Here is a 115,343-nt window from a genome sequence, read left to right as displayed (position 1 = left end):
TTGCAGATTGCCGGGAATCACTTCGACTTCAGCAAAGCGCCGTCAGACAGCGCGATCCGTGAACTGCGCCAAAACGTGGGCATGGTATTTCAGCAATACAATCTGTGGCCGCACCTCAGCGTGGTGCAGAATCTGATTGAAGCGCCGTGTCGCGTGCTCGGTCTCAGTAAAGAAGCCGCGCGTGCGCGTGCCGACAAACTGCTGGAACGTCTGCGCCTGACGCCCTTTGCCGATCGTTTTCCTTTGCATCTTTCTGGTGGCCAGCAACAACGTGTGGCGATTGCCCGCGCGTTGATGATGGAGCCGCAGGTGCTGTTGTTCGACGAACCTACCGCCGCGCTCGACCCTGAAATCACCGCGCAAATCGTCAGCATCATTCGTGAGCTGGCGCAGACGCAGATCACCCAGGTGATTGTGACCCACGAAGTCGAGGTTGCGCGCAAAACCGCCAGCCGCGTGGTGTACATGGAGAACGGCCATATCGTTGAGCAAGGCGATGCCAGCCACTTTACACAGCCGCAAACCGAAGCGTTTGCACATTATCTTTCGCACTAAGTCAGGATGCATCTAATGAAAAAAGTCGTACTTGCTGCACTGCTTGCCGGTCTGAGCCTTAGCGCTTCAGCTGCGCAGACCCTGCGTTTCGCCACCGAAGCTTCTTATCCTCCGTTTGAATTTGTGGATTCCGACAACAAAATTCAGGGCTTCGATGTCGATCTGGCCAATGCGCTGTGTAAAGAGATTGATGCGACCTGTACCTTCACCAACCAGGCGTTTGACAGCCTGATCCCCAGCCTGAAATTCCGTCGTTTTGACGCGGTGATGGCGGGCATGGATATCACCCCAGAGCGTGAAAAGCAGGTGCTGTTCTCTAAGCCTTACTACGACAACTCCGCCATCTTTATTGCTCAGAAAGGCAAGCTGGCGAATGTTGATGCACTGAAAGGGAAACGTGTTGGCGTACAGAACGGCACCACGCATCAGAAATACCTGTCTGATAAACACAACGACATCACCGTTGTGCCTTACGACAGCTATCAGAACGCGGTTCTGGACCTGAAAAATGGCCGTATTGATGCAGTATTCGGTGACACCGCCGTGGTGAACGAATGGCTGAAACAGAATGCCAACCTCGCGCCACTGGGTGAGAAAGTCACGGATAAAGATTACTTCGGTACCGGTCTGGGCATCGCGGTCCGTCAGGGTAATACTGAGCTGCAGGGCAAATTCAACACCGCTCTGGAGAAGATCAAAGCTGACGGTACTTACAAAACCATCTACAACAAATGGTTTCAGCAGTAATCACTAATGAATGAAATGATCCCTCTCGCAAGCGCCGCCGGCATGACCGTCGGCCTTGCTGTTTGTGCACTGATCGCCGGCCTTGCGCTGGCGATGATTTTTGCTGGCTGGGAAACGGTGCGCTGGAAACCGCTGGCGTGGCTTGGCACTGCACTGGTCACGCTGATTCGTGGCCTGCCGGAAATTCTGGTGGTGCTGTTTGTCTACTTTGGTGCCTCACAGCTTTTACTCACCTTGTCCGACGGCTTCCAGATCAATCTTGGTTTATTCAGCATTCCCGTGCAGGTGCAGATTGAAAACTTCGACGTCAGCCCGTTCCTGTGCGGAGTGATTGCTCTGGCGATGCTTTACTCAGCCTACGCCTCCCAAACATTGCGTGGCGCGCTGAAAGCTGTGCCGGTGGGCCAGTGGGAATCCGGCCAGGCGTTGGGCATGAAGAAGTCGGCAATTTTCTTTCGTCTGATCATGCCGCAAATGTGGCGTCACGCGCTGCCAGGCTTAGGCAATCAGTGGTTGGTGCTGCTGAAAGATACCGCGCTGGTATCGCTGATTAGCGTGAATGACATCATGCTGCAAACCAAAAGCATTGCCACGCGCACGCAGGAACCCTTTACCTGGTATCTGGTGGCTGCGGCCGTCTACCTGATTATCACGCTGTTCAGTCAGGCGATACTGCGCCGTATTGAATCGCGCACCACGCGTTTCGAGCGGGGGGCCTGACGCATGCTGGATTACTTACCCGAACTTCTGAAGGGCCTGCACACCAGCCTGACCTTAACCATCGCGTCACTGATTGCCGCGCTGGTGCTGTCGCTGCTGTGTACCATCGTGCTCTCCTTGAAAGTCCCGGTGCTGAACTGGCTGGTGAAAGGCTACATCACGGTGTTCACCGGCACGCCGCTGCTGGTGCAAATCTTCCTGATTTATTACGGTCCCGGCCAGTTTCCCAGCATTCAGAACGTGCCGTGGTTATGGCATTTGCTATCACAGCCATGGCTGTGCGCGCTGATTGCGCTGTCGCTCAACAGTGCGGCTTACACCACTCAGCTATTTTATGGTGCAGTACGCGCCATCCCTTCGGGTCAATGGCAGTCCTGCGCTGCACTGGGGATGAACCGTAAAGACACGCTGCGTATCCTGCTGCCGTATGCGTTCAAACGCGCCCTCTCCTCTTACTCTAACGAAGTCGTTTTAGTGTTTAAGAGCACTTCACTGGCGTACACCATTACGTTGATGGAAGTGATGGGGCATGGGCAATTGCTGTATGGCCGCACTTATGACATCACGGTGTATGCCGCTGCCGGACTGATTTATCTGGTGGTCAACGGTTTGCTCACGCTGATGATGCGTTTAATCGAAAAGCGCGCATTGGCATTCGAACACCGCAATTGATACCGTCGCGGCGTGATCCATCTCGCTAATCTGAAGCGAAGATGCTGCAAACAAACGCGCAAAGGATTGCGCCGCCACGCTTCTCAACACCCTCTGAAGATTTAATTTTTTAATCATATTTATTGCATATAAATTCATTAACTGGCATCGTGTAACCCGTTCTATCTCTGGCATGGTTTACAGGAGTCACATAATGAAAAAATGGATTGTTGCTGCAGCGCTGGCAACACTGGCAATGAATGCTTATGCGGCGGAAAAAATCCGCTTCGCCTCTTCTGCGACCTATCCTCCGTTTGAATCCCTCGACCACGACAACCAAATCGTTGGCTTCGATATCGATCTGGCTAAAGCGTTATGTCAGCAAATGAAAGCAGATTGCACCTTCACTAATAACGCCTTTGACAGCCTGATCCCTTCACTGAAGTTCCGTCGTTATGATGCGGTGATTTCAGGCATGGATATCACGGCGGAGCGCAGCAAACAGGTCGATTTCACTCAGCCGTATTATGCAAACTCCGCGATTGTGATTGCGCATAAAGGTCAGTTCACCGACTTCAGCCAGCTGAAAGGCAAACGCGTCGGTGTAGAAAATGGCACCACACATCAGAAATACCTGCTGGAGAAGCATCCTGAAGTGATCGCCGTGGCCTATGACAGCTACCAAAATGCGATTCTCGACCTGAAAAATGGTCGCCTGAACGGCGTGTTTGGCGATAGCGCAGTGGTGAATCAGTGGCTGAAGGCTAACGACGATCTCAGTGCGGTGGGTGAACACATCACCGATACCGAGTACTTCGGCACCGGCTTAGGCATTGCGGTTCGCAAAGGGAATGCAACGCTATTGAAAGAGATGAATGACGCGCTGGTAGCGTTGAAAGCTGATGGCACCTGGCAGCAAATCAATCAGAAGTGGTTCCCGGAATAAGCATTATGGAGCAGCGTGGCGTGCCACCTGGCAGGTTCTGCATGTCCTCAGTTCAGGCGGCAGCTACGCGGCTCCACCCTTCTTAATCAGCAACGTCAGCACTTCAAAGTGTGCCGTATGCGGAAACATATCAAACAGCTGGACGCGGCTCACCGCGTAATCTGCCAGACGCGCAATATCCTGCGCCATCGTGCCGGGATTGCAGCTCGAATAGAGAATGTAGTCTGGCGCCATCTCACTGAGATAAGCACACAGCTCAGCACCAATGCCGCGACGCGGTGGATTGACCAGCACCAACTGTGGCACTTGATCACGCGATGTGGCGAACTGGGTCGAATCCAGCGCGGCGAAACTCACCTTATCAAGCCCCAACTGTTCAGCCGACTGCTGTGCACAGGCTATGGCTTCCGCGCTAATCTCAATACCGGTTAGCTGCATCTCTGACGTGGCGCAGTGCAAGCCGAAACCGCCTACGCCGCAGAATAGATCCCACATACTGGTCACCGGCAGCTCTGCTACCCAATCACGCGCCGTGGCATACAAATCAGCAGCGACCTGCGGGTTAGTCTGGAAGAAACTCTGCGGGCGAATATACAGCGGCACCTGATTGAAACGCTCTGACAGCGCCTGGTCTGGCGTCAAAGCAATCTCTTCATCCCCTTCCAGAATCGCCATATGCACCGGCTGTATATTGGCGGAGATCACTTTCAGCTGCGGCAACTGCTGCTGCAGCCAGGGTAAGGCCGCGCGCAACTGCTCCAGCTTGCTGGTGGAACGCAGCACAAACCGCAGCATCATGCCACCCTGCGAACTCTCAGTGAGCAGCAGGAATTTCAGTTCACCGCGTTTACGCGCCACGTTGTAGGGCGTTAATCCGGCGCGGGCAATAAAGGGTTTCAGCGCCTCGAATATCGGCGCAAAGCTGGCGGGATAGAGCGGGCAATCGCACAGATCAACCGGTTCGCCATCACGCGCCACCATGCCGAAAATTGGCCGCTCGACACTGCCGCTCACCACCATTTTGGCTTTATTACGAAAACCCTGCAGCGCCGAGGTCACCGGTGGTAAATATGTGGCCACCGCGGTCTGTGACAGTAGCTGCTCGAGCAGCGATTGCTTCTCATTAAGCTGCTGCGGATAGGGTTTCTCCAGCCACTGGCACGAGCGACAGCGACCGGCATCATAAAGCGCGCAATGCATGGAAAGGCCTGTATTCACAATTGGGAGAAAAAACGGGGGCAGATTGTATCACCGGGCGCGGAAAAAAGCGCGACTGCTGGCCGGCACAAACAGTAACAGCAACACCAGTACATCCGGCACTTTCTGCATCAACGTATGATGGATGATCTGCGCATTGGTTTCACCGGGAATACTGAAAATTTCCGGGTAGATCCAGCCGACAGATGCCATCAGCATATAACCGAGCACGATAATTTGCGCCACCACATATCCCCAGCGCCCGTGATTGCTGCCGCGCAGCAGGGTAAACGCACAGCGCAGTTCAAACAGAAAGATCAGCTGACTGGCGATAAAAATCAGCGTGGAATCCCACGCCTGCGCGCTGCGGTGGACAAAGTTAGCGATTTCGTCGTAACCCAGTTCATTGGCCAGCATCAGCACGCTGAGGCAGCGCGTGGCAATGATGGCGATCCCCGCCACCATCACCGGTGCAGGCGTAGAATTTGCCATCGCGTTTTTAAGGGTTTCCGACATCACTGAACTCCGCAACCATAAAAAAAACGGGCAGGTCTTTCCCCAAAATAATTCACGTTTTAGGAAGGCGGCAAGTGTGAGAATCCTCAGGAGCTTACCTAAGTAAGTGACTGGGGTGTGAACACACGTAGCCAACGCACCTACTAACGTGAAGTATGAAGGGTAAACCGGCCCGTTCTTATATTGGCAAATGTTACGGCTTTCAGCCACGTCTGGCTTTCTGAATATCGCGTAAACGTTGTTTTTCTTCATGCGCCATAAAGCGCCAGGCGATAAATCCGACCAGGCCAACCACAAACAGAATCAATGAGGCTAACGCATTGATCTCTGGGTTGACGCCGCGGCGCACGGTGGCAAAGATTGCCATCGGCAGCGTGGTAGCGCCAGGCCCTGTGACGAAGCTGGAAATCACCAGGTCATCGAGTGACAGCGTAAAGGCCAGCAGCCAGCCTGTAACAATCGCCGGAGCAATCATTGGCACGGTAATCACGAAGAACACTTTCAGCGGCGTTGCCCCGAGATCCATTGCCGCCTCTTCAATCGAGCGATCCAACTCGCGCAGGCGGGAGTTGATCACCACCGCCACGTAAGCGGTACAGAAGGTGACGTGCGCCAGCCAGATGGTGAGCATGCCGCGATCGCTCGGCCAGCCAAAGGTGTTGCCCATCGCCACAAACAGCAGCAGCAGAGACAACCCGGTGATCACATCTGGCATCACCAGCGGAGCGGTGAGCATAAACGCAAAACCGCTATGTCCACGGAAACGGCCAAAGCGCACGATGATCACCGCCGCCATGGTGCCCAACACCACCGCCATGGTGGCGGAGAGCGCGGCGATGGTCAGGCTGAGGCCAACGGCATCCAGCATCGCATCGTCCTGAAACAGCACTTTATACCAGTGGAACGAGAAGCTCTCCCACACGGTGACCAGCTGCGAGCTGTTAAAGGAGTAAACCACCAGCAGCAACATCGGCGCGTACAGGAACATAAAGCATGCGACCAAAATCGCTGTGCGCCATGGAGAGCGAATGGTGGGTAACTGATTCATTCCTTCTCTCCTAACTCACGGTTTTGATGCTTGTGGAACCAGATGATTGGCAGAATCAGAATCAACAAAATGATCACTGCCAGCGCCGAAGCCACCGGCCAGTCGCGGTTGTTAAAGAACTCCTGCCACAGGATACGGCCGATCATGATGCTATCCGGCCCTCCCAGCAGTTCAGGGATCACGTACTCCCCCACCGCCGGGATAAACACCAGCATCGAACCGGCAATAATCCCACCTTTAGTGAGTGGCACGATCACACTAAAGAAGGTTTTCAGCGGGCGCGCGCCCAGATCCAGCGAGGCTTCCACCAGCGAGTAGTCGATGCGGGTTAACGCGGTATAGATTGGCAACACCATAAACGGCAGATAGCAGTAAACAATGCCGATATACACCGCGGTGTTGGTGTAAAGGATCACCAAAGGATGGTCGATGACACCCAGCCACATCAGGAAACGGTTGAGAATGCCGTTGTTGTTCAGCAAGCCCATCCACGCGTACACGCGTACCAGGAACGAGGTCCAGGAAGGCAAAATCACCAGCAACAGCAGAATGGTGCGCATTGAAGGCTTACTGTGCGCCACCGCCCACGCCAGCGGATAACCTATCAGCAAACAGATTATCGTGGAGATCCCCGCCACTTTTAACGAGGTGAGATAGGCTTCGGCATACAACGGATCATCGGTGAGCGTGATGTAGTTACCGAGATTCAGCACCAGGTTGAACTGATCATCGGCCCAGGTCACCAGATCGGTGTAAGGCGGAATGGCGCGCGCAATGTCGGCAAAACTGATCTTCAGGACGATCAGGAACGGCAGCAGAAACAGCAGGGTCAGCCACAGGTAAGGCAGTGCGATCACCAGCTTACGGCCATGCAGCATTTTAATGCGCGTGCCCCAGCGTTGCAGCGGTGTACCCACAACTTCCGGCTCGCTGCGTTGAGAAATCTGGCTCATTACGCCTCCTTAAACCGTCAGAACCACACAGCTGTCGGCATCCCAGCACAGGCGAACTTCATCACCCCATGTTGGCGCACCTTTGCGGTAGCGATGTGCATTCTGCAGCTGCGCGCTGATCATCTGACCACTGCGCAGGCGAACGTGATAAATCGACAGGTCACCGAGATAAGCGATATGTACCACTTCGCCGACGGCAAAGTTGCAACCATCTGCCGGTACGTCTTCGCACAGCATCACTTTCTCAGGACGCAGCGCGACGTGCACCGGCACGTTATCAATGATGGACACATCGGTCTGTACTTTCAGCGGATGCACCAGGCCCGGCGCATCAATCACCACACCATCTTCAGCACGCTCGCGCAGCAGGCCGTCAAACACGTTGACCGAACCAATAAACTCGGCGCTATAGCGGCTGGTAGGATGCTCGTAGATCTCTTCCGGCTCACCAATCTGCACGAACTTACCGCGGTTCATGATGGCAATACGACCCGCCATGGTCATGGCCTCTTCCTGATCGTGCGTCACCATCACGCAGGTCGCGCCAACGCGCTCAAGGATATCCACCACTTCATGCTGCATACGGTCGCGCAGTTTTTTATCCAGCGCACCCATCGGTTCATCCAGCAGCAGCAGCTTTGGCCGTTTCGCCAGGCTACGCGCCAATGCCACACGCTGACGCTGGCCGCCGGAAAGCTGATGCGGTTTACGCTTAGCAAATTCCTGCATATGCACCAGCGTCAGCATTTCGGCCACGCGGCTACTGATTTCGCCTTTCGGCAATTTATCCTGCTTCAGTCCGAAGGCGATGTTCTGTTCCACCGTCATGTGCGGGAACAGCGCGTAGGACTGGAACATCATGTTGATCGGGCGCTGATACGGCGGAACGTGTGACAGGTCTTGCCCGTCCAGCACAATCTGCCCGCTGGTCGGTGGCTCAAAGCCTGCCAGCATGCGCAGCAAGGTCGATTTACCGCAGCCGGAAGCACCCAGCAGGGCAAAAATCTCACCTTTATAAATAGTCAGGCTGACATCATCCACGGCGTGCTGGCCGTCAAAAGATTTGGTCAGGTTGCGAATTTCCAGCAGCGGCGTTAACGCCTTAGCCGTTTTATTTGGGGGGCGGGGAATCGCGTCGTTCACTAACATTTCTCCGGCGCTAAGCGGGGTAGCGCGGCACAGCCAGCCGCTGAAATGGCACAACAGAGGCCATCACCGCGCCTCTGTTGTCGTTACAGGTAATCAATACGTTTAAAACGAATCACTTACCACTTTTTACTTTAGTCCATGCACGGGTACGCGCACGATCCAGTTTCGGATCCTGGACTTTGAGCACAAACAGTTTGGCCATCGCATCCGGCGTTGGGTAAATGCCTGGGTTGTTGCGGATATCGGCATTGACCAACTGCAGCGAGGCTTTGTTTCCACTTGCGTAGTTAATTTTGTTGGAAACATCGGCGATGACTTTTGGATCCATCATGTAATTCAGGAACTGATAGGCCGCATCAAGATTTTTCGCGTCTTTAGGAATCGCAAACATATCGAAGAAGGCCAGAGCGCCCTCTTTCGGCACGCTGTAACCCAGGTGCACGCCGTTGTTGGCTTTCTCTGCGCGATCTTTCGCCTGCAGAATATCGCCCGACCAGCCGATGGCCACGCAGATATTGCCATTTGCGAGGTCGTTAATGTACTGAGACGAATGGAAGTAACGGATATTTGGACGCAGCTTCAGCAGCAGATCGGTGGCGGCGCCGGTGTAATCCTTGGCGTCAGAGCTGTTCGGATCTTTGCCGAGGTAGTTCAGCACGGTGGCGAAAATCTCTTCCGGTGCATCGAGGAAGGAAACACCACAGCTTTTCAGTTTTTCCAGGTTTTCTGGCTTCAGCACCAGATCCCAGCTGTTGACTGGCGCATCAGTGCCTAACGCGGCTTTTACCTTATCGACGTTATAGCCGATACCGGTGGTGCCCCACAGATACGGAATCGCGTATTTGTTACCTGGATCGTGCTGCGCGACTTTCGCCATCAAATCAGGATCGAGGTTTTTGTAGTTTGGCAGCTTGCTCTTATCCAGCTCCTGGAAAACGCCTGATTGCAGTTGGCGTGCAAGGAAGCTGGAGGATGGCACCACGACGTCGTAACCGGTTGAACCGGCCATCAGTTTACCTTCCAGCACTTCGTTGGAATCAAACACGTCATAGACCACTTTAATGCCGGTCTGCTTTTCAAAATTAGGCACGGTATCTGGCGCAATATAATCAGACCAGTTATAGACGTGCAGCGTTTTATCCTCTGCCTGAGCACCAACGGCCGCAGCCATCAGCACACCTGCAACCACACCTGGCAACCATTTTTTACGTTGGTTGATCATGTTTTACTTCCTCCTGAGGGGGTCATCACAACGCTGCATACACGCGATCCGGTCGTTGCGTTTTTTCTGTTTAATCACAGACACACAATGAATCAATATTCAGCGGGAGTTTAATAGCAAAAACCTATAGTTGTGCTGAGGTTGCATGTCTCAAGCAGCCCCGCAAGAATAGCCCCCCAGCTTCACGCGTGCCAGATCTCAGCGTAAAAAACGCCTTTTTACGATATTTTATGCATGTTTCTGCCATGGGCTTTGGCACTAGTGGCATAAAGCACGACTAATATCTGGCAATAAAGGGCAAAATGCAGAATAAAAAGTGGTGGGGCTAAAATGAAAACTGCCGCAAAAAGCGGCAGTTAGCGAGGCGGGAAGTTAGTGCAGCATGGCGTGACTGCTGGAACTTGGCTGTCGTTCCTCTTCTTCGTCGCCCACCATCAAGAGATTGTTGGCAAAGGCTTCCATGATCACCATAGAAACGCCCTCTTCACTTTGCTTCATAAAGTGCGAGAACTGGCCAAAGGTTAACCCGGCAGTGGTACTGATCGACTGGCAGACAATCAGCTTGGGTAGATTGTCATCCTGAATATCGATAAAGGCTTTCACCGTGAGCGAACTGGCATTGATCTGCGATAAATCGCCGACCAAAGGAATCAGCGCGGTGGGTTTCACTTCCGCGAGAGCCGAGAAGAGGATGACGTTGTCCACCAGGTCGATTTTTGCATCAAACACCCCGTCAAAATTCTGCATGTGCGGCAGGTGCAGTGCCTGACAGGCATCGCATTCGAACCAGGTGATATTTTGTTGATCCAGCCAGCGACGCAGGATGTCGATGTCAGGAACGACCAGTGAATCCATCGTTATGTCCTGTGGGGTGAAGAAATAAGCGCCTTAGCTTACGGAAAAAGTCTATCTGATGCCACGAAAACCACGTAAAAGCACGCCTAGCCCCCGGTTTTAAGACGATAGCCGGGGCAAGCATGCGCTTCTATCCAGTTAATCATCATGGAAGCAATGTCCAGACCGGTGATGCCCTCAATGCCCTCAAGCCCTGGCGAGGCATTGACCTCCATCACCAGTGGGCCACGATCGGCGCGGAGAATATCCACTCCTGCCACTTCCAGTCCCAGTGTAGATGCGGCTTTCACCGCGATTTCACGCTCCTGCTCAGTAATACTGACCACGCGCGCGGTGCCGCCGCGATGCAGGTTGGAACGGAAATCGCCCTCTTTAGCAATGCGTTCGATGGATGCCACCACTTCATTACCGATCACCAGGCAGCGAATATCGCGTCCCTGCGCTTCTTTAATGAATTCCTGCACCAGGATATGGGCGTTGAGGCCACGAAAGGCATCAATGACGCTCTCCGCCGCCTGGCGCGTTTCCGCCAGCACCACACCAATCCCCTGCGTGCCCTCTACCAATTTCACCACCAGCGGCGCGCCACCGACCATGGCAATCACATCCTGAGTATCGTCAGGCGAAGAGGCAAAACCGGTGATGGGCATATCAATGCCTTCCCGCGCCAGCAACTGCAGCGAACGCAGCTTGTCACGCGCCCGGGTGATGGCGACCGATTCATTCAGCGGATAGCTGCCCAACATCTCAAACTGGCGCAACACCGCCGTGCCGTAAAAAGTGGTCGCCGTCCCAATACGCGGGATAACGGCATCAAAGTGGCCCAGTGCTTCGCCACGATAATGCACCGCTGGCGAATCGGAGTTGATGTTCATGTAGCAGGAGAGCGGATCGATCATCTGCACCTGATGGCCACGCTCTTCCGCGGCGTCACGCAGACGCTTACACGAATATAGCGTTCCATCGCGTGTGAGAATGGCCATTTTCATTGCAGAATTCCTTGTGCTTAGCGCGTTGCCCAGCCCTGTTGATGCAGATAATCCAGCATAAACGGACGCGTTTCTTTGATGATCAGGCGTTGAATCAGTTCGCTCCAGGTTTCCGAACGCTGGTTGCTGTCACGCTGCTGATAATAAGCGATGATTTGGTTATCGTACTGGGCCAGCACGCTTCTATCGACAGATTGATAACGATTTTCATGCACCAGCATTGCCGCTGGCATACGCGGTTTCACGTCGGGTGCAGAGGCGGGATGACCGATGCAGAAGCCAAACAGTGGCAGCACAAATTTCGGCAGTTCCAGCAAATCGGTGACTTGCGCAATGCTATTACGGATGCCACCAATAAACACACCACCCAGCCCCAGCGACTCCGCCGCGACCATGGCGTTTTGTGCCATTAATGCCGTATCCACACAGCCCAACAGCAGCTGTTCGGCGCGTCCGAGATGCGCATCCGGGCAAATCTGCTGATGACGGTTAAAGTCGGCACAAAACACCCAAAACTCAGCGGCGGCGCTCACCCACGGCTGCCCGCCGGTGAGTTGCACCAGCTGTTCACGCTTTTCCTGGTCGCTAATGCGAATAATTGAGGAGCACTGTAAAAAACTGGAGGTCGAGGCCGCTTGTGCTGCAGCGATAATCGCGCTGCGCTGAGCATCATCAATGCCCTGCTCGGTAAAGGCGCGAATGGAACGGTGGCTGCACAGTAAATCTATGGTCGGCGTCATAATCCTCTCCGGTTACTTCTTTTTGTGGTTGTGATTGAACAACTGTGGCGCCATCGCTTGCGCCGTGCGCCACATCATCAGCCAGGCGGCTGGCAGCATCAGCGCGATGCCAAGGAAAAACAGCAGCGTCGCCAGCGACTTCTGCGCTATAAAATCAGGCGCGCTGATCCAGTCATTAACCAGCAGCAGCGCGCCAATCACCGCGAGCACACCAAGCACTTCCAGCAGCAAAACCGGTTTAGGCAACGTGGCCAGATTACGCATGGGCGATTTCCTCTGTTGCTCAATTTGTTAGTCGCATTTTAGACCCGAATATTTCGCTCTGCAGCAAGGCGCAGCTTTCCCCAGCAAGTTAGCTGGAGCCAAACACGTCTGCGCAGTGAAGTATGACGGAAATAGATTGCGGCCATTAGAGTAACAGGCATTTTCTTCTTTGCTTAAGCAGGATGGGCGGGCATGATGTTAGCCATTATTCACGCTGTTCTGTGAAACTGGTCACAAAACAGCAGCGGAAGGAGAGAAGCAATGATTGCAGTGATTTTTGGCCGTTCAAGCTGCCCATACTGCGTACGTGCGAAAGAGTTAGCCACCAAGCTGACCAGCGAGCGCGATGATTTCAACTATCAGTATGTCGATATTCAGGCGACTGGCATCACCAAGGCCGATCTGGAAGCACGTGCCGGCAAACCGGTGACTACCGTGCCGCAAATTTTCCTTGATGACCAGCATATCGGTGGTTACACCGAATTCGCGGCCTGGACGAAAGAAAACTTGGGTGTTGAAGCCTAAGCAAACGGGCCTGCGGGCCCGTTTTTGATCGTGCTACTCGGCACGCATCGCCAGCATAATCCGCATCAGGCGGATCAGTAACGCCCCGCATCCTGCCCAAAACAGCGCACTCAAACTCCATGCGACGATCAGCAGCCAACTGTGCATCTGCGTGACGGTCAGCCACATCCAGGCCATGCCCAGCAGCGTACCGACCAGCGCGATCCACAGCGTGCTAATTAATGGACTATCCGGCTGCAACATCGCCATTAACATGCCCGGCAATAAAAACAGCAATAATTCAGGCTGACCACGAACTGCTTGCTCCGCAGCGACCGCCCAAAAATGATGTGCAAAAATAAACACCAGCGTATAAAGCATCACACCCAGAACCGATGCTGGCCAGCGATTATTGCGCTGCAACATAACCATCCTCAACTTTGTTGTTAACAATATTGAAACGTTTACTGCCCTGATGCGCACAAGTGGAAATAAAAAGAAACAGCCGCCGGCAGAAGGATTAAAAACTGCTGATAGCTGAGGAAGTTATTTATGATTAGAATGACGCCGTTTTAAATAATGGTCTGCACCTTCCTGGCGGCAAGGACATTCACAGCTGCCACAAGATAGCGAAAAAAGGCCTTTTCATCAACTTGTTACAGGTAAAGAAGAAGTTAAACCGTGAACATTAACGTCGCAGAATTGTTAAGCGGAAATGACGTTCTGTTATTATTTGTCGTCTTAGCCCTTGGGCTGTGCTTAGGCAAATTACGTCTCGGCTCGGTACAGCTAGGAAATTCCATTGGTGTCCTCGTTGTTTCATTGATTTTAGGTCAGCAGCACTTTGCGATAAATACTGACGCACTCAGTCTCGGCTTTATGTTGTTTATTTTTTGTGTCGGTGTTGAAGCCGGACCTAACTTTTTCTCGATCTTTTTCCGCGACGGTAAAAACTACTTTCTTCTTGCCATTGTCATGGTAGTCAGCGCCCTGCTCGTTGCGTTGGGACTCGGCAAAGTGTTCGGCTGGGATATTGGTCTCACGGCGGGCATGCTGGCCGGTTCCATGACTTCTACACCAGTGCTGGTTGGCGCGGGTGACACGCTGCGGCAGAGCATCAGTGACAGCCATCAGCTCAATATGATGCAGGATAACCTCAGCCTCGGTTACGCCCTCACCTATTTGATAGGTCTGGTCAGCCTGATCTTTGGCGCGCGCTATCTGCCTCGTCTGCAACATCAGGACTTACCCACCTGCGCGCAGCAGATTGCGCGTGAACGCGGTCTGGATGCTGACAGCCAGCGCAAAGTGTTCTTGCCGGTCATCCGCGCCTATCGCGTCGGCGCGGAATTGGTGGAATGGAGCGGCGGCAAAAACCTGCGCGAGCTGGGCATTCACCGCCAGACCGGCTGCTACATTGAACGCCTGCGCCGTAACGGGATTCTCGCCAGTCCGGATGGGGATGCGATGCTGCAACTCGGCGATGAAATTTCGCTGGTGGGCTATCCTGACGCGCACGCACGCCTCGATGCCAGTTTCCGAAATGGCAAAGAGGTGTTCGACCGTGATTTGCTCGACATGCGCATCGTCACCGAAGAGATTGTGGTGAAGAACCACAATGCGGTGAATAAACGCCTGAGCCATCTGAAACTCACCGATCACGGTTGCTTCCTCAATCGGGTGATTCGCAGCCAGATTGAGATGCCGATTGATGACAGCATTATGCTGAACAAAGGTGATGTGCTGCAGGTCAGTGGTGAAGCGCGCCGTGTGAAAAGTCTGGCGGATCGCATCGGCTTTATTGCGATTCACAGTCAGATGACCGATCTGCTGGCCTTCTGCGCCTTCTTTATCATCGGTTTGATGATCGGCATGATCACCTTCCAGTTCAGCAACTTCAGCTTCGGTATCGGTAATGCTGCCGGTTTGCTGTTCGCGGGAATCATGCTCGGCTTCCTGCGCGCCAACCATCCGACCTTCGGCTACATCCCGCAAGGGGCGCTGACTATGGTGAAGGAGTTCGGTTTGATGGTGTTTATGGCGGGTGTTGGCCTGAGCGCCGGCAGCGGCCTGCAGCATGGCCTCGGCAGTGCGGGCGCCTTGATGTTGCTGAGCGGCCTGTTGGTCAGTTTGATCCCGGTGGTGATTTGCTATTTGTTTGGCGCCTACGTGCTGCGCATGAACCGCGCGCTGCTGTTTGGTGCCATTATGGGCGCACGCACCTGTGCTCCGGCCATGGAGATCATCAGTGATACGGCACGCAGTAGCATTCCGGCACTGGGCTATGCAGGAACTTATGCGATCGCTAACGTTTTGCTGACGCTCGCCGGCACGCTGATTGTGATAATTTGGCCGCTTTTGCCTTTTTAAAAATATTTTTACGCCGTTCAGAACTTTCTATTTGGGGCGCAGTCTGAATAAGTGCCACTGCTTTTCTTTGAAATCCCCAAATTGTGGAGCCCGCCGGTCACTGACTTGCGGGTTTTTTTATGCCTGTAATCCCTGCCGCTTAAGGTTCTCCTAAGCGTAAATTGCGACCCTGCGATTCTGGTTTCGCTATTTTCAAACATTCATGCAACTTTCATCAAAGTTAAACACTCCAACAACCCGCGATAAGATTAAGAGCCCGACTATTTATTGTTTGTCTGGTCGCTTTTACGCTATCAACTTTATTTTACTGGCAATTTCGGCACTGGTGTTTATGTGGTGGTCACGCCACGAAAACCTGGATATCGCCATCAGTCAGCGGTGGTTTGACCCACAAACGCAGACATTTCCATTGCAGCACAATCGCTGGCTGGATCTGATCAATCATCGCTTGTTCAAGGATGTGATTATCGCCGGTGCGGTATTGATGTTGTTACGTGGGGTGCAGATACGCGATGGCCGTCGCGTGCTGGTGGCCCTGCTGTTTGGTATGGGGCCGTTAGTGGTGGGCATCCTGAAGGCGCACAGCGCGCACTCCTGTCCGTGGGATTTGGCGATGTTTGGCGGTAAGGCAGCCAGTTTTGTACTGCTGGATCCCACACCGGTCAATAGCGGTCCGGGGCAATGTTTCCCAGGCGGTCACGCTTCCAGCGGCTTTGCCCTGATGGCGCTGTTCTTCCTGTGGTGGCCCGAGCGTCCACGCCGCGCCGTCATCGCACTGTTGTTCGGAATCGCGGTCGGTTTGCTGATGGGATACGGCCAGGTGATGCGCGGTGCCCACTTCTTCTCTCACAATCTGTGGTCGGGATGGTGGGTGTGGCTGAGCCAGGTGCTGATTTTTGCTGGTGTTTCTTTTTGGGTAGACAAGATGAGGAAAAGCAAACGTGATGGAAGCGCTCAACCATAGCCTATTTCTATGGATCAACGCCACGACGGATTCACCGCCATGGTTGATTAACCTGGCGACCTTTATCGCCAAAGATGTGATTGCCATTGTCCCACTGCTGATTGTGGCATTGTGGTTTTGGGGACCGCGTGAGCAGGTGCAATCTCAACGCGCGCTGGTTCTGAAAACCGGCATGGCGCTGATTTACGCGTTAAGTATTTCCTGGTGTGTCGGCCAGCTGCTGCCACATCCGCGCCCGTTTGCCATTGGCTTTGGACATCAATTCCTGGCACACGCCGCCGATGACTCTTACCCCAGCGATCATGGCACCACCATCTTTACCTTTGCGCTGGCGTTTATCTTCTGGCACCGCCTGTGGTCAGGGGTGATTTTACTGGCGGTCGGCAGCACCATTGCCTGGTCGCGCGTCTATCTGGGCGTACATTGGCCAATGGATATGCTGGGCGGATTTTTGGTGGGATTACTGGCGTGTCTGGCTTCGCATATGGCATGGCAGCTGTATGGCGACCGCATGCTGGCGTTTACGCATCAGGTGTATCGCTCACTGTTCGCCATGCCGATCAAAAAAGGCTGGGTGCGCGGATAGTATAAAGGGCGACCCGCTCGGGTCGCCTCATATCGGATTAGCTAAACCACTTTCCAAACCAACCGTTGAATTTCATCATGATGAAATCCCAGATACGGCCAACAAATCCGCCCTCCGGCACCGCTTCCATCACCACCAGCGGGCGCTGATCTATCGTTTTGCCATCCAGCTGGAAATCAATGGTGCCCACCACCTGATTCTTCTCCAGCGGTGCTTCCAGCTGCGGTGAATTCAGGGTGAAACTCGCCTTGAGGTTTTTCATCTGCCCTTTCGGCACCGTGATCGCTGCGTCTTTCGCCACGCCTAGATTGACCTGACTCTGCTCACCAAACCACACGCGCTGCTGGGCAAAAGGCTTATCCGTTTTTATCGGCGTCACGGTTTCGTAGAAACGGAAGCCCCAGGTCAGCAGCTTCTCACTTTCACGGAAGCGAATCGCATCGGTTTGCGTGCCCAGCACCACCGAAATCAAACGCATATCTCCGTCCACGGCAGACGCGACCAGGTTATTACCCGCGCCCGAGGTATGTCCGGTTTTAATCCCATCCACCTTGAGGTTACTGCTCCACAGCAGGCGGTTACGGTTCATCTGCTTAATATGATTAAAGGTGAACTCTTTCTCGCTGTTTAACGCATACTCTTCAGGCACATCGCTAATCAGACGCTGGCCGATGATCGCCATATCGCGCGCGGTACTGTATTGGCCATCAGCATCCAGACCGTGCACGGTCATAAAGTGGGTATTCTGTAATCCAAACGCCTTAACGTAATTGTTCATCAGACCGATAAACGAGTCCTGGCTACCGGCGACATAATCGGCCAGTGCGATGCAGGCATCATTGCCTGACTGAATCACCACGCCCTTGTTGAGTTCAGAAACCGGAATGCGGTCACCGGGTTTGAGGAACATCAGCGAGGAGCCGCGCAATTTCGGGTTGCCGGTTGCCCATGCGTCCTGACCGATGGTCACCAGATCATCGTTATGGATCTTGCCGGACTTTAACGCCTGGCCGACGACATAGCTGGTCATCATTTTGGTCAGGCTGGCGGGATCCAACCGCTGGTCGGCATTGGACTCTGCCAATATTTTGCCGCTGTTGTAGTCCATCAGAACCCAGGCTTTGGCCTCGATTTGCGGTGCAGCAGGCGCCTGTTCAGCCTGAGTGGTGACGGGAAGGAAAAGCACTAATAATGAAGTGGCAGCCAGCGGCCGCAAGGCAGAAATGACGGAATTTTTTCTCATGAGCGTGACCAGATTGTCCTTGTTAAATCATGGTTTTCTAGCAGGTAAGACATGTCTTATTAAAAGCTACACGCTTACCACCTGCGAACAAAACCATCCAACCGTAAAGTTTTATAGAGTTTATTAGAGTAACCCTGGCACCAACCCCGATGCGCTGCCACTTTTCCTGTTCTGCCGTAGTGGAAAAAGTGAGAGAAATTCCGATTTTTCGCAGAACGGTTAAGCCAGTCACAAAATTCCGCTAACCTGATGCCAATCAGCCCGAGGAGAACCACGATGGACTTAGCCGTTTTCGATCTGGACGAAACCCTGATTTGTGAAGACAGTACCAGCCTGTGGCTGCGCTGGCTGGTCTCACAGGGATTTGCCCCCGAAGCACTCATCTCTCAGGAACAAGCCTTGATGGAGAAATACCATGCCGGCACCCTGTCGATTGAAGAGTATATGAGTACTACGCTTTCCCCGCTCGCCGGTATGGCGACCCTGACGGTTGAGGGTTGGGTGCGGCGTTTTATCCATCGCGATATTCTGCCACGCGTCTTCCCCGCCGCACGAGAACGCATTAACTGGCATCAGCAACGCGGCGACACCGTGATGATCATTACCGCCAGCGGCGATCATCTGGCGGTGCCGATTGCGCAACGTTTGGGGGTTCATGGCGCGTTGGCGATTGGCGTTGAAGTGGTAGACGAGCGCTACAGCGGACAGATTTATGGCACCGCCACCTATCGTGAAGGGAAAGTCACCCGTTTGAGCGACTGGAAAGCTTTACAACAGGATCAACGTTTTGATCGTACATGGGCTTACAGCGACTCCATGAACGATTTACCGCTGCTCAATCACGCGGATCACGCCTGGGTGATCAACCCAAATGCGCTGCTGCTGGAGCAAGCACAGCAGCGCGGTTGGGAAGTCTGTAACTGGGTACGTTAAGTTAACCGCGTGAGGCGCTGGCGGGTTCCGCCAGCCCTACTTTCAGCAGTTTGCCGTTGGCTTCATCGGTGAGCACATAGAGATAACCATCCGGCCCCTGACGCACATCGCGGATACGTTCACCGCGATCCTCCAGCAATCGCTGCTCTTCGACCACTTTCTCACCGTTCACCCGCAAGCGAATCAGGCTTTTTTCCTTCAAAGCGCCGATAAAAAGGGAATTTTTCCACTGTGGAAAACGTGCGCTGTTGTAAAACGCCATCCCGCTGATGGCCGGAGACACCTTCCACCAAAACTGCGGTTGTTCCGTGCCGGCCACGTGCGTGCCCTGCGCTTCCGGCACTTTCTGTCCGCTGTAATCAATACCGTAGGTGGCCAATGGCCAGCCGTAATTTTTGCCTTTCTGCGGGATATTAACTTCATCGCCGCCGCGCGGGCCGTGTTCACTCTCCCACATCTGCTGCGTCCACGGATTGAAAGCTAGCCCCTGCGGATTACGCATGCCATAGGACCAGATTTCTGCACGCGCGTCTTTGCGCTGGACAAAGGGATTATCCGCTGGGATTTCACCGTTCTGCGTCAGACGCACGATTTTACCTGATAGCTTGTCGAGCTGTTGGGCACTGAGGCTGGAAAAGTTGTCGCCAAACGCAATGTAGAGATAGCCCTGGCCATCAAATGCGAGGCGAGTTCCAATATTGGCGCCGCTGGAGAGCTTGGGTGTCTGCTCCAGCACCACCTTAAAATCACTCAATTGACGATTATCTTCACTGAGTCGGCCATAACCCACCACCCCGCCAGCCCGCCCTTCAGCATCTGCCGTGGTGTAACTGAGCCACACGCGGCGGCTCTGGGCAAAGTCGGGGGCCAGCACCACATCCAGTAAACCACCTTGCCGATTAGCCCAGACTTTTGGCACGCCGCTAATCGGCTGCGACAGTCCTTTACCTGGCTGCCAACTGCGCAGTTGCCCGGATCGTTCCGTAATTAACAATGTTTGATTGTCGGGCAAAAAAGCCACCGACCACGGATGGTCGAGTTTGTCCTGAAGTACCTGAACCTGAACATCAGCAGCCAGGGTCGAATGGGCATAACTCAATGCGCCAAGCAACAGCGCGACAGGCAGTAAACGCATGGGATTCTCCTTTATCACGGTCTGCCGTTAAGGGTAGTCAGCCAGTAAGAAAGGATGTGCAGGATTTACAAAACATTAAGCCCGACATAACGCCGGGCGACGGGATTAAGGCGCTGAGAAGGCCACTACATCACGCACCATCTCATCGATGCCTGGACGCACATCGTTGAGCGTAATCGGCGCGCTGTTGTTGGGCAGTGACTTGCCGAAGGCCTTACGTACGGCTTTGATCATCGGTTTTCCGGTCTGCGCATCGACCGCTTCCACCTCCAGGAACAGCGCACTGTTCTGGGTGCGATGGCCGGTGGCCGCCATGGTGCTGGCGACAACCGCCGCAATCGGCACCACTTCATAGAACTGCATCCCTTCGTTTTCCGCCGTTACCGCAGTAATTGCGCTCTTCACCCGCAGCGTACGCGCACCCGGTTTCGCGACGACAGGCTTACGCTCTGCCACAGCCCGTTTTAACTGGCTATCGGTGTATTGACGAATTTCATCCAAAGTCTGCTGGCTGATGCGTTCAGTCGGACGCGCAGCAGGGTAATAAACCACCGGTTCAAACACCACATTCGTGTAATTCGCGCTGTGATAATCCGGTGAGATCCAGCGCAATGTCGGTTTCCCGCTCGGTGACTGTTCAGATTTTAACTGACTGTAATCGCCGAGGAACCCGGAATACTGCTGTTTATCCGCAACATGAGAGGTACAACCCACCGCCAGCATGGCCAGCGTTAAAGCAGGAATATAAAGACGAAATCGCATGAGAAGGCCCTTATAAGAGGTAAATCGCTTCTCAAGTGTAGAGCGCACGCTGCGCTTTAGCGGGGAATTTTCTCAGAATGGGAGAAGAAACCACCTGCATTGCAGGTGGTTAGGGGAATCACTCGAAGCAGGTCTCAGGATTCTCAGACAACGAAATGAAACTTTCGCCACCTTTGGTCAGGGCAATGATTCCACCGCTCTCAATATCATAAACCCATCCATGCAGGCGAACTTTGCCTTTGCGCAGCGCAACGGCTACTGAAGGGTGTGTTTTGATATTGTGCAGCTGGGCAATGACGTTCTCTTTGACCATCTCTTTGAGTCGGGTTTCCACCGCTTCATAGTTACGCTCTTCCACCACGGCTTTCGCGGCATTGGCGTAATGCAACCAGTGATCGACCGCGGGCATGCTTTCTAAATCCGCATTAGAAGCGATGGCGTTCATGGCACCACAGTTGGAGTGACCGCAAATGATGATTTCAGTGACGCCCAGCGCGACCACCGCGTATTCAATCGTCGCGGACACACCACCCGGTTCTGGACCAAACGGCGGCACAATATTACCGGCGTTACGGATCACGAACAGCTGGCCTGGCTCGGATTGGGTGACTAATTCAGGCACCAGACGGCTGTCTGAGCAGGAGATAAACAGGGCTTTGGGATTCTGGTTTGACGCCAGACTTTTGAAAAGATCCTTCCTTTCAGGGAACACATTCTGTTGGAAATTCAGAAAACCTTTAACGATCTCTTGCATTTGTCTGCTCTCACTTTATCCGCATCTGCGCTGGCGGTACGATCTGCACCGTCAGCACGCGTTCAAATTCTTCAGTGCGGTGAATAACTTACAATCACCAACCGAGCATTTAAGCAAAACAGGCTGGATTACACAACTCGGATCACCGTTAACGCTTCGCAGCCGCAAAGCTAATCGGCGACGATTTGAGCTGATAACGGCTCTGATAAGCATAGCGGGAAACACTCATTTTGCGGTTAAGGAGATTCTTACATCACCTATACATTTTCCCTCGCAACCTCTGTACAATCCCCCGCCTATCCACACTAATTATGATGAATTATTATCCTTATGAGCCATGTCAAAAATCCGCCGCGCGTAGGCTTCGTCTCACTCGGCTGCCCAAAAAACCTCGTCGACTCTGAACGCATCCTGACGGAACTGCGTACTGAAGGCTACGATGTGGTGCCACGCTACGATGATGCGGAGATCGTCATCGTTAACACCTGTGGATTTATTGATAGCGCCGTACAGGAATCACTGGAAGCGATCGGTGAAGCGCTGAACGAGAACGGCAAAGTGATCGTTACCGGCTGCCTCGGCGCCAAAGTAGATCAGATCCGTGAAGTGCATCCCAAGGTGCTGGAGATCACTGGTCCGCACAGCTACGAGCAAGTGCTGTCACACGTGCACACCTATGTGCCAAAGCCGGAGCACAACCCGTTCCTGAGCCTGGTGCCAGAGCAAGGCGTTAAGCTGACGCCACGCCACTACGCTTACCTGAAAATCTCCGAAGGCTGTAACCATCGCTGCACCTTCTGCATTATCCCGTCCATGCGTGGCGATCTTGATAGCCGTCCGATTGGTTCGGTGCTGGATGAAGCCAAACGTCTGGTGGAAGCCGGCGTGAAAGAGCTGCTGGTGATCTCACAGGATACTTCGGCTTACGGCGTTGACGTGAAACACCGCACCGGTTTCTGGAATGGATCCCCGGTGAAAACCAGCATGGTGAGCCTGTGCGAGCAGCTGGCGAAACTCGGCGTATGGGTGCGCCTGCACTATGTCTACCCGTACCCGCATGTGGATGACGTGATTCCGCTGATGGCCGAAGGCAAAATCCTGCCGTACCTCGATATTCCATTGCAGCACGCCAGCCCGCGCATTCTGAAGCTGATGAAGCGTCCTGGTGCGGTTGAACGGACGCTGGAGCGCATCAAACGCTGGCGTGAAATTTGCCCGGAACTGACGCTGCGTTCGACCTTTATCGTCGGCTTCCCCGGTGAAACCGAAGAAGATTTCCAGATGCTGCTCGACTTCCTGAAGGAAGCGCGCCTGGATCGCGTCGGCTGCTTCCAGTACAGCCCGGTTGAAGGCGCGACTGCCAACCAACTGCCGGACCAGGTGCCAGAAGAGGTGAAGCAGGAGCGTTTCGATCGCTTTATGCAGCTGCAGCAGAAAATCTCCAGCGAACGTCTGCAGGAGAAAATCGGCCGTGAAGTGCTGGTACTCATCGATGAAGTGGATGAAGAAGGCGCGGTTGGCCGCAGCATGGCCGATGCACCTGAGATCGACGGCGCGGTGTATCTGAATGGCGATCGTCAGGTGAAAGTCGGTGATGTGGTGCGTGTCAAAGTTGAACACGCCGATGAGTACGATTTATGGGGTACGCGCGTTTAACCGTGCTGCTGCTGGTGCGCACGTTTGCGCGCCAGATAATCGGTATCCGATCTCAGCCGATCCCAGCATGATTTGAATATGGCCGCCGCTGCGGCCTTTTCTTTTTCAGTGGTGCGCGGTAACTCGTTACCGTCCGCATCATATTTACGTCCGCCTTTGTGATTGCTATAGCGGCGCGCGCGGGTATATCCCATCTGAATAAATTTTCGCGCCATATCCATGCCGACAAAGTCGTCTTGTGCGCGATAGTCCTCAAACAACTGCATGATCTGAACGGAAGATTCCTGAGCCAATTCCACGGTCCGGAAGCGCCAGAATGGCAGAATTTCGCTCTTATAAGGCTCCACCATCAATACCCCCTGCTCACCGCGTCCTACCTGATAAAGATCTGGCCGCTGTCGGAAATCGATGTTCTTAAAGTCTTGTTCGTAATCAAAGGGTTTCACTGCATTTCTCCTGCACGACATTATCACTTACTGCAATTATTTTTTTGCGGCTCTTAAGCAATGTGCTTTTACACCGATAACTTCTCTACTAGCCTACTTTGCTCAGGGAAAATCATGTTAACGAAAATGAAAATTGTGACTGCCATCATATTGATGCTGTTGGTATTCACCGCTATGCAGGCCATCTCCGGCTCACTGTTTTTATCTTCCCTGATTGCTGGCCAGCATAATTTCACCGCCAGTAACCAACTATCGCATCAACAACGTGAGTTCTCCGATAGCTGGCAAACGCTGGTGAAAACGCGCGTTATCATAAACCGCGTAGCGATTCGCATCCTGAAAAATCAGACCGACGATGCTTCACGCGCTGCCATCAACAAGCTGCTGGTTTCCGCGGGCGCCTCGCTTGATGAAGCCAAACAGCACTTTGACCGCTACAAAAGTGTCCCGCGTATTGCAGGGCAAAGTGCGGCAGCCGCCGAGCGCATTGAAAGCAAATTTACCGCTTATTATCAGCTTTTAAATCAATCCGCTGTGTTCCTGCAAGCCAACAACTACGCCGCCTATGGCGAGCTGGATGCACAGCAAGCACAGGATGATTTGGAAGCGGCCTACAAGCAGTGGCGTGGCGACAACGTTCAGTTAATCAATTCCCGCGCTGCAGATAACGATAGCACTTATCAGCATATGCTGGTGATGGTTGCTGTGATGGCAGTGATTGTGGTGCTGTTGCTGCTGGTGGTGTGGCTGCTGGTTCGCCGCATCCTGTTAGCGCCGATGAAGCAAGTTCAGCAGCAGATGGAGCGCTTTGCCGATGGCGATCTCTCCGCCAGTTTGAAGATTGAAGGACACAGTGAAATGGCCGCCATTGCCGCGAGCCTTAACCATATGCAGCAAGCACTGCTGGGCACGATCAACAATGTGCGCGACAGTGCCGATGCCATTTTCGGCAGTGCCAGCGCTATCGCTAACGGTAATAACGATCTCTCCTCCCGTACCGAACAACAGGCCGCCTCGCTGGAAGAGACTGCCGCCAGCATGGAAGAGCTGACCGCAACCGTAAAACAAAACGCCGATAACGCGCGTCAGGCGACACAGCTGGCGAAAACTGCCTCGGAAACCGCTGACAAAGGCGGCAACGTGGTGGATGGCGTAGTGAAAACCATGCGCGATATCGCCGACAGCTCGAAGAAAATCGCTGATATCACCAGCGTGATCGATGGTATTGCCTTCCAGACCAATATTCTGGCGCTGAATGCTGCCGTGGAGGCCGCACGCGCCGGTGAACAGGGGCGTGGTTTTGCGGTGGTCGCGGGTGAAGTACGTAATCTGGCACAGCGCAGTGCGCAGGCAGCGAAAGAGATTAAGCTGCTGATTGAGGGTTCCGTGCAGCGCGTTAATTTAGGTTCACAGCAGGTGAGCAGCGCGGGCGATACCATGCAGGAGATCGTCAGTGCGGTGACGCGCGTGACCGATATCATGGGCGAAATTGCGTCAGCTTCTGACGAGCAGAGTCGCGGCATCGATCAGATTGGTGTAGCGGTAAACGAGATGGATCGCGTGACGCAGCAGAACGCCACGCTGGTGCAGGAATCCGCTAACGCCTCGGCTTCGCTGGAGCAGCAGGCCAGCAGTTTATCCTCGGCGGTGGCGCGTTTTAAAACCGGGACGCGGGCAGTGATCGCACCGGTGACAAACACGGCGAAAGCCCCTGTCGCACCACCACCACGTGCCCTGGCCGCTGCCGGTGCGCACAGTAACGACAACTGGGAAACTTTCTGAGTCGACAAAAATCCTGGTCGCCATGAATGGCGACCCTACAGGAACAAGTGCAGGTTTGTAGGGCGCGCATTAATGGCGATCCAATGTGCGAAAGTGGGATTTCGTAGGATGCAGATTTATGGCGGACCAATGTACGAAGTGGGATTTCGTAGGGTGCGCATTCATGCGCACCTCTTCAACATTTCAGGTTTTTAACTTCGGATCCAACGCATCCCGCAGCCCATCCCCCAGCAGATTAAACGCCAGCACCGTCAGGAAAATCGCCAGACTGGGGAAGATTGCCACATGCGGCGCAATCACCATATCGGCACGCGCTTCATTGAGCATCGCGCCCCATTCCGGCGTAGGTGGCTGAGCGCCCAAACCCAGGAATGACAAACTTGCTGCCGTGATAATCGACGTCCCGATACGCATGGTGAAATAGACCACAATCGATGACACCGTACCGGGCAGAATGTGACGCATAATAATCGTCCAGTCGGATGCGCCGATACTGCGGGCTGATTCAATAAAGGTTTGATGTTTCAGCACCAGCGTGTTGCCACGTACCAGACGAGCAAATGCCGGAATACTGAAAATCGCCACCGCCACAATCACGTTGCTCATGCCGCTGCCCATGATCGCCACCACCGCAATCGCCAGCAGAATACCGGGGAAAGCAAACAGTACATCACAGATACGCATGGTAATCCGATCCCACCAGCCTTCGTAATAGCCCGCCAGCAATCCCAGCACCGTGCCAATTAGCGCACCGATCGCCACCGAGAAGAAACCAGCAATCAGTGAGATGCGCGTGCCGACCAGCACGCGGCTAAAAATGTCACGTCCCAGCGAATCCACGCCAAACCAGTGCATCATCGACGGCCCGTCATTCAGCCGGTCATAGTCAAAATAGTTTTCCGCATCAAACGGGGCAATAAACGGTGCGATGAACGCCACCACAATCAACAGCAGCACAAATAAGCCCGCCACCATCGCCACATGTTGATGGCGAAAGCGGCGCCAGAATTCGCGCCACGGCGTACGTACCCGGGTTTCCGTCATCATCGGCATGGTTTTCAATGCCGCTGCGCGTCGCCAGTTCTTCAATTGCGACTCCTTATCTGTAACGGATGGCCGGGTTGATCGCCGCGTACAGCATATCGACAATCAAATTAATCAAAATAAACTCCAGCGAGAACAGCAATACTTCGGCCTGAATCACCGGGTAATCACGCATCTCCACCGAGTCCACCAACAAGCGGCCTAAACCGGGCCAGTTAAACACCACTTCCACCACAATCGAGCCACCGAGCAGGAAACCAAACTGCAGGCCCATCATGGTCACCACCGGAATCATCGCATTGCGCAGGCCGTGCTTGACCACCACCAGCGATTCACGAACCCCTTTGGCGCGCGCGGTGCGCATATAATCTTCCTGCATCACCTCGACAAACGAGGCGCGGGTAAAGCGCGCCATTACTGCCGCGACCGCCGCGCCCAGGGTAATGGACGGCAGAATATAGTGTTTCCAGCTGTCGGCGCCGACGGTCGGCAACCAACCCAGCTCCACAGAGAACACCTGCATCAGCAGCATGCCCAAGGCAAAAGCGGGAAAGGAGATACCGGATACGGCCAGCGTCATGCCGATGCGATCGGGCCAGCGGTTGCGCCAGACGGCGGATGTAATGCCGATGGTCATACCGAAAATCACTGCCCACACCATGCTGGTCAGCGTCAGCCACAGCGTCGGGAAGAAGCGTGCGGCAATCTCTTCCGAGACCGGGCGTTTCGACACCATCGACTGGCCGAAATCTCCCTGCAAGGCATTGAGGATAAAGTGCCAGAACTGCTGGATCAGCGGCTGATCAAGGCCCAGCTCCTGACGCACCAGCGCCACCACTGAAGCATCGGCTTCCGGTCCGGCAATCAGGCGCGCCGGATCGCCCGGCAGCAGGTGCACAAACAGGAACACCAGCACCGCGACAATCAGCAGCGTGGGGATCAGCCCCAGTAATCGTTTGAGAAAATAATTGAGCATGCAAAATCCTGCGCAGCAGCGGCCAGCCTCGCAAGGCTGGCCGCGCCTGTTACTTCAGATCCGCCTCATCAAAATTGAATGAGGTGTCGGGCATGACATAAAAACCGGTGAGGTTTTTATTGTTCGCGGAGAGCAACTGCTCAACCACCAGCGGGATCCACGGATGATCGCTCCAGATGCGATCCTGAGCGTCTTTGTACAGTTTGGCTTTCTGTTCACGATCGGTGGTTTTCAGTGCATCGCTCAGATCTTTATCCACCTGCGGATTGCTGTAGAACGCCGTGTTAAAGATGGCTGGCGGCCAGGAGGTGGTAGCAAACAGTGGCGTCAGCGCCCAGTCAGCTTCGCCTGTAGAAGCAGACCAGCCGGTGTAGAACATGCGCACACCGCTCTCTTTCTGCCCTTTACTCTCGACTTCTGCGGCACGCTGACCAGCATCCATCGCGGTGACTTTAACCTTCACACCGACCTGCGCCAGCTGCTGCTGAGTGAACTGCAACACCTTCTGCGCGGTGCTGTGGTTATGAGATGACCACAAAGTCGTTTCGAAACCGTTCGGGAAGCCGGCTTCTTTTAACAGCTCACGTGCTTTGGCCGGGTCATATTTGATCGCCGGGTATTTCTGCGCGAAATCAATCGCCGGTGGCACGATGCCAGTGGCTGGTGTGGCATAACCAGCAAACGCCACTTTGACAAGCGCCTCACGGTTGATTGCGTATTCCAGCGCTTCACGCACTTTCGGGTTATCAAACGGCTTCTGCGTCACGTTGAGACTGATGTAACGCTGCATGATTGATGGCGTGGTGACCACATCAAGCTTGCTGTTGCCCTGCAGCAATTTGGCCTGCTCAAACGGCACCGGGAAAGCAAAGGTCGCTTCGCCGGTCTGCAACATCGCTGCACGGGTGTTGTTGTCCACCACCGGGCGGAAAGTGATGCTATCCAGCTTCGGATAACCTTTTTTCCAGTAGCCATCCCACTTCTTCACCTTGACGAAGTCGGTCTGATTCCAGGTAACAAACTCATACGGACCGGTACCGACCGGATGGAAGCCAATGTCCTTGCCGTATTTCTTCAGCGCGGTAGGCGAAATCATCACTGCCGCCGGGTGCGCCAGATTATTGATGAAGGCCGAGAACGGCTGCTTCAGGGTAATCTTCACCGTGGTCGGATCCACCGCTTCGGTGCTGGCGACATACTTGAACAGGTTATAACGCTTGAGGTGATTATCCGGGTTGCTGGCACGGTCGATGTTGGCCTTCACCGCTTCCGCGTTGAAATCGGTGCCATCCTGGAACTTCACGCCCGAGCGCAGTTTGATGGTGTAAGTTAAGCCATCGCTGCTCGCCTGATAGCTTTCCGCTAACACGTTTTGCAGCTTCATGTCTTTATCGAAGCCGAACAGTCCCTGATAGAACGCCTTGGCCACCGACTGCGACAATGTGTCATTGGCGTCGTACGGATCCATGGTGGTAAAGGTTGACGCCACAGCAATCACCACGTCCTTCGCTGCCCACGCTGGCATCGCCAACGCTGAACTCAACAACCCGGCAGTGATAACCCCTTTTCGCATAATGTGGTGCATTGTTATCGTTCTCCTGTAATCCCTGTCATGCGCGACATCCGTGGATGACGCGGTTGCTTGCTGCTCAGGCGCCGCTAATGGCGTGGCGGGCAACAAAATGCCCGGGTGCCACTTCCAGTAACGGTGCCACTTCTGGCTCATCACCCAATGGGCGGATCGGGCTGGGGATCTCATCCACCATTAACGCCCGCTCGCGATGACGGTGCGCCGGATCGGCGACCGGCACCGCGGCCATCAGTTTTTTCGTGTAAGGATGGCGCGGCTGCTCAAACACCGCCTGACGCGGCCCCATTTCCACAATCTGTCCGAGATACATCACGGCCACGCGATGACTGATGCGTTCTACCACCGCCATATCGTGAGAAATAAATAAGAAGGCGATGCCAAACTCGCGCTGCAGGTCGAGCATCAGATTGATGATTTGCGCCTGAATCGACACATCCAGCGCCGAGACTGACTCATCGGCAATCACCACTTTAGGGTTCAGCGCCAATGCGCGAGCGATGCAGATGCGCTGGCGCTGGCCACCTGAAAATTCGTGTGGATAGCGCTGCGCATGCTCCGGCAGTAAACCGACGCGCTCCAGCAGCCAGGCGACGCGCTTTTCCGCCTGTCGCCGATCCATGGTTTTATGCACCAGCAGCGGTTCCATAATCGAGAAACCCACCGTCAGGCGCGGATCGAGGGAGGCGTAAGGGTCCTGAAAAATGAACTGAATGTCGCGGCGCAGCGAAGCCAGCGCGTTGCCCTGCAATGCGTCAATTCGCTGACCATTAAAAGTAATGGTGCCGCCCTGGCTGGCGACCAGACGCAGCAGCGATCGACCCGTTGTGGATTTTCCGCAGCCAGATTCGCCCACCAGCGCCAATGTCTCGCCAGCGTGCAGATCAAAACTGACCTTCTCCACCGCATGCACGCGGCGCTTCACGCGATTGAGTAAACCACCACGAATATCAAAGCGCGTCACCAGATCGCGCACCTGCAAAATGGGTGGCTCATCGCTGCGCACCGTATCCTGCGGGGTGGCGATCTCTTCTCGGCCATTGGTGTGCAGTAAGGGGAATTTCGCGGGCAGGGGCTGGCCGCTCATCGCACCCAGCTTCGGTACTGCCGCCAGCAAGGCGCGGGTATAAGGCTGCTGAGGCGCATCAAACAGTTGCTGCACCGGCGCACGCTCAACCACATCGCCGCGATACATCACCTGTACGCGATCGGCCATCTCCGCCACCACGCCCATGTCGTGAGTGATAAAAATCACCCCCATCTGCATCTCTTTTTGCAGCACGCGAATCAGTTGCAGAATTTGCGCCTGAATGGTGACGTCCAGCGCGGTGGTGGGCTCATCGGCAATCAGCAACGCCGGTTTGCACGACAGCGCCATGGCAATCATCACGCGCTGGCGCATACCGCCGGAGAGCTGATGCGGAAAACGCGATAACACGTTGTGGGCTTCAGGTATGCGCACCAGATCCAGCATACGCCGTGCTTCGGCCTGCGCTTGTTGGTGACTTTTACCCTGATGTAAACGAATGGATTCGGCGATCTGCTCACCCACCGTGAAAACCGGGTTGAGCGAGGTCATCGGCTCCTGGAAAATCATCGCCATATCGGCGCCGCGCACTTTGCGCATTTGACCGGCGGAGGCACGCATAACATCCAGCACTTCGCCGTTACGTCGACGCAGCTGGATCTCGCCGCTGACATCGCCGCCCGCCTGCTGAATCAAACGCATCAGCGCCAGCGAGGTCACCGATTTTCCTGAGCCTGATTCACCGACCAGCGCCAGGGTTTCGCCTCGGTGCAGGTCAAGCGACAGATTTCGCACCGCTTCGGTGATTCGCCCTTCATGCTCAAAACGTACGTTGAGGTCACGCACCGCCAGAACCTGCTCGGGTGCAAACTGCTGCTGCTGCGTCATGCCTGCTCCTTAGCTATCGCGGTAAATCGCTACCTCGACTTCGCCACCCACATAAGCGAATCCCCGATACATCCCTTCACTGTTAAAGGGCAATACCACGTTGCCGTGCCTGTCGACAGCGATCAGCCCGCCGCTGCCCTCGAGTTCCTGGACTTTGTCATGAATCACGTTAGCCGTGGCCTGTTGCAAGGTGCGACCGCCATACTCCATCTGTGCAGAAACGTCATAAGCGGCCAGCGTGCGGATAAACACTTCACCCGTGCCGGTGCAGGACACCGCGACAGTTTCATTATTAGCGTAGCAGCCCGCGCCGACGAGCGGCGAATCGCCAACGCGCCCGACCTGCTTGTTAGTCATACCGCCGGTTGAAGTGGCGGCCGCCAGATTACCCTGAAGATCGAGCGCCACCGCACCCACGGTGCCGAATTTGCGATCGGGATCGAGCGGGTCATCGCTGTGACTTTGCGCGGCACCATCATGATCGAGCATCATCTGCTGGCTGCTCAGCGCACGCTGTAACTGCTCCCAGCGTTCAGGCGTGGAGAAGAAATCCGGCGCAACCTGTTCCAGCCCCTGTTCAGCGGCAAAGGCTTCTGCGCCCGCGCCGATAAACAGCACGTGCGGACTGTTTTCCATTACTTTACGCGCCGCCAGGATCGGGTTACGAATGTGGCAGACGCCCGCCACCGCACCCACGTCGAGAGTGCGGCCATCCATAATGCTGGCATCCAGTTCGTGAGTGCCCTGATGGGTAAATACCGCGCCTTTGCCTGCGTTAAACAGTGGGCACTCTTCCAGCAGTCGCACCGCCTCGGTAACCGCATCCAGCGCGCTGCCGCCTGCGGCGAGAATCTGCTGGCCTGCGGTAACGATTGCGTTCAGTTGCTGACGATAGTGCTGCTCTTTTTCGGCGCTCATGGCGGCACGCGTGATTGCGCCCGCACCGCCGTGAATTGCGATAACTGCTTTAGCCATAACCGGTACCCTGTCAGGAAATCAGAACCAAAAACACTGATTTAGAATGGTTTTCATCTTTTTTAGGCAATTTTCGACTATAGAAAGGCACTCCCGGCTTGTAAAGCAGAAAGTGTATCTCCGGTCATAACCTTTTATTGTGGATTATGCATTTTTAGTCACATGTGACTCGGCCGACAAATGCCACCATAATAGGCAGCATCAGAAATTCATCACGCAGAGACAGACATGGAACCTTTCACCGCAGGATTAATCTCCCTCGAAGACGCGCAGCAAAAAATGCTGCAACAGCTCACACCCATCAGCGATTGCCTCAGCGTCTCGCTGTTTGAAGCGGCGGGACGCATCACGGCGAAACCCGTGACTTCCCCGCTGGATGTGCCACCGTTTGATAACTCGGCAATGGACGGTTATGCCGTTCGTCTCAGCGATATCACGCCGGACCGCGAATTCCCGGTCGCAGGCAAAGCCTTTGCCGGTGCACCGTTCAACGGCGAATGGCCAGCCGGCAGCGTGATTCGCATTATGACCGGTGCGCCGATTCCTGCCGGTTTTGATGCCGTGGTAATGCAGGAGCAAACCGAGCAGCGTGAGGGCGGTATCGTCATCACCGCCGCCGTGGCCGCCGGGCAAAATATCCGCCGCATCGGTGAAGACATTGAGGCCGGTAAACAGGTGCTGGATGCGGGCGTCCGCCTGGGCGCCGCCGAGTTGCCGCTGCTGGCTTCATTGGGTATTGCCGAAGTCAGCGTGCTGCGCAAACTGCGCGTAGCAATTTTCTCCACCGGCGATGAGTTGCAGGCAGTAGGCCAACCTTTGGCGGACGGTCAAATCTACGACACCAATCGCTTCACCGTATCGCTGATGCTCAACAAACTGGGCTGCGAAGTGATCGATCTCGGTGTGATTGCGGACGATCCCGAGGCGCTGCGTCAGGCGTTCAGCGAGGCCGATCGTCAGGCGGATGTGGTAATCAGCACTGGCGGCGTATCCGTCGGCGAAGCGGATTTCACCAAAGCGATGCTGGAAGAGTTAGGCGTAATTACCTTCTGGAAGCTGGCGATGAAGCCGGGCAAACCTTTCGCCTTTGGCCGTCTGGCCAACAGCTGGTTCTGCGGCCTGCCCGGCAATCCGGTGTCTGCCGCCGTGACCTTTTATCAGCTGGTGCAGCCTTTACTCGCCACCCTTACCGGCCAGACCACGCGCATTATGCCGCTGCGCCAACGCGCCCGCGCTACCCAGCGTTTGAAGAAGTCGCCTGGCCGCCTCGACTTCCAGCGCGGCATTCTCAGTCGTGGTGAAGACGGCGTGCTGGAAGTGCGCAGCACCGGCGCCCAGGGTTCGCACGTGTTTAGTTCTTTCGCCCTGGCCGACTGCTTTATTGTGCTTGAGCGCGACCGTGCGGATGTTGAACCTGGCGAATGGGTTGAGGTTGAAGTTTTCAATAGCCTGCTGGAGGGCTAATGAGCGTCGAACTGAGCCATGAAGAGATGCTGCGTTACAACCGTCAGATCGTGCTGCGGGATTTTGATTTTGACGGTCAGGAGAAGCTCAAAGCCTCACGGGTGCTAATCGTTGGTCTCGGCGGGCTGGGTTGTGCCGCCGCACCCTATCTTGCTTCCGCTGGCGTAGGCCATCTTACTTTGCTGGATTTCGACACCGTCAGCCTCAGCAATTTACAGCGCCAGATTTTGCACAGTGATGCCACCATCGGCCTGGCCAAAGTGGAGTCTGCACGTCAGCAGCTGGCGGCGATTAATCTGCACTGCCAGCTCGAAGCGATTGATGCACAGCTGGATGATGCCCAACTCAGCGCTCTGATCGCGCGCCATGATGCGGTGCTAGACTGCACGGATAATGTTGGTGCGCGTGAGCAGATCAATCGTTTGTGTTTCCAGCACAAGGTGCCGCTGATTTCCGGTGCGGCCATTCGCATGGAAGGTCAGCTCAGCGTGTTTACCTGGCAGCCCGGCGAACCGTGCTATCGCTGCATTAGCCGCTTGTTTGGCGATCAGACATTAAGTTGCGTGGAAGCTGGCGTGCTGGCGCCGTTAGTGGGCGTGATTGGCGCGATGCAATCTTTAGAGGCAATAAAAGTGCTGACCGCGTTGGGGCAACCTGCCCGTGCACGCTTGTTGATCTATGACGCGATGAGTGCAGAATTCCGTAGCATGAATGTGATGCAGGATAGGCATTGCGAGGTGTGCGGCCAGAAATAAGTAAGGTGCGCATGGCTGCGCACCTTGTGTGTATTACTCCTGCGGGAAGATGGTGCCTTTATTCATAATCCCGTTCGGGTCAAACGCGGTTTTCAACGCCTGCAAGATTGGCCATGCGCTGCCGTGTTCTTGCTTCGCCCACTGCACGCGATGCTTACCGATACCGTGGTGATGCACCATCGAGCCGCCCAACTTCAATGTCTCTTCCACGATCATGCCATTCAACGGCACGTGATATTTCGCCATCTCCTCCTCCGGACGGCAATCCACCACGTTGTAGTCGTAAACGAAGTACATATTGGTGCCGTTGATGTAGCTGTGTGATGAATGACCGCCCAGCATGGTGATGTCTTTGGCATGTGGGAATTCAGTGCGAATACGCTTCAGCACATTTTCATAGATGGCATTGATGGTTGACCAGTCACCCGACACCTCGGTAGTAAAGCCCATATTGCCGGTGCGCTGGATGAAATCACGCTCCGCCTGCACTTTCTCCGGGCCCCAGTTCAGGTTCTCAAACCACGTCTGGATCAGCTGGCTGTCGACCTGCTGGCACTCAGAATGTTTCGCCACAATGCCTTCAATACCTTTACCAGTGGCTTCGCTAATGCCCGCCGTGCCTTCTGCCATAAAGATCAGTACGCACTTATCGTTCGAGAAATGACTGAAGTGCTGTTTGGCATCTTCCGGATCGTAAAGACGAGCAATCGAAGGCCGATAGCCGTCCACCATCACTTCACGCAGAATGGCGAACCCGGTCTTCATCGAGTCCAGCAGATAGCCGTAGAAACGATTATTCTCCGGCTGATATTTGAAGATTTTTACCGTGACTTCAGTGATGTAACACAGCGCACCTTCGTTGCCGATAATCACATGGCGAATATCTGGCCCTGCCGCTCGACGCGGCACGTTTTTGATGCGGGTGATGTCACCGTTCGGGAACACTGCTTCCAGCCCCACCACCATGTCTTCAATCGCGCCATACAGCGTCGAGAATTGGCCAATACTGCGCGTGGCGACCAGTCCACCCATCTGCGCCAGCGGTTTCGACTGCGGTGAGTGGCCGGTGGTGTAGCCCTGTGCCCGCAGTTGGTTTTCCAGCACTTCAAGCGTGACGCCGCACTGAGCGGTGACCTGCATGTTTTCAATATCGATCTTGATAACCTGATTCATACTGGATCCATCCAGCACGACCGAGTTTGGCGCAGCGGTTTCCAGCCCCCCTTCCGTTGCTGATGCACCGGTACGCGGTACGCCATTGATGTGATGGCGATTCATAAAGGCTAAGACATCCGAAACCTGTTGGGTATTTTGCAGTTTCACCACCGCAGCCGGGATCGGCAGAGTATAAACGCCGTGAATATCGGCATATTTACGAAAACGATCGTGGCTGCTGCGTTTTAATTCAGCTTCATCGGTCACGACTTGTTGCGGGCCAACGATCTCTTTTAACTGCTCGACAATGGCTTCACGTGAAAGCGTCATAATATTCTTCCTCTCAACAAATATGATTAATTAACGAACCCGATATCCACCATCGACAACCAATAAATGGCCGTTGACGTAATTTGATGCGCGGCTGGCTAAATACACCATTGCACCCATTAAATCTTGTGTATCTCCCCAGCGATTCGCCGGAATATGATCCAGCACCCGTTGATTGGTTTCAGGATTACTGCGGGTTGCAGTGGTGATGGCCGTTGCGTAATAGCCTGGCGCGATACCGTTGACCTGGATATTGTATTGCCCCAACTCATCACAATAGGATTTGGTTAAACCGGCCAGCGCATGTTTGGTGGCGGAATAAGCCGGTGACCATTGGCCACCAAGCCAGGAAAACAGCGAACAGATATTAATAATTTTACCGCTCTGCTGCGGCACCATTATTTTCGCTGCCTGATGACTCATCTCAAAAGCAGCGGTGAGATTCACAGAGATCATCGGATCCCAATCTTCACGACCGAAATCCAGCACTTTGTTGAGCTTACAGATGCCAGCATTGTTGACCAGAATATCCAGCCGGCCGAAGCGCTCCAGACACTCCGCAACAATGCGTGCCGGTTCGCCAGCCTGCGTGATATCCGCTTGCATAAATTCTGCACGAACACCCTGTTTTTCAATCAGTTGCTTTGTCTCTGGATTGGCAGGCGCCAGATCAGGAATAAAGACATTGGCACCTGCTTTCGCCAGCGCGACCGCAAAGGCCTGGCCCAAACCGGTGTTGCCTCCGGTGACAATGGCGCACTGCCCTAGCAGCGAAAAGAAATCGAGTGAAAATGTATCCAGCGATTCCGTCATGATTCCATCTCCTGGTCTGAATAACGGGCAAAAAAAAGGAGAAAAGCAAGCTCCTTCGCAGTAAAGCGAAGAAGTTACTTTTCTCCAGATCTCCAGTAACTGGTGATTACGCTAGCATGGGCATTTCGAAATAAAAAGCGATCTCAATCACAAAAAAAACGGAAGACACCAAGGCACTGAATTAAGCAGCAGAATAAATACGCCAGCGAAAAATATATAAGAATAAGCCGAGTCATTTTAATAACGCCATTCTGTGACTTCCTTCACAACGTCATGGTAAGTTGTCATGCTAAAAATGCTCCTCGTTACTGTCTGAGACCAAGAGAAAAGTAACTTTCTGCGATTGCGGAAAGGACGCTTTTCTCTTTTTTTTGTTTCTAATTTGGGGGAGAAGATGCAAACCAAAAACTCAATCCGCTGGTTAACATTAGCGGTTATTAGCATCAGCGGTGGCATTAGTTTTGATTTGGCGTATTTACGTTATATCTACCAAATTCCGATGGCGAAATTTATGGGATTTTCGAATACCGAAATCGGCATCATTATGAGCACCTTTGGTATTACCGCTATTTTACTTTATGCCCCCGGCGGCTTAATTTCCGACAAATTTTCCCATCGTAAAGTGATGTCTGGTGCGATGATCGCCACCGGCATTTTAGGTGCCATTATGGCCACCTATCCACCGCTGTGGGCAATGTTGCTGATTCAGGTCGCCTTTGCCATCACCACCATTCTGCTGCTGTGGGCGGTGTCGATCAAAGCGGCTTCGCTGCTGGGCACGCGTGAAGAGCAAGGCAAAATTATGGGCTGGATGGAAGGCCTGCGCGGTGTCGGCGTGATGGGGCTGGCGCTGTTTACCGTCTGGGTGTTTGCCCAATTTCACCCTGACGACCCGAATAGCCTGAAAGCGGTGATCCTGATTTACAGCGGCACCTATGTAGCACTCGGCATTGCCTGCTGGTTTTTAGTCAGCGATGGTTTTGCCCAGCAGGATGAGGAGCAATCATCAGCCTTCAGTCTGCAGCATGCGCTTCGCGTGCTGAAAATGCCCACCACCTGGTACTGCAGCATGATCATCTTTGGCGTATATACCATTTACGCCATTCTCAGCTACTCCACCAACTATCTGTCCGAAATCTATGGCATGTCACTCGTGGCCGCCAGTTATATGGGCATCATTATCAACAAAGTGTTCCGTGCCATCTGCGGTCCGCTGGGCGGCATGGTCACCAGTTACAGCCGCTGGCGCTCACCAACGCGCGTGATCCAGTTCCTGTCTGGATTCTGCCTGTGCGTGATCGCCCTGCTGTATGTCGTCACGCAATCCCCGATCAGCCTGGCACTGGCGATCGGCCTGATCTTATTGATGGGATTCACCTGTTATGCCTCACGCGGCCTCTATTTTGCCTGCATCGGCGAAGTGAATACGCCAAAGCAGATCCTCGGCACCACCATTGGTATTTGCTCAGTCATAGGCTTCTTACCCGATGTGTTCGTCTATCCACTGGTGGGTTACTGGCAGGATACGCTGCCGCCCGCCCTTGCCTACCGCAACATGTGGATCATGGGCGGCTGCGCCAGCCTGCTGGTGCTGTTGTTTACCGCCTTACTCATTAGCCAGATTAAGCGGGTCTCACCTGCTGGTCACGCCGCGCCATTAAAAGGAGTCTGATATGTCTGCGCGTTATTTGATGGGAATTGATGTCGGCACACAGAGTGCCAAAGTGGTGATTTTCCGCACCGACGGTGAGGTGATGTGCAGCGCACAGCAGGCGCTGCGTGCACTGGAGATCCCTCAGCCCAATCGTGCCGAACACCCAGATGACGATCTTTGGCATTCGGTCCAGCAGGCCTGCCGTGCGGCAATGACGCGTTTCCACCAGCTCGGTGGTCAGGACCATCAGCTGCTGGCGGCCGGACTGTGCGTGATTCGCTGCTGCCGGGTGCTGATGCGTCAAGATGGCGAGCTGGCGTGGCCGGTGATCAACTGGATGGACGCACGGCTCAACCAGCCTTATCAACCCGCGCCGGAATACGGTGACGTGCGCTGGATCACCACCACCTCCGGCTATATCACCCATCGCCTCACCGGTCAGACACGCGATACCAGTGCTAATTATATCGGCTGCTGGCCAATGGATGATGCCCGCCAGACGTGGGACGACAGCAAAATGGCGAGCTGCCATTTGCACCGGGATCAGCTGTTTGATGTGGTACGTCCCGGTGAAATGTTAGGCGAGGTCACCTCAACCGCCGCGCGGGCGAGCGGATTACCGTTGGGTTTGCCAATTATCGCCACCGCCCATGACAAAGCGGTGGAAGCCTTAGGCGCTGGTGCGCTGGCTCAGGGCGAAGCGCTAATATCACTGGGCACTTACATTGGTGCGATGGTGCATGGCGACACGCAACCGCACGCCAGCGAGCACTTCTGGCCGTTCCAGGCCGCGCTGCCGGGCCATTTTCTCTACGAGTGCATGGGCGTTCGGCGGGGGATGTGGACGGTGAGTTGGTTCCGCGATCAGTTCGGCGCAGCGGCACTGCAGGATGCGCAGGACACCGGTGTGGATATCGAAACCCTGCTCGGCGCTGAAGCCAGTCTGGTAGCGGCCGGCAGCGACGGGCTTATCACGCTACACGACTGGGCCGCACCGGCCGAAGCACCGTGGCGTAAAGGAGCGATCATTGGCTTTGATGGCCGTCATACGCGTGCACATCTGTTCCGCTCTCTGCTGGAAGGCATCGTGTTCACCATGAAAAACCATCTGGATCCGATGATGCTGGCACTGGATCGCCCGCTGACACAATTAGTGATTTCCGGCGGCGGTGCCAACAGCGATCTGTTTATGCAACTGTTCGCCGATATCTTTGGTGTGCCTGCCCGCCGCAATGCGATGCGCAGTTCCGCCGCTATCGGCTGTGCTCTCAATGCGGGCATGGCATTAGGCGTGTGGCAAAGCTATCAGGAAGGCGTGACGGCACTGGTGAAAACCGGCGAGACATTCCTGCCGAATGCTCGCCATCATGCGCTGTATCAGCAACTCAATCAGCAGGTTTACCAGCAACTTCACAGCGCGCTAGACCCTCTGCTCAAGCGCCTTAGCCCACTCGCGGAGGCTTAGCGTCGCTGCGCCAATGGCCAGACGCCAGCGTTAGTGGTCGAGACTGCCAACGCGCCCGCCGCTAACGCCAGCTGTGCATCCTCTTCGTCGCACACCAGCCCGCCAGCAATGATTGGCTGGCTGATGCGTTCGGCGATCCAGCCCAGCACTTTCGGCATACAACCAGGCAGGATCTCCACAATATCGGGCTGAGACTGCGCGACCTGTTTATCAATGTTGTTGAAGGAGATGGAATCCAGTACGAACAGGCGATGGATTGCCCAGAAACCGTGCTGGCGCGCGGCTTTCAGCATCGCCGGTTTGGTACTGATGATGCCATCCGCCTGCGTCACAATTTTCAGGAACTGGATCACCACTTCCTGGCGCGAACTGCCTTCCAGCAAATCAACGTGCACAAAGGCGATCTTCCCGGCCTGTTTTATCTGCCCGACGATGCGCCCGATATTGCATATGTTGCCATACAGCACCGACACCACCTGGCAAGGTGAGTCAATCGCCTGTTGCAGGCTTTGCGCATCTTTAACGGCGGCGACCACCGGCGAGCTCTTTAACAATTCAACTAAATCCACGACACATCCACCTTTTCACTAAAGGATAACGCTGGCTGCGGGCGTGGCAGCGTTGAAACGTTGCATCTCCGCCAGCAGCCAATCCCGAAATACCGCCACGCGCGGCAACATCTGTTTGCCGTAAGGCACCTCCAGCCAATAGCCGTTAGCGCTGGAAAGCAACTGTGGCGAGATCTGAACCAACACGCCGTTGCTGAGTTCGTTACGCACCATGGCACGATCCAGCACGGCAAAACCTGCACCGGTGACACAGGCGTTGATCACCTGATCCTGCGTGCTAAACGCCAATCCGTTATCTTCCGGCGGCGCAGTTTCACCGCAGGCCTGATACCAGCGCGACCAGTTATCCAGCCGACTGTCGCCATTCAACACGTGCAACTGCGGCATCAGGCTGATATCTGGCCACATGCCATCCAGCATCAACAGCGGACTGCCCACCAGCACCAGGGTTTCATGACACAACCATTCCCCTTCCGCGCCCGCTTCTTGCGCATCCTGCTGCGAGCCAAAACGAATGGCGCAGTCGAAGTCGCTGTATTTCTGCCGCGCTTCACTGATCAGCATGATTTGCAGTTGACGATGCTGTTGACGCAATGAAACCAGACGCGGCGCTAACCAGCGCGTGGCAAATGTAGGAGCGACCTGTAAACGCAGGTGCTGGCGGGGATTGTGCTGCTGCACGCTGCGTACGCCCTCTTCCAGCAGATCCAGCGATTGACGTACCACTGGCAGCAGCTGGATGGCTTCCGGCGTCAGCATCAATCCACTATGGCTTCGGACGAACAGATCTTTGCCAAGGAAGGTTTCCAGCTGTCGCATCTGGCGGCTGGCGGCGCTCTGCGTCATGAACAAGGCATCGGCGGATTTACTGAAGCTCAGCGTGCGGCAGGTCTCTTCGAACAGCCGTAACATACTGAGTGAAGGCAACTTTCTCATTCTGACTCCAGCAGCCAGGCGGTAAAACATCGCGCCAATCTAATCACAACCCAGACGGTAACGGAGAACGTAAACCTAAATTTTTGAGTGCAATCACAGGAAATTGCGGAATAGGGGTATGACTTTTTCGCACTGGCCTGCCCCCGGCTCCAATGTCACAGTAATTTCTCATCCAGATAACAATAAAATAACAACCATCTCTCCCCGAAGGAGGAAGGAACATGACGCAAACGACTCTGATGGATGATGTACCCTTAAATCGCTTTCACCTCAAAATCACCGGGCTTACCTTCGGTGCACATCTCACCGATGGCTACATTCTCGGTTCCGTTGGCTTCGCGCTGACACAAATGACGCCGCAAATGTCACTCACGCCATTCTGGCAAGGCATGATTGGCAGCTCTGCATTGATCGGGTTGTTCCTCGGTAGCCTGATTCTCGGCTGGATCGCCGACAGCGTCGGCCGCCAGAAGATTTTCTGCTTCAGCTTTATCCTGATCACTCTGGCATCCGGCATGCAGTTTTTTGCCCAGTCAGCGGAACAACTGTTCCTGCTGCGCGTGCTGATTGGCTTCGGCTTAGGCGGTGACTTCTCGGTCGGCCATACCATTCTGGCGGAGTTCGCCCCGCGTAAACATCGCGGCGTGCTATTAGGTGCCTTCAGCGTGCTCTGGACGGTCGGCTATGTCGCTGCCAGCTTTGCCGGACATCTGGCACTGCAGGCCCACGTCGACGGCTGGCGCTGGTTACTCGCATCCTCTGCCCTGCCTGCATTCGCGATTCTGCTGTTGCGTATTGGTACGCCGGAATCCCCGCGCTGGCTGCTGCGTCGTGGTCGCCGTGAGGAAGCCATGGCCATCGTTCATCGTTTGTTTGGCTCCCACGTCACTTTGCAGGAAGAGAAACAGCAGGAGCAGGATGGCAGCCTGAGCGCGCTATTCCGCCCGCGCTATCGTCGCCGTACCGCCTTTAACTGCCTGTTCTTTGTCTGCCTGGTGATCCCGTACTTCGCCATCTACACCTTCCTGCCCGCTATTCTGCGTGAGATGGGGTTGGATCAGGGCTTTGCCACCGATCTGCTGTTGAGCGGTCTGCTGCTGGTGGGTGCCGTGCTCGGTATCGTGCTGACGGCGATGTGCTCACGCCGAGGCTTCCTGATCGGTTCCTTTATTTTCCTCGCGGCCTGTTTGCTGCTGTTAAGTCTGCTGCACAACAGCGCCGGTATCTGGCTGATTCTGTTGTTTGCAGCCTTCACGCTGATCATGTCGGCCGTGAGCAACCTGGTGGGCGTATTCCCGGCAGAGAGCTTCCCGACCGATGTGCGCTCACGCGGCGTAGGTTTCGCCACCTCAATGAGTCGACTCGGCTCGGCGGTCGGCACATTGCTACTGCCACTCGCCATCGTTAATTACGGCATCGCCGGCACCATGGGTTTGCTGGCGGCGATTCTGGTGCTCGGCGCGCTGGTGTCCATCGCCTGGGCACCCGAAACCAAAGGGCTGACGCTCACTGACGCCTCTCAAGACACCCCGGCGGCGGATAAACCGCTCAGCCCCAACGCTTCAACTTCAACGCAACATCTGTAACTGGAGGTAATGATGGAAATGTATATCGGTGAAGGCTTCGCAGGCGACGGCGTTAACGCATCGCACATCAATATCATGATTGGACCGCGCAATGGCGTGGTAGGACAGGCGTTCTCCACCAGCCTGGCGAGCCCTTCACAAGGCCACTGCCCGTTTATGGTGGTGATCAAGCCTAACGTACCGGCCAAGCCAATGACGCTGTATGTCAATAAAGCCGCCATTAGCAGCGATCTGCACGGCAACGCTACCTGGGGTGCATCGCAGGCGGCGATAGCCAAAGCGGTGACCGAAGCACAACTGCAAGGCACGCTGCCACCAGAAGCGGAAGATGAGTGGTGCATTGTTACCGCCAACTGGGTCAATCCTGGCTGTACCGATCTCGATGAAGTGTTCGCTAACAACTATCGGGCCTGCAAAGTAGCGATAGAAGCGGCGATGGAAAAGCTGCCGGGCCGCCAGCAGTTGATTAATGCCCTGCCCGAGTTGGGCAATCCCTTTTATTCCCCGAAGTAGCAGGAGTTGCAGCATGGAATACATCAAACTGGGCCACAGCGGTTTACAGGTGTCGCGTCTTTGCCTCGGCACCATGAATATGGGCAGCAAAAGCTGGAAACCGTGGATTTTCGACGAAGCACAAAGCGAGCCGATCATTCGCCACGCGCTGGAGAACGGCATTAACTTTATCGATCTGGCCGATTTCTACTCCAGCGGGGCCGGGGAAGAAGTGGTAGGCCGCGTGCTAAAACGTATCGCCCAGCGTGATGAGTTGGTACTGACCACCAAAGTCGGTTATCCCCTTGGCGGCGGTCAGAACAATCAGGGCCACTCGCGTAAACACATTCTCGATAGCATCGATGGCAGCCTGCGTCGCCTCGGCACCGACTATGTTGATGTCTACATGCTGCACTATTTCGACGTGAACACGCCGATCGAAGAGACATGGGAAGCGATGAACAGCATCGTGCGCAGTGGCAAAGCGCGCTACGTTGGCGTCTCAACCATGTACTGTTGGCAATTGGCGAAGATTTTGTGGTGCTGCGAGCGCAACAGCTTTGTGAAACCAATCAATATGCAGCTTCAGCTGAACTGCGCCTACCGCGAGGAGGAACGCGAAATGATGCCGTTCTGTCGCGATCAGGGCCTGGGCGTTTCCGTGTTCAGCCCACTGGCACGCGGACTGCTGAGCGGCGATGCGCAATCCATCCGTAATCAAACCGATTTCTTCACCCGTGAAATGTATGCCGATGAAGCCTCGATCCAGATTGCGGAATCCGTCGGCCGTGTCGCCGCCGCACGTGGATTAACCAGTGCGCAGATTGCTCAGGCCTGGGTGCTGTCCCATCCAGGCGTGGATTCGATGCTGGTAGGCGCAGACAGCGTCGCCCAATTGGATAGCGCCATTGCGGCACTGCATACCCCGCTGGATAGCGAAGAGCGCTTCGAGCTGGAACGCAACTACACGCCGTGCGATGTGATCAACGATTACACCGCGGGAAAACGTATCGCCCGTCATAGCCGCGCTGCGCGCACGGTGTTTACTGATAACACACTTCAATCTGCAAGGAATATCGCATGACATCTTCACTGCTGCGTACCGGCTGGTATTGCAATGGACAATGGCTGGAGAGCGATCGCACTTATGATGTGACCAATCCGGCCGACAACAGCGTAGTGGCGCAGGTCGCTAACGTTGGCGCGGCGGAAACCAACCGCGCGATTGATGCCGCCGCCGCTGCCCTACCCGCCTGGCGTGCCTTAACCGCCAAAGCGCGCGCTGCGATCCTGCAGCGTTGGTATCAATTGATTATCGAGAATCAGGAAGCGCTGGCGCAATTGGTGGTGCAGGAACAAGGAAAAGTGCTGGCAGAAGCACGCGGCGAGGTGCTTTACGCCGCCAGCTTTATTGAGTGGTTCGCCGAGGAAGGCAAGCGCGCCAACGGCAAGACGATTCCTTCAACCAAGGCTGGCAATCTGATCCTGACGCTGAAACAGCCGGTTGGTGTTGTCGCCGCGATTACGCCGTGGAATTTCCCGCTGGCGATGCTAACGCGCAAGCTGGGCCCGGCACTGGCCGCCGGTTGTACCGCAATTGTGAAGCCGGCGAATGAGACACCGCTGTCGGCCTTTGCCCTGTTGGTGCTGGCCGAACAGGCGGGTGTTCCGGCTGGCGTGCTGAATGCGGTGAGCGGCGAAACCGTGGAGATTGGTCACACGCTGACGCACAACGATGCGGTGCGTAAAATTTCCTTCACCGGCTCGACTGCTGTGGGCCAGTTGCTGATGCGTGATGCCGCCAGCTCAGTGAAGAAGCTGTCGCTGGAGCTGGGCGGTAATGCGCCGTTTATCGTGTTCGATGATGCTGATATTGATGCGGCAATCGAAAGCGCGATGGCAGCCAAATTCCGTAATAGCGGCCAGACCTGTATCTGTGTGAACCGCTTTTATGTGCAGGATGGCGTGTACGATCAATTCGTCACCAAATTGGCTGCAGCGGCGAACGCGTTGAAAGTCGCGCCGGGCCTGACACCGGGTGCACAGCAAGGGCCGCTGATTCATCAGCGCGCGATGGAGAAAGTCGAAGCGCATGTGCAGGATGCCTTGCAGCACGGTGCGCGTTTGGTTTGTGGCGGCGAGCGGCATGCGTTGGGTGGCAGCTTTTATCAGCCTACGGTGCTGGCCGAGGCCAATGAGCAGATGCGTCTGGCACACGAAGAGACTTTCGGACCGGTTGCGGCCTGCTTCCGTTTCAGTACCGAACAGGAAGTGATCGAGCGCGCCAACAACACGCCTTATGGGCTGGCTGCTTATCTGTTTACCCGCGATCTGGCGCGGGCACTGCGCGTGACTCCGCAACTTGAGAGCGGCATGGTCGGCGTTAACGAAGGGATTATCTCCACGGAAGTGGCGCCGTTTGGTGGCGTGAAAGCGTCAGGATTAGGGCGCGAAGGCGCGGATGTTGGGCTGGAAGAGTACCTGGAAACCCAGTATGTGAATATTGGGCAGATTGGTTAATTTGGCTGGTTTCGCTGGTTTCGCTGAAGGTCGGGTGCTGGGTCAGATAAGGTCCGCCCGATCGCAAAGGAAACCGGCATCCATGCCGATCGGCTGGGCCATCCGTGGCCCAGACGCTTTGCTCTTCGGGCGAACCTTATCTTCCCTTTAAACTTTGGTGTGGCTGTTTAAATTCAATCGTTGTTCGCGCAGGCTGAATTAACCAACAGAGGGCACAAATATTGATAAAGGCAGGAATGGTGGGTCCGGAGTAAAGCGTTCGCCGCAGGGATGCGGCGGTCGAGGCTACAGGGATGTATTCACGCCGTCTTTACGGAGCGGCCCACCATTTGTGCCTGAAGGTGTAGGACTTCCAGGCGAATTGGCAAACCAGAGTAAAGCGCCCACCGCAGGAATGCGGCGACCGAGGCTACAGGGATGTATTCACGCCGTCTTTACGGAGCGGCCCACCATTTATGCCTGAAAGTCCGGGACTTTCAGGCAACATAAAGATTTTAAACAATACCCTGACTACGCAGATAATCTTCGTAGTTGCCGGTGAAGTCGACAATGCGATCGCCTTTCATCTCCATCACGCGGGTGGCCAGCGAGCTAACAAACTCACGGTCATGCGAGACGAAAATCAGCGTGCCCTCATAGGCCTCGAGAGCCAGGTTAAGCGACTCAATCGATTCCATATCGAGGTGGTTAGTCGGTTCATCCATGATCAAGATGTTCGGCTTCTGCATCATCAGCTTGCCAAACAGCATGCGGCCTTTCTCACCACCGGACAGCACTTTAGCTGGCTTCTTGATTTCATCATGACCAAACAACAGACGGCCCAGAATACTGCGCACCGCTTGCTCGTCATCACCTTCCTGCTTCCACTGGCTCATCCAGTCGAACACACTCAGGTCATCGGCGAAATCTTCGGCATGATCCTGCGCGTAATAACCAATCAACGCATTCTCAGACCATTTAACCGTGCCGCTGTCAGGCGTCAGTTCGCCAATCAGCGTTTTCAGCAGAGTGGTTTTACCGATACCGTTGGCGCCCAGAATCGCGACTTTCTCTCCGACTTCAACCATCAGACTCAATTTGCTAAACAGCGGACCGTTATCAAACCCTTTCGTCATGGTTTCGACTTCAAGCGCATTTCGGAACAGCTTCTTGTCCTGATCAAAACGCATATAAGGGTTCTGACGACTTGAGGCTTTGACTTCATCCAGTTTGATTTTATCAATCTGTTTAGCGCGCGAGGTGGCCTGCCGAGATTTAGAGGCGTTGGCGCTAAAACGGCTAACAAAGGATTGCAGGTCGGAAATTTGCGCTTTCTTCTTCGCGTTATCAGATAATAGACGTTCACGCGCCTGGGTTGCCGCAGTCATATATTCGTCATAATTACCTGGATACACGCGCAGTTCGCCGTAATCCAGATCCGCCATGTGTGTGCACACCATATTCAGGAAGTGACGGTCATGCGAAATGATGATCATGGTACTGTTACGTTCGTTTAGCACCTGCTCCAGCCAACGAATAGTATCAATATCCAGGTTGTTCGTCGGTTCATCGAGCAGCAAAATATCCGGGTTTGAGAATAATGCCTGCGCCAAAAGCACACGCAATTTCCAACCTGGTGCGATTTCGCTCATCGGACCGTAATGCTGTTCCACTGGAATGCCCACGCCCAGCAATAATTCACCGGCACGAGATTCCGCGCTGTAACCATCCATTTCACCGTATTCAACTTCCAGGTCGGCAACTTTATAGCCTTCCTCTTCGCTCATTTCTGGCAAAGCATAAATACGATCGCGCTCTTCCTTCACCGCCCATAATTCGGCGTGACCCATAATCACCGTATCGAGTACGCTAAATTGCTCAAAGGCAAACTGGTCCTGACGTAACTTACCGATACGCTCGTTAGGGTCGAGTGAAACATTACCGTTGGTCGGTACCAGGTCGCCGCCCAGTATTTTCATGAAGGTCGATTTACCGCTGCCGTTCGCACCGATTAAACCGTAACGATTACCGCCGCCAAACTTAACGGAGATATTCTCAAACAGCGGCTTACTGCCGAACTGCATAGTGATATTGCTGGAAACTAACACGGCATTGACCTTTGTTACGCGATGGAGGAAAAAACAGCGGGCATTATGCCAGAAACGGGCATCAGGACGCCACCTTTGCGCCTGTTAGCGTGAAGATGAAATGCTGAACGCGTTGTTGCAAAAAGAGAAATAAAAAAGCCGAAGACGATGTCGTCTCCGGCTCCCGCTTACAAGGATTGTGCAGATTATTTGATCAGGAAGCTGTCCAGGCTTTTACCTGAGTCCAGCGCTTTCTTAATCGCTGCTGGGGTACGGCCCTGGCCGGTCCATGATTTCTCTTCACCGTTTTCATCGGTGTAAGAATATTTAGCCGGACGCGGTGCACGCTTCGCGCGTTTTTTACCGGTTTCCAGCGCACCCAGCAATTCGTTCGGATCAATACCGTCAGCCAACAGCATTTCGCGATATTTAGACAGCTTTTCTTCTTTCTCGCGGTTCTGCGCTTCTTCGGCGTTAACTTCGTCACGACGTTCAGTCACAACAACGGTTAATTTCTCCAGAATCTCTTCCAGATCGGTCAATGGCAGTTCACGAGCTTGCGCACGTAATGTGCGAATGTTGTTCAGAACTTTAAATGCGTCACTCATCACAATGTCCTTGCATATGGGGTTTTAATAAACTGTAGCGGCAAGACTACCCAATTCAAATAAAAAAATAAATTAATTTATGCGGACGGATAATTCCTAACAGATTAGCGTATTCACAATTTGAGCGATTACCCCAGCGATAAGCTTTAATTAACGGCGAATTAACAACAGCAGTTTAGTACCACCCGCTGGAACTGGTACCGATTTCAGCGGTTATTCCCGGCTGATAAACAAGCATTTAGCCACTAATGCCCTGTTCGGCTGAAGTGCGTTGGCAGATTAATCAGGATTAATGTTATGGACGAAAATCTATTTTCACAGGTGATTATTATATTTTCACCGTTGAGGGCACAATCGCATTTTTATCTCCCTTTACGATAAAAAGCCGGCGCATGCACCGGCTTTTATCTTCATAAAACGTAACCTCAGGTTACGGGCTTTTCTTCAGGGCGGGCGTCAACTGCGGTTGCGGTTCTTCATTTGACAACCAGTCGTGCAAATAATGCTCGAACTTTCCAGTGAGCGATTTCGTGTTTACGGTGCTCAACGAAATCAGAACTCGCGTTCCCTATTCCAGTCAGTGCGAAAAAATAAAGAACGCGAGGGATAAAACCACTAATCCTTCCAGGCATCCTGATGCCGAGAACGTGCCTTAATACCGAAATAGCCCCCCTGCCAGGGTTGGCAATTAATCTTACCTTATGGCGTATGACTGCCGTTTTAACAAGCTGGGGAGTACTACATGATGGTATTCGCCAGGATAACCGCTGAATCACAGCGTGACGACTCAGTTTAAAAATAATTGAAACGGTGCTGAGCCTTTCGCCACCTTGTTTTAAGGCACCGTGGTGGCAGGCCCGAACACCGAATATTCAGGTAAATTCACGTTCTGATACGGCTCCCAGCCGCCGCCCAGCGCTTTGTAGAGCGCCACCAAATCCAGCGCGCTTTGCATGCGCGCCTGTGTCGATTGCGCTTCCGCCTGCGCTAACTGGCGCTGTGCATCCAGCACATCCAGGAAGGTGGAAATGCCCTGCTTATAGCTATCGCTGGCGAGATCAAACGCCCTCTGCAATGCGCCTGTGGTTTCATCCAGAGCGGTGACCTGCTGCTGATCGGCGCGGTAGCTAACCAGCGCATTCTCAACATCCTGCAGCGCGGTCAGCACCGTCTGACGATATTCCAGCGCCGCATTGGCCTGCTGCGCGCGTGCCAGTTTCACACTGGAGACCAAACGCCCGCCCTGGAAGATAGGAATCGAAAGTGATGGCCCGATGCTATAAAAATGGCTGCTCCAGTCATCCAGATAGCTGGCATCGGTGTTGCGAACCCCGAGCTGTCCCGTCAGTGACAGGCTGGGGAACAGATCCGCCACCGAGACGCCAATGTTGGCGGTCTGCGCGTGCAGATTGGCTTCCGCCTGCCGAATATCCGGACGTCGCCGCGCCAGCGTGGATGGGATTCCCACCGCCACCATTTTCGGCAGCGCCGGTAACGCTTTGCTGCTCATCAGCTCGTTATCCAGTGCGCCCGGCGTTTTGCCCAGCAATACCGCTAAGCCATTCATGGCCTGACGTTCCTGCGACTGATAACCCGGCAATTGCGCATTTAGAGAGGCAAGTTGTGCACGCGCATTTTCCACATCAGTTAGCGGTGCCATACCGTTACGCTGCTGGCTTTGCGTCAGTTCCCAGGTTTGCTGCGCCACATCGATTTGCTGCTGCAGCGTGTTGAGCACCGCTTGCGAGCCACGCAGTTGCAGATAGGCGCGCGCCACTTCCGCTTCGAGCGACACCAGCGCGTCATTGCGCTGCTCAACAGCAGCCTGCTGCTGTGCGTCTGCGGCTTCCATCTGACGACGGACTTTGCCCCACAGATCCAGCTCCCAGCTGGCGTCAAAGCTGCCTTGATAAAGGGTGACAGAATGATCGAGCCCGTTCAGCTGATTGGCGACGTCACTGTCCACCTGATCGTAAACCCCGTTGGATTTCAGTATGCCTTTTAAACCCAACTGCTGACGTGTGGCTTTTGCCGAGCCATTAAGTGACGGAAAAAGTCCGCCGCGTGCCTGCGCCAATTGCTCTCGCGCGCCGGCAATGCGCAACACCGATTGCTGCAAAGATAAGTTACCGGCGATGGCGCGCTCGATCAGGCTATCCAGCTGTGGATCATTAAAGCTTTTCCACCATAGCGGGTTGATGGCCGCCGATTGCGGTTTTGAGGCTTCCTGCGACGGCAAATCGCGATAACTGCCCGGTGTCTGCGCATGAGGTGGCTGATAATCAGGGCCCACAGCGCAACCTGCCAGAAGCAGAGACAACGCCAGCAAACTCAAGCGCGGAGAGGTGATCATTTTAGTGTGCTCCTGCACTGCCTTCGCTCTTGATCGGCGAAAGCAACCAACAAAAAGGAATCAACAGCAAGGCCACGATACTCAGGCCCATAAATACGTCGATGTACGCAAGGATACGCGCCTGCGCAATCATCTCTTTGTACAGCTGACCCGTCGCCAGCGTCAGGGGATCGCCCACCGCAGTTGTGAAGTCGCGAATCGACTGCGCCCAATGCTGCAAAGTAAGGTTGAACGGCTCGTTGAGCGGCGTCATGTTATGCACCATGCTCGCCGACCGCGTCTGCATACGTTCAGTGATCCCTGCCGTTGCCAGTGAAATGCCGATCGATCCCGCCACATTACGGAACATGGTAAACAGCGCAGCAGCATCCGCATTAAGTCGCTGTGGCACCGTGATAAAGGCGATGGTAGTGAGCGGCACAAACAGGAAACCTAGCCCTATGGACTGTGCACTGCGCATTAAGACCAGGGTGGTGAAATCAACGTTCGGCGTTAAGGTGGTGGAATAGAAAAACGCGCTGGCAAGGCAGGTAAAACCAAAGGCGATGATGTAGCGCGTTTGCACAATGGGCATCAGTTTCAGCACCAGCGGAATCGTCAGCACAATCAATACCGCGCCGGGCGACAGCACCAGCCCTGACCAGGTGGCGGTATAGCCGAGATCCTGCTGCGCCAGCTGTGGAAGTACCACCGAGCTGCCATACAGGATCATCGCCATGCCCGCCATCAGCAAACCGGCAACCCAGAAGTTGCGATCTTTCATTACCGTGATATCCACCACCGGCTTACGGGCGTACAGCAGCCAGTAGACTGCGCCGACAATGCCAATCACCGCCAGCATGCAAAACAGGCGAATAAAGTGCGAGGCAAACCAGTCTTCATCTTCACCACGGTCGAGGAATACCTGCAAACAGCCCAGACCAAGGGTTATCAGGCTGATACCGATATAATCGATCTTCAGCTTGCCCTTCGCCCATTTACGCTCCCATGGCGGATCTTCCAGCAGCTGATAGATCGCCAGCACCGTTAAAATCCCGACCGGGATATTGATGAAGAACACCCAGCGCCAGCTGTAGTTATCGGTGATCCAGCCACCAAGCGTTGGGCCGATCACGGGTGCGACGATAATCGCAATCGAGGAGAGACCAAAGGCTTTGCCACGATCTTCCGCTTTAAAGTAATCGAGGAGCACCGATTGCTGCACCGGCTGCAAACCACCGCCGAAAAAGCCCTGCAACACGCGGAACAGAATGATTTGCCACAGTTCTGTGGCGATGCCGCACAGGAATGAGCAGATGGTGAACATCACAATACAGATCAGGAAGAACTGTTTACGCCCGAACAAGCGGCTAAAGAAGGCGGAGATCGGCAACACAATGCCGTTGGCCACCAAATAGGAAGTCAGTACCCAGGTGGATTCGTCGTAACTGGAAGAGAGTGAACCGGCGATGTGCGGCAGCGCCACGTTGACAATGGTGGTGTCGAGGATCTCCATAAACACCGCCAGCGTCACCGTGATGGCGACCAGCCAGGGATTGCTGGCCGGACGCCAGCTTTCGCTCGCACTCATTCTACGGTGACCTTCGGCTCAACCGACAGGCCCAGTGGCAGCGGATGATTCGGATCCAATCCCTTATCAATGACGATTTTCACCGGCACGCGCTGCACAATCTTCACATAGTTACCGGTGGCATTCTCAGCCGGGAAGGTGGAGAAGCGCGAGCCGGAGCCCATCTGCACGCTGTCGACATGTCCTTCCAGCTTCATATCAGGCCAGGCATCGATGCTGATATCCACTTTGTCACCAGGATTCATCCGCGCCAGCTGCGACTCTTTGAAGTTGGCGTTAATCCAGATATCCGGCGACACCAGTGAAAATAGCGCGGTACCAGCCTGTACCAACGTGCCGACCTGTACGTTGCGCTTGGTGACAAAACCATCGTACGGGGCACGCACTTGCGTGTATGAGAGATTCAGTTCGGCGGTGTTGAGCTGTGCCTGCGCCTGCTCAACCTGCTGCTGGCGCGCTTCTACGTTGGTTTCCTGCTGACGAATCTGCAATTGCACCTGCGAAGCCACTTCGACCTGCGCTTTGGCGCTTTGCAGTTGTGCTTCAGCGGATCGCAGCTGCGCGGCCGCGGTATCAATGTTGCGCTGTGAGGTCGCGCGGGGATCCACGCCGCGCTGACGACGATAGTCCGCCTGCGCATTCAAAAGATTGGCCTGAGCTTTGGCTTGATCGGCTAATGCCTGATCGCGCTGCGCCGGATACTGCACGCGTGACAGCGCTAATTGCGCTTGTGCCTGATGCAGTTGCGCCTGAGCCAGACCAAGCTGGGCTTTGGCCTGATCGCGTTGGGCACTGGTGTCACGCGGGTCGATCTCCACCAGCAAATCGCCCTGCTTCACTCGTTGGTTGTCTTTTACCAGCAGTTTCACCACATAACCGGCCGCTTTCGGTGCGATGGTCACCGCATCGCCTTCGGTAAAGGCATCATCCGTGGTTTCAATATTGCGCGTAGTGAACCAGAACCACAGCCCCACCACCAGCATGATCACCACCACGATGGCGAGAATGATCAGGGGCTTTTTGCCGGGGCGTTTACGTTGTGGTTCGTTGTTGTCTTGGCTGGAGTCTGAAGCGTGCTGCGCATCCTGCTGCTCGCGAGCGGGCGGCTGATTGTGGTTATCACTCATAGGTTATCATCGCTGGCTGTGATCCCGATCCACGGGCAAAAACGGTCAACTTAACCTTAGATCGAAAATTGACAAATGCCAGTACAACTTTACACAAGCCAACAATCAACGCATTTTCTGCCACTGCGTGCGATAACGCGCTGAATAACCAGCGCGTCAGCTCAAGGTGCAGAACAAAATGGCAGGCTTATTTTAACCAGTGCAATAGGAACCAGCCACACAGCATCGACCACGCCAGCATGGGCAGAGAAAACAGGTGAAAGCGCCACCAGACTTTGCTGTCCTGCGCCATACGCAGCGCAATCAGATTAGCCAGTGAGCCCGGCAGCAAGCCGAATCCACCAATGTTGACGGCCCATGCCAATACCTCTGACGGCGGCACTTTTTGCAGCAACAGAATGGTCGCTGGCACATTACTGATGACCTGTGAAAGGCCGATCGCCAGCAAATATAAACCGCCTTCACTCAACTGGCTTATCGCGGCGAAATGCGGCTGCAGCAAGGAAAGATGCATCAGTAAAAACACATCGATGAACATCGCGATAAATACCAGCAGCAAGCTCCAGTCGATACTGATTAATACGCTGCGCGCCATAATCAGGAAGCATGCCGCCACCAACAAGAGTGCCCATCCGGTCATTTTTAGCTCTAAAGCCACAATAAACACCAGATAGAGCAACACACTGATGATAAATAGCGGTTTTTGCCACTGATGCGCTTCGCTTTGCGCATGTTTCTGAATGGTTCGTTTGGGAAAGCTGTACCAGGTCAGCGCCATCAGGCTGATCATCAATACGGCAGCCAACGGTGCCATCTGCAGGATAAAGCCCGGCACGCTGAGTTTACCGTGGCTCCATAACAGAATATTTTGCGGGTTGCCCACCGGCGTTAGCAGCGATCCGGCATTCACCGCCAGCGCTTCAAAAATGATTAAACGAGATATCGGCAGGCGCGAGAATTTGCGCAGCGTGAGCGTCAGCGGCACCAGAATAAACAGCGCCACATCGTTGGTGAGAAAAGTGGAAAGCAGCGCGGCGGCACACACCATAAATAGCGCCAGTGTGCGCTCATGTTGAAAGCGCTGCACCAGACGCGCGCCGAGCACATCAAAATAGCCGCTGTTTTCCAGCCCTTTGGTCAGCATCAATAGCCCGGTGAGCGTCATGATAGTGTGCCAGTCAACGGCGGCGGGCAATTGCGGCCAGCGAAACTCCGCCAGCGGCAATAAAATCACACCCAACAGCAACAGCAAATGCAAAATACGATCACGCATTAAGGAACGCAGCACGATGGGCATGATGGCGGAAGGCCTTGTAGGTTAGCGGCTCTCGTAAAACTTCTGGAAGACAGCGAGGGTTTCATCACTGACGTGATGTTCCAGGCCTTCAGAATCCCGGCGGGCAGTTTCCGGGCTGACACCCAACGCCAGCAGGAAGGTTTCCACAATGTGATGACGGACGCGGCTCGCCTCCGCCAGCTTTTCCCCTTCAGGCGTCAGAAACACACCGCGATAAGGAACCTGCTCCACCAGACCGGTGGTGCCTAAACGCTTCAACATTTTCGCTACGGTGGGCTGCGAAACGCCGAGGCGCGCGGCCATATCCACCTGGCGAGCTTCACCAAATTCACGAATCAAATCAGAGATTAACTCTACGTAGTCATCAATAAGTTCACGTCGATGCGCTTCGCGCACCTGGCGAAATCCTTCGACATGCTCCTCTATCTCTTTAAGCGGCCCCTGGGGCGTGTTGGTGGCGCTCTTTGCACGACGACTCATTCAGCTTCCTCTTTATTATCTGCCGCACTTTACCTGCGGTGCGGGCCTGGCTGCGCTCATTGTAAACCAGGCACAAAGAAGCACAAATTTTTCCTAAATAGTGTTGGCTAAAGAGTATAGCCAGTGCTATCTTTGTTCGTAATGTAAGCGAATAGCTTAATTAGGAGGCAACGATGAACGCACCCTATCTGCTGCTACTCCTTTTCCTGCTGTTTATCGCAGGTTTGTGCTTACTGTTACGTCGTTATTCATTCGGGAGGTGAACATGACCACCATGAAAAACTGCCTCGACTGTGGCAAATGCTTCCAGGTTGAGCAAAGCAAACCGGCTTTTGAGCTGAAATCATTATTGTGCCTGTTTAAACGCTCGCCTTTTGCCCTGCGTCTGATGCTGATTGAAAAGCTGACCGGCAAACAGCTGACTGAGCGCCCTTGCCCAAATCTTATCTGGCGCGGCTGATTCATCCATAAATTCCTTCTCAGGATCCGTTTTCTCAACGGATCCTTTGCACGATCTCACATTTTGTTACCCTTTTTAGTCCCACTCTTTCTATTGTTATTGAACGAATTTCAAACCCTTGCTCTCTCTGTGGCTGAATCGCTTCAGGCACTGACATAACTTTACCTTCAACACTCCTTAAACGATTAGGCTGCTAACTTTTAGCTTGCAACCTATTGTGACGTCTGATTAATCTCCTCATAACAAAAAATTACATACTTATAACAAAATCAACCCAGGGTGGGTTTTTTCGTAAGGAAGATTAGCAATGTCACATAAAAAGCCTGAAGAGCAACCATCGGGCAGGAGACGATTTTTACAAAAATCGCTCTCGCTCATTCCTCTCGCCGCCGCAGCCAGTACCGGTGTGGTGTCACTCTCCTCCCCCGCCGCCGACAAACCACAAGGTGTGTTATCCGACTATGTTCCCGCCTACTTTAACGATAAAGAGTGGAAGTTTCTGCTCGCCGCACTGGATCGCCTGATCCCCGCCGACGCCAACGGCCCCGGCGCAGTCAGCGAAGGTGTGCAGGTGTTTATCGATAAGCAGATGGAATTGCCCTACGGCTATGGTCGCCTGTGGTACATGCAGGGCCCGTTCGCCGATTCGATTCCGGAAATGGGTTACCAATCTCATTTGGTTCCGCGCGATACCTACCGATTGGGCATCGCTTTAGCTGACCAGCATTGTCAGCAGCAGTATCAAAAGGACTTTTACCAACTGGAGACGGCGCAGCAGGAAGAGGTTCTGCATGCGCTGGAAGCCGACAAACTGCGTAACGATGCTATTCACGGCAAGCAGTTTTTCGAGCAGCTACTGGAAAACGCCAAAGAGGGTTATCTCGCCGATCCGATTCACGGCGGTAACCAGACTCTGGCTTCGTGGAAGATGATCGGATTTCCCGGCGCTCGCGCGGACTTTGTGGATACCGTGCAGCAGCCGAATAAACACTATCCCCTCGGTCCAGTCAGTATTTCCAGCAAAAGGAGCGTGTAATGGCGGCAGTAAAAAAAGCGCCCGTCGATGTGGTGATCGTCGGGTTTGGCTGGACCGGTTCGCTGATGGCGATGGAACTGGCCAGTTCGGGTTTGAACATCGTGGCTCTGGAACGTGGCGAAAATCGCGACACCTATCCTGATTTCTCCTATCCACGCATTGCCGATGAGTTGACCTACGGCATCCGTCTGAAATTATTCCAGAACGCCTCGAAAGAGACGGTCACAGTACGTCACACTACACAGGAAACCGCGTTGCCCTATCGACGCTTCGGTTCCTTCCTGCCCGGTGATGGCGTGGGCGGTGCCGGTACGCACTGGAACGGCCAGCTATGGCGTCCGCTGGAAGCCGATTTGAAAATGCGCAGTACGGTCATCGAAAAATACGGTGCTGACTTCATCCCTAAAGACATGACGGTGCAGGATTACCCGTTCTCTTATGCTGAGATGGAACCCTACTTCGATAAGTTTGAAAAAATCTGTGGTGCTGCCGGCCAGGTCGGTAATCTCAATGGTGAAACCGTCGAAGGCGGTAACCCGTTCGAATCTCCGCGTAAAAATGGCTATCCCACCAAGCCGCTGGAGACGTTGTATGCCGGCGAGCTATTCTCCAAAGCAGCGAAGCAACTGGGTTATCATCCGTTCGAATGCCCCGCAGCTAACTGTACCGAAGCCTGGACCAACCCTTACAACGTGCAGCTTGGCGTATGTAACTACTGCGGTTATTGCGAACGCTTTGGTTGCTTCAACTACTCCAAAGGCTCACCGCAAAGCTGCGTCATCCCTGCTCTGAAGCCGTTCAGTAACTTTGAGTTACGCACCCAGGCGCACGTCATTCGTGTCAATACCGACAGCAGCGGCAAAAAAGCCACTGGCGTGACTTATATCGATGCACAAGGTAACGAAGTCGAGCAACCGGCTGACCTGGTGATCCTCAGCGCCTTCCAGCTGCACAATGTGCGCTTACTGCTCCTATCAAAAATCGGCAAACCTTACGATCCGCAAACCGGCGACGGCGTAGTGGGCAGAAACTATGCCTACCAGATGACCGGCGGCATCAAGCTGTTCTATGACAACGACAACTGGTTCAATCCGTTTGCGGCCACCGGTGCCACCTCAACCGTTATCGATGATTTCAACGCGGAAAACTTTGATCACAGCAAAGTCGGCTTCGTTGGCGGCGCCACGATATCTGCGGCGTTCTCCGGCGGCCGTCCGATCCAGCAGATGGGCATTCCTAAAGATGCTCCGCGTTGGGGTTCTGGCTGGAAACAGGCGATCAAAGATAACTACCTGCACAACATGAATGTTGGCTCGTCCGGTTCCGTGATGCCTTACAAACAGTGCTATCTCGACCTGGATCCGACTTACCGTGATATCTATGGTCAGCCCTTGCTGCGTATGACGTTTGACTGGCAGCAGAACGAGCTGAAGATGACCAATTTCATCAAGGATAAGGCCGAAGAGATCGTCAAAGTGATGAATCCAAAGCACTATGAAATTGGCTTCAAAACCCTGAACAGCCACTACGATGTCCGCCCTTATCAATCCACCCACACCACCGGTGGTGCGGTGATGGGTGACGATCCGCGTACCAGCGTGGTGAACAAGTTCCTGCAAAGTTGGGATGTGCCGAATGTGTTTGTCACCGGTGCCTGCTGCTTCCCGCAGAACCTGGCGTACAACCCGACCGGGATTGTCTGTGCCACGGCATTGTTCGCGGCGGATGCGATTCGCAACCGTTATCTTGCTAACCCTGGTCCGCTGGTTCAGGCCTGATAAGGAGCGTCATAGTGAAAATTTCCGCACTCTTTCTCGCTCTCAGCGGCGCGCTGATCAGCCACGCCTCCTGGGCCGCGACCGATGCCTCGGTTAAGCAAGGCGAATATCTGGCCAAAGCGGGCGATTGCGCCGCATGTCATACCGCCGCCGGAGGTCAGCCTTTTGCCGGTGGGCTCAAAATGAGCACGCCGATTGGTGCCATTTACTCCACCAACATCACACCGGACAAAACCCACGGTATTGGCGATTACAGCTACGAGGATTTTTCCAGAGCGGTGCGCGGTGGTGTCGCCAAAGATGGCAGTTCGCTCTATCCGGCTATGCCTTACCCTTCATATGCCAAAATTAGCGACAGCGATATGCACGCGTTGTATGACTATTTCATGCAGGGCGTGAAGCCGGTGAGCCAGGAGAATCATAAAAGTGATATTCCCTGGCCGCTGAGCATGCGCTGGCCGCTGGCGTTCTGGCGCTGGACCTTTGCCGATGACAGCACTTACGCTCCGGCTGCCGATCAATCGGCGCAGTGGCAGCGCGGTGCTTATCTGGTGCAGGGACTCGGCCACTGTGGCTCTTGCCATACGCCACGCGGCATCGGTTTCCAGGAAAAAGCCATGGATCAGAACAGCAAAGGCTATCTGACTGGCGGTACGTTGGAAGGCTGGCATGCGCCGGATCTGACTGCCAGCCCGGTAGCAGGATTGGGCAGTTGGTCTGAACAGGATATCGCCACCTTCCTGAAAACTGGCGCGAATAAGCAAGGGGCCGCATTCGGTTCGATGACAGACGTGATTGCGCACAGCACACAGTATCTCAGCGATGAGGATCTTAATGCTGTTGCGGTGTATCTGAAGTCATTACCGGCTGCGGATAACACCACTGCACCACAGGCCAGCGATGCGACCGCGCAAGCACTGTTCAGAGGGGATGTCAGCCAGCCGGGCGCGCAGGTATACGTGGATAACTGCGCCGCCTGCCACCGTACGGATGGGAAAGGCTATGCCAGTACTTTCCCGGCGCTGGCGCACAATCCGGCCTTGTTGAGTGAAGACCCGTCATCAGTGATCAGTGTGATTCTGAAAGGCGGCCAGCGTGCGATTACCCAACAGGCACCGACCGGTTTCACCATGCCAGACTTTGCCTGGCGTCTGGATGATCAGCAGGTCGCTGATGTCGCAAACTTCATTCGCAATGGATGGGGTAACAAAGCGGCACCGGTCACGGCCGATCAGGTGAAGAAGATCCGCGCCACGCTTCCTCCCGCCCCGCAAAAATAGGCAAAAAAAAACGGCCCGTAAAGGGCCGTTTCTTGTGCAACTCTGGTCTAAGCAAAAACTTAGAAGCTGTAGCCTACGCCAGCAATCCAGGTGCCAACGTCTACGCTACGGATGCGGCTCTGCTCGTAACCCACGTCAACTGCAACGTTTTCGATTGGGTTGAACTGCATGCCTGCGCCGTAAGAGAAGCCGTAATCGCTGGTGTCAGATTTAGTCTGTGCAGCAGCGTCATTCGCCTGGTATTTACCGTAACCGATACCGACCACGCCGTAGATGCTTGCCCAGTCGTTCAGACGGTAAGCTGGACCACCGGTGATGCCGTAATACTGGCCTTTGTTATAAACGCCAGCGTCAGTACGGTCTTTCTCGGTGTAGGTGAAAGAACCGATCCAACCCAGTGGGTTAGTACCATCTTCGTAACGGTATTTCAGGTTGAAGCCGTTTGCTTTGTTAGCAACGCCCTGATAATCGCTCTGAGCGTAACCAGCAGAAACGGTGCTCTGCGCCATGGCTGAACCTGCAGAAACTGCCAGTACACAAGCCAGTGCTGAAAGACATGCAATTTTTTTCATAAACCACCTCAAATGTGAATATACTTCTCTCCTGACAACGCTGAAAATATAACAAAAATTAGCAAGAAACTCTGCCCGCTATTTGTTGTCTAACAGATTGTTTGGTGTAACAGAAAGTTAATGAAGTTTCCTATGTCATTCATTTTACTTATAAAAAGCGTCATCTTTCTGCAACAATATTTCGGACAACAAATAATGCCTTTAAGGATATTCCTAAACTAATCTGACATTTCTTTACTTAAATGGCCCGAAAAAAGGTTATTTCCCAGGCTGTCACCGCATTTATTTTCCCTCTTACACGCCTCCTTATTTCCTGAAGATTCCTTTACACTGACGTTTTGTTGCTGTGTTGTTAATCACTACAGGATTGAATTACAGGATGTCTACGCCTCTAACGAACGCCAAAATGGCCCCGGTTTTGTTCCCAATTTCCGTGCTACTGATTGCTATGCTCTCGCTTCAGGGCGGTGCTTCACTGGCAAAATCGCTGTTTCCCAGCGTGGGGGCACCCGGCATCACCGCATTACGCCTTGGACTGGGCACCCTGATTCTGTGCGTCATCTTTAAGCCGTGGCGTTTACGGTTCACTTCTGCACAGCGCAAACCGCTATTGATGTACGGCCTGGCGCTTGGCTGTATGAACTATCTCTTCTACTTATCTATTCGTACTGTGCCGTTGGGCGTCGCCGTTGGTCTGGAATTTCTGGGCCCTTTGACCCTGGCATTGGCCGGTGCGCGCCGTCCGCTCGATTTCATTTGGGTGCTACTGGCGGTGATCGGTTTATGGTTCCTGCTGCCGATTGGTGATGGCATCAGCCATATCGATCCGCTGGGTGCGCTGTTAGCAGTGGGAGCCGGTGCCTGCTGGGCGGTCTATATTCTGGCAGGGCAACGCGCCGGTGCGGAACATGGTCCAGCGACGGTTGCCATGGGATCGCTGATTGCCTCGGTAATTTTCGTACCGCTTGGGTTAACCTTTGCGGCACCCGGTATCTGGCACTGGGAAATTCTGCCACTGGCACTGATTATTGCCCTGCTCTCCAGTGCGATTCCTTATTCACTGGAGATGATGGCCCTAACCCGCCTGCCTGCACGCATCTTTGGCACGCTGATGAGTCTGGAACCTGCGATGGCCGCACTTTCAGGGATGCTGTTCCTCGGTGAGCTGCTGACGCTGAAGCAGTGGATCGCGCTGCTGGCGATTATCGCCGCGTCGGCGGGTTCAACACTCACCATGAAACAGAAGAGTGCCAAAATAAGCGAAGTGGATATTAATAATCCGCAATAAATAATGCCATATTCAGCCTGTTAAGCTGCAGGCTGAATATATAAGCATTCTCATTCTCTTTTTTCTCATCACCGCCTTCGGTTTTGTTATTATTTTGCAACATCATTGAAAAGTAATTAACACACAACATAACTCATTGTTGTAAATGAAAAATAAATAAAACGTTCAAATCCCGCACAACATTAAGGTTTATCTATTCCTGTCATCGGTTTAAACAATCCGGCACAGCCAAAAACTGCTGCTATACTTATTCCCGTGCTTGATTAGGACAACCATCAATTAGAGGATATTAATGATGAGTACCGCAAAACTGGTTAAAACTAAATCGTCTGATCTCATTTACACCCGTAATGATGTTGCTGATAGCGATAAGAAAGCGACCATCGAGGTGCTCAACCGTCTGGTAGTGGAGTTTATTGATCTGTCACTGATCACTAAGCAGGCGCATTGGAACATGCGCGGCGCCAACTTTATCGGTGTGCATGAAATGCTGGATGGCTTCCGTACTGCCATCACCGATCATCAGGACACCATTGCAGAGCGCGTTGTACAGCTCGGCGGCGTGGCGCTGGGTACCACTCAGATCGTCAACGACAAGACGCCATTAAAAAGCTATCCGCTCAACATCCATACCGTTCAGGATCACCTGAAAGCGCTGGCCGATCGTTACGCGATTGTCGCGAACGATACGCGTAAGGCCATCAGTGAAGTAAGCGATGAAGACACTGCAGATATTTTCACGGCGGCATCGCGTGATTTGGATAAATTCCTGTGGTTCATCGAATCCAACATCGAATAATGTCAGTTACAGCGAAGGCGGGTTATCCCGCCTTTTTTTATGTCTGTAACATTTTGGTGCTTTTTTTGACGTCGTTAACAAAATCTTAATCCTGCCTTTCCCTTGCTAAGCCCTTGGTGCACACTGTGCCTGCACCACAACAGCACGATGCACTATTTTGGTGAGTCATATTAGTGCAGACTTTTCGACTACAGCAAAATCGCTTCAGCCAGGCCCTGCATCCTGCTGATTTCGAGCAAAATGAAAAGTTGGCATAATTTTTTCATATGAATAGCCGTACATCAGGCCATCAGGTCTGAAGGGTAATAAGGAAAATAATGATGAAGTCTTTGATTAAAGTCTCCGTGGCCGCGCTGGCGCTGGCCTTCTCGCTTTCTTCCACTGCAGCAGATAAGAAACTGGTTGTTGCGACCGACACCGCATTCGTTCCTTTTGAATTCAAACAGGGCAACGACTACGTTGGTTTCGATATCGACCTGTGGGCCGCTATCGCCAAAGAACTGAAGCTGGACTACACCCTGAAGCCAATGGATTTCAGCGGCATCATCCCAGCACTGCAAACCAAAAACGTTGACGTGGCTCTGGCCGGTATCACCATTACCGACGAGCGCAAAAAAGCCATCGACTTCTCTGACGGCTACTACAAAAGTGGTCTGTTGGTGATGGTGCGTGAGAACGAAAACAACATCAAAGGCATCGACGACCTGAACGGTAAAACCGTGGCAGTGAAGAGCGGTACGGGCTCAGTTGATTACGCGAAAGCGCACATCAAATTCAAAGACCTGCGTCAGTTCCCGAACATCGATAACGCTTACATGGAGTTAGGCACCAACCGTGCTGACGCCGTGCTGCACGACACACCAAACATCCTGTACTTCATTCACACTGCCGGTAAAGGTCGCTTCAAAGCGGTTGGCGAGTCTATCGAAGCTCAGCAGTATGGTATCGCCCTGCCAAAAGGCAGCGATGACCTGCGTAACCAGATTAACGGCGCGCTGAAAACCCTGCGCGACAACGGCACTTACAACACAATTTATAAAAAATGGTTCGGCAGCGAACCAAAATAATTCCGGCCTAAGCCGATTTTTCCAGCAGGGAACATAGTCTCCCTGCTTTTTACATTTCCATTGCAACAGATTTTGGAGTTACACCATGGAGTTTGACTGGAGCGTCATTTGGCCAGCCCTGCCGATTTTGATCGAAGGCGCCAAAATGACCCTGATAATTTCCGTACTCGGCCTGGTTGGCGGGTTATTTATTGGCTTAGTCGCCGGTTTCGCCCGTGCCTACGGCGGATGGATTACAAATAACCTCGCGCTGGTATTCATTGAACTGATCCGCGGTACGCCAATCGTGGTGCAGGTGATGTTTATCTACTTCGCCTTGCCGATGGCCTTCCCAGACCTGCGCATCGATCCGTTCACTGCCGCCGTGGTCACCATCATGATTAACTCCGGTGCCTATATCGCGGAAATCACGCGTGGTGCCGTGCTGTCGATCAACAAAGGCTTCCGCGAAGCGGGCCTGGCGCTGGGCCTGTCAAGTCGTGAAACTCTGCGTTACGTCATCATGCCACTGGCACTGCGTCGTATGCTGCCACCGCTTGGTAACCAGTGGATCGTCAGTATCAAAGATACCTCGCTGTTTATCGTGATCGGCGTGGCGGAACTGACCCGTCAGGGCCAGGAAATCATCGCCGGAAACTTCCGCGCGCTGGAGATCTGGAGTGCCGTTGCGATTATCTATCTGGTTATTACCTTGGTGTTGAGCTTTGTACTGCGCCGTATTGAGAAGAAGGTGAAAATCCTGTGATTGAATTTAAAAACGTCTCTAAAAACTTCGGCCAGACCAAAGTCCTGCACGACATTAACCTGAAGATTAATCAGGGTGAAGTGGTGGTGATTATCGGGCCATCGGGCTCAGGTAAATCTACCCTGCTGCGCTGTATCAACAAACTGGAAGAGATCACCACCGGTGACCTGATTGTTGATGGCATGAAGGTGAACGATCCTAAAGTCGATGAGCGTCTGATTCGTCAGGAAGCTGGCATGGTGTTCCAGCAGTTCCATCTGTTCCCGCAGATGAGTGCGCTGGATAACGTGGCTTTCGGCCCGATTCGTGTACGCGGTGCGAAGAAGGACGACGCACAGAAACTGGCACGTGAACTGTTGGGTAAAGTCGGCCTCGCCGAGCGTGCGCACCACTTCCCTGCCGAACTGTCAGGTGGACAACAGCAACGCGTGGCGATTGCCCGTGCGCTGGCGGTGAAGCCGAAAATGATGCTGTTTGATGAGCCAACCTCTGCACTCGATCCAGAACTGCGCCATGAAGTGCTCAAGGTGATGCAGGATCTGGCCGAAGAAGGCATGACGATGGTGATCGTGACGCACGAAGTGGGCTTCGCTCAGAAAGTGGCTTCGCGTCTGATCTTCATTGATAAAGGCACCATCGCCGAAGATGGCAACCCGGATGAGTTGATCACCAACCCACCGAGCGATCGTCTGCGCGAGTTTCTGCAGCACGTGTCATAAATGACGAGGCGGCTGTAAAGCCGCCTCTTCTTCCGTAAAGAATTTTCCTTTCAGAATCTTCACCTTCCATCACTGACTATACTTTTTCTCCTGTGCCATTGTGCGTTGCTCAAGGAGAAGGTCATGTCGTTTGCCCGCCCATCATGGTGCCTCACCATATGGATGCTGCTCTGTCTGTTCCTCGTTCCCACCGCAGACGCGGTCAATCTGCCGCAGGCCGCCGTCGCCGCCCAACAAACTTCAACGCCTGCTGCCAGCACCACCGCTGAAGGTGAGCCGACGCTGGAAGATAAAAAAGCCGCTTATGCCGCGCTGGCCAATATCCTGGAAAATAACGATTCGCGTCAGGAATTGATCGATCAGCTGCGTCAGGCCGCCACCAGCAAAACTAATAATGAACAACCGGTACTGGCTCCGCCACAGGCCGAGCAGGAAGATCCTACGGTATTGGAGAGCGTCACCAACGTCACGCGCGAATACGGGGGAGCCGTCGCCTCGCAGTTTGTAAGACTGCACGACAACATCGTCAGCGCACCACACAAGTCCTTTAATCAGCAAACCTTCTTCAATGCACTGAAGTATTTCGCGGGACTCGCCGCTGCCGTTTTTGCTTTCTACTGGTTCACGCGACTGTTGATGTATCCCGTGTGGCAGCGCATGGGCCGCTGGGGGCGCAATCATAATCTGGAACGCACCAAATGGCTGCATCTGCCCGCCACCATTGTCATAGCCTTTCTGCTCGACTTAGTGCTTCTGGCACTGACGCTGTTTGTTGGCCAGATCATCAGCGACAACTACCACAACAACAATCGCACCATTGCCTATCAGCAAGGGCTGTTCCTCAATGCCTTTGCGTTGATTGAATTCTTCAAGGCGGTGCTGCGATTGATATTCTGCCCACGCTTCCCAACGCTGCGCTTCTTCCATCTTTCCGATGCGCGTGCCGCTTACTGGAACACGCGTCTTAGCTGGCTCAGCGGCACCATTGGTTATGGCTTACTGGTGGTGGTGCCGATCGTCGGCAATCAGGTGAATGTGCAGATCGCCGCGTTGGTGAATGTGCTGATCATGTGCATTATGACCGGCTGGGCGCTGTGGCTGATTTTCCGTAATCGACGCAATATCCACGACGAATTATCACGTTTGGCGGATCGCAGTATGAGTTTCTTTGCCCTGTTTATCCGCGCCTTCGCAATGGTGTGGCATTGGCTGGCGAGCGCCTATTTTATCGCATTGTTCCTGTTCTCGATCTTCAACCCGGGTGACAGCCTGAAGTTCATGATGTCCGCCACCGTGCGCAGCCTGGCCATTATCGTTATCGCCGCGCTGGTTTCCGGCATGCTGACGCGCTGGATTGGCAAGACGTTGACGCTGTCGCCGGATCTGCGTCGTAACTATCCTGAGCTGCAAAAACGCGTCAATGACTGGGTCAAAGCGCTGCTGAAACTGGCGCGGGTGATTACCGTGTTCGCCACCCTGCTGCTGCTGCTCAATGCCTGGAATCTGTTTGATCTCTGGCACTGGCTCACGCTGGGAGCCGGTCAGAAGATGGTGGATGTGCTGATTCGTATCGTGATGATTTTGCTGCTTTCCGCCATTGGCTGGACGCTGCTGGCAAGCCTGATCGAAAGTCGTCTGGCCTCAGACTCGCATGGAAGACCGATGCCCAGCGCACGCACGCGCACCTTGCTGACGCTGTTCCGTAACGCGCTGGCGGTGGTGATCAGCACCATCACCATTATGATTTTGCTGTCGGAAGTGGGGGTAAACATCGCGCCGCTGCTGGCGGGTGCCGGTGCACTCGGTCTGGCGGTGTCGTTCGGTTCGCAAACGCTGGTGAAGGATATTATTACCGGTATCTTTATTCAGTTTGAGAACGGCATGAACACCGGCGATCTGGTGACCATTGGCCCGATTACCGGCACGGTTGAGCGTATGTCGATTCGTTCCGTTGGCGTGCGTCAGGATACCGGCGCGTATCACATCATTCCCTGGTCTTCGATCACCACCTTCGCCAACTTCGTGCGCGGCATTGGCTCGTTTGTCGCCAACTATGATGTTGACCGCAGTGAAGAGACCGAACGTGTGAATGCGACTTTGCAGGCGGCAGTGAAAGAGTTGCTGGAGAACCCGGATATTCGCGGCATGGTGATTGGCGAACCGAGTTTTTCCGGACTGGTAGGCTTGACCAACCAATCCTTTACTGTACGCGTGTCGTTCACCACCCAACCGCTGAAGCAGTGGACAGTGCGCTTTGCGCTGGATGATAAGGTGAAGAAGCATTTTGATGCTGCTGGAATCAAAGCGCCGCATCAAACGGTGGAAGTGATGCAGACCGGCAACGATGTGGGTTCCGCGGCCACGCTGGCAGCCTTACCGCCGCCCAACCCATCGTAGAGTCACCCAGGGAGCGGAACTGACCTGCCAGATTCGCTCCCGCATTTTGGGCTACGCTCGCACTAGTATCCTGACGGATCAGGGCAAACCCTGGGTTCAGCGCGCGAAGCGTTTAGTGCGCGCGGCTGGCGGCAGGAATGTCCAGGCGATAAAACGACTCTGTTTCTGCCCTTGTGCCATCTCGATGATTCGCACTTCCTCAACATCGAGATCGCGCAACTGGTCGCGCAATGCAGGCAGGTTCTCTTTGCGTGAGACCAGCGAGGTAAACCAGACAATGCGATCGGCATAAGCCACGCTTTCGTCGATCATCTTGCCGACGAACTGACGCTCGCCACCTTCGCACCACAGTTCTTTATGCTGACCACCAAAGTTAAGCGGTGCATTCTTGCCTAATCCCAGATTGCGCGTTTTACGCTGACCGACCATGGCCGCTTCCTGCGCTGAAGCGTGGAACGGTGGATTGCACAGCACCGCGTGGTAGCGCTCATTTTTATGCACCACACCGGCGAAAATGGCAGAATCGTCTTTCTGACGACGCAGGCGGACACCGCGCTGTAAGCCGGGATTGCTGGCTACGATTTGGTTAGCAGCGGTAATCGCCTCAGCCGTGATGTCCGTGCCAGTGAAACGCCAGCCGTATTCGGCGTGACCGATCAACGGATAGATCAAATTGGCGCCGCAACCGATATCCATGACATCGACATCACGCGGAACGTTGCCGCCGTTGTCACTGGCCAGCAAATCGGCCAGCGCGTGCACATAATCGGCGCGACCCGGCACTGGCGGCGTGAGGTAACCTTCTGGTTGCTGCCAGTTGAGGTTATAAAACAGTTTGATCAGCGCCTGATTGAGCAGCATCACTGCTTCAGGATCGGCAAAATCCACCGACAGCTCGCCGTAGCCATTAGGACGCACTTTTACCGCCAGCGGCGGATGGGCAGCGGTCAGAGCAGCAAAATCATAACGGCCCTGATGGCGATTACGGGGATGGAATGGCGAGGTGGCGGTTGGCTTGTTCATAGATTCTCCGGATAGTAGCGCGGGCGTAAGATACGCTGGATGGCGGCATCGCACAATCCGCTTACACGATTATCTGTATTGCATTTAAACCTAATATCCCAAAAATGAGTCCAATATCATTCGTGCTACAGCAATGCTGCTGGTGTGCTCATCCACTGGCGCTTCTTAAAGACAGTGACCGGGTAGCAATGACGCCGTTGTGGTGCGAAGTTTAACAGACAAGCCAGGAGCACTAATGCGACAACGTTACACTTATCAGCCAAGGAGCGGGCATGGTTTACCACACGACCCGCTGAACGCCATTGTTGGTCCTCGTCCGATTGGCTGGGTGAGTTCGCTGAGCGCCAGCGGACAGCGCAATCTGGCTCCGTACAGTTTCTTTAACTGCTTTAACTATCATCCGCCGATCATTGGTTTTGCCAGCAGCGGCTGGAAAGACAGCGTGCGCAATATCAGTGAGAGCAAAGAATTCGTCTGGAATCTGGCCACTCTCCCGCTCGCCGAAGCGATGAATGAAAGCTCTGCTTCTGTGCCGCCCGAACAAGATGAGTTCGCACTGGCGGGATTGACACCAATTGCCGCCTCGCACGTCAACGTCAGCATGGTGGCAGAGAGCCCGGTGAATTTTGAGTGCCGTCTGACTCAGCTGATTCGTCTGCAGGATGTGCAAGGCACTGAACTGGAGAGTTGGCTGGTGCTGGGTGAAGTGGTGGCGATTCATATCGATGAAGCCTTGCTGGAAGATGGCATTTACCAGACCGCTAAGGCACAACCTATTCTGCGAGCCGGCGGCCCATCGGCGTATTACGGCATCAGTGAGGATTTGCGGTTTGATTTGGTGCGCCCGGATGCACGCCGGGGTTAATTTTTTGCAGGCTGGCGGTTCCGGTTCCGGTTCCGGTTCCGGTTCCGGTTCCGGTTCAAATTCAGTTTGAAACATAGGTTTGGATTGCAGGCTGAAATGCGGGTTGGCATAAAACCGAGTTAACGCTGGCTGGGGCTTTTACGTTGGGCCAGGAGATCCACGCAGGGATGCGTGGATCAGTTCGGGGCCGACCAGGGATGGTCGATCCCCGAACGTTCCGTAGGCACGACGTGGAAGCCGAGGGCACCGCGTCAGCGGCGCGAGGACTGCCCGGCAGCAGCAGTGGTGCTACGGCCCGCACCCACAAGCCCCAGCACCTGGCAGTTCAGCACTTCAGCACTTCAGCACTTCAGCACTTCAGCACTTCAGCACTTCAGCACTTCAGCATCACTTAAGAGCACTCAGCTAGCACCGTTTTTCATCACCTGAACCGCCCGGGCAATTTCCGGTGCCAGCCAGCGATCTTCCTGCCAGTTCGCCACCACCGCCCGTAAACGGCGCAACGCCTGTTTTGTGCCTTCTGCCAACTGCGCCTCGCCATGGAAATCCAGCGCCTGCGCCGCCAGCAAATACTCAATCGCCAGAATCTGCCACACATTCCCCACCAGCTTCAGCAGTTTCAACGCAGCTCCCGTGCCCAAGCTGAGATGATCCTCCTGCAAACCCGAGGTCACGTAGTTATCCAGCACCGCCGGTTGTGCCAATTGACGGTTCTCCGCGCACAACGACGCCGCCACGTACTGCGCAATCATCATGCCGGAGTTCACGCCCGGCTGCGCCACCAGAAACGCCGGTAGCCCGCTGACCAGTGGATTAACCAACCGATCCAGACGCCGCTCGGCAATGCTGCCAATTTCCGCCATGGCTATCGCCAGCAAATCTGCCGCCATCGCCACCGATTCACCGTGCGGATTGGCCTGCGATACCACACGCCAGTTATCCACGGTGCCAAGCACCAACGGATTATCAGTGCAGGCATTCAACTCAATATCCACCTGACGTGCCGCGTGATCAAACTGATCGCGACTGGCCCCGTGCACCTGCGGCATCGAGCGCAAACTCAGCGCATCCTGCGTACGCACACCCTCGCTTCTCGCCAGCAGTGGGCTGTCGCTCAGTAACTGACGTAAACGCTGCCCGCTCACCTGCATACCGGGGCTGGCTTTCAGCGCGATCACTTCGGCATCAAACGCCACCAGCTGACCACGTAGTGCCTCAAAACTCATCGCGCCAGTCACGTCAGCCCAATCCAGCAGCCGCGCCGCATCATCCAGCGCCAGACAAGACAATCCGGTCATGCATGGCGTGCCGTTCACCAGGCTCAAGCCCTCTTTGGCGCCAGGTCGATAAGGCGTTAATCCGGCCTGCGCCAGCGCTTGCTCGGCAGACACGATCTGTTGCTGATACTCAACATCACCCACGCCAATCAGCGCGAGTCCGATATGCGCCATATGGCTGAGATAGCCCACCGAACCCTGCGATGGCACCTGCGGCGTAATCTGGTGATTCAGCAGCGCCAGCAAATGCTGCACCAGTGCCACCGAAACACCAGATTTCCCGTGGCTATAGTTCGCAATCGCGGCACACAAGATGGCGCGCACCTGCTCGCGCGCAAGTAACGGCCCGACACCGCAGGCGTGACTCAACAGCGTATTGCGCGACAGTTGACTCAGCTGTTCCTCCGGCAAGGTAATATTGCACAGCGCACCCAATCCGGTATTGATGCCGTAAGCGATATGGCCGCTGGCTACAATCTGCTCGACGATCTCACGCCCCTGCGCAATCCGCTGCCAGGCGCTGGTGCTCAACGTCAGTTCGGCATGGTGCCGCGCCACCTGCACCACATCCTGCCAGGTAACAGCTTCATCGCCCCACACTAACGTCATGCTGGCTGCTCCGTATGATGATTTTGATGGCTGGAGATAAACTGCTTAAAGCGCTGCGATCCCTGTGCACCAAACATCTCCTCAGGCGTTCCCTGACAATCGATGGTGCCCTGATGCATAAACACCACACGATTAGAGACATTACGCGCAAAGCCCATTTCGTGCGTCACCACCAGCATGGTGCGCCCCTCTTCCGCCAGGCTGCGCATCACTTTCAATACCTCGCCCACCAGTTCGGGATCCAGCGCCGAGGTTGGCTCATCAAACAGCATCACTTCCGGGTCCATCGCCAGTGCGCGGGCGATCGCCACACGCTGCTGCTGGCCGCCGGAAAGCTGTGCCGGGTAAAAATCTTTGCGATTCAGCAGGCCGACGCGATCCAGCAACTGCTCCGCCTGAGCAATGCAGTTTTTCTTGTCGCGCTTCAACACATAGTGCGGCCCTTCAATCACGTTTTGCAGCACCGTCATGTGCGACCACAGGTTAAAACTCTGGAACACCATGCCCAGACGCGAGCGCAGGCGCTCTATCTGTTTTGGATTGGCCGCCAGCTGATGACCACGCGCATGGCGTTTCATCTCGATGGTTTCACCACCGACGCTCACCACACCAGCATCCGGCGTTTCCAGCAGGTTGATACAGCGCAGCAAGGTACTTTTACCGGAACCGCTGGCGCCGAGAATTGAAATAACATCGCCTTGATGCGCCTGCAGCGAAATGCCTTTCAGTACTTCCATTGCGCCAAAGGATTTATGGATATCGGTGGCGCTTAAGGTTACGGGGGATGTGGATTGCATATCACTCTCCGGCAAGCGGTTTAACGGCGGGTAACGGCTTTTTTTCAACGCGATGCACCGGGGTTAAACGGCGTTCTAACCACGCGTAAAGCTGGACGATAATAAAGTTCAGGATCAGATAAATGGCGGCGGCGCAGATAAACACTTCCATCGTGCGATAGGTGCGCTGGATGATTTGCTGCGCCACGCCAGTGACATCCCACACGGTGACCAGACTGGCCAGCGCCGTGGACTTCACCAGCAGGATCGCTTCGGTGGAATAAGCGGGCAATGCATAACGCAGCATGATCGGCGCGATGATGCGACGCAGCAGCAGCCAGCGCGACATGCCGCAGGCCAACCCGGCTTCGACCTGTCCGGGCGGCACCGCCAGCAAAGCACCACGCAGGATTTCAGCGGTATAAGCCGCGGTACACAGCGCCAGCGCCAGCACGGCGCAGGCAAAGGGCTCGCGCAGGAACGGCCAGACAAAGCTATGACGGATCACACCAAACTGCCCCAATCCGTAATAGATCAGGAAGAGCTGGATCAGCAGCGGTGAGCCGCGAAACACCAGAATGTAGCCGCGCGCGAAGCCGCTCAACACCCGCCAGCGGCTCATGCGCAGTGAGAGAATGCCGATAGCGAGAATGCCACCGCAGAGAAAGGCACTGATAAACAGGCCGAGCGTCACCGGCAACGCCGCGCTCAGCTTGAGGAAAGTGTCGGTCATGAAGGCGAAGTCAATCATACTGCTGCTCCTTAATGCTGTGCCGCAGTGCGACTTTGCCACGCGCGTCCAAGGCGAGACTCTGCCCGACGGAACGCATGATTAGACAGCAGCGTCAGCACCAGATAGCAGCCACCGCCAATCAGATAGAAAGTGAAGTAATCGCGCGTGGATCCCGCTGCCACCTGGCTGGCGCGCATCAGCTCGACGATGCCGGTAACTGACACCAGCGCCGAGTCTTTCAGGCTCATCTGCCAGACATTCGACATGCCTGGCAGCGCATAGCGCACAATTTGCGGCAGCAAAATACGCTGCGCAATACGCCAGCGTGGCATGCCGATCGCTACCGCCGCTTCCACTTCGCCTTTCGCCAGCGCCAGACGTGCCGCGCGATAGACTTCACCTTGATAGGATCCAGAGATGAGCCCGATAGCCAGTGCACCAATCAGGAACGGCGGCGCTTCGATAAAGCCATCCGCGCCGAACATCTGTCCCACCAGGGTGATCAGGCCCGATCCGCCAAAATAGAACAGGTAGATCACCAGCAGTTCCGGGATGCCGCGAAACACTGTGGAATAGGCTTCACCTAACCAGCGCATCCAGCGTTTAGGTGACAGCTTGGCCGCCGCCACGCCGGAACCGACCACTGCGCCAATCATCAACGCCGCCAGCGACAACAGCAGCGTGGTGAAGGCAGCCCCTAAAATCAGGCGGCCCCAGCCATCAGCACCAAAACTCAGCAGGCTCATCATCTTTCACCTCACTTACGGGGTTACGTCAGTTTTAAACCACTTCTCGCTCAGCTTTTTCACGGTGCCATCGGCCAGCGCAGCCTTGATAGCCTCGTCGAGTTTGGCTTTCAGATCGTTGTCAGCCATACGCACGCCCATCGCTTCGCCCTCACCCCAAATCGGGCCACCCAACTGCGGGCCACTGAAGGTCAGGTTATTGTTCTCTTTACGCGCCAGCATCGATTGGGCAAAGGTCACATCGTCGAACACCGCATCAATACGACCGGCCTGCAGATCAAGAATCGCATCTGCTGAGGAAGTGTATTCACGCACGTCGGCGACATCTTTGAAGTACTTATCAATAAATGGCGTGTAAACCGTGCCGGAAGCGATACCGATGGTTTTGCCTTTTAACGCCGCTTTCAATGGCGCAATCGCGGTGTTGATCTCTTTCTCATCGTCATGCAGCTTGATGATGTTGTGATCGGCTGGCATCAGCGGGCTGTCTTTGGTGGTGATGAAGGTGGCTGGCGTGGACGCGTAAGGCACGGTGAAATTGACCACTTTTTTGCGGTCCGGCGTGATGACGATGGCATCCATGATCACGTCATATTTGCCAGCATTCAGTCCGGCGATCATGCCGTCCCAGTTTTGCACCACCAGCTTGCACTGGATGCCCATGCGCTTACACAAGTCTTCCATCAGTTCAGGTTCAAAGCCGCCTAACTTGCCGCCCGGCAGCGTCAGGTTCCAGGGTTCATAGCTGCCTTCGGTAGCGATGGTGATCGATTTCCACTCTTTGGCCTGTACAGCAACACCGCTGATCATCAGGCTGGCAAACAGGGTCGTGAGGCAAAAACGGCGAATCGGGGCACGGTGCGTCATGCGGCTTCTCCTGGTCATTAATCGAATTGGCTGTCTCTGTTAGCTGATACAGCGCAGATGACATTTCATGTATATACAAGTTAGCTTGCGGCAGATCATTGTCGGCATAAGCTTTTTGTGAGCCAGCCAGAATAAAAAGTGATAATTACCACGTGGTCTTTACTTGTACATACAACCTAGCAAGCGGTGTGCCAATTCGGCAGAGGCGCTGGAATCAGGGAATGGTCACGGCACGGAAGTAGTGGTGCACATTCCTGGGGCGCTAATGCACTGTTATGGGGATTGCAGGGTTTGAGATGGAAGCGAGATGAGTCTGGTGCGTTACCCAAGCCCCCGACTTGATACCAATAAAAAAGGCAGCCAACTTTCAAAGGTCGCTGCCTGGTAAAAAATTTGCCTCGATGGGCATGGCGACTCGAATGATTAGCGCGGCTTTCCAGCCTGTAAAAACGCCTGCATCATCGGTTTTAACACTTTCTGCAGCTGTGCGGCACGATCCTGCTGCCAGGCAAACGGCGGCGTTTCATCCATGTAATTTACCTGTGCCAGTTCCAGCTGCACAGCCTGTACGCCCTGCTGCGGCTGGCCGTAAGCACGCGTGATATAACCGCCTTTGAAACGGCCGTTAACCACCCAGCTGTAATCGCTTTGTGCGGCACAAACCTCTTTAATCGCTTCGATCACCGCCTCCGAGCAGCTTTCACCGCTGTTGGTGCCAATGTTGATATCCGGTAACTGGCCATCGAACAAGCGCGGAATTACCGAAGCAATCGAATGAGCGTCAAACAGCAGCGCATAACCGTGTTCAGCTTTCAGTCGCGCCAGCTCTAGCTGGATCTGCTGGTGATACGGCTGCCAGATATCATCGAGATAACCCTGCCGCGCAGCAGCGCTGGGAGTTTTACCCTCAGCGAAGGTTGGCGTGCCGTCAAACAGCGTTTCAGGATAGAGTCCGGTGGTGGCGGTGGTGTACAGCGGCTGGTTATCCGGCGGACGGTTAAGGTCGATGACAAAACGTGAGTAGTGGCCAATCAACACGCTGGCCCCTAAATCGCGCACAAAATCGTACAGCAGCGGAATGTGCCAGTCGGTATCCGGCAAGCCGCGGGCCGCGTCGCTCAATCCAGCATCCACTTCAGGCGTTAATTGGGTACCCGCATGCGGGATGCTGACCAGCAGCGGCAGCTTACCGGCGGTGAAATGAAAAGGTGTCATTGCGCTTCTCCACGATAGATAACCTGGCACGGCAGTTCGCCGCCCAACCAGTAAACCAGTTCTGCCGGACGCGCCAGCGGCCAGTGCACAAAGTTTGCCACCTTGCCGGCCTCGAGCGAACCGTGCGAGTGCTGTAATCCCAACGCTTTAGCGCCCCATAAGGTCACGCCTGCCAGCGCCTCTTCCGGCGTCATGCCAAACAGCGTGCAGCCCATATTCAACATCAGACGCAGCGACAGCGCCGGTGAAGTCCCCGGATTCGCATCGCTGGCCAGCGCCATTGGCACGCCGTGTTTGCGGAACAGATCCACTGGCGGGCGTTGTGTTTCTCGCAGCAGATAGAACGCGCCCGGCAGCAACACTGCGACGGTGCCGTGCTGTGCCATCGCTTGCGCATCGGCTTCGGTGGCGTATTCAAGATGATCGGCTGACAAGGCGCCGTATTCGGCCGCCAGCGTGGCACCGCCCAGTGCAGAAAGCTGCTCGGCGTGCAGCTTGACCGGCATCCCCAACGCTTTGGCTTGATCAAACACCGCCCTAACCTGCTCAGGGGAAAAGGCCAGATGTTCGCAGAAGGCGTCGACGGCATCCGCCAGCCCTTTCGCCTTCACCTGCGGTAACAAGCGATTGCAGATGATATCGATCCAGCCTTGTGGATTTTCTTTAAACTCGGGCGGGAAGCCGTGTGCGGCCAGACAGGTGGAGAGCACATCGGCGGGCACCGTTTCCGCCAATTCGCGTATGGCGCGCAGCATGGTCAGCTCGCTGGTTTCATTGAGGCCATAACCCGATTTAATCTCTACCGTGGTGACACCTTCTGCCAGCAATCGATCCAGACGCCAGCGCGCACTTGCCACCAACTCCTGCTGTGATGCCGCGCGCGTAGCACGCACCGTGGAGAGAATACCGCCGCCCTGCGCCGCGATCTCGGCATAGCTGACGCCGTTCAGACGCTGCTCGAACTCCTGGCTGCGATCTCCGCCAAACACCAGATGCGTATGGCAATCCACCAGACCCGGCGTGATGATGCCGCCGTCAAATTGCTGCTGCGTACGCGGGGCAAAATCCGGTAGTTCACTGCGCGGTCCTACCCAAATCAGCTCGCCGTTATCCACCGCCAGTGCGCCGTCGGCAATCAGGTTATAGTGCCCGTCTCGCATCGTGACGATATCGGCCCCCAGCCACAGGCTGTCGATCTGCTTCGCTTCTGCCATCCCACTCCCCTTCACGTCTGACGATTTACAGTGCGTCTCAAAGTATGTATATGTATATACAACTTTCCGCCCTTAAGGATCAACCATGGCCGTTTTTTTTGCCCCACGCGCGCTGCTGGCCGACGGCTGGCATGAAGACGTATTGATTACCACTGACGCATCCGGACAGATCGCAGAACTCACTCCCAATTGCACGCCAGGCAGCGCCACTCGCCTTGCTGGCCCGGTGATCCCTGCTATCGCTAACCTGCATTCGCACGCCTTCCAGCGCGCCATGGCTGGGCTGGCTGAAGTGGCGGGCGATCCGCAGGACAGCTTCTGGACCTGGCGCGATTTGATGTACCGCATGGTGCAGCGCCTGTCGCCTGAGCAGGTCGGCGATATCGCCACCCATCTCTATATCGATATGCTGAAGGGCGGCTACAGCCAGGTGGCGGAATTCCACTACTTACACCACGATGCGCAGGGCAAACCCTATGCCGATGACGCGATGCTGCTCAACCTGATTGCCTCCGCCGAGACGGCCGGTATCGGTCAGACGCTGCTGCCGGTGCTCTACAGCTACAGCGGATTTGGATCGCAACCGGCCAGCGACGGCCAGCGCCGTTTTATCCAGCAAACGGAGGCTTATCTGCAGCAACAGCAACGTGCAGCGCAATGGAGCGCCAATAAGCCGCTGCTTAATCATGGCATCTGTTTCCACTCGCTGCGCGCGGTGAGTGAAGCCCAGATGCGTGAAGTGCTGGCCGCCGGCGCTGCTGATGTGCCGGTGCATATTCATGTAGCCGAGCAGGAAAAAGAGGTTAATGACAGCCTGGCGTGGAGCGGCGAGCGGCCAGTTTCCTGGCTGTATAATCGATTCGAGGTGGATCAGCGCTGGTGCCTGATTCATGCCACCCATCTGGACGACAGTGAAATTCAGCGCATGGCGGCCAGCGGTGCGATTGCCGGACTCTGTCCGACCACCGAAGCCAATCTTGGCGACGGCATCTTCCCGGCGGTGGAATATATTGCACAAGGTGGACGCTGGGGCATTGGCTCGGACAGCCACGTGTCGCTCAGCGCGCAGGAAGAGTTGCGCTGGCTGGAGTACGGTCAGCGCCTGCGCGATCGTCGTCGCAACCGAATCACCCTGCCCCACCAGCCTTCTGTGGGCGATCTGCTGTGGCAGCAGGCGGCACAAGGCGGTGCGCAGGCGTGCGCGATCAACACCGGTGAACTGGCCGTGGGAAAACGTGCCGACTGGCTGGTGCTGGAAAACGATGCCTTCCTGAGCAGCGTGAGTTCCGCTTCCTTACTTAATCGCTGGTTGTTTGGTGGCACGCAAAGACAGATCCGCGATGTGTTTGTCGCCGGTAATCAGGTAATCAGTGAAGGCCATCATCCTGCCGAAGAAGCCGCAGCCGCACGCTTCGCCCAGGCCATGAGTGCACTGCAATGAGAACGCATTTTGACTACAGCCAGCTGCCGGTCAGCCGCTGGCGCAACGGCGGCGGTGAAACGCGTGAAATCATGAGTTTTCCGTCCGGTGAAGCGCAGTTTGGCTGGCGCGCCAGTATTGCCACCATCGATGCCGACGGACCTTTTTCGCCGTTCCCCGGTATCGATCGTGTGATTACGCTGCTGAATGGCGATAGCGTGGTGCTGCGCAGCGAGAGTGTTGAGCACAGGTTGTTGCCGCATCAGCCATGGGCGTTTCCGGGGGAATGGTCGATTGAGGCACAGATTAGCGGCAGCTGTCAGGATTTCAACATCATGACACGCCGCGACAGTTGGCAGGCTCAGGTGGACGTCGTACAAGACGCCGCTACCAGCGAACACGGTGTCGCGTGGGTATTATCCGGCGAATGGCAGAGTGCAGACGGCGAACGCATTGCGGTTAATCAGGGAATGTGGTGGCTGGATGAAGAGACGCAGCTGGCACCGCGAACCTCGGATGCCAGCCTGCTGTTTGTGGCGCTTAACCGTGTCCTCTGAAACGCCCCAATAACTTATAGCGCGAGCCTGGATAAAGCAGGCGCGCGTAAGTCACTATCTTGTTGTCGCTCCATGTCTGACGACGAATCAACAAGCAGGGTTCGTGCTCATCCAGCGCCAGATGTTTACGCTGGCGCAGATCGGGCAGTACCGCTTCCACAATATGCTCACCGGCGGTCAACGGCGCCACGCGCATCAAATAGGTGTAGGGCGTCAGTTGATGATAATCCTGACTGAGGTAATCGGGCGCCACCAGCGGGTTGACCAGACGATCTTCCAGTTGCACCGGCATATCGTTTTCGTAATGCACAATCAACGAATGATACAGCGTCTGCCCGGTGGATAAGCCCAACACAGCGGCCTGCTCCGGATCGGCCTTCATCTGCCCAATCGATAAAATTTTGCAGCTGTGGCGATGACCACGTTGGGCAATTTCATCGGCGATGTTATGTACTTCGAGCATCGCGGTATAGCCCTTCATCTCCGCGACGAAGGTGCCGACGCCTTGCATACGCACCAGGAACCCTTCACTGGTGAGTTCACGCAGCGCGCGGTTGATGGTCATGCGACTCACGCCCAGCTCATTCACCAGTTCACTTTCGGACGGCACGCGCTGGTTGGCTTTCCAGTGGCCTTCACGGATCTGGCTGACGATGGCCTGTTTCACGCGTTGATAAATCGGCGCGGGTTCATCACCCATTGCCGCAGCCAGCTGGGCTACTGCCGTTTGCTCCGCCATGTCCTGTTCCTTTTTCGAGTAATGCCCAAAGTTTACTGTCTCAGCCCGTAAATGTATATACATCCAATTGTGCAGACCGCGCGTTAACAGTGCAGCGTTCTCCCTGTTTCGGTGCAATGCGGCTGCGGCTGGATGACACTTCCCGCATTGCGGCGCATTTCACAGAATCCAATCAATCTGGCACAGCCCTTGCTACTTGTATAGACAAGATTAGACACTTATGCTTCACTCAGCTCATTCAATGGTGCTACCCCATGCCACATCGCAAACCTAAGGCTTGCAGGTCGCACCCGATCACTTGTATAGACAGGAGTAGACTATGTCAGGTTCGGTTCAGGAAATTCGCCTCGTTCCCGGTGAAGTGGACCTCGCGACCTTGCGGGCGATTTATCAAAGCAAGGTAACGCTCACGTTAGCGGATGACGCTCGTGCGGCCATCGATCGCGCGAATGAAACCGTCGATGCCATCGTGGCTTCAGGCAAAGTGGTGTACGGCATTAACACCGGCTTCGGCAAACTGGCCCAGACACAGATTCCTTCTGAGCGTCTGGCAGAGTTGCAGCGCAATCTGGTGCTGTCGCACAGCGTGGGTTTGGGCAATTTACTGCCGGATAACGTCGCACGTTTAGTGGTCGCCACCAAAATTATCAGCCTGGCACGCGGTCACTCCGGCGTGCGTATCCAGTTAATCGAAGCCCTGCTAGCGCTGTTTAATGCCGGTGTGATGCCGTGCATCCCGGAAAAAGGGTCGGTTGGCGCCTCCGGCGATTTAGCCCCGCTGGCCCATCTGTCACTGATGTTGCTGGGCGAAGGCCAAGTGCGCGTTGACGGAGAATTGATTCCTGCCACTGAAGGCCTGGCACGCGTCGGTCTGCAGCCAATTGTACTGGGACCGAAAGAAGGTTTGGCACTGCTGAATGGCACCCAGGTCTCTAACGCGCTGGCACTGCGCGGCCTGTTTGAAGCCGAAAACCTGTTTGCCGCAGGCTTGATGGCGGGCGCACTGTCACTGGAAGCGATCAAAGGCTCGGTAAAACCTTTCGATGCACGTATCCATCAGGCACGCGGTCAGCACGGGCAAATCGCGGTGGCCGCTGCCGTTTCTTCCTTACTGGAAGGCAGTGAAATCCTCAGCTCACATACCAACTGCGGTCGCGTGCAGGATCCCTACTCGATTCGCTGCGTTCCTCAGGTGATGGGCGCGTGTTTAGACAACCTCAGCCATGCGGCACGCGTACTGCAAATCGAAGCCAACGCGGCCTCTGATAACCCGCTGGTGTTCAGTGAGAGCGGTGATGTGATTTCGGGCGGTAACTTCCACGCCGAGCCTGTGGCGTTTGCCGCCGATATCATCGCATTGGCGATTGCCGAAATCGGCGCCATTTCCGAGCGCCGTATGGCGCTGTTGCTGGATACCGGCCTCTCTGGCCTGCCGCCATTCCTGGTGCGTGATGGCGGAGTCAACTCCGGCTTTATGATTGCCCAGGTCACGGCTGCCGCACTGGCCTCTGAAAACAAATCGCTGGCGCATCCGGGTAGCGTGGATAGCCTGCCGACCTCTGCGAACCAGGAAGATCATGTCTCAATGGCCACCTACGCCGCGCGTCGCCTCGGAGATATGTGCTTCAACACCGCTGCCGTAGTGGGCATTGAAGCTATGGCTGCGGCGCAAGGCATCGACTTCCATCGTCCGCTGCAAAGCTCGACCGCGCTGGAACAAGAGATGAGCCGCATCCGCGAGAAAGTCGCCTTCCTCGATCAAGACCGTTTAATGGCGCCGGATATCGAATCCATGCGTCTGTGGGCCAGCAGTCACGCCTGGCCTGAATCCCTTACTGCGCTGCTGCCAAGCCAGCGTTCACCTTCCCTTTAAGGAATTGATGATGAGCGAAACTTTGTCTCAGGCTGTTGCCCGTGAAATCCGTGCGCCGCGCGGTAATGAACTGCATTGTGCGAACTGGTTGATTGAAGCGGCTTACCGCATGATCCAGAACAACCTCGATCCTGATGTGGCCGAGCGACCGGAAGATCTGGTGGTATATGGCGGCATCGGTAAAGCCGCACGTAACTGGGAGTGCTTTGAGCAGATTCTGCGTTCACTGCGTGCGTTGCAGCCTGAAGAAACCCTGTTAATCCAGTCGGGCAAACCAGTGGGCGTGTTCCGTACCCACGCCGATGCACCGCGTGTGTTGCTGGCGAACTCCAACCTGGTGCCGCACTGGGCCAACTGGGATCATTTCCACGAGTTAGATAAAGCTGGTCTGATGATGTATGGCCAGATGACTGCCGGATCCTGGATTTACATCGGTGCGCAAGGCATCGTGCAGGGCACCTTTGAAACCTTCGCCGAAGCTGGTCGTCAGCATTATGACAGCGATCTGAGCGGCCGCTGGATACTGACAGCGGGCCTGGGTGGCATGGGCGGCGCACAACCGCTGGCTGGCGTACTGGCCGGTGCCAGCGTGTTAGCCATTGAGTGCCAGGAATCCCGCATCGATTTCCGTCTGCGTACCCGATATGTCGACCATAAAGCTTACACCTTAGACGAAGCGCTGGATCTGATTGATAAGGCCACCAAAGCCAAACAGGCGATCTCCGTTGGCTTACTCGGCAACGCCGCCGAGATCGTGCCAGAGCTAGTGAAACGCGCCAAAGCTGGCGGGATGAAGCCGGATATCGTTACCGATCAGACTTCCGCTCACGATCCGATCAATGGTTATCTGCCGGTGGGCTGGGACGTTGAGCGCTGGCAGTCCGAGCGCGTCAGCAATCCGAAAGCTGTCGAGAAAGCGGCTCGCGCGTCGATGGCAGTGCATGTGCAGGCGATGCTCGATTTCCACCACATGGGTGTGCCAACCGTGGATTACGGCAACAACATCCGTCAGGTGGCGCTGGATGAAGGGGTGAAAAACGCCTTTGATTTCCCTGGCTTTGTGCCGGCCTACATTCGTCCGCTGTTCTGCGAAGGCAAAGGTCCGTTCCGCTGGGTGGCGCTGTCAGGCGATCCGGAAGATATCTACAAAACCGATGCCAAGCTGAAAGAACTTTTCCCGGATCATAAGAACCTGCATCGCTGGCTCGATATGGCGCAGGAGCGTATCGCCTTCCAGGGCTTGCCGGCGCGTATCTGCTGGTTGGGCCTCGGCGAGCGTCATAAAGCCGCACTCGCGTTCAATGAAATGGTGCGTAACGGTGAGCTGAAAGCGCCTATCGTCATCGGCCGTGACCACCTGGACTGCGGTTCTGTAGCGTCACCAAACCGCGAAACTGAAGCGATGAAAGACGGTTCGGATGCCGTCTCCGACTGGCCGCTGCTGAACGCCTTGCTGAACACCGCAGGCGGCGCGACCTGGGTAAGCCTGCATCACGGCGGCGGCGTCGGGATGGGCTTCTCGCAGCACTCCGGCGTGGTGATTGTCTGCGACGGCACCGCCGAAGCCGACGCGCGCCTTGGCCGTGTGCTGTGGAACGATCCGGCGACCGGTGTGATGCGTCACGCGGATGCGGGCTATGAACTGGCGCAGAGCTGCGCGAAAGAACATGGCTTGAACCTGCCAATGCAGAAGTAAACTGTCGAGATAACTGAAGTCGCCCTTCACCGGGCGACTTTTTCATTTCGTCTTAGCTCAGCCGCCAAACTGCCGCGCTATTCGCTACGCAATTTTTCGTGCAATACCTCCGACTGACAACCTTAGATTGCCGGATAAAACGCGTGGATACCCTTCAATCCTTCAATCCTTCAATCCTTCAATCCTTCAATCCTTCAATCCTTCAATCCCGCATGCTGCCGGGTATATTCCATTCCGCTATACCCTATAGCCAAATTATTCCTTTCCACGATAGACGCCGCCCTGCGCTTACCACTACAGTGGAGACATCACGTTACGTGTCAGAGAAATCGCAGCCATTGCTGCTGATGGAGAGCCTTACCTTATGAGCCTGCCTGCCGTCCTGCTGGAAAACGCCCTGAACTGGCGTCGTCAGTTACACCAACATCCTGAACTCGGTTACCAAGAGCAGCAAACCAGTGAACTGGTTGCGAACGTACTTTCTGAAGCAGGGTTACAGGTGTTCCGTGGGCTAGCAGGCACAGGCGTGATTGGCACACTGGAAAACGGTCCGGGCCCGGTCATTGGTTTACGTGCCGATATGGATGCGTTACCAATTACCGAAAAAGGCGCGCCGGAGTGGAAATCTACCCGTCCCGGCGTGATGCACGCCTGCGGTCACGATGGACATACCGCGATTCTTCTCGCGGCGGCCTGCCAACTGGCCGCCACGCGCAACTTCAAAGGTACGGTGCACTTCCTGTTCCAGCCGGCTGAAGAGAACCTCGGCGGTGCGCGCAAGATGGTGGAAGAGGGTTTATTCACGCGCTTCCCGATGGATGCGGTGTACGCCATGCACAACTGGCCGGGTTTGCCGGTGGGTTCGCTGGCAGTCAATCCGGGTGCGATGATGGCCTCGCTCGATTCGTTTGAGATCACCCTCAACGGCAAAAGCTGTCATGCCGCGATGCCAGAAAGCGGTGCCGATCCGATGGTGGTGGCAGCAGAGCTGATCATGGCGCTGCAAACCATCCCGTCACGCCGTTTGTCGCCGCTGGCGTCAGCGGTGGTGAGCGTGACGCAGATCCACGGTGGTGAAGCGATCAATGTGATTCCCGAGCAGATTGTGCTGCGTGGTACGGTGCGATGTTTGCAGACTGACGTACGTGACCGCGTGCGCAGTCTGATTGAAGATTTTGTCACTACCCTGCCGCGCCCGTTTGGCGTCAGCGGCGAGATTCACTGGTATCCGGGTTATCCCGTCACGGCTAACCATGCCGGTCCAGCGGAACAAGTGCGTGAGGTTGCCCAGCGCGTGTTAGGCGAATCGCAGGTGCACTGGCAGGTTAACCCTTCTATGGCATCAGAAGATTTCGCCTGTATGCTGGAATCCTGCCCTGGTGCTTACTTCTGGCTCGGTGCCGATGGCACAACACCTTCTGCCCCACTGCACAACGCGCATTATGATTTCAATGATGAGTTGCTGCCGATTGGTATCAGTTTCTGGCAACACCTGGTGGAGAGCGTGCTGGTCAAAGCCTGACTGGCAGAATTCCCGGAACTCAGGAGTCTCATGCGAAATTGCAAGTTGGTTGCAGCCTGACGGCCGGATTTCCCAGAACCAGGAATCTCAAGCGGCACTGTAGCAAGCAGCGGTAAACTCTACGGCGCTACTCATACTGAGGGGAAATCGGGTAGGTGCCCGCCACGCGAACCGCATCAAAGCCCTTAACACTCGCATACCGCTTCAAAGCGCTCTATGCACGACTGCACGATTGATTTTAAATCATCTCTCGGCTGTGTATTTGACCCGCAACCCAAGGCTGCGGGTATTGTTCTATCCGTCAGATCCCAGCCTGCTGCAATCGCGTCTCCGCCTCATCCAGCGTCGCTGATTCCCCGGTTGCCACTAAGCAGCACGCCAACTGCAAACGCAGCGCCTGCGGCACCGCACGTTCGCCCTTCAGCACCTGTTTGATCCAGTCAGCGGTATCCTGCGCATTTTTACTTTCTGGCAATTCCACAATGATTTCCGGCTGGCGCTCAATCCACACTTCAGCCTCTTCGCCCGCGCCCGCAATATAGTTAATCGCCGGGCAGCGTTGCGGATTGGCATACACCTCACCTTCAGTACCGTTCAGCAGGATGGCGGGCGCATCAATATCCTGGAAGAACTTGCCGACGCGCGGCACATATTCCGGATGGGAAACACTCGCCAGGCGCAACGCGGCGCGTTCGGCAAACGGCGTCGCCAGCTTAGCCAGTGTATGCGCGCTGTTACGCACGCCCATGCGCCAGCGCAGCGACAGCTGTTTTGCCATCGGTGCACACAGGTGATCGATGGTGATAAAAGCCAGTTCGCCACTGTCCAGCTTCACTTGTGCCTGCTGCGCTGTGGTGACCGGCGCAATATCCAGCGCTGCCAGTACCGCTTCGGTGGTAATGCGCGTTGGGTCGTCACTCACACCGTGCAGCAATACTGGAAAACCGAGTTTGCTTAACAGTAAGGCCAGCAGCGGGGTGAGATTGCCCTGACGACGTGCGCCGTTGTAGCTGGGAATCACAATCGGCATCGGGCGATTGGCGGGCGGCTGCAACTGCATCATCTGCCGCTGCATCGCGTGGTAAAAGCCACGCATCTCCTCTTCGCCTTCACCTTTAATACGCAAGGCGATCAGCACACCACCCAGCTCCAGTTCAGGCACTTCATCCGCCAGCATGGCGCTGTAAAGTGCAACGGCGGTGTCGAAATCGATATCGCGCGCGTGGTTCTTTCCGCGCCCAATCTCTTTGATTATTTTATTCAGTTCCATCAGGGCATTCCCGCTTCCAGGGCGCGCCGATACCCGGCTGCCAAAAGGTCATTGATGTGCGCCTGGCACATCTACGATTTCTTACTTTTACGCTTCGCTGGTTTAACTGCAGCTTTAACCGCTACTTTTACCGCTGGTTTTATGCTGGCTTCAGGCACCGCCGGTTGTTCAATCGGAAACACCGGCAAGGCGGCCAACAGGCGACTGCCGTAAGCTTTGTTCAGCAAACGCCGGTCATAGATCACGATTTCGCCCGTGCAGTGATGGCTACGAATCAGACGCCCAACCTGCTGAATCAGCGTAAACGAGGCGCTCGGTAAACTCTGCACTTCGAACGGGTAGCGTTTGAGGCTCTTCAGCCACTCCCCTTCGGTCAAAATTACCGGACTGTCCACCGGGGGAAAAGCAATTTTATGGATATGCACCTGCGTTAGCAGATCGCCCTTTAAATCCAGCCCTTCAGCAAAAGACTGCAGCCCGACCAGAATACTGGTTTGCCCCGCTTCGACTCGCTGGCGATGCAACTCCACTAAACGCGAACGGGGCTGATCGCCCTGCACCAGCATTGATAAACGTAATGCGGTGACATGGCTGACAAACTGCTGCATCGCACGTCCGCTGGCAAACAGCACCAACACGCCTTTATGCTTCTCTTCCGCCATTTGCTGCAGGAAGAAGCCTGCCATTTCGGCGATGTGCTCCGCTTCATTGGCCATTAACGGTTCATAGCGCATTTGCGGGATCACCAGCTTGCCCTGATCGACATGATTAAACGGCGAGTCCAGCGCCACAAATCGATCGCCCGCTTTCTCACTCAGGCCAGACATCTCCTGCAAGCGATGAAAACTGTTGAGTGAACGCAAGGTCGCCGAGGTCACTACCACATGCGGAATCTTGCGCCACAGCAGTTTCTCCAGCTGATCGCTGACGCGAATCCCGGCGCAGTGGAACAGCAGATGCGCCTGGCCGTCGCGAATTTCACGGGTAATCCATTTCGATACCGGCGCGTTTGAGGCTTTTTCAATCGCCGCCAACCGCCATAGTTTACTGATTGATTCGAACCAGCCGAACTGGCGATTGAGCTGAATGATCGCCCGATGCAGACGCATGATGTCGGCTTTTCCGGTTTGCTCACCCAACTCATTGAGTAACCCTTCGCTCAACCCGCGCAGTGCATCACTCAGCTTGAACAGCCGCGCGCACATCGTCATCAGTTCTTCCGGCAACTCACCCAGCACAAAACGAAACTCGCCGGGCTGGTTGTGCGCGGGTAATAGCGGGTTGAGCGCATCGCACAGAATTTGCAGCAGCTCACGCATCTCATCGCAGTGGCCTTTCAACCGTTCAGGATTAGTCAGCGGTGGCGGCGATTTGGGGCGGAACTGCGCCATGATGGTTTCCACCAGCCGTACAAACAGATCGAGCTGTAAGCTGCTCCAGCCGGGGGTGATTTCCGCGCTCATCTCCAGCGCGTCACGCGCCACTTCAGGTAGATGATGGCCCTCGTCCAGCACCAGCATCAGATGTTTAGGCGGCGGTAAGACGGATTCATTCTCCATCGCCGCCATCACCAGCGCATGGTTCGCCACCACCACATCTGCCTGTTCAATTTCACGACGCGCGACAAAGAACGGGCACTCACGATACCAGCGGCAGTGGTGCCCCAGGCAGTTGGCTTTGTCGGTGGAAAGGCGCTGCCACAGGCTGTCATCAATCGAGACATCGGAGTGATCGCGCAGGCCATCCCATTGATAGCGGCTGAGCTGTTTCTCTAATTTGGCGCAGAACTTCTGCTCTTCTTTCGAGCCAGTCACCGCTTCTTCATCAAGATACAGCAGCAAATCGCCTTGCTGATCTTCCGTCGCCGCCAGTGCCGCGAGATTGCGCGGGCAGACATAGCGGCCACGACCAAATGCGGCAGTGAAGGTGAGATCGGGGATGATTTTTTTCAGCAGCGGCAGGTCTTTGCTGAAGATTTGATCCTGCAGCGCCACGTTGGCGGTGCTGATCACTAATCGTTTCTCCTCGGCACGGCTTACCGCAATACCAGGAATCAAATAAGACAAGGTTTTGCCCACGCCGGTGGGGGCTTCAATCGCCAGATGGCGACCTTCGTCACCGGCCAGGCTTTTCGCCACTTCAGCGATCATTTGACGCTGTGGCGCGCGCGGGATGAAGTCAGGAACCTGCTGCTGCAGCGCCTTATACCATTGCGCAATCTGGCTTTTTATCGCTGCTGTCAGGGCCATGTTCATTACTGTTTGCTGAATTGGCCTGTATTTTTACACAGTATCGGCGCAGCGTCAGCTTTCACTGCTATTTTTTCGCGCTGGATTCAGAATTTCACGCATCGCGCGGATCAGCGTTTCGCGTGACCGCCCGCGGCGGAAGGCAAACGAAAACGGTGCGCGAAAGTGGAAATGCTGTGGCAGCAAGCGGCATAGCGTGCCCTGCTGTTCCCCGCTATGTGCATAGTGTTCCGGCAAATAGCCGATAAATCGCCCGGAGAGGATCAGCGTCAATTGCGCTTCAATACTCTCCACCGAGGCGTTGCTCTGGCGAAAACCGCGCTTATTCAACTCCTGCTGATTCCAGTAACGTCGCGTCACCATGCCGGTTTGCTGCACAGTGCGCACATCCGGATCGCCCTGCGCCAGCGGATGCTGCGGGCTGCAATACAGCCAGTGCTGCTCTTCATACAGCGGGATGGTCACCAGATTACTGGCACGCAGCGGAAAGTGACCAATCGCCAGATCGAGACGATCTTCCAGTAACTGCTGCTGCAACTCATTGGGATCGCGCACGCTGAGATTGAAAAACACCGCCGGAAAACGCTGGTTAAAGCGCGCAATTGCCGCCGGCAGATCCAGCGTGCTGTCGGTGACTGTGGCATCCACTACGCCCAACGAAAAGGTGCCACCCTGCGCGCTTTTTAGCGTCTCGACCTGCTCCTGCCACCCCGCCAGCGTAGCCAGCATTTCCTGGCTGTAACGATGAAACTGCTCGCCTTTGGTGGTGAGGGTAAAGCCGCCACGTCCGCGCTGGCACAGGATAAATCCCAGCTGCGTTTCCAGCTCGCTCATATAGGCGCTGATGGCGGGCGTGGTCATATTGAGCGACTGTTGTGCACGCGAGTAGCCCTGATTTTCCACCACGCTGGCAAACACCTGCAGCAGTTTGAGATTGGGAAGTGTTTGCACCGCATTTCCTTCAGTGATTGCTGACTAAAGTTAACCAATCTATGAAGTGATTATTTGCTGTCAAGGATTTTTCCCGCGACTCCCACAGGCCATGATGAGCTTCACCCAGCCGAAGGAGTTCGTGATGACCGATTTTCCTCAGCCGCAAGGCGGCAACGAGATGCCCCGTTTCGCCGGCCGTGGCACCATGATGCGTTTGCCCGCTGCCGAATCGCCTGCCGATCTTGATGTCGCTTTCGTTGGCATTCCACTGGATATCGGCACGTCGCAGCGCAGCGGCACGCGTTACGGCCCACGTGCCATTCGCGCCGATTCGGTGATGATTCGCCCGTACAACATGGCGACCGGCGCGGCCCCTTTTGAATCGTTGCGCGTCGGCGATCTCGGCGATGTGCCCATCAATACCTACAGTCTGCTGAAGTCGGTCGACATCATCGAAAACTATTATACCGAGTTGAATAATTGGCCGATTATCCCCTTAACCCTCGGCGGCGATCACACGCTGACACTGCCGATTTTGCGCGCGCTGGCGAAGAAGCACGGGCCGATGGGCTTGATCCACATTGACGCGCATACCGATACCAACGATGAGATGTTTGGCGAGAAGATTGCCCACGGCACCACGTTCCGCCGTGCGGTGGAAGAAGGTCTGCTTGACTGTCAGCGCGTGGTGCAGATTGGCCAGCGTGCTCAAGGCTACGCCGCCGATGATTTTCAGTGGGGTGTCGATCAAGGCTTCCATCTGGTGCCTGCCGAACAGTGCTGGTATCGCTCCATGGCCCCACTGATGGCTGAGGTGCGTGCGCGCATCGGTGACGGCCCGGTGTATCTCAGCTATGACATCGACAGTTTCGATCCTGCATGGGCGCCCGGCACCGGCACGCCAGAAGTGGGCGGGCTGACCTCGATGCAGGGGCTGGAGATTGTGCGCGGCTGCCGCGGACTCAATCTGGTCGGTGGCGATCTGGTCGAAGTGTCACCGCCGTACGATATCAGCGGCATGACCTCCCAGCTGGCGGCCAATATCCTTTATGAGATGCTGTGCGTTTTGCCCGGCGTCCGATACACAGAGAAGAAAGCATGACACAACAAAATTTGGTGTTTCCGGCGCGTGTGCTGCGCGGCGCGGGTGTGATCAATCAACTGGGCGAGATTTGCGCCGGGCTGGGCAAACGCGCCCTGCTGATCGGCGGCCATCAGGCGCTGCAGTCAGTGGAGGCGCAGGTGCGCGCCCAGCTGCTGGCTGCCAACGTGACGCTGCTGGCGCAGGAGTGGTTTGGCGGTGAGACGTCAATCAATCAGATTAACCGTCTGGCGGCGATCGCTACCGAACTGCAAGCAGACATGATTATCGGTGTCGGCGGCGGTAAATCGCTGGATACCGTGAAAGCCGTGGGCGCGCAGTTGGGCTTGCCGTTTATCACCATCCCGACCATTGCCGCTACCTGTTCGGCAGTGACACCATTGACCATTCGCTACGACGATAACGGTAATTTCTTCGATATTTTCCCGCTGCCACAGGCACCCGCGGCAGTGATCATCGACAGTGAGCTGTTGGCGAAAGCCCCTGCACGCTGGCTGGCGGCTGGTCTGGGCGATACCCTGGCGAAATGGTATGAGTTCCGCGCGGTGAGCGTCCGCCATCCGGCGCGCGAAGGCAATGCGTTGTCATCGCTGGCGCATAGCCAGATTTGTTATGACGTGATCGCGGAACATGGCCCGGCGGCCTATGCAGCGGTGTTGCGCGGTGAGAGCAGCGCCTCTTTGGATCAGGTGCTGGATGCGATCTTTACCTGGGCGGGCTTAACTTCGCTGATGAGCAACGGTGCCCACGCAGCAGCTTCACATGCGATTTATGAAGGTTTTACCTTCTGCGATAAGACGCGTGAGTTTGGTCATGGCCTGTTGGTGGGCTTCGGTAATCTGTGCCTGCTGGCGCTGGAAGATCGTAGCGATGAAGAGGTGCTGGATGAGATGCGTCTGGCACGTGACTGCGGTGTGCCATTGACGCTGCGTGAGATTGCCGAGTTGGATGATGCCGAGCTGGCGCTGATTGTTCGTGAATCCGTGCACGCGCCGGATATGGAAAATATGTCTGTTGCCGTGACCGAAGCCCGTCTGCTGGCGGCAATGCAGCGGATTGAAGGGTTGGCTGATCGGGTTTAAATCTGAGCTAAGTGCTTGAGCAGGATGAGACGAGTACTTATGCGGAGTGAGAACGAAAAGTGTAGGTGTGTTTAGTTCGGGGGCTGGGGGCTGAGTCCTGTGCTGGGTGCGGGCCGTAACACCACTGCTGCTGCCGGGCAGTCCTCGCGCCGCTGACGCGGTGCCCTCGGCTTCCACGTCGTGCCTACGGATCAGTTCGGGGATCGACCATCCCTGGTCGGCCCCGAACTGATCCACGCATCCCTGCGTGGATCTCCTGGCCCAACGTAAAAGCCTCAGCGCTGCGGATAGCCCTTGCAGCATCAGAGGTGCTACGGCCTCAAATATTGTGCCCTTTTCAACAGCATTCACTTCAGCTCATCAGCAGACTGTAAAATTTGGGTCATCCCTGTGTGGATCACCCGGCCCAACGTGAAAGCCTCGACGATGCGCATAGCCCTTGCAGCATCAGAGGTGCTACGGCCTCAAATATTGTGCCCTTTTCAACAGCATTCACTTCAGCTGATCAGCCGGCTGTAAGATCTGGATCAACATGCCCGCTATGGACTAAAACCAGGCTGCATTTAACAGCAAGCACAATGGTTAATGAGCAGGCTGGGGGCGATTTGGCGCAGGCAATCCGCAGCGCCGAGCAGAGTGAGTCTGCCAGGATAGCCCGCTGGACGCGGGCGGAAGGCGGGGCGGCACAGGGATGTGCCATCCCCCGCCGTTCCGTAAGGCAGACGAACGAAGTGAGGGTACCGCGTCAGCGGCGCGAGGACGCCAGCGCCAAAGCGCCCCCAGCCTGCGTTATCACCTGCGAATAACAGCAGCCCTTGAAAATAAAGTTGCGGGTACAAAAATTCATCCGCACATACAAGGTATTGCAATTGATTTAGGTGCAAAAAATCACACCTAAACCTCATGCACGAGCTAACAACGCTACTAATTCCTGCACATCCGCGACGTCATCCAGCTCCATGCAGATCGCTTCCAGCTGTTCAACCTGCTCAACGGGCAACACGCGCCCCGCTAAGCTACGGTATTTAGCCAGCAGCGCTTCAAGGCTCAGCGGATTCGCGGGCGCACCTGACGGCACCGGCACATGCTGCTGCCACTGCTCGCCCTGTTGAGTTTCAATCCGCACCCACGGCTCGTCGTCACGGCCCTGCTGCTCATCAATCAACAGCTCAATCCGCGCCATAAAGGCTTCAACCTGAGGATGCAGACGTTTGGCATCATCGTAACTGGCCAGCTCGGCGGAACCGTACAGCGCACGCGCCGCCAGCCCATACGGCAGGCTCATTTGCGCACTTGCCAGGCTCTGCAACTCACGTCCGCCGCACATCGCCAGCAGGAACGGATTCAGCCCTACCACGATACGTTCAATCTGCTCGACACGCACCGGGTGTTCTTTCAGCAGTAAACTCAGTGCATCAATCGCCGAATGCGTCCCACGACAAGCGGCATACGGCTTGATCGAACAGCGCGCCAGTTTCCACACCGTACCGAGATCGGCAGTCAACGCAGCGGGTTGCTGTGTTTCTGGCGCCAGGGTTTGCAGGAATCCACCCCACTTCGCTTCAAACACCGCCGAAGGTCCGTTGATGCCGCGCTGCGCCAACAAGGCTGCCTGCACGCCACCTTCAGCCGCACGCGCCGCATGCAGCTTCTTGGTGTGTGAGCCGTCGTGAATGAAGCTCCATAAACCGCCACTAAAGCTGGCGGCGATGCCCAATGCTGAGGCGCACTGGGCGCGATCCAGATGCAGCAGTGAACACACCGCGGCTGTCGCGCCAAACACGCCACAGCTGGCAGTGGAGTGCCAGCCTGCACCGTTGTGGGCAGAGTAGCCGCCGCAGGCTTCCAGCACCCGGCGTCCGACCTCATAACCGATCACCATTGCCACCAGCAGCGCCTGGCCGTCAACCGGCTGTGTCGCCAAAGGCAGTGCCGCCAGAATGGCGGGAATGACCACCGCGCCAGAGTGATCGCAGCCACCGGTATCATCCAACTCATACATGTGTGCGGCCACGCCATTCAGCCATGCCGCCTGACGCGGATTGACCTGCTGTGTGCTGCCCCACACTTGCGCCTGTTCACGTCCACCTTCTGCCAGCACCAGCGTCAGACACTCGCGCCAGATTGGGCTGTCGCTACCCGCCAGTGAAGCCCCAAGCGTATCCAGCAGATGGCGTTTTGCCTGTTCGACCAGCGCGTCAGGCAGCTTTTCAAAACCTGTGTCGGCGATAAATGCCGCCAGTTGATCAAGCGTCGAGGCCATGCGCCCCTCCCGTAATGCGAGTAAACAGTTCCGCCGGATGGGAAAAATCGTTGTCCGGCTGCGTTTGCCAATACGCCGCCACCTGCTCAGCCGTGGCGATCCACACGTTGTGCTGTTGCAGCGTGTCGATCAGTTCACGCAGCAAGCCGATACGCCCGGCGGTGCCGATGATCTCCGGATGCAGGCGCAGCAGATAACACAGGCCAAAGCGATGGAAGCCGTGGAAATCCTGCGTCATGTTCGCCAGCGTTTCGGCATAAGGCGCAATCCGCGACTGTCCTGGCGGAATGGCCGGACTCAGGTTAAAGGCAAAATAGGGCTCATCTTCCAGGGTGTAATGCATCGGCAGTTCCACCAGCCGCGTGCCGGGATGGAAGTACGGCAGATCGTCGCCGCGCCAGCTGGATGACCAGCGAATACCCTGCTCCACCAGTGCGTCCGCCAGACCCGGTTTCCACTGCCCTGCTGGGGTGCGGAAACCCTGAATCGGTTTGCCGGTAAACTGCGCCAGCTGTTCACAGCCGCGCGTCACGCTGGCGATCTGCTGCTCCAGCGACAGGGCCGAAAAGTCTTCATGACGCTCGCCGCTACAGGCGATTTCATGGCCGTCGGCCACGATGCGTTTAATCAGTTCCCGCTGCTCTTGCGCCACAATCGCCGGTAAGCACCAGCTGGCTTTTAACTGTTTCTCTGCCAGTAACGCCAGTAAGCGATCCACGCCGCGCAGGGTGCCATAGCGCCATACAGACAGGGTTTTATCGCGCCCGGCGACGGCAGGTGCCTGGGTCAAAATGCCGTGGATATCGTTGAAATCGATGGTCAAAACGGCGGCCGACTGGAAGCCCAGCGGCCAGCGAGAAGATTCAGTCATGTTGCTGCTCCTGCAGATACCACTGCGCCACCGCATCACAGCGCGCAAACCACACATCATCACGCGCCGTCATATGTTCAAACAATTGCTCCAGCAACAGGATGCGGCCCGGCTGGCCGGAAATTTTCGGGTGGAACAGCGTGGTCAGGCACAGGCCTTCATCCATCGCGCCGTCGAATTCGCGCTGCCAGTTATCCCGCGTGTGCGCATAGCTGGCGATGCGGTCGCCGCCTTTCGGGAAGTCAGGCTGGCGCGTGTAAGCCAGCGAGGCGTAATCATCCATCTCCCACTTGCCGGGGATCTCCACCAGCGGCGTGTGACCGGCCACCGGAATACTGTAGGGACGATCGTCGCCGCGCATGCTGCTGGAATAAATCACCCCAGCATCACGCAGAATTTGTGGCGTCTCGGCATGCCAGTCACCTGACGGCGTGCGGAAACCGCAGGCGGTGATGCCCAAATACTGTTTAAAGATTTCAGCGGATTTCGCCATTACGGCACGCTGTTCATCCGGCGGAATCGCCCAGAAAGATTCGTGACGATAGCCGTGATAGGCCACTTCGTGGCCCTGTTCGATAATCGCCTGACACTGCTGCGGCCACTGTTCCACCACCCACGCCGGCACAAAAAACGTTGCGGGGATCTGGAAAGCGCGCAGCAGGTCGAGCAATCGCCCGAGCGCACGGTACGGCCCATACGCACCAAAGGTGAAATATTCTGGCGTTGACCACAGGCTGCCATTCAACATGGCATCGCCGGTGGGACCATCAAGGTCAAACGCCAGCGCCATACAGCCGCGTTTACCCTGCGGCCAGCGCACTGCGCCCGGTTGTTGCATCGCTATGCTCCTTTAGCCCTGGTTAACGGTCGCCTGGGTCACGCCATTGTCAGCCAGGCCCCATTTCGCGAGAATCTTCTGGTAGCTGCCATCAGCAATCATCGCGTCAATCGCCGCCTGCACCGCTGTAGTCAGCTCGCCTGCATCTTTACCAATCGCCATGCCGGTGTACTGGAAGGAGAACGCTTTATCGAGCGGCTTATATTTACCTTTCTCAAGATCCATGATGTACGGCAGCGTTTCGCTCCCCTGCACTACGCCATCCAGACGGTTCTGACGCAGCTGAGTGCGTGCATCGGCTGTACCTTCGGCGCCAACGACGATGATGGCTGGCTTACCGGCGGCTTCGCAGTGCGCTTTAGACCAGTTGGCAATCTCTACCGGGAAGGTGGTACGACGGCTGGTGCCGACTTTCTTACCGCACAGATCCATCGCACTGTTGATGTCGCTGCGCGCGGCCTGGGTGTAGAACTGCGGACCGGTTTTGAAGTAATCGATAAAGTTAACCACCTTCTGGCGCTCTTTGGTGTCGGTCATGCCGGACATCACCAGATCGACGCGTTTGGTCACCACCGCGTTAACCATCTGCTCAAAGGCGATTTCCTGCCAATTGATCTTCACGCCCAGCTTGGCCGCAATCGCCTGGCCGAGATCGTAATCCACACCGGTGAGCTGGTTAGTGGCCGGATCTTTAAAATCCATTGGCGGATAGTTCGGCATGATCGCCACGGTCAGGCCTTTTTCTTTAATAGCCGCTGGTACGGCGATATCCGCCCAGGCAGAGGATTGCAGTAACAGCGCGGCACTGATGGCACTCAATAACAGTTTTTTCATGTTTTTCACCCCGGTCACGTTAAAGAAGAATCGCGTTAATAAAGTTTTTCATCCGTGGGTTTTGCGGGTTCAGCAGAATGTCTTCTGGTGCGCCCTGCTCGATAATGCGTCCCTCGTCCATAAACACCACCTGGTTCGCCACCTCACGGGCAAAGCCCATTTCGTGAGTGACCACCAGCATGGTGGTGCCCTCTTTTGCCAACTGGCGCATCACCGCCAGCACTTCACCGACCATCTCCGGATCCAGTGCCGAAGTCGGTTCGTCAAACAGCATCAGTTTCGGTTTCATCGCCAGCGCGCGGGCAATCGCCACACGCTGCTGCTGCCCGCCGGACAGTGACTGCGGATAGTCGTGCGCTTTGTGCGCCAGGCCGACGCGATCCAGCAGCGCCATCGCCTCTTCCGCCGCTTCACGCTTCGGACGCAGCAGGACACGACACGGCCCTTCGATAATGTTCTCCAGCGCAGTTTTATGTGGGAACAAGTTAAAGCGCTGGAACACCATGCCGGTTTGCAGACGCTGGCGAGCAATTTGCTTATCGCTCAGCGCATGCAATTTGTTGCCCGCAATGCGATAGCCCGCTAATTCGTTGTCGACCCAAATGCCACCCTGATCGATCTTCTCCAGCTGGTTAATGCAGCGCAGGAAGGTACTTTTACCGGAGCCGGATGGCCCGAGGATGCACATCACCTCGCCGTAATTCACTTCGAGGCTGACATCCTTCAGCGCATGAAACTGGTCGAAATATTTGTTCACATTGACGGCGCGCACGATGTTTCTCATCTCTCTCTCCCAATTACTGACGCTGGCGGTGGCCGCGTGAGAAGAAGCGCTCAAGGCGACTTTGACCAAACGACAGCACGGTGACGATGATCAGGTACCAGATGCCCGCCACGAACAGCAGTTCCATCACGCGCGCATTGGCGAAGTAGATGGTTTGCGTGTTGTAGAGCAGTTCGGAGTACTGGATCATGCTGGCCAGACTGGTGGTTTTGATCATGCTGATGAATTCGTTACCCACCGGCGGCAAAATCACGCGCATCGCCTGCGGCAAAATGATGCGCTGCAGCGCTTGCAGACGCGGCATGCCAATCGCCTTCGCCGCTTCGTACTGACCGGTATCCACGGACAGCAAACCGGCGCGCACCACTTCGGAGGTGTAAGCCCCCTGATTGATGCTCAGACCCAGCAGTGCCGCGAGGAACGGCGTCATGATGGTGACGGTTTGCACGCTGAACACGCCGGGAATACTGATGGTGGGAAACACCAGCGCGAGGTTGAACCACAGCAGCAGTTGCAGAATCAGCGGCGTGCCACGGAAGATCCAGGCGTAACCTACGGCGATGTAGTGCAGCACCGGATTGGGTGACATATACATAATCGCGGTGATCACGCCGAACAGGATGCCGAGCCCCATCGCCAATACCGACATAATCAACGTGTTCACCACGCCGTTAAGGATTGCCTGGGCAGTAAAGAACTGGCCGACAAACGACCATTCAATGTTGCCGTGGGCGAAGGCGTTGACCAGCAATGCCAGCAGCACCAGGATCACCGCTGAAGCCGTGATGCGGCCGTAATAGCGGCGTGGCACCACCTGATAGCGATCCAGATCGTAATGCATCTGCTCGCGGCTATTTTTCAAGCTGGGTTCAACCGGGGTGGATTGGGACATAGATGTCTCCTCAGGCGCGCGGGCCAGCGTAATCTTCAGTCCAGCGCTGCTGGTCCTGCATCAGGATTTGCAAACGCGCGAGCTGTTCGCGCACGCGTGCCGGGGCGGTGCCGCCATAGCCGCTACGTGCCGCCAGTGCCGCTTCCAGCGTCAGGGCACTGCGCACTTCTGGCGTTAAGCGTGCATCGACAGCCTGCAACTGCGCATCGCTCAGGTCGGACAGGCCGCAATCTTCACGCTCGCACAGCTGCACCAGCTGGCCGGTGATTTCATGGGCTTCACGGAACGGCACGCCGCGCATCGCCAGCCAGTCGGCGACTTCGGTGGCCAGGGTGAAACCGTCCGGTGCCTGTTCGCGCATGACGTCGGTGTTGAATTTCAGCGTCGACATCATGCCGGCCATGGCAGGCAGCACCAGCAGCAGCGTGTCCACAGCATCAATCACGTTACGTTTGTCATCGCTGAGATCGCGGTTGTAGGAGAGCGGCATGGCTTTCATGGTGGTGAGCAACGCCATCAGGTTGCCGACCAGACGACCTGAACGACCGCGCGTCAGTTCGGCGATGTCCGGATTTTTCTTCTGCGGCATGATTGAGCTGCCGGTGGCATAGCTGTCATGCAATTCCACCCAGCGGAACTGGCGCGAAGCCCACATGCACACTTCTTCGCACAGGCGTGACAGGTTGATACCTATCATGCTGGTGACGAACAGGAATTCTGCGGCGTAATCGCGGCTGGCCACCGCATCAATCGAGTTTTCGCACGGTGCGAGGTAAGCCAGATCTTCAGCGGCTTTTTCCGGCTGGCGCGCAATCGCCGATCCGGCCATCGCTGCGGCACCGAGCGGGCAGCGCGCACTGCGGCGATCCCAATCCTGCATGCGCTCGATATCGCGGGCAAAAGATTGCGCATGGGCCAGCAGTTGATGACCAAACACAATCGGCTGTGCCTGCTGTAAATGGGTAAAGCCTGGCGCCACGCTTTCGGTGTGCTGTGCGGCTTGCTCAACCAAAGATTGCTGCAGTGCCAGTAACGCACTAACCACTTTGCGGCCGTTATCACGCAGGTAGAGGCGCAAATCGTTGACGGTCTGATCGTTACGCGAACGGCCTGCACGCAGTTTGCCGCCCAGTGGCCCTAAGCGTTCAGTCAGTGCGCGTTCAATGAAGGTATGAACATCTTCATCAGCAGCAATCGGGTGCAGATTGCCTGCACGATAATCAGCATCCAGCGCATCAATCGCTGCCAGCATAGTATTGAGTTCTTCGCTGCTCAGCAGATCGCCGCGAGCCAGCTCACGGGCATGGGCCCGGCATCCCGCTAAATCGTAAGGTGCCAGGGCAAAGTAATAATCCGGGCTGCGCGACAGCGCGGTTAAACTGGCCGCCGGTGCCGCTTTAAAGCGCGCACCCCATAACAGTTCGGCATTATCAGACATGCTATTTCCCCTTACAGATACTCGTCAGCGATATGAAAAAGATATGAAGAAACCAGAGGTGATAATAAAAACTTATTTCACGCTCGCACTGGTAAATACGTCATATTTCAGGTTCACTGTACTTTCACCGCAATTATTCCGGAGTTGAATAGCAAAGATGGAAAGTAAAGTTTCCCAGTCTGGAAACAATGCAAATAATCGTGGCGATAATGCGGTTCTGGCACTGAATAATATCGACTTAAAATTACTGCGCGTATTTAAATGCGTGGTGGAAGCCGGAGGATTAACCGCTGCCAGCAACGAACTGAATATTGGTTTAGCCGCCATCAGTAAGCAGGTTTCCGATCTGGAGATTCGTCTCGGCATGACGTTATGCAGCCGGGGCCGCGAAGGCTTTGAGCTGACGCAGTACGGGATTAATGTCTATCAGGCCACGCTGGAGCTGTTCGTCTCGCTGAATCTGTTCCGTGAACGTCTGCACAACAGTCGTAATGAACTGCTGGGGGACATCGCGATTTGCGTGGTGGATAACACTATTTCTGATCCGCATTCCCCGGTCACCGCGGCGGTGCAACAGTTGCACCAGAAAGCACCAAAGGTGCAGATTCGCTTACAGACCGCGCAATTAGATGATATTGAACGCGGGATGAGTGAAGGGCGTTTTCATTGTGGCATAGCGCCGGTTTATGAAATGAAAAGTGATTTTGATTACTTCCCACTTTATAAAGAATATTCGAAATTATATTGCTCTATGTCACATCCTTTATATTCGGGATCTTGTGATAAGAATATATCGGTGGAAATATTACGTGAGCAGAAAATCATTAATCATTTATATGTCACGCCGCGCGACGACCGTCGCCTCATTCCATTACAGGACAGCGGTGCGCAGGCGGTGCAAGTTGAATCCGTCGCCATGCTGATTTTGACCGGGCACTTTATTGGTTATTTACCCGAACATTATGCCGCGCCTTTTATTGCACGTGGCCAGCTGTGTGAATTGGGCGATGAATCGGTGCGCCGGGAAAATCCGTTCTGCCTGATGATGAAAAAAGGCCGGAAAATTAATCCAATTATCCGGCTATTTATGCAATCACTGGGCCTGGCAGAGGCAGAAGAGGCGCACTGAGTTGGTGCAATCACCCCACCACTTTATACATCACCGTGGTGGCATCTAACGCCCCTTCCGTCGATTCAGCGTACAATGGAATGGATCCCGCAATTTGCCAGTCCATCGATAAATAGAGATCCGTGGCCACATCGCCGCTGCGCGTGTCCAGCACCAGCAGCGTTTTGCCCTGCTCAATCGCCAACTGCTCAGCCTGCTGCATCAGTCGACGCGCAATTCCCTGGCGGCGCGCATCGGGATGTACCAGCAATTTGCTGATCTCCGCGCGATGACGCCCATTCGGCATGGCGCTAGACCCGACCATTACTGTCGCAACAATCACACCCTGCTGCCGCGCTACCAGCAATTGATTGTCACCGCTCGCCAGGCTAAAGATTTTATCCTGCCAGAAGCGTTCCATCGCTGCGCGATCCCCGGCATCAATAAAGCCCACGCTGGCCCCATCGGCCACGCAACCCTGCAACACCTCGGTCAGCGCAGCCAGCAATGGCTGCGCCTGAGTGGCACTTAACGGTTCGATTTCAGTCATGGTTTACACACCACCAGAATGTAACGCGCGCCGCCTTCCGGGTGCGCCTGAAACGATGATTTGCCGGTGAGATGAAAGCGCAAGCAATCTCCCGCCTGCAGCGTCCAGCGCTGATCGTCCATGGTGAATGTCAGCTCGCCGGATTGCAGCCAGATATGTTGCTCCAGCCCCTGCACCGGTGGTGCGTCGTAATCGATGCGCGCGCCGGGTTGTAACACGCTCTCAACCAGCTCGGCCTTGAAATGGCTGGCGGGCGGCGAGACACTGCGACGCAGATAACCGCTGGCATCGTCGCGCCAAACGCTCTGATCGCTCGCTTTCAGCAGCAGCGCGGCTTCCTCTTCCACTTCACTCAACAGGCGCGACATAGTCAGGCCATAGGCCACGCACAGCCGATTAAGCAAAGCGGCTGTAGGGCTGGTCTCTGCCCGTTCAATGCGCGACAATGAAGCCCGACTGATGCCGGTAGCCATCGCCAGTTCGTCCAGCGACCAGCCGCGTTGCACTCGTAATTCGGCCAGTCGTGCGGCCAGCCGATCTTCGCTATCCGGTACAGACATCGTCACCTCTCATAAATGGGAAATAAATCTCACATATGAGATATCACCTTATATCGGTCAAAACGTCAAGTTGTACAGAAATAAAAGAGTTGTACAACCTAACCGTGGGGGTTAAGGTGTTGTAATGCAGGTCAGAATTTTCGAGGACGCCATGGCCTTATACAGTATCGGTGATGTTGCCGAACGCTGTGGAATCAACCCGGTAACACTTCGCGCCTGGCAGCGCCGTTACGGTCTGTTAAAACCTCAGCGCACGGAAGGCGGTCACCGCCAGTTTGATGATGAAGATGTTCAGCGAATTGAAGAGATCAAACGCTGGATAGAGAGCGGTGTGCCTGTTGGCAAGGTGAAAGCCCTGCTGGAAGGCCAAACTATCAATGTGCACGATGGCTGGACCGCACTGCAGGAAGAGTTGATGAGCGTGCTGCGTCACGTTCGTCCGGCTAAACTGCGCACCAAAATTGCCACCATTGGCCGCGAACATCCGGTGGATGCGCTGATCGATCACGTGTTTGTCCCGGTGCGTCAACGCCTGGGATTGGATCAGCACACCGCGCGCACCATGTGCAGCCTGTTAGATGGTGCGCTGATTGATTATGTGGCGTTTTGTCTGGCTGGCGGCCGCAAAAAAGCCGGCAAGGATGCACTGATGATTGGCTGGGGCGTGGAAGATCGCACCCGCCTGTGGCTGGAAGCCTGGCGCTTGTCGCAGCAAGGTTGGCGCATGGATGTGTTAGCTGAACCGCTGGATATGCCCCGCCCTGAGCTGTTCCCTGGTCAGAACCTGTTTATCTGGACTGGCAAAAAACCTACGCGACGTCAGTTAGAGCAGTTTGAGCACTGGCAGGCGCAAGGGTTCGCTACCCATATTCACGATCCCGCCTGACAAAAAATCGCACACACGGCCTTTGCCTCGCCGGGTGTGCGCGTTATCATGCCGCACTCCATGACTTTTCTCAGGTTTCCCTTATGAACTGGAATAAAATTTTCATTGGCACCCTGTTTGCCGTGATGGCTCTTGGTGGCATGGGCGGCATGATGTTGGTGGGCTATAGTCTTATCCTTCCCAGCCACTGAGTTGACGTTGCACGCGTTCTAATACGCGGTCACAAATCAGTGCCAATAGCGCGACTAATAGCGCGCCCTGAATGACATAGGCGGTGTTAAAGCCGCTCAGCCCGATAATCACCGGTGATCCCAGGCTTTCTGCGCCCACCGTTGACGCAATCGTCGCGGTGCCGATGCTGATCATCACCGACGTGCGCACACCCGCCATGATCACCGGAGCGGCCAGCGCCAGTTCAATCTGCCATAAGCGTCGCCAGGGCCCCATGCCCAGTCCAACGGCAATTTCCCGGTTGCTGTCTGGTACGCTATCCAATCCTGCCAGCGTGCCCTGCAAAATCGGCAACAATCCGTATAGAAACAGCGCCATGATGGCCGGTGTCGCGCCAAAGCCCATCACCGGCACGGCTATCGCCAGCACCGCCACCGGAGGAAAGGTCTGCCCCGCTGCCGCCAGCGTCTCCAGTAAGGGTCTGAACGCCCGTCCGGCACCTCGCGTGGCGAAAACACCACTGCCCACGCCAAAAATAATCGCCAGCGCACTGCCGCTGATCACCAATGACAGATGCGCGAGGGCCAGCCGCCAGAAGCTTTCTTGCTGATACAGCGGACGTTCCAGCTGCGGGAACCAATGGGCAAACAGCGGCCCGCTGTGCGGCAATCCCCACAGCAGCAACAAAAATGCCGCCAGCAGCCAGTACAGTGGATCGCGCCATACCCGCATCAGATCGCCTCCCGCTGGCGCAACAGATCGTTGAAATGCAGGACACCCAGCGGCTGTTGATGCTGATCGATCACCGGTAACTTGTCGGTGCGTCGGGCAATAAACTGTGACAGTGCTTCGCGCAGCGTGAGGCTCGCGGCTATCGGCTCACCGTCCAGCCACTCGCCGCGCCGTGCCGCACTGCCGGCACGCCCCAGCGCCAGTAAGCGTACGCCCAGTTCGCTACGGCCAAAGAATTCGCGGGCGAAATCCGTGGCCGGCTGCGTCAGCAGTTCAATCGGTTTGCCCTGCTGGACGATTTTACCGCCGTCCATCAGCACCAGTTGATCCGCCAGCGTCAGCGCTTCGTCGATGTCGTGCGTCACCAGCACCACCGTGCGCCCAGACAGCTTTTGAATGCGCAGCATCTCCTGTTGCAGCGCCTGGCGGTTCACCGGATCCAGCGCACCAAAGGGCTCATCCATCAGCAACAGTTCGGGATCGGCGGCCAGCGCGCGCGCCACGCCAACCCGCTGCTGCTGACCGCCGGAAAGTTGATGAGGAAAACGCGTCGCGAGATGCGCATCCAGATTCAGCAGCGCCAGCAGCTCCTCAACCCGCTGCTGGATTTTTGCCTGCGGCCAGCCAAGCAGTGACGGCACCGTGGCGATGTTCTTTGCCACGTTCCAGTGCGGGAACAGGCCAATCGACTGGATGGCATAGCCAATGCGCCGCCGCAGGGCGCGTGCATCCATGCGTTCAATCGGTTCACCGGCAAAGCGGATTTCACCACTGTCATGCTCCACCAGTCGATTGATCATTTTCAGCGTGGTGGATTTGCCCGAGCCAGAGGTGCCAATCAGCACGGTGAAGCTGCCTTTCTCAATATGCAGTGTGAGATCCTGCACGGCCGCTTTGCCTGCAAACATTTTGCTTACCTGGTGAAACTCAATCATCGGTTCTCTCCAGCAGTGCCGACAGTAAACGCAGTGCGGCATCAAACACCACCGCCAGCGCCACCACCGGAATCACGCCCAGCAACACCAAATCCAGGGCGCTGCTCAGCAATCCCTGAAAAACAATCGCACCGAATCCGCCTGCGCCGATCAATGCCGCCACCACCGCCAGGCCAATGGTTTGTACCACCACTACGCGCAATCCCGAGAGCCATACTGGCAGCGCCAGCGGGAGTTCGGCATGCCAGAACTGTTGAATCGCGCTCATTCCCATGCCGCGCGCCGTTTCCCGTACCTCCTGCGGTACCTGCTGCAAACCTGCCACCACGCTGCGCACCAAAGGCAGCAGCGCATAGAGCACCAGTGCGATCAGTGCGGGCGCCAGACCAATGCCGCTGATGCCCCAACTTGCCAGCACCGGGAAGTGAGCCACCAGCCCCGCCAGCGGCGCAATCAGCAGGCCAAACAGCGCCACGGATGGCACGGTCTGGATCAGGTTGAGTACGCTGAAAGCGGCACTTTGCCAGCGCGCTCGCCGGGCAATCACTAACCCCAGCGGCAAGCCTATCAACAGCGTGGGCAGCAATGTGCCGCCCAGCAGGAGCAGATGCTGGCTAAAAGCCGCATCAAATACCGCCGTGCGGTTGGCATACTCTTTCATCAGGGAGAGGTGGTCGAGATGGCCGCTGAGCAGTAACAGCAGCGGCACCAGCCAGATTTGCAGGTTCAGCAGAATACGCCACGGCGTGCTGGCCGTGAGTTGACGAATGGCCTCGGCTGCCAGCAATAGCGCCAGCGCCGCCGCACACCATAAACCGCTGCCAAAGGCGGTGCGTGCCAGCGTGCTGCCGTTGTTGGCCAGTTGAGCCGCGGTCTGCCCGCCGATAAAGATCAGCAGCGCAAACAGAATCTCAGCATCCAGCAATGCCATTACCAGATTGAGACGCCGTGGCTTCCACCACAATCCTTGCCATAACCAGAGTAACGGCAGCAGCAACAGCCAGGATTGCGTGACCTGCCACAGCATCAGCGGCTGACCGGAGACTAATCGATTGGCGGCAAAGCTCAGCAACGGTAAAGCAATCAGCGCCAGCGTGATCAGCAGCGTGAGTACCAGCAGCACCGGCTGCTGGCGCGGTCTTGATAACAGTAACGGCACCGCTTAAAGCAACTTATTCTGCTGCAGCCACTGTTTCGCTACCTGGCTGGCATCCTGACCGTCAACCGCAATCTGCGCGTTAAGCTGTTGCAGGGTTTTCTCATCCAGCTTGCTAAACACCGGCTGTAACCAGTTGCCGATGTCCGGATACTGTTTCAGCACGCTTTCACGGATCACCGGCGCAGGGGCATAAATTGGCTGGACGCCTTTGGGATCGGTCAGGGTTTGCAGGCCGAGCGCCGCCACCGGGCCATCCGTGCCATAGGCCATTGCCGCGTTGACGCCGGACGTTTGCTGTGCTGCCGCTTTAATGGTCACCGCTGTATCACCGCCCGCCAGCGACAGCAGCTGCGACTGATCCAGCTTGAAGTTGTAGGCTTTTTCAAACGCCGGCAGTGCATCGCTGCGTTCGATAAATTCTGCTGAGGCCGCCAGCTTGAAGGTGCCCCCCTTTTTCAGGTAGGCGCTGAGATCGTCGAGGGAGTTAAGCTTATTTTTCTGTGCCACATCGCCGCGCACCGCAATGGTCCAGGTGTTATTGGCTGGGGCTGGTGTCAGCCATACCAGATGGTTTTTATCCGCATCGAGCTTTTTCACCTTCTCATAGCCCTGCTGCGCATTTTTCCAGGCCGTGTCCTTCTCATCGTTAAAGAAGAATGCGCCGTTGCCGGTGTATTCCGGGTAGATATCTAACTCGCCCGCAGTGATGGCCCCGCGCACCACCTGGGTAGTGCCGAGCTGAATTTTGTTGACGGTTTTTACCCCGTGTTTGTCCAGCACCTGCAGGATGATATTGCCCAGTAACGAACCTTCGGTATCTATCTTCGAGCCGACCTTGACCGGATCGGCCGCATTCGCTGCACTCACACTCATCGCTAATGCGATCATCCCCAATAAACCCTGCTTAATCATGCCGCTGTCCTCTGCTTATGTTTTCAGTCTGTGACTATCAAGCGTAGCCTGGCGAAACAGGATAGGGGTGGTCAAGCGCCTAACTTCGAGCTTTTTCTGCTATCTAAAGCGCATTGCTTATAACCCATTCGCAGGACTTATAACCAAATGGAATTTTTAATGCGTAAGCACAGGCTTATTCTCATAGACCCACTCTTTACAATAAAATACATAACATCATGTCCGATTTAGCTTCTCCGGCGCACGTCGCGCTGGCAGGGAATACGCCGACTGGCGAGACCAAATGGATACGCAGCGCCGCTGACGTATCAAACCTCGTTAACAACAGTAACGAATCGCGCAGCAATGCGCGCATCGTGGTAGCCATCGCCCTCGGCGGGGTGTTCCTCGATGCCTACGATCTCGGTGCACTGGCTTTCGGTATCAAAGACGTCACGCGTGAATTTAACCTGACACCGACTGGCACTGGATTGGTGGCTTCGGCCATTACCTTCGGTGCGATTGTCGGTGCGCTGATTGGCGGTTATCTCACTGATAAAATTGGCCGCTACCGCGTGTTTATGGCCGATATGTTCTTCTTTGTCGTTGCAGCGCTGGCCTGTGCGTTTGCCCCGAACGAATACGTGTTGGGCGGTGCGCGCTTTGTGATGGGGCTGGGGGTGGGGATCGATCTGCCCGTCGCGATGGCGTTTCTTGCCGAGTTTTCAAAACTGCGCGGGCAAGGAAATAAAGCCGCCAGCGTGGCGATGTGGTGCCCCACCTGGTATGCGGCAATCAGTATTTCCTACTTGCTGGTGTTGCTGCTGTATGCGGTGCTACCGGAGAGTCACACTGACTGGTTGTGGCGACTGATTCTTGGTTTCGGTGCGGTGCCTGCGCTGCTGATTATTGCCATTCGCAGCCGCTACATGAGTGAGTCTCCAGTGTGGGCGGCCAATCAGGGCAATCTGCACGGCGCCGCGCAGATCCTGCAACGCTCTTACAACATCAATGCCCATGTCGCGGAAGATGCCGATCTGACGCAGGTCAAACCGGTGCGCAAGGCCAGCTGGCGTAACTATGGCGCGCTGCTGCAGGGTGTTTACCGCCGCCGCACTATTCTGGCAACCGTGACGTCCATCGCTTCGTCATTTGCCTATAACGCAGTGGCTTTTGGCCTGCCGGTGATCATCTCCAGCTTCTTCGCCCAATCGATGCTGACCACCATTCTGGTGTCGCTGGCGCTGAACCTGCTGTTTGCTTTTGTCGGCGGCTTGCTGGCGGTGCGTCTGGTGCCACGTCTCGGCGCGTGGAAGATGTCGGTAGCGGGTTACAGCTGCCAGTGTATCGCCCTGCTGGGCCTGGCGCTGATTGGTCGTCCGGAAGGCGGCGAACAGGCAGCGGTGGCGATCGCTATGCTGGCGCTGTTCCTGTTTGGTCAGGGATTCGGTCCGGGTTCACACACCATGACCTTTGCCTCGCTGAGCTACCCTGCTTCACTGCGCGGCGTGGGGGTCGGTTTTAACCAGACGCTGATGCGCGGCAGTTCAACCGTGTCGCTGTTCCTGTTCCCGCTGCTGGTGGCGGCATTCGGCACCGGCGTCTTCTGGGTCATTTTCCTCGCCCCGCTGATTGGCTTGCTGGCGCTGCTGGCGATTCGCTGGGAGCCCTCAGGCTACGACGTGGATGCGGAAGACTTCACTTAACACAACAACGCCCCATCAAGGGGCGTTTTTTTATGCGGTCAGGCGGAAATCGCCGAACGTATGGGGAATGCGCGGAAAGGTGTGCAGGAACCACGGCGTAAACTGTTCGGGTTGATCCAGCATCTCCTGTTGAATCTGCTCAATCGAGCGATAACACCAGGCATCCGCTTCTTCCGGATTCAGTTCAGGTTCAACATCACTGGTGGCGAAGAATACATGGCCATACTCGTGCTCGGTCAGACCATTGCTTAATGGCAGGTTGTAGCTCAACTCGAATACCGGCGTCAGCGCCACTTGCATCCCCATCTCTTCCCGCAAGCGACGTTCAGCGGCATCACGGGTCGACTCCTGCGGATAAGGATGGCCGCAACAGGTGTTGCTCCACAAGCCGCCGCAGTGATATTTACCGTTTGCACGACGTTGCAGCAGCAGTTCATGGCGCGAATTGAACACGTAGACCGTCACCGCACGATGCAGCAATCCTTTCTCATGTACTTCCAGCTTTTCCATCTTGCCGGTGGGACGATCGAGGTGGTCGACGAGAATAACTTCAATGGCGGGCATGACAACTCCTTAAGATAATTCTCAGCTATTGTACACAACCTCAAACACCGAAACTGAGGAAATCGCGCACATTCCGTGCGCTTAAGTAGAGAAATTTAAGCTTAGCAGTCATCAGACAAAGCAGTGACGACTCGATATGTAGAAATCAAATCGGCCAACCCTGGGCGAGATAATATCGACATCGTTATCAGCCAGGATGCAGGGACGAGCGCAGTCTCGGGTCGCCTTGAGTCTGACGTCGCCACGCCCTGAAACGCTCCATCCCGCCTGAGCGCACAGATAAGGCTGCCCCTTTTTAAAGGGCAGCCTTAATGGCCTAAGTCATTCGCTGACAGGCACTCGCCCTTAAAGCCGCCCCTTTAGTTTTAGCTCGGATTCGATAGTCGTATCGCTGGCGGTTTTGTGACGGGTTGCGCCCCATACTTCGTCATACTCATAGCCGGTGAGATCTTTAATCACCCCACGCGTTTCAGCATCACAACCTCTCGCCGTACCACCCAGTTTGCGGCGCGCCACCTCTTTAATCAGCAATTTGTGGCTACGCTGCGTGAGCTTGAACTTGAAGGTCAGCCAGAAACTCGCCGCCAGCAGTGCCGTGGTGACAATCACCATCAGCCCGACAATCGCATTGATGGCACTCTCAGGCTGTGCGCCGTTGCCTTTCACAAAACCACTCTCCTGCAGCACGATGCCAATCATGAAAATAGCGATCGCCACCGAGCTTTTGCGCGTCAATACCATCACCCCGGCAAATATCCCTTCACGTCGTTTACAGGTGACCATCTCATCAATATCGGGGATAAAGCTGTAGATATTCCACGGGATGTAAAACAGACCGGCGCGCACGATGCCCAAAAACAGAAACACTGCGCTAAACAGCAACGTAGGCACCTGCCATTGCCACAAATATACGGCAAACAGGAACACGAAGACGGCGGCGATACTCAGGTAGGAAATACGCAGCGCGTTGGAGGGTGTCATGTTAAAGCGGCCCAGCAGCATCATGAAAATGAAGGTGCCGGGAATCGACATAAACATCATATTGCTGAGCAGCAGCGAAGCTAAGGAGGCATCCTGCTTCAGGCCATAAATCACGAAATAGGTGAACACCGCCAGAAACGCATCCATCGCGGTGAAAGAGCAGATATAGATCAGCAGATGCTGGCGGAAAGCTTTAATTTTGAACGACGACGCCAAATCGACAAACAGATACTTCAGGTGCGCTTTCAGGCTGCCCTGGCGCGCAGAGTGTTGCGCCACATCCTCTTTCGGCTGAATATCTTTGGCTTCCCAGGTGGTGAGCCAGGTAATAAACACCGCCACGCAATAGATCACCGAAAAATGACGCCGGTCAGCGTGTAGGTGATGGCGTTGTCTTTGCCGGTATAGGCCATGATGACGCCCGGCACCGAGACGGCGAGGAAACTGCCGAGCGCCGAGAACATCAGGCGTACACCGGAAAGACGCGTGCGTTCGCTGAAGCGGTTGGTCATCTCAGATGACAAGGTTTCCCATGGCACCAGCACCATTGCCGACAGCAGTTCGATGGTGAGATAGGTACCGAGGTAATACCAGTAGCCCATATCCGTCACCCACAGCGCGCCATACAGCAGCATCAAGGGAGAAGAGATCAGCAGGAAGAAACGTCGGCGGCCAAATTTGCGCCCCAGCCAGGTATTGCCGAAGTTGTCGGTAATGTAGCCCATGATCGGGCTTAAAATCGCATCGATGACGCGGGCGATGGCAAATATTGAGCCCGCTTCAAACACCGATAATCCGCAGTAGGTGGTATAGAAAAACAGTAGCCAGGTGCCAATCACCGCAAAAGCACCGCCGCCAAATAAGTCCGTTAAGCCGTAGCCAATGGCGACGCCATAACCGACGCGACGTTCTGTAGGTTTAACCATCGATCCGATTCCTGTTCTGGTAGGGTATGTCATAACGGCAAGGTGCTATGCCCTGCCGCCGTTGTTATCAACAGAATTGGAAATCAACTGAATAAACGAATGCGTTAGCCAGCGTTGGCGAGCATCTGTGCCTTCACGCACAGTTCCGCCGCTTTAAAAGCATGGGTTTGCGTCATCGCATGCTCGGTGCGATGCAAACAGTCGTTGATGAGCTGTCCAAAGAACGGGAAGCCCACTTCACCGGAAACGGCATAGCGGAACTCGCCCTCTTTATTCACCAGATACACCACGTCCTGCTCACCGCGCGTGAGATCGGTGTATTTGCGGATTTCGATGTAACCATCAGTGCCGAGCAGCGTCATGCGCCCATCGCCCCAGGTGGATAAGCCATCCGGCGTAAACCAGTCGCAGCGGAAGTAGCCGGTGGCGCCGTTCTCGCCTGCCAGCATCGCCTCGCCGAAGTCCTCAAATTGCGGATGCTGTGGATGGCGGAAATTCCGCACCTGGCTCGCCACCACCGTGGCTTCGCTGTTGCCGGTGTAATGGAGGAATTGCTCAATTTGATGGCTGCCGATATCGCAGAGAATGCCGCCAAAATAGCGACGCTGATAGAACCAGTCTGGCCGTCCGGTGCCTTCACGATGTGGGCCGGTGCCAAGGGTTTGCACCACCTGCCCGATGGCCCCCTTCTCCACCAGTTGTCCGGCAAACACCGCGCTCTCCACGTGCAAACGCTCGCTGTAATACACCGCGTATTTTCGCCCGGTTTTGGCGCACATTGCTTTGGCATCCTCCAGCTGTTCGAGGCTGGTAAGCGGGGCTTTGTCAGTGAAGTAATCCTTGCCCGCCGCCATCACTTTCAGCCCCAGCGCACAGCGTTCCGACGGGATCGCCGCACCTGCCACCAGTTGCACCTGCGCATCGGCCAAAATGGTTTCCAGCGAGTCCGCAATCTGCACCTGCGGGAACTGCTGCACAAACTTATCGACCTTGCCGGCATCGGGATCAAAAACCCACTTCAGCGTGGCTCCGGCTTCCGTCAGGCCATTGCACATGCCGTAGATGTGGCCGTGATCCAGCCCGGCGGCGGCAATGATAAATTCCCCCGGCTGCACTACCGGCTGCGGTTTGCCTTTCGGCGCGTAGTTCATGCCATCCTGCTTATTCATGGTTGTTTCCTCACGCAAAGTTTTTGCCCAGTGGGATGTCATCGACATCGGCGAAGTTATCGACCGAAGCCTGTTTTTCGTGGAAGTGCGGCGCATGGGCGATCAGCCCACCGGTGCGGTAGAAGGGATCATTTTTGGCGATGGGTAACGACACGGTGCTTTTAGTGATGGCCGATTTGTAGATGGCGGTAATCAGCTCCAGCGAGCGCTTGCCCTGCTCACCGTCGATCAACGGTGCACGCTGTTGTTCAATCGCCGAGAAGAAGTCATCGACCTGCCCGGCGTGCAGCGTCCAGGTAAGAGGTGCGGTGCTGGCATGCAGGCGATCCAGCTCATGCTCCAGCGCCAGATTGTTCTCTTTTTCCGGGAAGCCATTCTCTGCCGCCTGCATGGCAACCGCTTTCCACGGTGCCGAGAGGCGCGCTTTCTCTCCCTGCAGCACGATTTTCTGATCTTCACCGTGATGCACAACGGAAGCGGTCAGCTGCGCCAGCGTGCCGTTGGGATAGCGAAAAATCGCGGCGCTGAGGTCTTCCACTTCGGCGTTGTCATGCGCCACGTTGCCGATCATCGCCACCACTTCACTGGGCGCGCCGAGCATCCACTGCATGGCATCAATGTGATGGACCGCATGGTTAAGCGTGCAGCCACCGCCCTCTTTTTCCCAGGTGCCGCGCCACCACAGGTCGTAGTACGAATGGCCACGCCACCAGAATGAATCGATCTGCGCGTGACAAATTTTGCCCGCCATGCCCGAATCCACCGCGGCTTTCAACTGCCAGAACGCATCGGTGAAGCGGTTCTGCGCCACCACTGACAAAATTTTGCCACTGGCTTTTTGCGCGGCAATCATGGCATCGCACTCTTCCAGCGAGGCCGCCATCGGTTTTTCGCACAGCACATGCTTACCCGCCTGCAGGGCTGCAATGGTGTTTTCCGCATGCACATAAGGTGGTGTACAGACATCAACCACGTCGATATCCGCGCCCTCGGCCAGCATCTCGCGGTGATCGTGATAGACCCGTACATCATGCAGACCGTAACGCTGCAATTTCTCCCGCGCTTTTTCTGGATAGACATCCGCCACCGCGACAATTTTGCCGCGCTCGGGAAATTGCAAAAATGCCTGGATATGTGAATTGGCAATGTTGCCCATGCCCACTATCGCAATTTTTAACATCGTAATTCTCCGCCGATAACCGCTGTTGAGGTGTCTGCGAGGAACATAAAAAAGCGCTGCGGGTCGGACAATCTGTTTTTGTGAGAATGCTCGCAGAGCGATGCGGGAGTTTGTGAACCAAATGTAAAACCGTCTTAATATCAGTCCACTGCGTCTGCAAAAATTTGCAAACATTGATTGGGATCGGGATCACACTATGGCCGGCAAGCTCAGAATGGACGAAATTTCAGCAGTGACCGGGTACTCGGTCAGCACCGTTTCGCGCGTATTGAGCGGCAAATCCTACACCAGCGATAAAGCGCGTGAGGCCATCGTCGACTGTGCCCGTCGACTCGGCGTATTGCAGGAGATGGTAAGTGGTCGTCTGCTGATCAATGACATTGTGGTGTTTGCGCCAGGACGCACTTTCACGCCGCGTGGCGATCACTTTTACCATGAAGTGACACGCGGGATTGCAGAAGCCTGCGCATCACATGATGTGCATATCAGCTATTGTCCGTTAGAGGAGCAACGCGCCGATGTGAAGCTGTTTCTGGAGAAAGCGGGAGCAAAAAACATCAGCGCCATCATCATTATCGGCACCGACGATCAAGCCATCTTCAGTCTGGCGGCGTCACTCGGGAAACCCTGTGTGCTGATTAACTCACGCGATAAAGATATGCGGCTGGATGCGGTATCGCCCGATCATCGGGCGATTGGATTTAGCGCTATGCAGCATCTGTTTGAGCAAGGCCATCGCCGGGTATTAACCGTGACCTGCCTGCGGCGCGAAACGCTGTTTTTGCGGCTGGAGGGGATCAAAGACGCCTATCGCCATTTTCATATGCCGTTTAATGCGCAGCAGGATTTGATCGTCATCGAAGCCTACTCCTCGCAGGACACCGAGATCGCGTTGAATCAATGGCTGGATGCGCACCCACGCGATCAGTGGCCAGATGTGATTCTGCCCGGCGGCAAAGGCATTATTACCGGCGTGCAGAACGCACTGCTGTCGCGCGGTTTGCGCATTCCTGAAGATATTTCGCTGATGACCACAGATCTAGCCAGTCGACTGGAGGGATCGCCGGAGATGCCGATCACCGGCTTTGCGGTGCCGTGTCGCGAGCTGGGTTATGAAGCGATCCAGCTGATCCAGAATCGCCTCAATCGTCCACAGTCGTCGATTTACAATCTGTTGTTGCAGGGTAAGCTGGTGGATCGCGGCACGGTGGCGAATGCCACCCGCCATGCCGCGCGTGAGGAGATTCGTAACGCGTTTCCGTAAGTGAGGGTACCGCGTCAGCGGCGCGAGGACCGCCAGCCCCTGAGCGGCACCAGACTGCGTTATCACCTGTTGTTTAGGGCCTACTCTAAGCCAGCCTTACAACTTAAAGCTCTGCACCACCAGTTCCAGCTGCACGCTCTGCTCTTCCATGGCGCGCGCTGCAGCCGACACCTGCTCAACCAGCGCGGCGTTCTGCTGAGTGCTGCCATCCAGCTGCGTGATTGCCAGGTTAACCTGCTCAATCCCCATACTCTGCTCGCGACTGGCAGACATGATTTCGCTCATCAAAGTGGTGACGCTGCTGACGCCCTGCATCAGCTCATCCATAGTCTGACCGGCTTGTTCCACCAACTGGCTGCCGGTATCGATATTGGCTACCGACTCCTCAATCAGCTTCTTGATCTCACGCGCCGAGTTAGCGGAGCGCTGTGCCAGATTACGTACTTCTGACGCCACTACAGCAAATCCACGCCCCTGCTCACCTGCACGCGCCGCTTCTACCGCCGCGTTGAGTGCGAGAATATTGGTCTGGAAGGCGATGCTGTCAATCACGCTGATGATGTCCACCACTTTACGTGATGAGTGGTTAATCGCGCCCATGGTGGTGACCACCTGACGCACCACGTCCGTTCCGCGTGCCGCCACCTGCGAGGCACCGTCCGCCAGTTGATTGGCGTGGGTAGCATTGTCGGCGTTCTGACGTACCGTGCCGGTCAGCTCCTCCATTGAAGCCGCGGTTTCGACAATCGAACTGGCCTGCGATTCGGTACGCGCAGACAGATCGGCGTTACCGCTGGCAATTTCACGCGAGGCAGAGGTGATCGCCAGTGCGCTGTCGCCGACCTGACGCATCAGGCCCTGCAGATACTCAATAAACTGGTTAAAGCTCTGCGCCACTGCGTTAAATTCCGGACTGTTGCTGGCAGGCAGACGCTGGGTTAAATCTGCGCCGCCGGTCGAGAGTGCTTCAATATTGCGGTTCAGCAGGCTAAGACGCTTCATCATGGCGCGTACGAAGCCGAGCAGCACCAGCAGCAGGATCACCGCCAGCGGGATCTGCACCAGACCGAGTCGGGTCAGCATGCTGTGAGTCTGTGCATCCAACAGGCTGGATGGCACATCGCTGGCGAGATACCAGGGGCTACCGGCAATCGCCTGCAGGAATAGCGTGTGCTCACCATCTTCACCTTTGAAGGTGGTTTGCATCGGTTGATTGCCCGCCTGGCTCAGCAAACCTTTCAGTGCACCCGCCATCGGCAGTTGCGTATCAGAGAGATTTTCCAGTTTCGGCGTGCCATCCATCAGCG

Annotated in this window: 104 protein-coding genes and 1 pseudogene (2 of these 105 only partly in view); 42 read left to right on the top strand and 63 right to left on the bottom strand. The window is 55.4% G+C overall.

Annotation, left to right across the window (positions count from 1 at the left end):
• From artP to artJ (ACXI0A_RS08305), 5 genes are all read left to right on the top strand, one after another.
• Nucleotides 1-555, top strand: the 3' portion of a protein-coding gene (gene artP, locus ACXI0A_RS08325) for an arginine ABC transporter ATP-binding protein ArtP (RefSeq protein ID WP_045834084.1). The gene continues 174 nt to the left of window position 1, outside the view; 555 of the gene's 729 nt are visible here — the last part of the coding sequence; the start codon falls outside the window, past its left edge; the stop codon is at nt 553-555.
• Between the two features lie 15 nt (nt 556-570).
• On the top strand, nt 571-1,302 hold the full coding sequence (artJ, locus tag ACXI0A_RS08320; protein ID WP_034820697.1) for an arginine ABC transporter substrate-binding protein: 732 nt from the start codon (nt 571-573) through the stop codon (nt 1,300-1,302).
• Between the two features lie 6 nt (nt 1,303-1,308).
• On the top strand, nt 1,309-2,022 hold the full coding sequence (artQ, locus tag ACXI0A_RS08315; protein ID WP_224929610.1) for an arginine ABC transporter permease ArtQ: 714 nt from the start codon (nt 1,309-1,311) through the stop codon (nt 2,020-2,022).
• Between the two features lie 3 nt (nt 2,023-2,025).
• Complete coding sequence (gene artM, locus ACXI0A_RS08310; protein WP_097119344.1) at nt 2,026-2,694, top strand: arginine ABC transporter permease ArtM; 669 nt, start codon at nt 2,026-2,028, stop codon at nt 2,692-2,694.
• Between the two features lie 193 nt (nt 2,695-2,887).
• The gene (gene artJ, locus ACXI0A_RS08305) at nt 2,888-3,619 is read left to right on the top strand and encodes an arginine ABC transporter substrate-binding protein (protein ID WP_224929613.1); all 732 of its coding nucleotides are present in this window, start codon (nt 2,888-2,890) and stop codon (nt 3,617-3,619) included.
• Between the two features lie 63 nt (nt 3,620-3,682).
• Here the strand turns inward: artJ (ACXI0A_RS08305) and rlmC are convergent, their stop codons facing one another.
• From rlmC to ACXI0A_RS08255, 10 genes are all read right to left on the bottom strand, one after another.
• Complete coding sequence (gene rlmC, locus ACXI0A_RS08300; protein ID WP_476149420.1) at nt 3,683-4,819, bottom strand: 23S rRNA (uracil(747)-C(5))-methyltransferase RlmC; 1,137 nt, start codon at nt 4,817-4,819, stop codon at nt 3,683-3,685.
• Nucleotides 4,820-4,867: 48 nt separating this feature from the next.
• On the bottom strand, nt 4,868-5,332 hold the full coding sequence (locus ACXI0A_RS08295; RefSeq protein ID WP_224929619.1) for a YbjO family protein: 465 nt from the start codon (nt 5,330-5,332) through the stop codon (nt 4,868-4,870).
• Nucleotides 5,333-5,534: 202 nt separating this feature from the next.
• The gene (potI, locus tag ACXI0A_RS08290; protein ID WP_476149423.1) at nt 5,535-6,380 is read right to left on the bottom strand and encodes a putrescine ABC transporter permease PotI; all 846 of its coding nucleotides are present in this window, start codon (nt 6,378-6,380) and stop codon (nt 5,535-5,537) included.
• Entirely contained in the window at nt 6,377-7,333 is a 957-nt protein-coding gene (potH, locus tag ACXI0A_RS08285) for a putrescine ABC transporter permease PotH (RefSeq protein ID WP_224929624.1), read from the bottom strand. The genes potI and potH overlap by 4 nt, the downstream gene beginning before the upstream one ends.
• 9 nt (nt 7,334-7,342) lie before the next feature.
• A complete protein-coding gene (gene potG / locus ACXI0A_RS08280; RefSeq protein WP_155287946.1) occupies nt 7,343-8,476 on the bottom strand; it encodes a putrescine ABC transporter ATP-binding subunit PotG in 1,134 nt (377 codons plus the stop codon).
• Between the two features lie 118 nt (nt 8,477-8,594).
• Nucleotides 8,595-9,704 carry a spermidine/putrescine ABC transporter substrate-binding protein PotF gene (gene potF, locus ACXI0A_RS08275; RefSeq protein WP_224929628.1) on the bottom strand — a complete coding sequence of 370 codons (1,110 nt, stop codon included), beginning with the start codon at nt 9,702-9,704 and terminating at the stop codon, nt 8,595-8,597.
• 372 nt (nt 9,705-10,076) lie between these two features.
• The gene (locus ACXI0A_RS08270) at nt 10,077-10,559 is read right to left on the bottom strand and encodes a YbjN domain-containing protein (RefSeq protein WP_476149426.1); all 483 of its coding nucleotides are present in this window, start codon (nt 10,557-10,559) and stop codon (nt 10,077-10,079) included.
• 86 nt (nt 10,560-10,645) lie between these two features.
• Complete coding sequence (rimK, locus tag ACXI0A_RS08265) at nt 10,646-11,548, bottom strand: 30S ribosomal protein S6--L-glutamate ligase (RefSeq protein WP_224929631.1); 903 nt, start codon at nt 11,546-11,548, stop codon at nt 10,646-10,648.
• Nucleotides 11,549-11,565: 17 nt separating this feature from the next.
• Nucleotides 11,566-12,288, bottom strand: coding sequence for an oxygen-insensitive NADPH nitroreductase (nfsA, locus tag ACXI0A_RS08260; RefSeq protein ID WP_476149427.1), 723 nt, complete (start codon nt 12,286-12,288; stop codon nt 11,566-11,568).
• 12 nt (nt 12,289-12,300) lie between these two features.
• Entirely contained in the window at nt 12,301-12,552 is a 252-nt protein-coding gene (locus ACXI0A_RS08255; RefSeq protein ID WP_476149429.1) for a DUF1418 family protein, read from the bottom strand.
• 261 nt (nt 12,553-12,813) lie between these two features.
• Between ACXI0A_RS08255 and ACXI0A_RS08250 the strand changes: the two genes are divergently transcribed.
• Nucleotides 12,814-13,077: a GrxA family glutaredoxin gene (locus tag ACXI0A_RS08250; protein ID WP_034820748.1), complete on the top strand. Its 264-nt coding sequence runs from the start codon at nt 12,814-12,816 to the stop codon at nt 13,075-13,077.
• Between the two features lie 33 nt (nt 13,078-13,110).
• On the opposite strand, the gene ybjM is transcribed toward ACXI0A_RS08250, so the two are convergent.
• Nucleotides 13,111-13,482: an inner membrane protein YbjM gene (gene ybjM, locus ACXI0A_RS08245; protein ID WP_224929643.1), complete on the bottom strand. Its 372-nt coding sequence runs from the start codon at nt 13,480-13,482 to the stop codon at nt 13,111-13,113.
• Between the two features lie 255 nt (nt 13,483-13,737).
• Here ybjM and ACXI0A_RS08240 point away from each other — a divergent pair, with 255 nt between their 5' ends.
• From ACXI0A_RS08240 to ybjG, 3 genes are all read left to right on the top strand, one after another.
• Nucleotides 13,738-15,426, top strand: coding sequence for an aspartate:alanine antiporter (locus ACXI0A_RS08240; protein WP_476149432.1), 1,689 nt, complete (start codon nt 13,738-13,740; stop codon nt 15,424-15,426).
• A 202-nt stretch (nt 15,427-15,628) separates the two neighbouring features.
• Nucleotides 15,629-16,390, top strand: coding sequence for a phosphatase PAP2 family protein (locus ACXI0A_RS08235; RefSeq protein WP_224929649.1), 762 nt, complete (start codon nt 15,629-15,631; stop codon nt 16,388-16,390).
• Nucleotides 16,371-16,976, top strand: a complete 606-nt coding sequence (gene ybjG / locus ACXI0A_RS08230; RefSeq protein ID WP_224930313.1) for an undecaprenyl-diphosphate phosphatase — start codon at nt 16,371-16,373, stop codon at nt 16,974-16,976. The genes ACXI0A_RS08235 and ybjG overlap by 20 nt, the downstream gene beginning before the upstream one ends.
• 37 nt (nt 16,977-17,013) lie before the next feature.
• Here ybjG and ACXI0A_RS08225 read toward each other — a convergent pair whose 3' ends face one another.
• Nucleotides 17,014-18,219, bottom strand: coding sequence for a serine hydrolase (locus ACXI0A_RS08225; RefSeq protein WP_224929652.1), 1,206 nt, complete (start codon nt 18,217-18,219; stop codon nt 17,014-17,016).
• Nucleotides 18,220-18,495: 276 nt separating this feature from the next.
• Here ACXI0A_RS08225 and ACXI0A_RS08220 point away from each other — a divergent pair, with 276 nt between their 5' ends.
• The gene (locus ACXI0A_RS08220; protein ID WP_224929655.1) at nt 18,496-19,152 is read left to right on the top strand and encodes an HAD family hydrolase; all 657 of its coding nucleotides are present in this window, start codon (nt 18,496-18,498) and stop codon (nt 19,150-19,152) included.
• A 1-nt stretch (nt 19,153) separates the two neighbouring features.
• Here ACXI0A_RS08220 and ACXI0A_RS08215 read toward each other — a convergent pair whose 3' ends face one another.
• From ACXI0A_RS08215 to ACXI0A_RS08205, 3 genes are all read right to left on the bottom strand, one after another.
• Entirely contained in the window at nt 19,154-20,287 is a 1,134-nt protein-coding gene (locus tag ACXI0A_RS08215) for a PQQ-dependent sugar dehydrogenase (RefSeq protein ID WP_476149435.1), read from the bottom strand.
• A 105-nt stretch (nt 20,288-20,392) separates the two neighbouring features.
• Nucleotides 20,393-21,049, bottom strand: a complete 657-nt coding sequence (locus ACXI0A_RS08210) for a DUF3313 domain-containing protein (RefSeq protein WP_224929661.1) — start codon at nt 21,047-21,049, stop codon at nt 20,393-20,395.
• 118 nt (nt 21,050-21,167) lie between these two features.
• Nucleotides 21,168-21,803, bottom strand: a complete 636-nt coding sequence (locus ACXI0A_RS08205; protein WP_224929664.1) for a carbonic anhydrase — start codon at nt 21,801-21,803, stop codon at nt 21,168-21,170.
• A gap of 330 nt (nt 21,804-22,133) precedes the next feature.
• On the opposite strand from ACXI0A_RS08205, the gene rimO reads away from it, so the two are divergent.
• Complete coding sequence (gene rimO, locus ACXI0A_RS08200) at nt 22,134-23,459, top strand: 30S ribosomal protein S12 methylthiotransferase RimO (protein ID WP_182056420.1); 1,326 nt, start codon at nt 22,134-22,136, stop codon at nt 23,457-23,459.
• On the opposite strand, the gene ACXI0A_RS08195 is transcribed toward rimO, so the two are convergent.
• On the bottom strand, nt 23,456-23,905 hold the full coding sequence (locus ACXI0A_RS08195; RefSeq protein WP_211728154.1) for a DUF4385 domain-containing protein: 450 nt from the start codon (nt 23,903-23,905) through the stop codon (nt 23,456-23,458). The two genes, rimO and ACXI0A_RS08195, sit on opposite strands and share 4 nt — an antisense overlap.
• Before the next feature lie 114 nt (nt 23,906-24,019).
• Here ACXI0A_RS08195 and ACXI0A_RS08190 point away from each other — a divergent pair, with 114 nt between their 5' ends.
• Entirely contained in the window at nt 24,020-25,687 is a 1,668-nt protein-coding gene (locus ACXI0A_RS08190; protein WP_476149438.1) for a methyl-accepting chemotaxis protein, read from the top strand.
• Between the two features lie 183 nt (nt 25,688-25,870).
• Here the strand turns inward: ACXI0A_RS08190 and gsiD are convergent, their stop codons facing one another.
• The 5 genes from gsiD to ACXI0A_RS08165 all read right to left on the bottom strand — a co-directional run bounded on the left by gsiD (nt 25,871) and on the right by ACXI0A_RS08165 (nt 32,185).
• Nucleotides 25,871-26,776 carry a glutathione ABC transporter permease GsiD gene (gene gsiD / locus ACXI0A_RS08185; protein WP_160869966.1) on the bottom strand — a complete coding sequence of 302 codons (906 nt, stop codon included), beginning with the start codon at nt 26,774-26,776 and terminating at the stop codon, nt 25,871-25,873.
• Nucleotides 26,777-26,786: 10 nt separating this feature from the next.
• Nucleotides 26,787-27,707: a glutathione ABC transporter permease GsiC gene (gsiC, locus tag ACXI0A_RS08180; RefSeq protein WP_034820789.1), complete on the bottom strand. Its 921-nt coding sequence runs from the start codon at nt 27,705-27,707 to the stop codon at nt 26,787-26,789.
• Nucleotides 27,708-27,756: 49 nt separating this feature from the next.
• Nucleotides 27,757-29,292 carry a glutathione ABC transporter substrate-binding protein GsiB gene (gsiB, locus tag ACXI0A_RS08175; protein WP_476149440.1) on the bottom strand — a complete coding sequence of 512 codons (1,536 nt, stop codon included), beginning with the start codon at nt 29,290-29,292 and terminating at the stop codon, nt 27,757-27,759.
• A gap of 64 nt (nt 29,293-29,356) precedes the next feature.
• Nucleotides 29,357-31,210: a glutathione ABC transporter ATP-binding protein GsiA gene (gene gsiA / locus ACXI0A_RS08170; RefSeq protein ID WP_476149442.1), complete on the bottom strand. Its 1,854-nt coding sequence runs from the start codon at nt 31,208-31,210 to the stop codon at nt 29,357-29,359.
• Nucleotides 31,211-31,219: 9 nt separating this feature from the next.
• A complete protein-coding gene (locus tag ACXI0A_RS08165; RefSeq protein WP_476149444.1) occupies nt 31,220-32,185 on the bottom strand; it encodes an isoaspartyl peptidase/L-asparaginase in 966 nt (321 codons plus the stop codon).
• Between the two features lie 228 nt (nt 32,186-32,413).
• Between ACXI0A_RS08165 and moeA the strand changes: the two genes are divergently transcribed.
• Both moeA and moeB read left to right on the top strand, forming a co-directional pair.
• Complete coding sequence (gene moeA, locus ACXI0A_RS08160; RefSeq protein WP_476149446.1) at nt 32,414-33,649, top strand: molybdopterin molybdotransferase MoeA; 1,236 nt, start codon at nt 32,414-32,416, stop codon at nt 33,647-33,649.
• Nucleotides 33,649-34,404 carry a molybdopterin-synthase adenylyltransferase MoeB gene (gene moeB / locus ACXI0A_RS08155; protein WP_476149448.1) on the top strand — a complete coding sequence of 252 codons (756 nt, stop codon included), beginning with the start codon at nt 33,649-33,651 and terminating at the stop codon, nt 34,402-34,404. Before moeA ends, moeB begins: the two co-directional genes overlap by 1 nt.
• A 33-nt stretch (nt 34,405-34,437) precedes the next feature.
• Here moeB and ACXI0A_RS08150 read toward each other — a convergent pair whose 3' ends face one another.
• A complete protein-coding gene (locus ACXI0A_RS08150; protein ID WP_476149450.1) occupies nt 34,438-35,889 on the bottom strand; it encodes an FAD-binding protein in 1,452 nt (483 codons plus the stop codon).
• 30 nt (nt 35,890-35,919) lie between these two features.
• Nucleotides 35,920-36,705 carry an SDR family oxidoreductase gene (locus ACXI0A_RS08145; protein ID WP_476151114.1) on the bottom strand — a complete coding sequence of 262 codons (786 nt, stop codon included), beginning with the start codon at nt 36,703-36,705 and terminating at the stop codon, nt 35,920-35,922.
• 391 nt (nt 36,706-37,096) lie between these two features.
• Here ACXI0A_RS08145 and ACXI0A_RS08140 point away from each other — a divergent pair, with 391 nt between their 5' ends.
• Both ACXI0A_RS08140 and ACXI0A_RS08135 read left to right on the top strand, forming a co-directional pair.
• Nucleotides 37,097-38,374, top strand: coding sequence for an MFS transporter (locus ACXI0A_RS08140; protein ID WP_476149451.1), 1,278 nt, complete (start codon nt 37,097-37,099; stop codon nt 38,372-38,374).
• A 1-nt stretch (nt 38,375) separates the two neighbouring features.
• A complete protein-coding gene (locus ACXI0A_RS08135) occupies nt 38,376-39,821 on the top strand; it encodes an FGGY family carbohydrate kinase (RefSeq protein WP_476149454.1) in 1,446 nt (481 codons plus the stop codon).
• Here ACXI0A_RS08135 and ACXI0A_RS08130 read toward each other — a convergent pair.
• The gene (locus tag ACXI0A_RS08130) at nt 39,818-40,390 is read right to left on the bottom strand and encodes a glycerol-3-phosphate responsive antiterminator (RefSeq protein WP_476149456.1); all 573 of its coding nucleotides are present in this window, start codon (nt 40,388-40,390) and stop codon (nt 39,818-39,820) included. The genes ACXI0A_RS08135 and ACXI0A_RS08130 overlap by 4 nt on opposite strands.
• An 18-nt stretch (nt 40,391-40,408) precedes the next feature.
• On the bottom strand, nt 40,409-41,326 hold the full coding sequence (locus ACXI0A_RS08125) for a LysR substrate-binding domain-containing protein (protein ID WP_476149458.1): 918 nt from the start codon (nt 41,324-41,326) through the stop codon (nt 40,409-40,411).
• A 221-nt stretch (nt 41,327-41,547) separates the two neighbouring features.
• Between ACXI0A_RS08125 and ACXI0A_RS08120 the strand changes: the two genes are divergently transcribed.
• Genes ACXI0A_RS08120 through ACXI0A_RS08105 form a run of 4 tightly spaced genes read left to right on the top strand, consistent with a single transcriptional unit; the run spans nt 41,548 to nt 45,924 of the window.
• Nucleotides 41,548-42,912, top strand: a complete 1,365-nt coding sequence (locus tag ACXI0A_RS08120; protein ID WP_476149460.1) for an MFS transporter — start codon at nt 41,548-41,550, stop codon at nt 42,910-42,912.
• 12 nt (nt 42,913-42,924) lie between these two features.
• Nucleotides 42,925-43,425, top strand: coding sequence for a formaldehyde-activating enzyme (gene fae / locus ACXI0A_RS08115; protein ID WP_476151116.1), 501 nt, complete (start codon nt 42,925-42,927; stop codon nt 43,423-43,425).
• Nucleotides 43,426-43,438: 13 nt separating this feature from the next.
• Nucleotides 43,439-44,488, top strand: coding sequence for an aldo/keto reductase (locus ACXI0A_RS08110; RefSeq protein WP_476149462.1), 1,050 nt, complete (start codon nt 43,439-43,441; stop codon nt 44,486-44,488).
• Entirely contained in the window at nt 44,485-45,924 is a 1,440-nt protein-coding gene (locus ACXI0A_RS08105; protein WP_476149464.1) for a succinate-semialdehyde dehydrogenase, read from the top strand. Before ACXI0A_RS08110 ends, ACXI0A_RS08105 begins: the two co-directional genes overlap by 4 nt.
• A gap of 494 nt (nt 45,925-46,418) precedes the next feature.
• Here ACXI0A_RS08105 and ACXI0A_RS08100 read toward each other — a convergent pair whose 3' ends face one another.
• The 7 genes from ACXI0A_RS08100 to mntR all read right to left on the bottom strand — a co-directional run bounded on the left by ACXI0A_RS08100 (nt 46,419) and on the right by mntR (nt 55,425).
• Nucleotides 46,419-48,011 carry an ABC-F family ATPase gene (locus ACXI0A_RS08100; protein WP_224929697.1) on the bottom strand — a complete coding sequence of 531 codons (1,593 nt, stop codon included), beginning with the start codon at nt 48,009-48,011 and terminating at the stop codon, nt 46,419-46,421.
• A 185-nt stretch (nt 48,012-48,196) separates the two neighbouring features.
• On the bottom strand, nt 48,197-48,598 hold the full coding sequence (locus ACXI0A_RS08095; protein WP_224929700.1) for an H-NS family histone-like protein: 402 nt from the start codon (nt 48,596-48,598) through the stop codon (nt 48,197-48,199).
• A gap of 835 nt (nt 48,599-49,433) precedes the next feature.
• Complete coding sequence (locus ACXI0A_RS08090) at nt 49,434-50,951, bottom strand: efflux transporter outer membrane subunit (protein WP_476149466.1); 1,518 nt, start codon at nt 50,949-50,951, stop codon at nt 49,434-49,436.
• A gap of 1 nt (nt 50,952) precedes the next feature.
• The gene (locus ACXI0A_RS08085; protein ID WP_224929705.1) at nt 50,953-52,521 is read right to left on the bottom strand and encodes a DHA2 family efflux MFS transporter permease subunit; all 1,569 of its coding nucleotides are present in this window, start codon (nt 52,519-52,521) and stop codon (nt 50,953-50,955) included.
• Nucleotides 52,518-53,648 carry an HlyD family secretion protein gene (locus tag ACXI0A_RS08080; RefSeq protein WP_476149469.1) on the bottom strand — a complete coding sequence of 377 codons (1,131 nt, stop codon included), beginning with the start codon at nt 53,646-53,648 and terminating at the stop codon, nt 52,518-52,520. Before ACXI0A_RS08080 ends, ACXI0A_RS08085 begins: the two co-directional genes overlap by 4 nt.
• 187 nt (nt 53,649-53,835) lie before the next feature.
• Entirely contained in the window at nt 53,836-54,945 is a 1,110-nt protein-coding gene (locus tag ACXI0A_RS08075; RefSeq protein WP_476149470.1) for an SLC13 family permease, read from the bottom strand.
• A 21-nt stretch (nt 54,946-54,966) separates the two neighbouring features.
• Nucleotides 54,967-55,425, bottom strand: coding sequence for a manganese-binding transcriptional regulator MntR (gene mntR / locus ACXI0A_RS08070; RefSeq protein ID WP_224929712.1), 459 nt, complete (start codon nt 55,423-55,425; stop codon nt 54,967-54,969).
• Nucleotides 55,426-55,690: 265 nt separating this feature from the next.
• Here mntR and ACXI0A_RS08065 point away from each other — a divergent pair, with 265 nt between their 5' ends.
• From ACXI0A_RS08065 to ACXI0A_RS08050, 4 genes are all read left to right on the top strand, one after another.
• Nucleotides 55,691-55,885: a hypothetical protein gene (locus tag ACXI0A_RS08065; RefSeq protein ID WP_045814029.1), complete on the top strand. Its 195-nt coding sequence runs from the start codon at nt 55,691-55,693 to the stop codon at nt 55,883-55,885.
• 307 nt (nt 55,886-56,192) lie between these two features.
• Nucleotides 56,193-56,921, top strand: coding sequence for a gluconate 2-dehydrogenase subunit 3 family protein (locus tag ACXI0A_RS08060; protein WP_476149472.1), 729 nt, complete (start codon nt 56,193-56,195; stop codon nt 56,919-56,921).
• Nucleotides 56,921-58,699: a GMC family oxidoreductase gene (locus ACXI0A_RS08055; RefSeq protein WP_224929718.1), complete on the top strand. Its 1,779-nt coding sequence runs from the start codon at nt 56,921-56,923 to the stop codon at nt 58,697-58,699. The genes ACXI0A_RS08060 and ACXI0A_RS08055 overlap by 1 nt, the downstream gene beginning before the upstream one ends.
• Before the next feature lie 11 nt (nt 58,700-58,710).
• Nucleotides 58,711-59,979, top strand: a complete 1,269-nt coding sequence (locus tag ACXI0A_RS08050; RefSeq protein ID WP_476151118.1) for a c-type cytochrome — start codon at nt 58,711-58,713, stop codon at nt 59,977-59,979.
• A 59-nt stretch (nt 59,980-60,038) separates the two neighbouring features.
• Here the strand turns inward: ACXI0A_RS08050 and ompX are convergent, their stop codons facing one another.
• A complete protein-coding gene (ompX, locus tag ACXI0A_RS08045) occupies nt 60,039-60,551 on the bottom strand; it encodes an outer membrane protein OmpX (RefSeq protein WP_476149474.1) in 513 nt (170 codons plus the stop codon).
• 379 nt (nt 60,552-60,930) lie between these two features.
• Here ompX and rhtA point away from each other — a divergent pair, with 379 nt between their 5' ends.
• The 6 genes from rhtA (at nt 60,931) to ybiO (ending at nt 67,566) form a co-directional block, all read left to right on the top strand.
• The gene (gene rhtA, locus ACXI0A_RS08040) at nt 60,931-61,839 is read left to right on the top strand and encodes a threonine/homoserine exporter RhtA (protein WP_476149476.1); all 909 of its coding nucleotides are present in this window, start codon (nt 60,931-60,933) and stop codon (nt 61,837-61,839) included.
• 295 nt (nt 61,840-62,134) lie between these two features.
• Nucleotides 62,135-62,638, top strand: a complete 504-nt coding sequence (gene dps, locus ACXI0A_RS08035) for a DNA starvation/stationary phase protection protein Dps (RefSeq protein ID WP_038647945.1) — start codon at nt 62,135-62,137, stop codon at nt 62,636-62,638.
• Nucleotides 62,639-62,958: 320 nt separating this feature from the next.
• On the top strand, nt 62,959-63,705 hold the full coding sequence (gene glnH / locus ACXI0A_RS08030; protein ID WP_224929727.1) for a glutamine ABC transporter substrate-binding protein GlnH: 747 nt from the start codon (nt 62,959-62,961) through the stop codon (nt 63,703-63,705).
• Between the two features lie 85 nt (nt 63,706-63,790).
• A complete protein-coding gene (glnP, locus tag ACXI0A_RS08025) occupies nt 63,791-64,450 on the top strand; it encodes a glutamine ABC transporter permease GlnP (protein WP_224929730.1) in 660 nt (219 codons plus the stop codon).
• Nucleotides 64,447-65,169 (top strand): glutamine ABC transporter ATP-binding protein GlnQ, encoded by a 723-nt coding sequence (gene glnQ / locus ACXI0A_RS08020; protein ID WP_038647952.1) that lies wholly within the window; start codon nt 64,447-64,449, stop codon nt 65,167-65,169. The genes glnP and glnQ overlap by 4 nt, the downstream gene beginning before the upstream one ends.
• A gap of 162 nt (nt 65,170-65,331) precedes the next feature.
• Nucleotides 65,332-67,566: a mechanosensitive channel protein gene (gene ybiO, locus ACXI0A_RS08015; protein ID WP_476151120.1), complete on the top strand. Its 2,235-nt coding sequence runs from the start codon at nt 65,332-65,334 to the stop codon at nt 67,564-67,566.
• Nucleotides 67,567-67,662: 96 nt separating this feature from the next.
• Here the strand turns inward: ybiO and rlmF are convergent, their stop codons facing one another.
• On the bottom strand, nt 67,663-68,589 hold the full coding sequence (gene rlmF / locus ACXI0A_RS08010) for a 23S rRNA (adenine(1618)-N(6))-methyltransferase RlmF (RefSeq protein ID WP_476149478.1): 927 nt from the start codon (nt 68,587-68,589) through the stop codon (nt 67,663-67,665).
• A 235-nt stretch (nt 68,590-68,824) separates the two neighbouring features.
• On the opposite strand from rlmF, the gene ACXI0A_RS08005 reads away from it, so the two are divergent.
• Entirely contained in the window at nt 68,825-69,454 is a 630-nt protein-coding gene (locus ACXI0A_RS08005; protein WP_476149479.1) for a flavin reductase, read from the top strand.
• A 401-nt stretch (nt 69,455-69,855) separates the two neighbouring features.
• On the opposite strand, the gene ACXI0A_RS08000 is transcribed toward ACXI0A_RS08005, so the two are convergent.
• The 7 genes from ACXI0A_RS08000 to hutI form a co-directional block, all read right to left on the bottom strand.
• On the bottom strand, nt 69,856-71,340 hold the full coding sequence (locus tag ACXI0A_RS08000; RefSeq protein WP_476149481.1) for a histidine ammonia-lyase: 1,485 nt from the start codon (nt 71,338-71,340) through the stop codon (nt 69,856-69,858).
• Nucleotides 71,337-72,137: an ATP-binding cassette domain-containing protein gene (locus tag ACXI0A_RS07995; RefSeq protein ID WP_476149483.1), complete on the bottom strand. Its 801-nt coding sequence runs from the start codon at nt 72,135-72,137 to the stop codon at nt 71,337-71,339. The genes ACXI0A_RS08000 and ACXI0A_RS07995 overlap by 4 nt, the downstream gene beginning before the upstream one ends.
• A gap of 1 nt (nt 72,138) precedes the next feature.
• Nucleotides 72,139-72,867 (bottom strand): ABC transporter permease subunit, encoded by a 729-nt coding sequence (locus ACXI0A_RS07990; protein WP_476149484.1) that lies wholly within the window; start codon nt 72,865-72,867, stop codon nt 72,139-72,141.
• Nucleotides 72,868-72,878: 11 nt separating this feature from the next.
• Entirely contained in the window at nt 72,879-73,598 is a 720-nt protein-coding gene (locus ACXI0A_RS07985) for an ABC transporter permease (RefSeq protein WP_224929748.1), read from the bottom strand.
• A 12-nt stretch (nt 73,599-73,610) separates the two neighbouring features.
• Nucleotides 73,611-74,462 (bottom strand): transporter substrate-binding domain-containing protein, encoded by an 852-nt coding sequence (locus ACXI0A_RS07980; RefSeq protein WP_224929751.1) that lies wholly within the window; start codon nt 74,460-74,462, stop codon nt 73,611-73,613.
• Between the two features lie 423 nt (nt 74,463-74,885).
• Nucleotides 74,886-75,677, bottom strand: a complete 792-nt coding sequence (gene hutG / locus ACXI0A_RS07975) for an N-formylglutamate deformylase (protein ID WP_476149487.1) — start codon at nt 75,675-75,677, stop codon at nt 74,886-74,888.
• The gene (gene hutI / locus ACXI0A_RS07970; RefSeq protein ID WP_476149489.1) at nt 75,674-76,891 is read right to left on the bottom strand and encodes an imidazolonepropionase; all 1,218 of its coding nucleotides are present in this window, start codon (nt 76,889-76,891) and stop codon (nt 75,674-75,676) included. Before hutI ends, hutG begins: the two co-directional genes overlap by 4 nt.
• Nucleotides 76,892-76,976: 85 nt before the next feature.
• Here hutI and ACXI0A_RS07965 point away from each other — a divergent pair, with 85 nt between their 5' ends.
• The gene (locus tag ACXI0A_RS07965; protein ID WP_476149491.1) at nt 76,977-78,332 is read left to right on the top strand and encodes a formimidoylglutamate deiminase; all 1,356 of its coding nucleotides are present in this window, start codon (nt 76,977-76,979) and stop codon (nt 78,330-78,332) included.
• Nucleotides 78,329-78,868 (top strand): HutD family protein, encoded by a 540-nt coding sequence (locus ACXI0A_RS07960; RefSeq protein WP_476149492.1) that lies wholly within the window; start codon nt 78,329-78,331, stop codon nt 78,866-78,868. Before ACXI0A_RS07965 ends, ACXI0A_RS07960 begins: the two co-directional genes overlap by 4 nt.
• Here ACXI0A_RS07960 and hutC read toward each other — a convergent pair.
• Complete coding sequence (gene hutC, locus ACXI0A_RS07955; RefSeq protein ID WP_084936049.1) at nt 78,852-79,607, bottom strand: histidine utilization repressor; 756 nt, start codon at nt 79,605-79,607, stop codon at nt 78,852-78,854. The two genes, ACXI0A_RS07960 and hutC, sit on opposite strands and share 17 nt — an antisense overlap.
• Before the next feature lie 319 nt (nt 79,608-79,926).
• On the opposite strand from hutC, the gene hutH reads away from it, so the two are divergent.
• From hutH to ACXI0A_RS07940, 3 genes are all read left to right on the top strand, one after another.
• Nucleotides 79,927-81,480 carry a histidine ammonia-lyase gene (gene hutH / locus ACXI0A_RS07950; protein WP_224929766.1) on the top strand — a complete coding sequence of 518 codons (1,554 nt, stop codon included), beginning with the start codon at nt 79,927-79,929 and terminating at the stop codon, nt 81,478-81,480.
• A gap of 10 nt (nt 81,481-81,490) precedes the next feature.
• The gene (gene hutU / locus ACXI0A_RS07945; RefSeq protein ID WP_476151122.1) at nt 81,491-83,176 is read left to right on the top strand and encodes a urocanate hydratase; all 1,686 of its coding nucleotides are present in this window, start codon (nt 81,491-81,493) and stop codon (nt 83,174-83,176) included.
• Between the two features lie 364 nt (nt 83,177-83,540).
• The gene (locus tag ACXI0A_RS07940) at nt 83,541-84,698 is read left to right on the top strand and encodes an amidohydrolase (RefSeq protein ID WP_476149494.1); all 1,158 of its coding nucleotides are present in this window, start codon (nt 83,541-83,543) and stop codon (nt 84,696-84,698) included.
• Between the two features lie 301 nt (nt 84,699-84,999).
• On the opposite strand, the gene ybiB is transcribed toward ACXI0A_RS07940, so the two are convergent.
• The 3 genes from ybiB to ACXI0A_RS07925 form a co-directional block, all read right to left on the bottom strand.
• Nucleotides 85,000-85,968, bottom strand: a complete 969-nt coding sequence (ybiB, locus tag ACXI0A_RS07935; RefSeq protein ID WP_476149496.1) for a DNA-binding protein YbiB — start codon at nt 85,966-85,968, stop codon at nt 85,000-85,002.
• A gap of 71 nt (nt 85,969-86,039) precedes the next feature.
• The gene (gene dinG, locus ACXI0A_RS07930) at nt 86,040-88,217 is read right to left on the bottom strand and encodes an ATP-dependent DNA helicase DinG (RefSeq protein ID WP_476151124.1); all 2,178 of its coding nucleotides are present in this window, start codon (nt 88,215-88,217) and stop codon (nt 86,040-86,042) included.
• Nucleotides 88,218-88,271: 54 nt separating this feature from the next.
• Nucleotides 88,272-89,168, bottom strand: a complete 897-nt coding sequence (locus ACXI0A_RS07925) for a LysR substrate-binding domain-containing protein (protein WP_476149497.1) — start codon at nt 89,166-89,168, stop codon at nt 88,272-88,274.
• Between the two features lie 124 nt (nt 89,169-89,292).
• Between ACXI0A_RS07925 and speB the strand changes: the two genes are divergently transcribed.
• A complete protein-coding gene (speB, locus tag ACXI0A_RS07920; RefSeq protein WP_234472960.1) occupies nt 89,293-90,252 on the top strand; it encodes an agmatinase in 960 nt (319 codons plus the stop codon).
• Nucleotides 90,249-91,334, top strand: coding sequence for an iron-containing alcohol dehydrogenase (locus ACXI0A_RS07915; protein ID WP_476149498.1), 1,086 nt, complete (start codon nt 90,249-90,251; stop codon nt 91,332-91,334). The genes speB and ACXI0A_RS07915 overlap by 4 nt, the downstream gene beginning before the upstream one ends.
• A gap of 901 nt (nt 91,335-92,235) precedes the next feature.
• Here the strand turns inward: ACXI0A_RS07915 and ACXI0A_RS07910 are convergent.
• Genes ACXI0A_RS07910 through argH form a run of 7 tightly spaced genes read right to left on the bottom strand, consistent with a single transcriptional unit; the run spans nt 92,236 to nt 99,254 of the window.
• Nucleotides 92,236-93,597 carry an MmgE/PrpD family protein gene (locus ACXI0A_RS07910; protein ID WP_476149499.1) on the bottom strand — a complete coding sequence of 454 codons (1,362 nt, stop codon included), beginning with the start codon at nt 93,595-93,597 and terminating at the stop codon, nt 92,236-92,238.
• Nucleotides 93,581-94,468, bottom strand: a complete 888-nt coding sequence (locus ACXI0A_RS07905) for a polysaccharide deacetylase family protein (RefSeq protein ID WP_476149500.1) — start codon at nt 94,466-94,468, stop codon at nt 93,581-93,583. Before ACXI0A_RS07905 ends, ACXI0A_RS07910 begins: the two co-directional genes overlap by 17 nt.
• Nucleotides 94,461-95,306, bottom strand: a complete 846-nt coding sequence (locus ACXI0A_RS07900; RefSeq protein WP_476149501.1) for a polysaccharide deacetylase family protein — start codon at nt 95,304-95,306, stop codon at nt 94,461-94,463. Before ACXI0A_RS07900 ends, ACXI0A_RS07905 begins: the two co-directional genes overlap by 8 nt.
• A gap of 12 nt (nt 95,307-95,318) precedes the next feature.
• On the bottom strand, nt 95,319-96,140 hold the full coding sequence (locus ACXI0A_RS07895) for a transporter substrate-binding domain-containing protein (protein WP_476149503.1): 822 nt from the start codon (nt 96,138-96,140) through the stop codon (nt 95,319-95,321).
• 19 nt (nt 96,141-96,159) lie between these two features.
• Entirely contained in the window at nt 96,160-96,924 is a 765-nt protein-coding gene (locus tag ACXI0A_RS07890; RefSeq protein ID WP_476149505.1) for an ATP-binding cassette domain-containing protein, read from the bottom strand.
• Between the two features lie 13 nt (nt 96,925-96,937).
• On the bottom strand, nt 96,938-97,816 hold the full coding sequence (locus ACXI0A_RS07885) for an amino acid ABC transporter permease (protein WP_160832550.1): 879 nt from the start codon (nt 97,814-97,816) through the stop codon (nt 96,938-96,940).
• Nucleotides 97,817-97,826: 10 nt separating this feature from the next.
• Nucleotides 97,827-99,254 carry an argininosuccinate lyase gene (gene argH / locus ACXI0A_RS07880; protein ID WP_476149507.1) on the bottom strand — a complete coding sequence of 476 codons (1,428 nt, stop codon included), beginning with the start codon at nt 99,252-99,254 and terminating at the stop codon, nt 97,827-97,829.
• A gap of 157 nt (nt 99,255-99,411) precedes the next feature.
• On the opposite strand from argH, the gene ACXI0A_RS07875 reads away from it, so the two are divergent.
• The gene (locus tag ACXI0A_RS07875) at nt 99,412-100,383 is read left to right on the top strand and encodes a LysR substrate-binding domain-containing protein (protein ID WP_476149509.1); all 972 of its coding nucleotides are present in this window, start codon (nt 99,412-99,414) and stop codon (nt 100,381-100,383) included.
• A 10-nt stretch (nt 100,384-100,393) separates the two neighbouring features.
• On the opposite strand, the gene ACXI0A_RS07870 is transcribed toward ACXI0A_RS07875, so the two are convergent.
• Nucleotides 100,394-100,912 (bottom strand): GNAT family N-acetyltransferase, encoded by a 519-nt coding sequence (locus ACXI0A_RS07870; RefSeq protein ID WP_476149511.1) that lies wholly within the window; start codon nt 100,910-100,912, stop codon nt 100,394-100,396.
• The gene (locus ACXI0A_RS07865) at nt 100,909-101,472 is read right to left on the bottom strand and encodes a helix-turn-helix domain-containing protein (RefSeq protein ID WP_476149512.1); all 564 of its coding nucleotides are present in this window, start codon (nt 101,470-101,472) and stop codon (nt 100,909-100,911) included. The genes ACXI0A_RS07870 and ACXI0A_RS07865 overlap by 4 nt, the downstream gene beginning before the upstream one ends.
• A 151-nt stretch (nt 101,473-101,623) precedes the next feature.
• Between ACXI0A_RS07865 and ACXI0A_RS07860 the strand changes: the two genes are divergently transcribed.
• Nucleotides 101,624-102,358: a MerR family transcriptional regulator gene (locus tag ACXI0A_RS07860; RefSeq protein ID WP_224930325.1), complete on the top strand. Its 735-nt coding sequence runs from the start codon at nt 101,624-101,626 to the stop codon at nt 102,356-102,358.
• A gap of 171 nt (nt 102,359-102,529) precedes the next feature.
• Here the strand turns inward: ACXI0A_RS07860 and ACXI0A_RS07855 are convergent, their stop codons facing one another.
• Genes ACXI0A_RS07855 through osmF form a run of 4 tightly spaced genes read right to left on the bottom strand, consistent with a single transcriptional unit; the run spans nt 102,530 to nt 106,267 of the window.
• Nucleotides 102,530-103,261: an ABC transporter permease subunit gene (locus ACXI0A_RS07855; RefSeq protein WP_476149514.1), complete on the bottom strand. Its 732-nt coding sequence runs from the start codon at nt 103,259-103,261 to the stop codon at nt 102,530-102,532.
• Nucleotides 103,261-104,196, bottom strand: a complete 936-nt coding sequence (locus tag ACXI0A_RS07850; RefSeq protein WP_476149516.1) for an ATP-binding cassette domain-containing protein — start codon at nt 104,194-104,196, stop codon at nt 103,261-103,263. The genes ACXI0A_RS07855 and ACXI0A_RS07850 overlap by 1 nt, the downstream gene beginning before the upstream one ends.
• The gene (locus tag ACXI0A_RS07845) at nt 104,189-105,355 is read right to left on the bottom strand and encodes an ABC transporter permease subunit (protein WP_476149518.1); all 1,167 of its coding nucleotides are present in this window, start codon (nt 105,353-105,355) and stop codon (nt 104,189-104,191) included. The genes ACXI0A_RS07850 and ACXI0A_RS07845 overlap by 8 nt, the downstream gene beginning before the upstream one ends.
• Before the next feature lie 3 nt (nt 105,356-105,358).
• Entirely contained in the window at nt 105,359-106,267 is a 909-nt protein-coding gene (osmF, locus tag ACXI0A_RS07840) for a glycine betaine ABC transporter substrate-binding protein OsmF (protein WP_224929819.1), read from the bottom strand.
• Between the two features lie 218 nt (nt 106,268-106,485).
• Here osmF and ACXI0A_RS07835 point away from each other — a divergent pair, with 218 nt between their 5' ends.
• On the top strand, nt 106,486-107,952 hold the full coding sequence (locus ACXI0A_RS07835; protein WP_224929822.1) for an MFS transporter: 1,467 nt from the start codon (nt 106,486-106,488) through the stop codon (nt 107,950-107,952).
• A 30-nt stretch (nt 107,953-107,982) separates the two neighbouring features.
• On the opposite strand, the gene idi is transcribed toward ACXI0A_RS07835, so the two are convergent.
• The 4 genes and pseudogenes from idi to ACXI0A_RS07815 form a co-directional block, all read right to left on the bottom strand.
• Nucleotides 107,983-108,516, bottom strand: coding sequence for an isopentenyl-diphosphate Delta-isomerase (gene idi, locus ACXI0A_RS07830; RefSeq protein WP_224929825.1), 534 nt, complete (start codon nt 108,514-108,516; stop codon nt 107,983-107,985).
• A gap of 345 nt (nt 108,517-108,861) precedes the next feature.
• A pseudogene (locus ACXI0A_RS07825) lies at nt 108,862-110,423 on the bottom strand (MFS transporter).
• A gap of 104 nt (nt 110,424-110,527) precedes the next feature.
• Complete coding sequence (locus tag ACXI0A_RS07820) at nt 110,528-111,592, bottom strand: Gfo/Idh/MocA family protein (RefSeq protein ID WP_476149521.1); 1,065 nt, start codon at nt 111,590-111,592, stop codon at nt 110,528-110,530.
• A 10-nt stretch (nt 111,593-111,602) separates the two neighbouring features.
• Nucleotides 111,603-112,772: a Gfo/Idh/MocA family oxidoreductase gene (locus ACXI0A_RS07815; protein ID WP_476149523.1), complete on the bottom strand. Its 1,170-nt coding sequence runs from the start codon at nt 112,770-112,772 to the stop codon at nt 111,603-111,605.
• A 196-nt stretch (nt 112,773-112,968) separates the two neighbouring features.
• On the opposite strand from ACXI0A_RS07815, the gene ACXI0A_RS07810 reads away from it, so the two are divergent.
• Nucleotides 112,969-114,036: a substrate-binding domain-containing protein gene (locus tag ACXI0A_RS07810; protein ID WP_476149525.1), complete on the top strand. Its 1,068-nt coding sequence runs from the start codon at nt 112,969-112,971 to the stop codon at nt 114,034-114,036.
• A gap of 96 nt (nt 114,037-114,132) precedes the next feature.
• Here the strand turns inward: ACXI0A_RS07810 and ACXI0A_RS07805 are convergent, their stop codons facing one another.
• On the bottom strand, nt 114,133-115,343 hold the 3' portion of the coding sequence (locus tag ACXI0A_RS07805) for a methyl-accepting chemotaxis protein (protein ID WP_224929839.1). 685 nt of this gene lie beyond the right edge of the window; only the last 1,211 of its 1,896 coding nucleotides appear in the window; its start codon lies off the right edge, out of view; its stop codon occupies nt 114,133-114,135.

It is taken from the genome of Pantoea sp. C1E2 (assembly GCF_056491465.1).
The sequence above is the reverse complement of the archived record's forward strand: the minus strand, read 5'-3'. Positions and strand labels throughout refer to the sequence as shown.

Coding starts and splice junctions, on each gene's coding strand:
- ACXI0A_RS08105 (WP_476149464.1), top strand. CDS start 44,485: ATGACATCTTCACTGCTGCGTACCGGCTGGTATTGCAATGGACAATGG.
- gsiC (WP_034820789.1), bottom strand. CDS start 27,707: ATGCTCAATTATTTTCTCAAACGATTACTGGGGCTGATCCCCACGCTG.
- ACXI0A_RS08080 (WP_476149469.1), bottom strand. CDS start 53,648: ATGAGTGATAACCACAATCAGCCGCCCGCTCGCGAGCAGCAGGATGCG.
- potH (WP_224929624.1), bottom strand. CDS start 7,333: ATGAGCCAGATTTCTCAACGCAGCGAGCCGGAAGTTGTGGGTACACCG.
- ACXI0A_RS07815 (WP_476149523.1), bottom strand. CDS start 112,772: ATGTTAAAAATTGCGATAGTGGGCATGGGCAACATTGCCAATTCACAT.
- speB (WP_234472960.1), top strand. CDS start 89,293: ATGACCGATTTTCCTCAGCCGCAAGGCGGCAACGAGATGCCCCGTTTC.
- ACXI0A_RS08165 (WP_476149444.1), bottom strand. CDS start 32,185: ATGGCTAAAGCAGTTATCGCAATTCACGGCGGTGCGGGCGCAATCACG.
- ACXI0A_RS07995 (WP_476149483.1), bottom strand. CDS start 72,137: ATGCAATCCACATCCCCCGTAACCTTAAGCGCCACCGATATCCATAAA.
- rlmF (WP_476149478.1), bottom strand. CDS start 68,589: ATGAACAAGCCAACCGCCACCTCGCCATTCCATCCCCGTAATCGCCAT.
- ACXI0A_RS08235 (WP_224929649.1), top strand. CDS start 15,629: ATGCAACTTTCATCAAAGTTAAACACTCCAACAACCCGCGATAAGATT.
- ACXI0A_RS07890 (WP_476149505.1), bottom strand. CDS start 96,924: ATGAGAAACATCGTGCGCGCCGTCAATGTGAACAAATATTTCGACCAG.
- ACXI0A_RS08095 (WP_224929700.1), bottom strand. CDS start 48,598: ATGAGTGACGCATTTAAAGTTCTGAACAACATTCGCACATTACGTGCG.
- ACXI0A_RS07810 (WP_476149525.1), top strand. CDS start 112,969: ATGGCCGGCAAGCTCAGAATGGACGAAATTTCAGCAGTGACCGGGTAC.
- artJ (WP_034820697.1), top strand. CDS start 571: ATGAAAAAAGTCGTACTTGCTGCACTGCTTGCCGGTCTGAGCCTTAGC.
- gsiB (WP_476149440.1), bottom strand. CDS start 29,292: ATGCACCACATTATGCGAAAAGGGGTTATCACTGCCGGGTTGTTGAGT.
- hutU (WP_476151122.1), top strand. CDS start 81,491: ATGAGCGAAACTTTGTCTCAGGCTGTTGCCCGTGAAATCCGTGCGCCG.
- ybiB (WP_476149496.1), bottom strand. CDS start 85,968: ATGGAACTGAATAAAATAATCAAAGAGATTGGGCGCGGAAAGAACCAC.
- ACXI0A_RS08140 (WP_476149451.1), top strand. CDS start 37,097: ATGCAAACCAAAAACTCAATCCGCTGGTTAACATTAGCGGTTATTAGC.
- ACXI0A_RS08125 (WP_476149458.1), bottom strand. CDS start 41,326: ATGAGAAAGTTGCCTTCACTCAGTATGTTACGGCTGTTCGAAGAGACC.
- ACXI0A_RS07990 (WP_476149484.1), bottom strand. CDS start 72,867: ATGATTGACTTCGCCTTCATGACCGACACTTTCCTCAAGCTGAGCGCG.
- ACXI0A_RS08210 (WP_224929661.1), bottom strand. CDS start 21,049: ATGCGATTTCGTCTTTATATTCCTGCTTTAACGCTGGCCATGCTGGCG.
- osmF (WP_224929819.1), bottom strand. CDS start 106,267: ATGATTAAGCAGGGTTTATTGGGGATGATCGCATTAGCGATGAGTGTG.
- ACXI0A_RS08085 (WP_224929705.1), bottom strand. CDS start 52,521: ATGAGTGCGAGCGAAAGCTGGCGTCCGGCCAGCAATCCCTGGCTGGTC.
- ybiO (WP_476151120.1), top strand. CDS start 65,332: ATGCTGCTCTGTCTGTTCCTCGTTCCCACCGCAGACGCGGTCAATCTG.
- ACXI0A_RS07820 (WP_476149521.1), bottom strand. CDS start 111,592: ATGAATAAGCAGGATGGCATGAACTACGCGCCGAAAGGCAAACCGCAG.
- ACXI0A_RS07885 (WP_160832550.1), bottom strand. CDS start 97,816: ATGTCCCAATCCACCCCGGTTGAACCCAGCTTGAAAAATAGCCGCGAG.
- ACXI0A_RS07865 (WP_476149512.1), bottom strand. CDS start 101,472: ATGTCTGTACCGGATAGCGAAGATCGGCTGGCCGCACGACTGGCCGAA.
- ACXI0A_RS07900 (WP_476149501.1), bottom strand. CDS start 95,306: ATGCAACAACCGGGCGCAGTGCGCTGGCCGCAGGGTAAACGCGGCTGT.
- ACXI0A_RS07960 (WP_476149492.1), top strand. CDS start 78,329: ATGAGAACGCATTTTGACTACAGCCAGCTGCCGGTCAGCCGCTGGCGC.
- fae (WP_476151116.1), top strand. CDS start 42,925: ATGGAAATGTATATCGGTGAAGGCTTCGCAGGCGACGGCGTTAACGCA.
- argH (WP_476149507.1), bottom strand. CDS start 99,254: ATGTCTGATAATGCCGAACTGTTATGGGGTGCGCGCTTTAAAGCGGCA.
- ACXI0A_RS07895 (WP_476149503.1), bottom strand. CDS start 96,140: ATGAAAAAACTGTTATTGAGTGCCATCAGTGCCGCGCTGTTACTGCAA.
- ACXI0A_RS07915 (WP_476149498.1), top strand. CDS start 90,249: ATGACACAACAAAATTTGGTGTTTCCGGCGCGTGTGCTGCGCGGCGCG.
- potF (WP_224929628.1), bottom strand. CDS start 9,704: ATGATCAACCAACGTAAAAAATGGTTGCCAGGTGTGGTTGCAGGTGTG.
- ACXI0A_RS08250 (WP_034820748.1), top strand. CDS start 12,814: ATGATTGCAGTGATTTTTGGCCGTTCAAGCTGCCCATACTGCGTACGT.
- potI (WP_476149423.1), bottom strand. CDS start 6,380: ATGAATCAGTTACCCACCATTCGCTCTCCATGGCGCACAGCGATTTTG.
- ACXI0A_RS07850 (WP_476149516.1), bottom strand. CDS start 104,196: ATGATTGAGTTTCACCAGGTAAGCAAAATGTTTGCAGGCAAAGCGGCC.
- dinG (WP_476151124.1), bottom strand. CDS start 88,217: ATGGCCCTGACAGCAGCGATAAAAAGCCAGATTGCGCAATGGTATAAG.
- ACXI0A_RS08255 (WP_476149429.1), bottom strand. CDS start 12,552: ATGCGTAATCTGGCCACGTTGCCTAAACCGGTTTTGCTGCTGGAAGTG.
- glnH (WP_224929727.1), top strand. CDS start 62,959: ATGAAGTCTTTGATTAAAGTCTCCGTGGCCGCGCTGGCGCTGGCCTTC.
- ompX (WP_476149474.1), bottom strand. CDS start 60,551: ATGAAAAAAATTGCATGTCTTTCAGCACTGGCTTGTGTACTGGCAGTT.
- ACXI0A_RS08110 (WP_476149462.1), top strand. CDS start 43,439: ATGGAATACATCAAACTGGGCCACAGCGGTTTACAGGTGTCGCGTCTT.
- ACXI0A_RS07870 (WP_476149511.1), bottom strand. CDS start 100,912: ATGACTGAAATCGAACCGTTAAGTGCCACTCAGGCGCAGCCATTGCTG.
- ACXI0A_RS08090 (WP_476149466.1), bottom strand. CDS start 50,951: ATGATCACCTCTCCGCGCTTGAGTTTGCTGGCGTTGTCTCTGCTTCTG.
- gsiA (WP_476149442.1), bottom strand. CDS start 31,210: ATGACGCAGCAGCAGCAGTTTGCACCCGAGCAGGTTCTGGCGGTGCGT.
- artQ (WP_224929610.1), top strand. CDS start 1,309: ATGAATGAAATGATCCCTCTCGCAAGCGCCGCCGGCATGACCGTCGGC.
- idi (WP_224929825.1), bottom strand. CDS start 108,516: ATGCCCGCCATTGAAGTTATTCTCGTCGACCACCTCGATCGTCCCACC.
- ACXI0A_RS08215 (WP_476149435.1), bottom strand. CDS start 20,287: ATGCGTTTACTGCCTGTCGCGCTGTTGCTTGGCGCATTGAGTTATGCC.
- ACXI0A_RS08000 (WP_476149481.1), bottom strand. CDS start 71,340: ATGACGTTAGTGTGGGGCGATGAAGCTGTTACCTGGCAGGATGTGGTG.
- mntR (WP_224929712.1), bottom strand. CDS start 55,425: ATGAGTCGTCGTGCAAAGAGCGCCACCAACACGCCCCAGGGGCCGCTT.
- ACXI0A_RS08005 (WP_476149479.1), top strand. CDS start 68,825: ATGCGACAACGTTACACTTATCAGCCAAGGAGCGGGCATGGTTTACCA.
- ybjM (WP_224929643.1), bottom strand. CDS start 13,482: ATGTTGCAGCGCAATAATCGCTGGCCAGCATCGGTTCTGGGTGTGATG.
- rhtA (WP_476149476.1), top strand. CDS start 60,931: ATGTCTACGCCTCTAACGAACGCCAAAATGGCCCCGGTTTTGTTCCCA.
- ACXI0A_RS07855 (WP_476149514.1), bottom strand. CDS start 103,261: ATGCGGGTATGGCGCGATCCACTGTACTGGCTGCTGGCGGCATTTTTG.
- ybjG (WP_224930313.1), top strand. CDS start 16,371: ATGGAAGCGCTCAACCATAGCCTATTTCTATGGATCAACGCCACGACG.
- ACXI0A_RS08075 (WP_476149470.1), bottom strand. CDS start 54,945: ATGCCCATCGTGCTGCGTTCCTTAATGCGTGATCGTATTTTGCATTTG.
- ACXI0A_RS08190 (WP_476149438.1), top strand. CDS start 24,020: ATGTTAACGAAAATGAAAATTGTGACTGCCATCATATTGATGCTGTTG.
- moeA (WP_476149446.1), top strand. CDS start 32,414: ATGGAACCTTTCACCGCAGGATTAATCTCCCTCGAAGACGCGCAGCAA.
- ACXI0A_RS07910 (WP_476149499.1), bottom strand. CDS start 93,597: ATGGCCTCGACGCTTGATCAACTGGCGGCATTTATCGCCGACACAGGT.
- rlmC (WP_476149420.1), bottom strand. CDS start 4,819: ATGCATTGCGCGCTTTATGATGCCGGTCGCTGTCGCTCGTGCCAGTGG.
- hutH (WP_224929766.1), top strand. CDS start 79,927: ATGTCAGGTTCGGTTCAGGAAATTCGCCTCGTTCCCGGTGAAGTGGAC.
- ACXI0A_RS08065 (WP_045814029.1), top strand. CDS start 55,691: ATGACCACCATGAAAAACTGCCTCGACTGTGGCAAATGCTTCCAGGTT.
- hutI (WP_476149489.1), bottom strand. CDS start 76,891: ATGGCAGAAGCGAAGCAGATCGACAGCCTGTGGCTGGGGGCCGATATC.
- ACXI0A_RS07980 (WP_224929751.1), bottom strand. CDS start 74,462: ATGACGCACCGTGCCCCGATTCGCCGTTTTTGCCTCACGACCCTGTTT.
- moeB (WP_476149448.1), top strand. CDS start 33,649: ATGAGCGTCGAACTGAGCCATGAAGAGATGCTGCGTTACAACCGTCAG.
- ACXI0A_RS07860 (WP_224930325.1), top strand. CDS start 101,624: ATGGCCTTATACAGTATCGGTGATGTTGCCGAACGCTGTGGAATCAAC.
- artJ (WP_224929613.1), top strand. CDS start 2,888: ATGAAAAAATGGATTGTTGCTGCAGCGCTGGCAACACTGGCAATGAAT.
- artM (WP_097119344.1), top strand. CDS start 2,026: ATGCTGGATTACTTACCCGAACTTCTGAAGGGCCTGCACACCAGCCTG.
- glnP (WP_224929730.1), top strand. CDS start 63,791: ATGGAGTTTGACTGGAGCGTCATTTGGCCAGCCCTGCCGATTTTGATC.
- dps (WP_038647945.1), top strand. CDS start 62,135: ATGAGTACCGCAAAACTGGTTAAAACTAAATCGTCTGATCTCATTTAC.
- ACXI0A_RS08220 (WP_224929655.1), top strand. CDS start 18,496: ATGGACTTAGCCGTTTTCGATCTGGACGAAACCCTGATTTGTGAAGAC.
- hutC (WP_084936049.1), bottom strand. CDS start 79,607: ATGGCGGAGCAAACGGCAGTAGCCCAGCTGGCTGCGGCAATGGGTGAT.
- ACXI0A_RS08205 (WP_224929664.1), bottom strand. CDS start 21,803: ATGCAAGAGATCGTTAAAGGTTTTCTGAATTTCCAACAGAATGTGTTC.
- ACXI0A_RS08225 (WP_224929652.1), bottom strand. CDS start 18,219: ATGAGAAAAAATTCCGTCATTTCTGCCTTGCGGCCGCTGGCTGCCACT.
- ACXI0A_RS08120 (WP_476149460.1), top strand. CDS start 41,548: ATGACGCAAACGACTCTGATGGATGATGTACCCTTAAATCGCTTTCAC.
- ACXI0A_RS08150 (WP_476149450.1), bottom strand. CDS start 35,889: ATGACGCTTTCACGTGAAGCCATTGTCGAGCAGTTAAAAGAGATCGTT.
- ACXI0A_RS08295 (WP_224929619.1), bottom strand. CDS start 5,332: ATGTCGGAAACCCTTAAAAACGCGATGGCAAATTCTACGCCTGCACCG.
- nfsA (WP_476149427.1), bottom strand. CDS start 12,288: ATGACGCCGACCATAGATTTACTGTGCAGCCACCGTTCCATTCGCGCC.
- ACXI0A_RS07875 (WP_476149509.1), top strand. CDS start 99,412: ATGGAAAGTAAAGTTTCCCAGTCTGGAAACAATGCAAATAATCGTGGC.
- ACXI0A_RS08270 (WP_476149426.1), bottom strand. CDS start 10,559: ATGGATTCACTGGTCGTTCCTGACATCGACATCCTGCGTCGCTGGCTG.
- ACXI0A_RS07905 (WP_476149500.1), bottom strand. CDS start 94,468: ATGACTGAATCTTCTCGCTGGCCGCTGGGCTTCCAGTCGGCCGCCGTT.
- ACXI0A_RS07965 (WP_476149491.1), top strand. CDS start 76,977: ATGGCCGTTTTTTTTGCCCCACGCGCGCTGCTGGCCGACGGCTGGCAT.
- rimK (WP_224929631.1), bottom strand. CDS start 11,548: ATGAAAATGGCCATTCTCACACGCGATGGAACGCTATATTCGTGTAAG.
- ACXI0A_RS07835 (WP_224929822.1), top strand. CDS start 106,486: ATGTCCGATTTAGCTTCTCCGGCGCACGTCGCGCTGGCAGGGAATACG.
- rimO (WP_182056420.1), top strand. CDS start 22,134: ATGAGCCATGTCAAAAATCCGCCGCGCGTAGGCTTCGTCTCACTCGGC.
- ACXI0A_RS08055 (WP_224929718.1), top strand. CDS start 56,921: ATGGCGGCAGTAAAAAAAGCGCCCGTCGATGTGGTGATCGTCGGGTTT.
- ACXI0A_RS07940 (WP_476149494.1), top strand. CDS start 83,541: ATGAGCCTGCCTGCCGTCCTGCTGGAAAACGCCCTGAACTGGCGTCGT.
- hutG (WP_476149487.1), bottom strand. CDS start 75,677: ATGACACCTTTTCATTTCACCGCCGGTAAGCTGCCGCTGCTGGTCAGC.
- ACXI0A_RS07985 (WP_224929748.1), bottom strand. CDS start 73,598: ATGATGAGCCTGCTGAGTTTTGGTGCTGATGGCTGGGGCCGCCTGATT.
- ACXI0A_RS08135 (WP_476149454.1), top strand. CDS start 38,376: ATGTCTGCGCGTTATTTGATGGGAATTGATGTCGGCACACAGAGTGCC.
- ACXI0A_RS08060 (WP_476149472.1), top strand. CDS start 56,193: ATGTCACATAAAAAGCCTGAAGAGCAACCATCGGGCAGGAGACGATTT.